The 111,598-nt window shown below is 69.6% G+C and carries 112 protein-coding genes, 2 tRNA genes and 1 other RNA gene (1 of these 115 cut by a window edge); 63 read left to right on the top strand and 52 right to left on the bottom strand.

Features of this window, described 5'->3' with window-relative positions; genetic code table 11:
* The 5 genes from BK819_RS13010 to BK819_RS12990 all read right to left on the bottom strand — a co-directional run.
* Positions 1 to 359, bottom strand: partial view of an alpha/beta fold hydrolase gene (locus BK819_RS13010; protein WP_071329521.1) — the 5' end (the start) only. 373 nt of this gene lie to the left of the window's left edge; 359 of the gene's 732 nt are visible here — the first part of the coding sequence; the start codon lies at positions 357 to 359; its stop codon lies beyond the left edge, outside the window.
* A 75-nt stretch (positions 360 to 434) separates the two neighbouring features.
* Positions 435 to 2,144, bottom strand: coding sequence for an ABC transporter family substrate-binding protein (locus tag BK819_RS13005; RefSeq protein ID WP_060921464.1), 1,710 nt, complete (start codon positions 2,142 to 2,144; stop codon positions 435 to 437).
* Between the two features lie 133 nt (positions 2,145 to 2,277).
* The gene (locus BK819_RS13000) at positions 2,278 to 4,206 is read right to left on the bottom strand and encodes an ABC transporter ATP-binding protein (protein ID WP_060921465.1); all 1,929 of its coding nucleotides are present in this window, start codon (positions 4,204 to 4,206) and stop codon (positions 2,278 to 2,280) included.
* On the bottom strand, positions 4,203 to 5,123 hold the full coding sequence (locus BK819_RS12995; protein ID WP_060921466.1) for an ABC transporter permease: 921 nt from the start codon (positions 5,121 to 5,123) through the stop codon (positions 4,203 to 4,205). Before BK819_RS12995 ends, BK819_RS13000 begins: the two co-directional genes overlap by 4 nt.
* A gap of 2 nt (positions 5,124 to 5,125) precedes the next feature.
* Positions 5,126 to 6,109: an ABC transporter permease gene (locus BK819_RS12990; RefSeq protein ID WP_071329520.1), complete on the bottom strand. Its 984-nt coding sequence runs from the start codon at positions 6,107 to 6,109 to the stop codon at positions 5,126 to 5,128.
* A gap of 242 nt (positions 6,110 to 6,351) precedes the next feature.
* Between BK819_RS12990 and lepA the strand changes: the two genes are divergently transcribed.
* A complete protein-coding gene (lepA, locus tag BK819_RS12985) occupies positions 6,352 to 8,220 on the top strand; it encodes a translation elongation factor 4 (protein WP_025103696.1) in 1,869 nt (622 codons plus the stop codon).
* Positions 8,221 to 8,254: 34 nt separating this feature from the next.
* On the opposite strand, the gene BK819_RS12980 is transcribed toward lepA, so the two are convergent.
* Complete coding sequence (locus BK819_RS12980; RefSeq protein WP_071329519.1) at positions 8,255 to 8,581, bottom strand: GIY-YIG nuclease family protein; 327 nt, start codon at positions 8,579 to 8,581, stop codon at positions 8,255 to 8,257.
* Positions 8,582 to 8,660: 79 nt separating this feature from the next.
* On the opposite strand from BK819_RS12980, the gene BK819_RS17025 reads away from it, so the two are divergent.
* The 15 genes from BK819_RS17025 (at position 8,661) to BK819_RS12905 (ending at position 20,929) form a co-directional block, all read left to right on the top strand.
* Positions 8,661 to 8,948 carry a hypothetical protein gene (locus BK819_RS17025; RefSeq protein WP_071329518.1) on the top strand — a complete coding sequence of 96 codons (288 nt, stop codon included), beginning with the start codon at positions 8,661 to 8,663 and terminating at the stop codon, positions 8,946 to 8,948.
* Positions 8,949 to 8,958: 10 nt separating this feature from the next.
* A complete protein-coding gene (locus tag BK819_RS12970; protein WP_025103695.1) occupies positions 8,959 to 9,612 on the top strand; it encodes a DUF1990 family protein in 654 nt (217 codons plus the stop codon).
* Complete coding sequence (gene hemW / locus BK819_RS12965; RefSeq protein ID WP_071329517.1) at positions 9,612 to 10,829, top strand: radical SAM family heme chaperone HemW; 1,218 nt, start codon at positions 9,612 to 9,614, stop codon at positions 10,827 to 10,829. The genes BK819_RS12970 and hemW overlap by 1 nt, the downstream gene beginning before the upstream one ends.
* Before the next feature lie 107 nt (positions 10,830 to 10,936).
* Complete coding sequence (hrcA, locus tag BK819_RS12960; protein ID WP_071329516.1) at positions 10,937 to 11,968, top strand: heat-inducible transcriptional repressor HrcA; 1,032 nt, start codon at positions 10,937 to 10,939, stop codon at positions 11,966 to 11,968.
* 36 nt (positions 11,969 to 12,004) lie between these two features.
* Positions 12,005 to 13,117, top strand: coding sequence for a molecular chaperone DnaJ (dnaJ, locus tag BK819_RS12955; RefSeq protein WP_060922189.1), 1,113 nt, complete (start codon positions 12,005 to 12,007; stop codon positions 13,115 to 13,117).
* 2 nt (positions 13,118 to 13,119) lie between these two features.
* Positions 13,120 to 13,848: a 16S rRNA (uracil(1498)-N(3))-methyltransferase gene (locus tag BK819_RS12950; protein ID WP_071329515.1), complete on the top strand. Its 729-nt coding sequence runs from the start codon at positions 13,120 to 13,122 to the stop codon at positions 13,846 to 13,848.
* A 37-nt stretch (positions 13,849 to 13,885) separates the two neighbouring features.
* Positions 13,886 to 14,233 (top strand): HIT domain-containing protein, encoded by a 348-nt coding sequence (locus tag BK819_RS12945; RefSeq protein ID WP_071329514.1) that lies wholly within the window; start codon positions 13,886 to 13,888, stop codon positions 14,231 to 14,233.
* 46 nt (positions 14,234 to 14,279) lie between these two features.
* Positions 14,280 to 15,305 carry a PhoH family protein gene (locus tag BK819_RS12940; protein ID WP_240743087.1) on the top strand — a complete coding sequence of 342 codons (1,026 nt, stop codon included), beginning with the start codon at positions 14,280 to 14,282 and terminating at the stop codon, positions 15,303 to 15,305.
* Positions 15,302 to 15,763, top strand: coding sequence for an rRNA maturation RNase YbeY (ybeY, locus tag BK819_RS12935; RefSeq protein ID WP_025103688.1), 462 nt, complete (start codon positions 15,302 to 15,304; stop codon positions 15,761 to 15,763). The genes BK819_RS12940 and ybeY overlap by 4 nt, the downstream gene beginning before the upstream one ends.
* A complete protein-coding gene (locus BK819_RS12930) occupies positions 15,760 to 17,052 on the top strand; it encodes a hemolysin family protein (RefSeq protein ID WP_071329512.1) in 1,293 nt (430 codons plus the stop codon). Before ybeY ends, BK819_RS12930 begins: the two co-directional genes overlap by 4 nt.
* Positions 17,045 to 17,941 (top strand): GTPase Era, encoded by an 897-nt coding sequence (era, locus tag BK819_RS12925; RefSeq protein WP_071329511.1) that lies wholly within the window; start codon positions 17,045 to 17,047, stop codon positions 17,939 to 17,941. The genes BK819_RS12930 and era overlap by 8 nt, the downstream gene beginning before the upstream one ends.
* A 54-nt stretch (positions 17,942 to 17,995) precedes the next feature.
* On the top strand, positions 17,996 to 18,517 hold the full coding sequence (locus BK819_RS12920) for an RNA polymerase sigma factor (protein WP_071329510.1): 522 nt from the start codon (positions 17,996 to 17,998) through the stop codon (positions 18,515 to 18,517).
* On the top strand, positions 18,517 to 19,497 hold the full coding sequence (locus BK819_RS12915; protein WP_071329509.1) for a hypothetical protein: 981 nt from the start codon (positions 18,517 to 18,519) through the stop codon (positions 19,495 to 19,497). The genes BK819_RS12920 and BK819_RS12915 overlap by 1 nt, the downstream gene beginning before the upstream one ends.
* Positions 19,494 to 19,970: a hypothetical protein gene (locus BK819_RS12910; RefSeq protein WP_071329508.1), complete on the top strand. Its 477-nt coding sequence runs from the start codon at positions 19,494 to 19,496 to the stop codon at positions 19,968 to 19,970. Before BK819_RS12915 ends, BK819_RS12910 begins: the two co-directional genes overlap by 4 nt.
* Before the next feature lie 17 nt (positions 19,971 to 19,987).
* On the top strand, positions 19,988 to 20,929 hold the full coding sequence (locus BK819_RS12905) for an NADP-dependent oxidoreductase (RefSeq protein WP_143049302.1): 942 nt from the start codon (positions 19,988 to 19,990) through the stop codon (positions 20,927 to 20,929).
* On the opposite strand, the gene BK819_RS12900 is transcribed toward BK819_RS12905, so the two are convergent.
* Complete coding sequence (locus tag BK819_RS12900) at positions 20,926 to 21,576, bottom strand: hypothetical protein (protein ID WP_071329507.1); 651 nt, start codon at positions 21,574 to 21,576, stop codon at positions 20,926 to 20,928. The two genes, BK819_RS12905 and BK819_RS12900, sit on opposite strands and share 4 nt — an antisense overlap.
* Before the next feature lie 190 nt (positions 21,577 to 21,766).
* On the opposite strand from BK819_RS12900, the gene leuA reads away from it, so the two are divergent.
* Entirely contained in the window at positions 21,767 to 23,521 is a 1,755-nt protein-coding gene (gene leuA / locus BK819_RS12895) for a 2-isopropylmalate synthase (RefSeq protein WP_071329506.1), read from the top strand.
* 73 nt (positions 23,522 to 23,594) lie between these two features.
* Here leuA and BK819_RS12890 read toward each other — a convergent pair whose 3' ends face one another.
* On the bottom strand, positions 23,595 to 23,975 hold the full coding sequence (locus BK819_RS12890; RefSeq protein WP_071329505.1) for a VOC family protein: 381 nt from the start codon (positions 23,973 to 23,975) through the stop codon (positions 23,595 to 23,597).
* Positions 23,976 to 24,041: 66 nt separating this feature from the next.
* Here BK819_RS12890 and BK819_RS12885 point away from each other — a divergent pair, with 66 nt between their 5' ends.
* Positions 24,042 to 24,755: a TetR/AcrR family transcriptional regulator C-terminal domain-containing protein gene (locus BK819_RS12885; protein ID WP_071329504.1), complete on the top strand. Its 714-nt coding sequence runs from the start codon at positions 24,042 to 24,044 to the stop codon at positions 24,753 to 24,755.
* Positions 24,756 to 24,821: 66 nt separating this feature from the next.
* On the opposite strand, the gene BK819_RS12880 is transcribed toward BK819_RS12885, so the two are convergent.
* Positions 24,822 to 25,514, bottom strand: coding sequence for a trimeric intracellular cation channel family protein (locus tag BK819_RS12880; protein ID WP_071329503.1), 693 nt, complete (start codon positions 25,512 to 25,514; stop codon positions 24,822 to 24,824).
* A gap of 34 nt (positions 25,515 to 25,548) precedes the next feature.
* Here BK819_RS12880 and recO point away from each other — a divergent pair, with 34 nt between their 5' ends.
* Positions 25,549 to 26,292 carry a DNA repair protein RecO gene (recO, locus tag BK819_RS12875; protein ID WP_025103676.1) on the top strand — a complete coding sequence of 248 codons (744 nt, stop codon included), beginning with the start codon at positions 25,549 to 25,551 and terminating at the stop codon, positions 26,290 to 26,292.
* Entirely contained in the window at positions 26,289 to 27,089 is an 801-nt protein-coding gene (locus BK819_RS12870) for an isoprenyl transferase (RefSeq protein ID WP_071329502.1), read from the top strand. The genes recO and BK819_RS12870 overlap by 4 nt, the downstream gene beginning before the upstream one ends.
* Here the strand turns inward: BK819_RS12870 and BK819_RS12865 are convergent.
* A complete protein-coding gene (locus BK819_RS12865) occupies positions 27,032 to 27,640 on the bottom strand; it encodes an AAA family ATPase (protein WP_071329501.1) in 609 nt (202 codons plus the stop codon). The two genes, BK819_RS12870 and BK819_RS12865, sit on opposite strands and share 58 nt — an antisense overlap.
* A gap of 52 nt (positions 27,641 to 27,692) precedes the next feature.
* On the opposite strand from BK819_RS12865, the gene BK819_RS12860 reads away from it, so the two are divergent.
* Entirely contained in the window at positions 27,693 to 28,367 is a 675-nt protein-coding gene (locus tag BK819_RS12860) for a DsbA family protein (protein WP_071329500.1), read from the top strand.
* 64 nt (positions 28,368 to 28,431) lie between these two features.
* Here BK819_RS12860 and BK819_RS12855 read toward each other — a convergent pair whose 3' ends face one another.
* Together BK819_RS12855 and BK819_RS12850 are read right to left on the bottom strand one after the other, a co-directional pair.
* The gene (locus BK819_RS12855; RefSeq protein ID WP_071329499.1) at positions 28,432 to 29,628 is read right to left on the bottom strand and encodes a metallophosphoesterase family protein; all 1,197 of its coding nucleotides are present in this window, start codon (positions 29,626 to 29,628) and stop codon (positions 28,432 to 28,434) included.
* 143 nt (positions 29,629 to 29,771) lie between these two features.
* Positions 29,772 to 30,266 (bottom strand): glutathione peroxidase, encoded by a 495-nt coding sequence (locus BK819_RS12850; RefSeq protein ID WP_071329498.1) that lies wholly within the window; start codon positions 30,264 to 30,266, stop codon positions 29,772 to 29,774.
* 59 nt (positions 30,267 to 30,325) lie between these two features.
* Here BK819_RS12850 and dusB point away from each other — a divergent pair, with 59 nt between their 5' ends.
* The 5 genes from dusB to BK819_RS12825 all read left to right on the top strand — a co-directional run bounded on the left by dusB (position 30,326) and on the right by BK819_RS12825 (position 35,706).
* Positions 30,326 to 31,480: a tRNA dihydrouridine synthase DusB gene (gene dusB, locus BK819_RS12845; protein ID WP_071329497.1), complete on the top strand. Its 1,155-nt coding sequence runs from the start codon at positions 30,326 to 30,328 to the stop codon at positions 31,478 to 31,480.
* Positions 31,470 to 32,855, top strand: coding sequence for a deoxyguanosinetriphosphate triphosphohydrolase (locus BK819_RS12840; protein ID WP_071329496.1), 1,386 nt, complete (start codon positions 31,470 to 31,472; stop codon positions 32,853 to 32,855). Before dusB ends, BK819_RS12840 begins: the two co-directional genes overlap by 11 nt.
* Positions 32,855 to 34,723 (top strand): DNA primase, encoded by a 1,869-nt coding sequence (gene dnaG / locus BK819_RS12835; protein WP_071329495.1) that lies wholly within the window; start codon positions 32,855 to 32,857, stop codon positions 34,721 to 34,723. The genes BK819_RS12840 and dnaG overlap by 1 nt, the downstream gene beginning before the upstream one ends.
* A 36-nt stretch (positions 34,724 to 34,759) precedes the next feature.
* The gene (locus BK819_RS12830) at positions 34,760 to 35,533 is read left to right on the top strand and encodes an ATP-binding cassette domain-containing protein (protein ID WP_025103667.1); all 774 of its coding nucleotides are present in this window, start codon (positions 34,760 to 34,762) and stop codon (positions 35,531 to 35,533) included.
* A 97-nt stretch (positions 35,534 to 35,630) separates the two neighbouring features.
* Positions 35,631 to 35,706: transfer RNA gene (locus BK819_RS12825), tRNA-Asn, on the top strand.
* Positions 35,707 to 35,824: 118 nt separating this feature from the next.
* On the opposite strand, the gene BK819_RS12820 is transcribed toward BK819_RS12825, so the two are convergent.
* Positions 35,825 to 37,261, bottom strand: coding sequence for an APC family permease (locus BK819_RS12820; protein WP_071329494.1), 1,437 nt, complete (start codon positions 37,259 to 37,261; stop codon positions 35,825 to 35,827).
* A 44-nt stretch (positions 37,262 to 37,305) separates the two neighbouring features.
* Positions 37,306 to 38,403, bottom strand: coding sequence for an alcohol dehydrogenase catalytic domain-containing protein (locus BK819_RS12815; protein ID WP_025103665.1), 1,098 nt, complete (start codon positions 38,401 to 38,403; stop codon positions 37,306 to 37,308).
* 114 nt (positions 38,404 to 38,517) lie between these two features.
* Here BK819_RS12815 and BK819_RS12810 point away from each other — a divergent pair, with 114 nt between their 5' ends.
* The gene (locus BK819_RS12810) at positions 38,518 to 39,930 is read left to right on the top strand and encodes a CdaR family transcriptional regulator (RefSeq protein WP_071329493.1); all 1,413 of its coding nucleotides are present in this window, start codon (positions 38,518 to 38,520) and stop codon (positions 39,928 to 39,930) included.
* Between the two features lie 64 nt (positions 39,931 to 39,994).
* Here the strand turns inward: BK819_RS12810 and BK819_RS12805 are convergent, their stop codons facing one another.
* A complete protein-coding gene (locus BK819_RS12805) occupies positions 39,995 to 40,510 on the bottom strand; it encodes a hypothetical protein (RefSeq protein ID WP_071329492.1) in 516 nt (171 codons plus the stop codon).
* Positions 40,511 to 40,626: 116 nt separating this feature from the next.
* Positions 40,627 to 41,193 carry a peptide deformylase gene (gene def / locus BK819_RS12800; RefSeq protein ID WP_083391788.1) on the bottom strand — a complete coding sequence of 189 codons (567 nt, stop codon included), beginning with the start codon at positions 41,191 to 41,193 and terminating at the stop codon, positions 40,627 to 40,629.
* 61 nt (positions 41,194 to 41,254) lie between these two features.
* Between def and BK819_RS12795 the strand changes: the two genes are divergently transcribed.
* A complete protein-coding gene (locus tag BK819_RS12795; protein WP_071329490.1) occupies positions 41,255 to 42,295 on the top strand; it encodes a DMT family transporter in 1,041 nt (346 codons plus the stop codon).
* Here BK819_RS12795 and pgl read toward each other — a convergent pair.
* Genes pgl through tkt form a run of 6 tightly spaced genes read right to left on the bottom strand, consistent with a single transcriptional unit; the run spans position 42,289 to position 50,386 of the window.
* On the bottom strand, positions 42,289 to 43,068 hold the full coding sequence (pgl, locus tag BK819_RS12790; RefSeq protein ID WP_071329609.1) for a 6-phosphogluconolactonase: 780 nt from the start codon (positions 43,066 to 43,068) through the stop codon (positions 42,289 to 42,291). The two genes, BK819_RS12795 and pgl, sit on opposite strands and share 7 nt — an antisense overlap.
* Before the next feature lie 5 nt (positions 43,069 to 43,073).
* Positions 43,074 to 44,009: a glucose-6-phosphate dehydrogenase assembly protein OpcA gene (locus BK819_RS12785; protein ID WP_060921903.1), complete on the bottom strand. Its 936-nt coding sequence runs from the start codon at positions 44,007 to 44,009 to the stop codon at positions 43,074 to 43,076.
* Positions 44,006 to 45,556, bottom strand: coding sequence for a glucose-6-phosphate dehydrogenase (gene zwf / locus BK819_RS12780; protein ID WP_071329489.1), 1,551 nt, complete (start codon positions 45,554 to 45,556; stop codon positions 44,006 to 44,008). The genes BK819_RS12785 and zwf overlap by 4 nt, the downstream gene beginning before the upstream one ends.
* Before the next feature lie 20 nt (positions 45,557 to 45,576).
* A complete protein-coding gene (locus BK819_RS12775; protein ID WP_071329488.1) occupies positions 45,577 to 47,184 on the bottom strand; it encodes a glucose-6-phosphate isomerase in 1,608 nt (535 codons plus the stop codon).
* Positions 47,181 to 48,293, bottom strand: a complete 1,113-nt coding sequence (tal, locus tag BK819_RS12770; RefSeq protein ID WP_071329487.1) for a transaldolase — start codon at positions 48,291 to 48,293, stop codon at positions 47,181 to 47,183. Before tal ends, BK819_RS12775 begins: the two co-directional genes overlap by 4 nt.
* Positions 48,290 to 50,386, bottom strand: coding sequence for a transketolase (gene tkt, locus BK819_RS12765; protein WP_071329608.1), 2,097 nt, complete (start codon positions 50,384 to 50,386; stop codon positions 48,290 to 48,292). Before tkt ends, tal begins: the two co-directional genes overlap by 4 nt.
* Before the next feature lie 250 nt (positions 50,387 to 50,636).
* Between tkt and BK819_RS12760 the strand changes: the two genes are divergently transcribed.
* Entirely contained in the window at positions 50,637 to 51,542 is a 906-nt protein-coding gene (locus BK819_RS12760) for a heme o synthase (RefSeq protein WP_029989291.1), read from the top strand.
* On the opposite strand, the gene BK819_RS17020 is transcribed toward BK819_RS12760, so the two are convergent.
* The gene (locus tag BK819_RS17020) at positions 51,488 to 51,973 is read right to left on the bottom strand and encodes a hypothetical protein (RefSeq protein WP_025103653.1); all 486 of its coding nucleotides are present in this window, start codon (positions 51,971 to 51,973) and stop codon (positions 51,488 to 51,490) included. The genes BK819_RS12760 and BK819_RS17020 overlap by 55 nt on opposite strands.
* A gap of 530 nt (positions 51,974 to 52,503) precedes the next feature.
* Between BK819_RS17020 and BK819_RS12745 the strand changes: the two genes are divergently transcribed.
* The 3 genes from BK819_RS12745 to BK819_RS12735 are packed head-to-tail and all read left to right on the top strand — an operon-like array spanning position 52,504 to position 54,028.
* A complete protein-coding gene (locus BK819_RS12745; protein ID WP_143049301.1) occupies positions 52,504 to 53,082 on the top strand; it encodes a putative T7SS-secreted protein in 579 nt (192 codons plus the stop codon).
* Entirely contained in the window at positions 53,082 to 53,609 is a 528-nt protein-coding gene (locus BK819_RS12740; RefSeq protein WP_143049300.1) for a hypothetical protein, read from the top strand. Before BK819_RS12745 ends, BK819_RS12740 begins: the two co-directional genes overlap by 1 nt.
* Positions 53,606 to 54,028: a hypothetical protein gene (locus BK819_RS12735; RefSeq protein WP_071329483.1), complete on the top strand. Its 423-nt coding sequence runs from the start codon at positions 53,606 to 53,608 to the stop codon at positions 54,026 to 54,028. Before BK819_RS12740 ends, BK819_RS12735 begins: the two co-directional genes overlap by 4 nt.
* A 248-nt stretch (positions 54,029 to 54,276) precedes the next feature.
* Here BK819_RS12735 and BK819_RS12730 read toward each other — a convergent pair whose 3' ends face one another.
* A complete protein-coding gene (locus tag BK819_RS12730) occupies positions 54,277 to 55,398 on the bottom strand; it encodes a heme A synthase (RefSeq protein ID WP_071329482.1) in 1,122 nt (373 codons plus the stop codon).
* A 232-nt stretch (positions 55,399 to 55,630) separates the two neighbouring features.
* On the opposite strand from BK819_RS12730, the gene sufB reads away from it, so the two are divergent.
* From sufB to BK819_RS12695, 7 genes are all read left to right on the top strand, one after another.
* Positions 55,631 to 57,049 carry a Fe-S cluster assembly protein SufB gene (gene sufB / locus BK819_RS12725; RefSeq protein ID WP_025103651.1) on the top strand — a complete coding sequence of 473 codons (1,419 nt, stop codon included), beginning with the start codon at positions 55,631 to 55,633 and terminating at the stop codon, positions 57,047 to 57,049.
* The gene (gene sufD, locus BK819_RS12720; RefSeq protein ID WP_071329481.1) at positions 57,050 to 58,255 is read left to right on the top strand and encodes a Fe-S cluster assembly protein SufD; all 1,206 of its coding nucleotides are present in this window, start codon (positions 57,050 to 57,052) and stop codon (positions 58,253 to 58,255) included.
* Positions 58,252 to 58,578, top strand: a complete 327-nt coding sequence (locus tag BK819_RS12715) for a non-heme iron oxygenase ferredoxin subunit (RefSeq protein WP_071329480.1) — start codon at positions 58,252 to 58,254, stop codon at positions 58,576 to 58,578. Before sufD ends, BK819_RS12715 begins: the two co-directional genes overlap by 4 nt.
* Before the next feature lie 3 nt (positions 58,579 to 58,581).
* Positions 58,582 to 59,352 (top strand): Fe-S cluster assembly ATPase SufC, encoded by a 771-nt coding sequence (sufC, locus tag BK819_RS12710; protein WP_071329479.1) that lies wholly within the window; start codon positions 58,582 to 58,584, stop codon positions 59,350 to 59,352.
* Between the two features lie 9 nt (positions 59,353 to 59,361).
* Positions 59,362 to 59,691, top strand: a complete 330-nt coding sequence (locus tag BK819_RS12705; RefSeq protein ID WP_017202280.1) for a metal-sulfur cluster assembly factor — start codon at positions 59,362 to 59,364, stop codon at positions 59,689 to 59,691.
* 93 nt (positions 59,692 to 59,784) lie between these two features.
* Positions 59,785 to 60,939 carry a MalY/PatB family protein gene (locus tag BK819_RS12700; RefSeq protein WP_071329478.1) on the top strand — a complete coding sequence of 385 codons (1,155 nt, stop codon included), beginning with the start codon at positions 59,785 to 59,787 and terminating at the stop codon, positions 60,937 to 60,939.
* A complete protein-coding gene (locus tag BK819_RS12695; RefSeq protein ID WP_071329477.1) occupies positions 60,936 to 62,306 on the top strand; it encodes an MFS transporter in 1,371 nt (456 codons plus the stop codon). The genes BK819_RS12700 and BK819_RS12695 overlap by 4 nt, the downstream gene beginning before the upstream one ends.
* Here the strand turns inward: BK819_RS12695 and BK819_RS12690 are convergent.
* Positions 62,269 to 62,853, bottom strand: coding sequence for a TetR family transcriptional regulator (locus BK819_RS12690; RefSeq protein ID WP_071329476.1), 585 nt, complete (start codon positions 62,851 to 62,853; stop codon positions 62,269 to 62,271). The genes BK819_RS12695 and BK819_RS12690 overlap by 38 nt on opposite strands.
* A gap of 50 nt (positions 62,854 to 62,903) precedes the next feature.
* Here BK819_RS12690 and BK819_RS12685 point away from each other — a divergent pair, with 50 nt between their 5' ends.
* Entirely contained in the window at positions 62,904 to 63,617 is a 714-nt protein-coding gene (locus BK819_RS12685) for an energy-coupling factor ABC transporter ATP-binding protein (protein ID WP_071329475.1), read from the top strand.
* Positions 63,614 to 64,207, top strand: coding sequence for an energy-coupling factor transporter transmembrane component T (locus BK819_RS12680; RefSeq protein ID WP_071329607.1), 594 nt, complete (start codon positions 63,614 to 63,616; stop codon positions 64,205 to 64,207). Before BK819_RS12685 ends, BK819_RS12680 begins: the two co-directional genes overlap by 4 nt.
* A 3-nt stretch (positions 64,208 to 64,210) precedes the next feature.
* Here BK819_RS12680 and BK819_RS12675 read toward each other — a convergent pair whose 3' ends face one another.
* The 4 genes from BK819_RS12675 to BK819_RS12660 all read right to left on the bottom strand — a co-directional run bounded on the left by BK819_RS12675 (position 64,211) and on the right by BK819_RS12660 (position 68,177).
* Positions 64,211 to 65,521: an acyltransferase gene (locus BK819_RS12675; RefSeq protein ID WP_083391786.1), complete on the bottom strand. Its 1,311-nt coding sequence runs from the start codon at positions 65,519 to 65,521 to the stop codon at positions 64,211 to 64,213.
* A gap of 96 nt (positions 65,522 to 65,617) precedes the next feature.
* Positions 65,618 to 66,289 carry a response regulator transcription factor gene (locus BK819_RS12670; RefSeq protein ID WP_071329474.1) on the bottom strand — a complete coding sequence of 224 codons (672 nt, stop codon included), beginning with the start codon at positions 66,287 to 66,289 and terminating at the stop codon, positions 65,618 to 65,620.
* Positions 66,286 to 67,554 (bottom strand): sensor histidine kinase, encoded by a 1,269-nt coding sequence (locus BK819_RS12665; protein WP_083391785.1) that lies wholly within the window; start codon positions 67,552 to 67,554, stop codon positions 66,286 to 66,288. Before BK819_RS12665 ends, BK819_RS12670 begins: the two co-directional genes overlap by 4 nt.
* A gap of 5 nt (positions 67,555 to 67,559) precedes the next feature.
* Positions 67,560 to 68,177 (bottom strand): DedA family protein, encoded by a 618-nt coding sequence (locus tag BK819_RS12660; protein ID WP_071329472.1) that lies wholly within the window; start codon positions 68,175 to 68,177, stop codon positions 67,560 to 67,562.
* A gap of 166 nt (positions 68,178 to 68,343) precedes the next feature.
* Here BK819_RS12660 and BK819_RS12655 point away from each other — a divergent pair, with 166 nt between their 5' ends.
* Both BK819_RS12655 and BK819_RS12650 read left to right on the top strand, forming a co-directional pair.
* Entirely contained in the window at positions 68,344 to 69,942 is a 1,599-nt protein-coding gene (locus tag BK819_RS12655; RefSeq protein ID WP_071329471.1) for an ABC-F family ATP-binding cassette domain-containing protein, read from the top strand.
* Between the two features lie 22 nt (positions 69,943 to 69,964).
* A complete protein-coding gene (locus tag BK819_RS12650; protein WP_071329470.1) occupies positions 69,965 to 70,393 on the top strand; it encodes a pyridoxamine 5'-phosphate oxidase family protein in 429 nt (142 codons plus the stop codon).
* A 15-nt stretch (positions 70,394 to 70,408) separates the two neighbouring features.
* Here BK819_RS12650 and BK819_RS12645 read toward each other — a convergent pair whose 3' ends face one another.
* The 4 genes from BK819_RS12645 to BK819_RS16580 are packed head-to-tail and all read right to left on the bottom strand — an operon-like array spanning position 70,409 to position 72,279.
* Positions 70,409 to 71,218, bottom strand: coding sequence for an SURF1 family protein (locus BK819_RS12645; protein WP_071329469.1), 810 nt, complete (start codon positions 71,216 to 71,218; stop codon positions 70,409 to 70,411).
* The gene (locus tag BK819_RS12640) at positions 71,215 to 71,412 is read right to left on the bottom strand and encodes a hypothetical protein (RefSeq protein WP_071329468.1); all 198 of its coding nucleotides are present in this window, start codon (positions 71,410 to 71,412) and stop codon (positions 71,215 to 71,217) included. Before BK819_RS12640 ends, BK819_RS12645 begins: the two co-directional genes overlap by 4 nt.
* Positions 71,409 to 71,753: a DUF3099 domain-containing protein gene (locus BK819_RS12635; RefSeq protein ID WP_083391784.1), complete on the bottom strand. Its 345-nt coding sequence runs from the start codon at positions 71,751 to 71,753 to the stop codon at positions 71,409 to 71,411. The genes BK819_RS12640 and BK819_RS12635 overlap by 4 nt, the downstream gene beginning before the upstream one ends.
* Before the next feature lie 52 nt (positions 71,754 to 71,805).
* Positions 71,806 to 72,279: a DUF4190 domain-containing protein gene (locus BK819_RS16580; RefSeq protein ID WP_256209468.1), complete on the bottom strand. Its 474-nt coding sequence runs from the start codon at positions 72,277 to 72,279 to the stop codon at positions 71,806 to 71,808.
* Between the two features lie 140 nt (positions 72,280 to 72,419).
* Here BK819_RS16580 and BK819_RS12625 point away from each other — a divergent pair, with 140 nt between their 5' ends.
* The gene (locus tag BK819_RS12625; protein ID WP_060921849.1) at positions 72,420 to 73,130 is read left to right on the top strand and encodes a beta-ketoacyl-ACP reductase; all 711 of its coding nucleotides are present in this window, start codon (positions 72,420 to 72,422) and stop codon (positions 73,128 to 73,130) included.
* Positions 73,131 to 73,145: 15 nt separating this feature from the next.
* Here the strand turns inward: BK819_RS12625 and BK819_RS12620 are convergent, their stop codons facing one another.
* From BK819_RS12620 to BK819_RS12610, 3 genes are read right to left on the bottom strand one after another with little or no spacing between them, the layout of a single operon-like run.
* The gene (locus BK819_RS12620; RefSeq protein ID WP_071329467.1) at positions 73,146 to 73,841 is read right to left on the bottom strand and encodes an alpha/beta fold hydrolase; all 696 of its coding nucleotides are present in this window, start codon (positions 73,839 to 73,841) and stop codon (positions 73,146 to 73,148) included.
* Between the two features lie 38 nt (positions 73,842 to 73,879).
* Positions 73,880 to 74,515: a phosphoserine phosphatase SerB gene (serB, locus tag BK819_RS12615; RefSeq protein ID WP_071329466.1), complete on the bottom strand. Its 636-nt coding sequence runs from the start codon at positions 74,513 to 74,515 to the stop codon at positions 73,880 to 73,882.
* A 48-nt stretch (positions 74,516 to 74,563) separates the two neighbouring features.
* Positions 74,564 to 75,805 carry a glucose-1-phosphate adenylyltransferase gene (locus BK819_RS12610; RefSeq protein WP_060921847.1) on the bottom strand — a complete coding sequence of 414 codons (1,242 nt, stop codon included), beginning with the start codon at positions 75,803 to 75,805 and terminating at the stop codon, positions 74,564 to 74,566.
* Positions 75,806 to 75,874: 69 nt separating this feature from the next.
* Here BK819_RS12610 and glgA point away from each other — a divergent pair, with 69 nt between their 5' ends.
* The 3 genes from glgA to BK819_RS12595 all read left to right on the top strand — a co-directional run bounded on the left by glgA (position 75,875) and on the right by BK819_RS12595 (position 78,240).
* Positions 75,875 to 77,059, top strand: a complete 1,185-nt coding sequence (gene glgA, locus BK819_RS12605) for a glycogen synthase (protein ID WP_071329465.1) — start codon at positions 75,875 to 75,877, stop codon at positions 77,057 to 77,059.
* A 17-nt stretch (positions 77,060 to 77,076) separates the two neighbouring features.
* Positions 77,077 to 77,862 carry an ABC transporter ATP-binding protein gene (locus tag BK819_RS12600; RefSeq protein WP_071329464.1) on the top strand — a complete coding sequence of 262 codons (786 nt, stop codon included), beginning with the start codon at positions 77,077 to 77,079 and terminating at the stop codon, positions 77,860 to 77,862.
* Positions 77,863 to 77,982: 120 nt separating this feature from the next.
* Positions 77,983 to 78,240, top strand: a complete 258-nt coding sequence (locus tag BK819_RS12595) for a type B 50S ribosomal protein L31 (protein WP_017202258.1) — start codon at positions 77,983 to 77,985, stop codon at positions 78,238 to 78,240.
* Between the two features lie 68 nt (positions 78,241 to 78,308).
* On the opposite strand, the gene BK819_RS12590 is transcribed toward BK819_RS12595, so the two are convergent.
* Genes BK819_RS12590 through BK819_RS12580 form a run of 3 tightly spaced genes read right to left on the bottom strand, consistent with a single transcriptional unit; the run spans position 78,309 to position 81,903 of the window.
* Complete coding sequence (locus BK819_RS12590; protein WP_126893090.1) at positions 78,309 to 78,593, bottom strand: hypothetical protein; 285 nt, start codon at positions 78,591 to 78,593, stop codon at positions 78,309 to 78,311.
* Positions 78,594 to 78,646: 53 nt separating this feature from the next.
* Positions 78,647 to 79,903 (bottom strand): alpha/beta fold hydrolase, encoded by a 1,257-nt coding sequence (locus BK819_RS12585; protein ID WP_218138567.1) that lies wholly within the window; start codon positions 79,901 to 79,903, stop codon positions 78,647 to 78,649.
* Positions 79,900 to 81,903, bottom strand: coding sequence for a DUF262 domain-containing protein (locus BK819_RS12580; RefSeq protein WP_071329462.1), 2,004 nt, complete (start codon positions 81,901 to 81,903; stop codon positions 79,900 to 79,902). Before BK819_RS12580 ends, BK819_RS12585 begins: the two co-directional genes overlap by 4 nt.
* A 176-nt stretch (positions 81,904 to 82,079) precedes the next feature.
* Here BK819_RS12580 and BK819_RS12575 point away from each other — a divergent pair, with 176 nt between their 5' ends.
* Together BK819_RS12575 and BK819_RS12570 are read left to right on the top strand one after the other, a co-directional pair.
* The gene (locus BK819_RS12575) at positions 82,080 to 82,853 is read left to right on the top strand and encodes a hypothetical protein (RefSeq protein ID WP_025103622.1); all 774 of its coding nucleotides are present in this window, start codon (positions 82,080 to 82,082) and stop codon (positions 82,851 to 82,853) included.
* A gap of 192 nt (positions 82,854 to 83,045) precedes the next feature.
* A complete protein-coding gene (locus BK819_RS12570) occupies positions 83,046 to 83,549 on the top strand; it encodes a DUF3145 domain-containing protein (protein ID WP_025103621.1) in 504 nt (167 codons plus the stop codon).
* 139 nt (positions 83,550 to 83,688) lie between these two features.
* Here the strand turns inward: BK819_RS12570 and BK819_RS12565 are convergent, their stop codons facing one another.
* A complete protein-coding gene (locus tag BK819_RS12565; RefSeq protein ID WP_071329461.1) occupies positions 83,689 to 85,092 on the bottom strand; it encodes a PLP-dependent aminotransferase family protein in 1,404 nt (467 codons plus the stop codon).
* Positions 85,093 to 85,187: 95 nt separating this feature from the next.
* Between BK819_RS12565 and BK819_RS12560 the strand changes: the two genes are divergently transcribed.
* Positions 85,188 to 85,865: a YitT family protein gene (locus BK819_RS12560; RefSeq protein ID WP_071329460.1), complete on the top strand. Its 678-nt coding sequence runs from the start codon at positions 85,188 to 85,190 to the stop codon at positions 85,863 to 85,865.
* Between the two features lie 87 nt (positions 85,866 to 85,952).
* On the opposite strand, the gene BK819_RS12555 is transcribed toward BK819_RS12560, so the two are convergent.
* The 6 genes from BK819_RS12555 to aceE form a co-directional block, all read right to left on the bottom strand.
* The gene (locus BK819_RS12555) at positions 85,953 to 87,191 is read right to left on the bottom strand and encodes a beta-ketoacyl synthase (RefSeq protein WP_071329459.1); all 1,239 of its coding nucleotides are present in this window, start codon (positions 87,189 to 87,191) and stop codon (positions 85,953 to 85,955) included.
* A gap of 97 nt (positions 87,192 to 87,288) precedes the next feature.
* Positions 87,289 to 87,537, bottom strand: a complete 249-nt coding sequence (locus tag BK819_RS12550; protein ID WP_017202249.1) for an acyl carrier protein — start codon at positions 87,535 to 87,537, stop codon at positions 87,289 to 87,291.
* A gap of 69 nt (positions 87,538 to 87,606) precedes the next feature.
* Positions 87,607 to 88,608: a beta-ketoacyl-ACP synthase III gene (locus BK819_RS12545; protein ID WP_071329458.1), complete on the bottom strand. Its 1,002-nt coding sequence runs from the start codon at positions 88,606 to 88,608 to the stop codon at positions 87,607 to 87,609.
* Complete coding sequence (locus BK819_RS12540; protein ID WP_071329457.1) at positions 88,605 to 89,525, bottom strand: ACP S-malonyltransferase; 921 nt, start codon at positions 89,523 to 89,525, stop codon at positions 88,605 to 88,607. The genes BK819_RS12545 and BK819_RS12540 overlap by 4 nt, the downstream gene beginning before the upstream one ends.
* 92 nt (positions 89,526 to 89,617) lie before the next feature.
* Complete coding sequence (locus tag BK819_RS12535) at positions 89,618 to 90,814, bottom strand: CdaR family transcriptional regulator (protein ID WP_025103615.1); 1,197 nt, start codon at positions 90,812 to 90,814, stop codon at positions 89,618 to 89,620.
* 31 nt (positions 90,815 to 90,845) lie between these two features.
* Complete coding sequence (aceE, locus tag BK819_RS12530) at positions 90,846 to 93,572, bottom strand: pyruvate dehydrogenase (acetyl-transferring), homodimeric type (RefSeq protein ID WP_071329456.1); 2,727 nt, start codon at positions 93,570 to 93,572, stop codon at positions 90,846 to 90,848.
* Between the two features lie 153 nt (positions 93,573 to 93,725).
* On the opposite strand from aceE, the gene BK819_RS12525 reads away from it, so the two are divergent.
* The 3 genes from BK819_RS12525 to BK819_RS12515 all read left to right on the top strand — a co-directional run bounded on the left by BK819_RS12525 (position 93,726) and on the right by BK819_RS12515 (position 95,731).
* Positions 93,726 to 93,798: transfer RNA gene (locus tag BK819_RS12525), tRNA-Val, on the top strand.
* Positions 93,799 to 93,825: 27 nt separating this feature from the next.
* Positions 93,826 to 94,713 carry a TIGR01777 family oxidoreductase gene (locus BK819_RS12520; RefSeq protein WP_071329455.1) on the top strand — a complete coding sequence of 296 codons (888 nt, stop codon included), beginning with the start codon at positions 93,826 to 93,828 and terminating at the stop codon, positions 94,711 to 94,713.
* Positions 94,714 to 94,777: 64 nt separating this feature from the next.
* Positions 94,778 to 95,731, top strand: coding sequence for an L-lactate dehydrogenase (locus BK819_RS12515; protein WP_071329454.1), 954 nt, complete (start codon positions 94,778 to 94,780; stop codon positions 95,729 to 95,731).
* A gap of 34 nt (positions 95,732 to 95,765) precedes the next feature.
* Here the strand turns inward: BK819_RS12515 and BK819_RS12510 are convergent, their stop codons facing one another.
* Complete coding sequence (locus BK819_RS12510) at positions 95,766 to 96,530, bottom strand: SDR family oxidoreductase (protein ID WP_071329453.1); 765 nt, start codon at positions 96,528 to 96,530, stop codon at positions 95,766 to 95,768.
* A 100-nt stretch (positions 96,531 to 96,630) separates the two neighbouring features.
* On the opposite strand from BK819_RS12510, the gene BK819_RS12505 reads away from it, so the two are divergent.
* Complete coding sequence (locus BK819_RS12505; RefSeq protein ID WP_025103610.1) at positions 96,631 to 97,467, top strand: helix-turn-helix transcriptional regulator; 837 nt, start codon at positions 96,631 to 96,633, stop codon at positions 97,465 to 97,467.
* A gap of 10 nt (positions 97,468 to 97,477) precedes the next feature.
* Here BK819_RS12505 and BK819_RS12500 read toward each other — a convergent pair whose 3' ends face one another.
* Positions 97,478 to 98,317, bottom strand: a complete 840-nt coding sequence (locus BK819_RS12500; protein WP_071329452.1) for an aldo/keto reductase — start codon at positions 98,315 to 98,317, stop codon at positions 97,478 to 97,480.
* Between the two features lie 100 nt (positions 98,318 to 98,417).
* On the opposite strand from BK819_RS12500, the gene BK819_RS12495 reads away from it, so the two are divergent.
* From BK819_RS12495 to rnpB, 4 genes are all read left to right on the top strand, one after another.
* Positions 98,418 to 98,801 (top strand): YchJ family protein, encoded by a 384-nt coding sequence (locus tag BK819_RS12495; protein ID WP_071329451.1) that lies wholly within the window; start codon positions 98,418 to 98,420, stop codon positions 98,799 to 98,801.
* 37 nt (positions 98,802 to 98,838) lie between these two features.
* Positions 98,839 to 99,576: a zinc ribbon domain-containing protein gene (locus tag BK819_RS12490; protein ID WP_071329450.1), complete on the top strand. Its 738-nt coding sequence runs from the start codon at positions 98,839 to 98,841 to the stop codon at positions 99,574 to 99,576.
* Between the two features lie 22 nt (positions 99,577 to 99,598).
* Complete coding sequence (locus tag BK819_RS12485; RefSeq protein ID WP_083391783.1) at positions 99,599 to 101,299, top strand: bifunctional 3'-5' exonuclease/DNA polymerase; 1,701 nt, start codon at positions 99,599 to 99,601, stop codon at positions 101,297 to 101,299.
* 24 nt (positions 101,300 to 101,323) lie between these two features.
* An RNA gene (gene rnpB, locus BK819_RS12480) (RNase P RNA component class A) lies at positions 101,324 to 101,680 on the top strand.
* A 74-nt stretch (positions 101,681 to 101,754) separates the two neighbouring features.
* Here the strand turns inward: rnpB and ppgK are convergent.
* On the bottom strand, positions 101,755 to 102,501 hold the full coding sequence (gene ppgK / locus BK819_RS12475; RefSeq protein WP_071329448.1) for a polyphosphate--glucose phosphotransferase: 747 nt from the start codon (positions 102,499 to 102,501) through the stop codon (positions 101,755 to 101,757).
* 81 nt (positions 102,502 to 102,582) lie between these two features.
* Between ppgK and BK819_RS12470 the strand changes: the two genes are divergently transcribed.
* Genes BK819_RS12470 through BK819_RS12455 form a run of 4 tightly spaced genes read left to right on the top strand, consistent with a single transcriptional unit; the run spans position 102,583 to position 108,114 of the window.
* The gene (locus tag BK819_RS12470; protein WP_025103604.1) at positions 102,583 to 102,822 is read left to right on the top strand and encodes a hypothetical protein; all 240 of its coding nucleotides are present in this window, start codon (positions 102,583 to 102,585) and stop codon (positions 102,820 to 102,822) included.
* Between the two features lie 2 nt (positions 102,823 to 102,824).
* Complete coding sequence (gene glnA / locus BK819_RS12465) at positions 102,825 to 104,162, top strand: type I glutamate--ammonia ligase (protein WP_071329447.1); 1,338 nt, start codon at positions 102,825 to 102,827, stop codon at positions 104,160 to 104,162.
* Positions 104,163 to 104,169: 7 nt separating this feature from the next.
* Positions 104,170 to 107,145 carry a bifunctional [glutamine synthetase] adenylyltransferase/[glutamine synthetase]-adenylyl-L-tyrosine phosphorylase gene (locus tag BK819_RS12460; RefSeq protein WP_071329446.1) on the top strand — a complete coding sequence of 992 codons (2,976 nt, stop codon included), beginning with the start codon at positions 104,170 to 104,172 and terminating at the stop codon, positions 107,143 to 107,145.
* 48 nt (positions 107,146 to 107,193) lie between these two features.
* Positions 107,194 to 108,114, top strand: a complete 921-nt coding sequence (locus tag BK819_RS12455) for a diacylglycerol kinase family protein (protein WP_071329445.1) — start codon at positions 107,194 to 107,196, stop codon at positions 108,112 to 108,114.
* On the opposite strand, the gene BK819_RS12450 is transcribed toward BK819_RS12455, so the two are convergent.
* The gene (locus BK819_RS12450; RefSeq protein ID WP_071329444.1) at positions 108,115 to 109,263 is read right to left on the bottom strand and encodes an AI-2E family transporter; all 1,149 of its coding nucleotides are present in this window, start codon (positions 109,261 to 109,263) and stop codon (positions 108,115 to 108,117) included.
* A 103-nt stretch (positions 109,264 to 109,366) separates the two neighbouring features.
* Complete coding sequence (locus BK819_RS12445) at positions 109,367 to 110,737, bottom strand: serine/threonine-protein kinase (RefSeq protein ID WP_071329604.1); 1,371 nt, start codon at positions 110,735 to 110,737, stop codon at positions 109,367 to 109,369.
* A 136-nt stretch (positions 110,738 to 110,873) separates the two neighbouring features.
* Here BK819_RS12445 and BK819_RS12440 point away from each other — a divergent pair, with 136 nt between their 5' ends.
* The gene (locus BK819_RS12440) at positions 110,874 to 111,266 is read left to right on the top strand and encodes a VOC family protein (RefSeq protein ID WP_071329443.1); all 393 of its coding nucleotides are present in this window, start codon (positions 110,874 to 110,876) and stop codon (positions 111,264 to 111,266) included.
* Between the two features lie 23 nt (positions 111,267 to 111,289).
* Here BK819_RS12440 and BK819_RS12435 read toward each other — a convergent pair.
* Positions 111,290 to 111,598 (bottom strand): WXG100 family type VII secretion target (locus BK819_RS12435; RefSeq protein ID WP_218138566.1); only part of this gene is annotated, 309 nt, incomplete at its 5' end.

The following is a 111,598-nucleotide window of genomic DNA, read 5'->3' as shown; positions in this document are numbered from 1 at the left end:
GCGCGGGCGAACAGGCGGTACGCGCGCAGTCCGGCGCCGCGGGGGAGCGAGGTGCATGCGGCGGCGACGAGTCCGTCGACGGGCGGAGGCTCCGCGCCACCGGTGTACGCCAGGGAGAGCAGCCCGCCCATCGAGTGCCCGACCAGCAGGACGGGGCCCCGCTCCGCGGCGGCGCGGACGGCGGCGTCGATCGTGTGCAGCGCCTCGTGGAGGGTGAAGTCCTCGGCCATCCGGCTGCCGTGGCCGGGAAGGTCGACGGCGGTGACGGGATGTCCGTGCGCCTCCAGGTACTCGATCTGCGACCGCCACATGGTGGCCGACGTGCGGATGCCGTGCACGAGGACGGTCTGGACGGTCACGCCTTCAGCATAGGGAAAGCGGGGCCGGTGGATGAACCACCGACCCCGCTTCGACACGAGATGTGTCAGAGGATGTTACTTCTCCCAGCCGACGTTCTCGACCGGCGTGATGCCGAACAGGTCGAGACCCACGTAGGGCTCCGGCGTCAGGTTGGCCAGACCCTCCTGAACCGTGTAGATCTGCGGGCCGTTGTACAGCGGGATGAGACCCCAGCGCTTGTAGATCTCGGGCTCGAGCTCCATGGCGGCCTTGGTCTGCGCCTCGGGGTCGCTCTGCGACTCGACCTTGTCCTTGATCTCCGCGTCGAGCTCGGCGTCACCGACACCCGACAGGTTCAGACCGGAGTCCGAGCAGTAGAGCTGGCAGAACCAGGCGGCACCGAACGGGTCGGACGAGGTGAAGCGGAGTCCGGAGACGTCCCAGTTCTTCGAGGTGTAGTCGTCGGAGAACTGGCTGGCGGGACGCACATCGACCTTGACGTCGATGCCGATCTCCTTCTCCTGCGCCTGCAGCGACTGCGCGAGCGCCTTGGCGGTCGCGGTGTCGTTCCAGATGGGGTAGACCACGGAGAGCTTGACGCCGTCCTTCTCGCGGATGCCATCCGAGCCTTCGGTCCAGCCGGCCTCGTCGAGGAGCTTCTTGGCGCCCTCGACGTCGAACTCCCAGCCGGCGGCCTTCATCGAGTCGGTGTAGCCGGGCTGGAAGGAGAACAGGGTGAGCGAACCGGCCGGGTCCTCTTCGTAGCCGAGGCCGTTCCAGGCGATCTGCTTCTGCTGGTCGATGTTGATGGCCTTGAAGAACGCCTCACGGACCTTGACGTCCTCGAACTGCGGCTTCGTCGCGTCGACCTGCAGGATGGTGTTCGCCGTCTGCTGGGCGCGGTAGACGACCGCACCGTCGACGTCCTTGACCTGGTCGATGAGCTCCTGGGAGCCCGTCTCCACCATGTCGACCTCGCCGTTCTTGAAGGCGTTGACGCCGGCCTGGCCGTCCATGCCCGTCATGGTGACCTTGTCGAGCAGCGGAGCGTCGCCCCACCACTCGGGGTTCGGCTTGAAGGAGATGTAGCCCTTGTTCGCGTCGAACTCGTCGACGGTGTACGGGCCGGCACCCCACTCCGGGTGCGGGTTGTCGATCATCGCCTCGTTGAAGACGTCCGGGTCGGCGAGGGCCGGGTGGATCACGCCGCCGTTGAACGGCATCTGCGGCCAGGCGAACTCGCCCTTGAAGGTCACGATGGCCGTCTTGGGGGAGTCGCCCTGCTCGACGGACTCGATCTCCTTGTAGCCATCGGTCGCGTTCGGGTTGAAGCCCTCGTCGTAGGAGCGGTTGGCCTTCCACGTGGCATCGATGGCGGTCCAGTCCATGTCGGTGCCGTCGTTCCAGTGGGCCTCGTCGGTGAACGTGAACGTCAGGACCGTCTTGCCGTCCTTGACCTCGTTCTTCCACTCCGACAGGTAGTTGTCGTTCTTGTACTGCGTGCCGTCCGGCTCCATCAGGATCAGCTGCGGCGTGTACCACGCGGCGATGCGGGCGGTGTCCGCGCTGCCGTCGCTGTTGAACGCGTTGAGCTGGTCGGGGACCTCGCGGATGGCGAAGTTGACTTCGCCGCCTTCCTTCAGGTTCTCGCGCGGCTGCGGGTTGTAGTTCGCCATTTCGACTTCGGCAGCTTCGCCGTTGTCGCCGCTGTTGCCACTGCCGCCGTTTCCGGCAGCGCACCCGCTGATCGCGAGTGCGAGAACGCCGGTGAATGCCAGCGCTCCCATCAGCTTGTACTGCTTCATGGTGCTCCTTTCGCCTTACGGCGTGTCATAAAGGGAAGAATAGTTCGAGCCTCATACCGGTACGCCGCCGTGCGGTGAATAGCGTCTAACCGTTATCGGACGGTGACCACCCTCGGCCCCGGCCGTGCCCGCGTCAGACCGTCGCCGGCTTCGTGCTGACCGTGTCGGGATCGAACACGACGCGCTGCCGCGTGCGCTCGATGTCCGGGTCGGGGACCGGGATCGCCGAGAGCAGAGCCTTGGTGTAGGGGTGCTGCGGATTGTCGAACACCTCGTCCACATCGCCGTGCTCGACGAAATCGCCGAGGTACATCACGGCGACCCGATCGGCGATGTGGCGGACGACGGAGAGGTCGTGCGCCACGAAGAGGTACGACAGCCCGAGCTTGACCTTGAGCTCATCGAGGAGATTGATCACGCCGGCCTGGATCGACACGTCGAGCGCGGAGACCGGCTCGTCGAGAACGACGATCTTGGGGTTCGTCGACAGCGCGCGGGCGATGCCGATGCGCTGTCGCTGACCACCCGAGAACGCCTGGGGGAAGCGATCGCGATGCGCCGGATTGAGGCCGACGAGATCCATGAGCTCACCGACACGACGGTGCACCTCGGCGCTCGGCGTTCCGATCGCGAGAAGCGGCTCCGCGATGATGTCGGCGACGGTCAGGCGAGGATCCAGAGCACCCATCGGGTCCTGGAAAACGATCTGGATGTCGCGACGCAGTGCGCGCTCGACCTTGTGGCTGCGGATGTCGTTGACACTCGTGCCGGCGATCACGATGTCGCCCTCGGTCTGCTTGACCATGTCCATGATCTGCAGCAGCGTCGTCGTCTTGCCGGAGCCGGACTCGCCGACGATGGCCATCGTCTCGCCCTCGCGCACGTCGAAGCTGATCCCCTTGATCGCGTGGACCTCACCGACCTTGCGCTTGAGGAACGCCCCCTTCAGAAGGGGGAATGTCTTGGTGAGGTTCTTCACCTCGAGCGTGATCGGCCGCTCCTCGCGGGGAAGGCGGGTGAGGTCGCTCTCGGGGACCTCGCGCACGGGGTACACCGGTAGCCCGCCGAGCATGCCCCCATCCTCGATCTCGTCCGCACGGATACAGGCCGCACGGTGTTCTGACACGCCTCCCGTGTGAACGGGGAGAAGCTCGGGCTCCTTCGCGCGGCAGGCGTCGATCACGATGGGGCAGCGGTCCGCGAACGGGCACGCATCGGGCAGGTCGATGAGCAGGGGCGGGTTGCCCTTGATCGGGGTCAGGGGCTCCTTCTCGGCCTTGTCTACGCGCGGGATGGCGCCGAGGAGTCCGATCGAGTAGGGCATCCGGGTCTTGTGGAACAGCTCCCTGACCGGGGCCTGCTCGACGGGCTTGCCCGCGTACATGACCATGACGTCGTCGGCGGTGCGGGCCACGACACCCATGTCATGCGTGATCATCATCACGGCCGCGCCGGTCTCGTCCTGTGCCTTCTCGATGAGGTCGAGGATCTGTGCCTGAATCGTCACGTCCAGAGCAGTGGTCGGCTCGTCGGCGATGATCAGCTTGGGGTCGTTCGCCATCGCGATGGCGATGACGACGCGCTGGCGCATGCCTCCGGAGAACTCGTGGGGGAAGGCCTTCATGCGCTTCTCCGGCTCCGGGATCCCGACCAGCTTGAGAAGGTCGATGGCCCGGGCGTTGGCCTCCTTGCCGCTCATGTTGCGGTGCACGGTCAACGCCTCGATCAGCTGCGTGCCGATCGTGTACACGGGAGTCAGCGAGGTCAGCGGGTCCTGGAAGATCATCGACAGGCCGTTGCCGCGGATCGTGGAGAGCTGCGCGTCCGTCTTGCCGATCAGCTCCTGGCCGTCGAACATGATCGAGCCCGACACCTTGGCGTTCTCGTCGAGCAGGCCCATCACCGCCAGGGAGGTGACCGACTTGCCCGATCCGGACTCTCCGACGATGCCGAGGGTCTTTCCGGCCTCGAGGTCGAAGGAGACGCCGCGGACGGCGTGGACACGACCGGCCTCAGAGGCGAAGCTGACGTTGAGGTCGCGGACGGAGAGGATGGGGCTCATGCGCGGCCTCCAGCAGCCGAGGTGGGATCGAGGGCATCACGCAGACCGTCGGCGATGAGTGCCATCGACACGGTGAGCAGAGTGAGGACGAGGGCCGGGAAGTAGAACAGCCACGGCGAGCTCGTGATGGTCGTGCTCCCCTCGCCGATCAGGGAGCCGAGGGAGACATCGGGGATCTTGACGCCGAAGCCGATGAACGACAGGCCAGTCTCAGTCGTCACGGCGGCGACGATGCCCAGGGTGAAGTTGATCACCAGAAGTGATCCGATGTTGGGGACCAGGTGCCGCAGGACGATGCGTCCGCCACGGACCCCCATGTAGCGCGCGGCCTGCACGTACTCGCGTTCGCGGAGCGACAGCGCCATAGTCCAGATGATGCGCGCGGGGAAGAACCATCCGACGAAGATCATCACCAGGGCGATGACCCACCAGACGCCGCCGGAGTCGTTCGAGACGACCGACAGGATGAGGAAGGTCGGAACGACCATCATGAAGTGGATCACCAGAAGAGCGATGCGCTCGAACCAGCCGCCGAAGTAGGCGGCAGCCGTGCCGACGAGTGCCGAGAGGATCGTCGTGCCGAGAGAGACGGTGATGGCGATCATGAGCGAGCGCTGCAGACCGACAGCGGTCTGCGTGTACGTGTCGTTGCCGGCGCCGTTGGTCCCGAACCAGTGGTCGGCCGACGGGGGCGAGCTCAATGCCAGGAAGTCCATGTCATTCACCGCGTAGCGCGACAGCAACGGTCCGAGCGTCGCGAAGAGGATCAGGACGAACAGCACGATGATGCCGCCGACAGCGGGCTTGTTGCGCAGGAACCGACGCGTGTACAACGTCCACTTCGAGAGCGACTTGTCGGCGGGCTGCGGAGGCCCGACAGGCGGCTCGACGAGGGGATCGATCATTTCCGTGGTCATTTTCAGCTCACCCTCACTCGCGGGTCGAGGATGACCACGATGATGTCCGCCAGCACGGCGCCGATCGCGGTCAGAACGGCGCCGAACGCGGCGACCGCCACGACACCGTTGATGTCGTTCTGGTTGATGGTGTCGAGGAAGTAGCGCCCCATGCCCTGCCAGGCGAAGATCGTCTCCGTCAGGATCGCGCCGGTGAAGATCGTCGGGATCGTGAAGGCGACCTGGGTGGCGACGGGGATGAGAGACGTGCGGAGCGCGTGCTTCCGGATCGCCTGGGCCTTCGTGAGCCCCTTGGCGCGCGCCGTGCGGACGTAATCGGCGTTGATGTTGTCGAGCAGCAGGGAGCGCTGAAGGAAGTGATACTGGGCGTAACCGACCAGCACCAGAGCGATCGTCGGCAGGGTGACGTGCTGGAGCGCATCGATGATCGTGGGGAAGAAGCCGGTGACCCCGGGACTGGAGGAGCCGGTGACGTAGAAGATGCGCACGCCGGTCGCCTCGTTGAGGGCGATGGCGAGGAGCACCACGGCGAGACCCGCCACGATGATGTTGATGTTCATCGTGATGATCGAGGTCGCCTGGCCGATGCGATCGGCGAGCTTGTACTGACGAGAGGCGGTGTACACGCCCAGCCAGACGCCGAGGACGGCGGCGATGATCGTGGCTCCGAGGACGAGCTCGGCGCTGACCCACATGCGATAGGCGACCTGCTCGTTCACCGACTGCCCCGTCGGGCTGACGCCCCAGTCCCATCGCAGCAGAATCCCCGAGAACCAGGTCCACCACCGTTCGATCAGCGGGACGGTGTCGCTCAGGTTGCGGGGGATGAGGACGTTGTCGATCTGCTCAGGACTGAGCGGAGGGCGACGACCCACATAGTTGCTGCGCGGATCGAGGAAGCCCCACGCGAGGAAGTAGGTGAGGTTCGTCGCGACCACGATCATGAGCAGCCAGCCGAGGGCACGGCGCGCGAGGTACTTGATCAAGGGGGATTTGTCTTTCTCTTCTCCAGACGCGCTCGGGGTCTGCCGACGCAACGCTGAGCCGGGCGGATGATCGGGTTTCATCCGCCGTTCCGCGCGACGCGACAGCCCTCACGGAGTCTGTGACGGAGTCGTATCGCTTACGGGATCCGGTGTCACGGATTGATCCCGGGCAACTTCGGGAGACTATCACCGATACGCACGAATGGGGATTATGAGGACCCTCACCGTAGAATCGACGGGACATGTCCCCACGCGCTCTCACCCCGCTTCAGCCTGCCGCGACGCCGGCTGCGCAGATCCGCAACTTCTGCATCATCGCCCACATCGACCACGGCAAGTCGACCCTGGCCGACCGCATGCTCCAGATCACGGGCGTGGTCGCGGAGCGGGACATGCGCGCCCAGTACCTCGACCGCATGGACATCGAGCGGGAGCGGGGCATCACGATCAAGAGCCAGGCGGTCCGGATGCCGTGGGCTCTGGGTCAGGCGCAGGGCCCGGACGAGGTGTTCGCGCTCAACATGATCGACACCCCCGGTCACGTCGACTTCACGTACGAGGTCTCCCGGTCGCTGGCCGCGTGCGAGGGGGCCATCCTCCTCGTCGACGCCGCGCAGGGCATCGAGGCCCAGACGCTGGCCAACCTCTACCTCGCGCTGGAGAACGACCTCCACATCATCCCCGTCCTCAACAAGATCGACCTCCCCGCGGCCGACCCCGAGAAGTACGCGAAGGAACTGGCCTCTCTCATCGGGGGCAAGCCGGAGGACGTGCTGCGTGTCTCCGGGAAGACCGGCATGGGGGTCGAGGATCTCCTCGACCGGATCGTCGAGGAGATCCCGGCTCCGGTGGGCGACGCGGACGCACCCGCGCGGGCCATGATCTTCGATTCCGTGTACGACGCCTACCGCGGCGTGGTCACCTACGTGCGGATGGTCGACGGCAGCCTCTCGCCCCGGGAGCGCATCCAGATGATGTCCACCGGTGCGAACCACGAGGCCCTCGAGGTCGGCGTGTCGAGCCCGGAGCCCACCCCGACCAAGGGCCTCGGCGTCGGCGAGGTGGGCTACCTCATCACCGGCGTGAAGGACGTGCGGCAGTCGAAGGTCGGCGACACGATCACGAACGCGCGCAAGCCCGCGGCGGAGGCGCTTCCCGGCTACACGGACCCCAAGCCGATGGTCTTCTCGGGCATCTACCCGATCGACGGCAGCGACTACGCCGAACTGCGCGAGGCGCTCGACAAGCTCAAGCTCTCCGACGCCTCGCTGCAGTACGAGCCGGAGACCTCCGTGGCGCTCGGCTTCGGGTTCCGCTGCGGGTTCCTCGGCCTGCTGCACCTGGAGATCGTGACCGAGCGCCTTTCGCGGGAGTTCGGCCTCGACCTCATCACCACCGCCCCGAGCGTGATCTACGAGGTCGTCACGAGCGACACCGGCGAGACGGTGACCGTGACGAACCCGAGCGAGTACCCCGACGGCCGTATCGGCTCGGTGTCCGAGCCGATGGTCAAGGCGGCGATCCTGCTGCCGAAGGACTACGTCGGCACCGTCATGGAGCTGTGCCAGTCGCGGCGCGGCACGCTGCTCGGCATGGAGTACTTCTCGGAGGAGCGCGTCGAGCTGCGCTACAACATGCCGCTCGGCGAGATCGTGTTCGACTTCTTCGACCAGCTCAAGTCCAAGACGCAGGGCTACGCCTCGCTCGACTACGAGCCTTCGGGGCAGCAGGAGGCCGACCTCGTCAAGGTCGACATCCTCCTGCAGGGCGAGAAGGTCGATGCGTTCAGCTCGATCGTGCACCGCGACAAGGCCTACGCCTACGGCACGATGATGGCGGAGCGGCTGCGCAAGCTCATCCCTCGCCAGCAGTTCGAGGTGCCGATCCAAGCCGCGATCGGTGCGCGCATCATCGCCCGGGAGACGATCCGCGCGATCCGCAAGGACGTGCTCGCCAAGTGCTACGGCGGTGACATCACCCGCAAGCGCAAGCTCCTCGAGAAGCAGAAGGAGGGCAAGAAGCGCATGAAGATGGTGGGCCGTGTCGAGGTGCCGCAGGAGGCGTTCATCGCCGCGCTCTCCGGCGACGTCGAGACCAAGGACAAGAAGTAGCCCACCCCGCTGAGCCGGTCGACGCGCGCGGTTTTCAGGGTCCGTCCGCGCTGGGTCGCTGAGCCTGTCGAAGCGCACCGTACGACCTCGACAACGACGGAAGGTCCTCCCACCGATTCTCGATTAACGCCATCTTTTTCCGGCGATTCCACCCCTGGATCTGCTTCTCCCGGAAGAAGGCCGCGTCGACGGTGTCGAAGTGCTCCGCGTAGACCAGCGAGACCGGTCTCCGGTGGCGCGTATGGATGGCGGCGAACGCGTCGTCGTGGTTGTGCTCCCAGATGCGGGCTTCGAGGTCGCCGTTCGTGCTGCCCGTGTAGAAGCTGCTGTCACGGCATTCGAGGATGTAGGTCCATGGCATCCGGCCATCATGGTGGAGGTGTGTGCGGGTTTCCGGGGCGTGGGCGATTCCTTCGACAAGCTCAGGGACCGACCGTTTTGTGGAGGAGCCCTTCGACAAGCTCAGGGACCCACCCTTCGACAAGCTCAGGGACCCACCCTTCGACAAGCTCAGGGACCCACCCTTCGACAAGCTCAGGGACCCACCCTTCGACAAGCTCAGGGACCCAGCCTTCGACAAGCTCAGGGACCCAGCCTTCGACAAGCTCAGGGACCCAGCCTTCGACAAGCTCAGGGACCCACCCTTCGACAGGATCAGGGACCCGGGATTCCCGGGGGATGTGACGGCGCGCGGCGCAGGGGGTGTTCGCTCAGGGAACCCGAAGTAGGCTGGATCTCATGCGGCGCGGGACTTTCCGAGACGACACGGTGGACTATGCGGCCGTGGGTGCGACCCACGCCCCCGATCTGATGCAGTACCCGCCGGAGCGCAGCATCCCGGCGGAGGAATCCTGGCGGATCGGCAGTGGCGAGGAGCGTTTCCAGACGGCCGGCGAAGCCCTGCTGTCGTGGACGGCGCAGCGTGCGGCCGGGCTGTCCGTGGAGGACGTCCGTCCGGCTCCCGGTCCCGCCTATGCGGGCGTGAGCTTCGACGCCGAGGGCAATCCCATCGCGCCGAGCAAGCGGGATGTTGAGCCGCGCTACGACGCCGAGGGGATGCCCTTCGTGGGCGCGGGCATGACGCTGCACCTGCGGGGCCGAGTCGGCGGCATGCGCGCCGACTCCGAGCTGCGTGTGATCTCGGTCACGGAGGAGACCCGGCGGATCGGCTTCGTGCTGGGCACGGTCGGAGGCTCCGTGGTCAGCGGCGAGGAGTCGTTCGACGTGGACTGGCGCGAGGACAACGACGAGGTCTGGTTCACGGTCCGGGCCTTCGACGCCCCGAACACGCTGCTCTACCGTCTCGTCCCCGCTCTGATGAAGCGCCGCCGTCGCGAGCTCTTCGCGCGCTACCTCCGCGCGATCTCCCCGCTCTACGCGACCCCGGTGTGATGGCGGGACCACTTCCGCTCGGGGATCCGGCGCCCGCGGACGGGCGACTCCCCGCCGATCTCCCGACCTCCGCCGAGACGCCGTTCTCCGCCTACCTCCACATCCCGTTCTGCCGGGTGCGCTGCGGCTACTGCGACTTCAACACGTACACGTCCGGTGAGCTCCGCGGGGCGAAGCAGGAGGACTACGCGTCCACCCTCATCGGGGAGATCGCCCTCGCGCGCACGGTGCTGGACGAGGCCGGAGCGCTGCGCCCGATGGACACGGTGTTCTTCGGCGGCGGCACGCCCACGCTGCTTCCCGCGGGAGACCTCGCCCGCATGCTGGGAGCGGCCACCGCGGCGTTCGGACTCGCACCGGGCGCGGAGGTCACGGTCGAGGCCAACCCCGACACCGTGACCCCGGAGGTCGCGCGCATCCTCGCCGAGGCGGGGGTCACGAGGCTGTCCATCGGCATGCAGTCCGCCGTCCCGCACGTCCTCGCCGCGCTCGACCGGACGCACCGACCGGAGAACGTGCGCACAGCCGTCGCCGCCGCGAAGGAGGCCGGACTCGCGGTCAGCGTCGACCTCATCTACGGCGCACCGGGGGAGACCCTCGCCGACTGGGAAGCCTCGCTCGACGCCGCCCTGGCCCTGGAGTCCGACCACATCTCCGCCTACGCCCTCATCGTCGAGGACGGCACGAAGCTCGCCCGTCAGATCCGTCGCGGCGAGGTGCCGACCCCGGACGACGACCTCCAGGCCGACATGTACGAGCTGGCGGACGAGCGCCTCGCCGCCGCCGGGTTCGAGTGGTACGAGGTCAGCAACTGGGCTCGCAGCGAGGGGCAGCGGTCGCGGCACAACCTCGCGTACTGGCGGGGCAGCGACTGGTGGGGCTTCGGTCCCGGCGCCCACAGCCACGTCGCCGGACTCCGGTGGTGGAACGTCAAGCATCCCGCCGCCTACGCGCAGCGCCTGGCGGCCGCGTCGTCGCCGGCGGCCGGGCGCGAACGTCCGGACCTGGAGGCGCGGACCCTGGAGCGCATCCTCCTCGTCAGCCGCATCCGTGAGGGGATCGCGGTGACCGACGTCCCGGAGCAGAACAGGGGGCGGGTGGCCGGGCTGATCGCCGACGGCCTGATCGATGCGGCGGCGGCGATCCGCGGGCGCGTCCAGCTCACGCTCCGCGGCCGTCTCCTCGCCGATGCCGTGGTGCGCGAGCTGACGGACTGAGCCGCGACGCCGGGCTGTCCGCCTTCGGAGATCTCCCGATCACAGGAGGTAGGATTGGCACTCAGGGTGGCAGAGTGCCAGCATCCGGTCGGCGGGAAGGGGAACCCATGGTCACAGAGCGAGGGCTGCAGGTCCTCCGCGCGATCGTGCAGGACTACGTCGAGACGCACGAGCCCGTGGGCAGCCGTTCCATCGTCGACCGTCATTCCTTCGGTGTCTCGGCGGCGACCATCCGCAACGACATGGCGCAACTGGAGGACGAGGAGCTGATCACGGCTCCGCACACCTCATCCGGACGCGTGCCGACGGACAAGGGGTACCGGGTGTTCGTCAATCACCTCGCGCAGCTCCGTCCGCTCTCCACCGCGCAGCGTTCCGCCATCGAGTCCTTCCTCGCCGATCCGGCCGACCTCGACGATCTGATGGCGCGGACCGTCCGCGTGCTCACACAGCTCACCGGACAGGTCGCCCTGGCCCAGTACCCGTCGTTCGCGCGGGCGCACGTGACCCACGTGGAGCTCGTGACGCTCGCTCCCAACCGGCTCCTCACGGTCCTGGTGACCGATGCCGGCGGGGTGTCGCAGCGGATCACCGTGCTCCCGGACATGATCGACGAGGCGGATCTCGCGGTGCTTCGCGCGCGACTCTCCGCCCTCATCACCGGCCAGGCGATCGCAGCGGCCTCCGACCGGCTGCAGGCGCTCCTGGCCGCCGACGAGACGCCGCAGGACCGCGTGCTCCGCACGGTCGCCGCCGTCGTCGTGGACGAACTCGGCGGCTTCCGGCAGGAGCGGCTCGTGATGGCGGGCGCGGCGACTCTGGCGCGGCGCGAGCAAGACTTCCGCGGCAGCATCCATCCCCTCCTCGAGGCCATCGAGGAACAGGTCACGCTGCTGCGGCTGATGAGCGAGATGGTGCCCGACGAGCACGGCCTCGCGGCGAGCATCGGCACCGAGAACGCCTCCTTCGGGCTCGGCGAGGCGTCGATCGTCGCCAGCAACTACGCGGCGCCCTCGGGGACCGCGCGGGTCGGTGTCATGGGGCCCACCCGGATGGACTATCCGAGCAACCTCGCGGCGGCACGGGCGGTCGCCCGCTACCTGTCGCGGATGCTCGACGACGACGAGGCCGGCCGCTGAGGCGGCCCCCACGGAAACACACGCAGAAGGGCGATTGTGGCGGACCACTACGAGGTTCTCGGGGTGTCCCGGGACGCTTCCACCGATGAGATCAAGAAGGCGTATCGGCGCCTGGCACGGCAGCTCCACCCGGACGTGAACCCGGGTGAGGAGGCCGCAGAGAAGTTCAAGCTCGTCACGCACGCCTACGACGTGCTCAGCGACGAGGAGTCACGCCGCCGCTACGACATGGGCGGCGGCGACGGCGCGAACAACTTCGGCGGCTTCGGCGGCTTCGGCGACATCTTCGAGACGTTCTTCGGCGCGTCCCAGGGTGGCGGTCGCGGCGCCCGCCCGCGGTCGAGGCGTGAGCGCGGGCAGGACGCGCTCGTCCGGGTCACCCTCGACCTCGGCGACGTCGTCTTCGGCGCGCACCGCGACATCGAGGTCGACACGGCCGTGCTCTGCGAGACCTGCCAGGGCTCCTGCTGTCAGGAGGGCACCTCGCCGGTCACCTGCGACATCTGCGGGGGCACCGGTCACGTGCAGCGTCAGGTGCGGAGCCTCCTCGGCAACGTCGTCACCTCCCAGCCGTGCGGCACGTGCGAGGGCTACGGCACGACCATCCCGTACCCCTGCGGCACCTGCGGCGGGCAGGGACGGGTCCGGTCGCGTCGTACGGTCTCCCTCGACATCCCGGCGGGCGTCGAGACCGGCCTGCGGCTGCAGCTCCCCGGCTCCGGCGAGGTCGGCCGCGCGGGCGGCCCGAACGGTGATCTTTACGTCGAGGTGACGGTCAACCCGCACCCCGCGTTCAGCCGTGACGGCGACGACCTGCTCGCCACGCTCGAGGTGTCCATGACCGACGCCATCCTCGGCACCGAGACCTCGATCGAAGGACTCGACGGGGAGGTCGACCTGGAGATCCGCGCGGGCGTGCAGTCCGGCGACGTGCTGACCATCAAGGGGCGGGGCATCACGCCGCTGCGCGGCACCCAGCGCGGCGACCTCCGCGTCGGCGTGCAGGTGGTCACCCCCACCAAGCTCGACTCCGCGCAGCGCAAGCTCATTGAGGACTTCGCCAAGAAGAACAAGGCGCCGGGCCCGCAGCTCGCGCAGTTCCAGCAGGGCCTGTTCTCCAAGCTCCGCGACCGGTTCCGCACCCACTGATCGTGGCGCTGCACTTCCTCGTCGAATCCGCGGGCGACGCCGCGGTGGGCGGTCTCGTGTCGCTCACCGGGGCCGAGGCGAAGCATGCGGCCGTCGTCCGGCGGCTCCGCGTCGGTGAGGCCCTCACCGTCGGCGATGGCCGGGGCGTCTGGCTGACGGGCGTCGCCGAAGAGGTGTCGCCGTCGCGCGTCGACGTCCGGATCACCGAGCGCGTCGAGCACGAGCCCGCGAGTCCGCGCCTCGTGCTCGTACAGGCGCTGGCGAAGGGCGACCGCGACGAACTCGCCGTGCAGGCCGCGTGCGAGCTCGGCGTCGACGAGATCGTGCCCTGGCAGGCGGGGCGCAGCGTGTCCCGCTGGGAGGGACCGAAAGCCGTGAAGGGGCGCGAGCGCTGGGCGACGATCGTCCGCGAGGCAGCCAAGCAGGCGCACCGGGCCTGGGTGCCGGAGGTGGCCGCCCCGGAGTCGACCGCGCAGCTCGCGGCCCGCGCAGCGACGCAACGTGTGCTGCTGCTCGACCCGACCGCTCCCGCCCGGCTCTCCGCGCTCGTCCCCGATGGCCGCGACCTCGTGCTCGTGGTGGGGCCGGAAGGCGGGATCGCTCCGGAGGAGCTCGAGAAGCTCACGGCCGCGGGCGCCGAGCGCGTTCTCCTCGGCGACACCGTGCTGCGCACGTCGACCGCGGGTCCCGCGGCGATCGCCGTGCTGTCGGCCGCCCTCGGCCGGTGGTGACCGGCCGCGCCACGCGGTCCCCCAGTAAGCTGAGAGCATGAGCGAACCCTCGATCTTCACGCGCATCCTCACCGGGGACATCCCGGGGGAGATCCTGCTCGACACGGGCCGCGTCTTCGCGATCCGCGACATCGATCCGCAGGCGCCGCTCCATGTGCTCGTCATTCCCAAGACCGAGGAGTACCGCGACGTCACCGCACTCGCGGCCGGGGATCCCGCACTGCTGGCCGAGATGGTCGCCGCGGCGAAGCGCATCGCCGACGAGCACGCGAACGGCGAGTACCGCCTCATCTTCAACAACGGCGCGAGCGTCGCGCAGTCCGTGTTCCACGTGCACGCCCATGTGCTCGGCAACCTCGAGGAGAACAAGCTCGTTGGCTTCTGACGATCAGGAAAACGTCACCGAACGGCTCTATGCCGACGGCGTCGCGATGGTGCAGCTGCTCGGTCCGCAGGACCGGCTGCTGCGGATGCTGGAGCGCGAGCACCGCGACGTGCAGGTGCTCGTCCGCGGCAACGAGATCACGCTCACGGGCGAGCGCGAGGCCGTCGCCAAGGCGAAGAACCTCGTCGACGAGCTCCTCACGATGACGAAGGCCGGGCACGACCTCGCCCCGAGCGACGTGTCGAGCTCGGCGCGCATGCTGCGTCAGGATGGCGGCCCGCGGCCCAGTGAGGTGCTGGGCGAGGCGATCCTCTCAACGCGGGGCAAGGTGATCCGGCCGAAGACCCTCGGTCAGAAGGAGTACGTCGACGCGATCGAGGAGAACACGATCGTGTTCGGCATCGGTCCGGCCGGAACGGGCAAGACCTACCTGGCGATGGCGAAGGCCGTCCAGGCGCTGCAGCGCAAGGAGGTCACCCGCATCATCCTCACCCGTCCGGCGGTCGAGGCAGGGGAGCGCCTCGGGTTCCTCCCCGGAACGCTCACCGACAAGATCGACCCGTACCTGCGGCCGCTCTACGACGCACTGAACGAGATGATGGATCCGGAGATCGTGCCGCGCCTGATGGCGACCGGCACCATCGAGGTCGCCCCGCTCGCCTACATGCGCGGGCGCACGCTCAACGATTCCTTCGTCGTGCTCGACGAGGCCCAGAACACCACGCCCGAACAGATGAAGATGTTCCTCACGCGTCTCGGGTTCGGCACGAAGATGGTCGTGACCGGCGACATCACGCAGGTCGACCTCCCGCAGGGCGCTTCCGGCCTCCGTCTGGTCACCCGGGTGCTCGACGGCATCGACGACATCCACTTCTCCCGTCTCACCAGTGACGACGTGGTCCGGCACTCCCTGGTGGGGCGCATCGTGGACGCCTACAGCGAGTACGACGAGCGGCGCGTGGCGCAGCGGGCTGAGCGCGAGCAGGCGCACGAGTTCGCCAATCGTGCCGAGCGCCGCGGCGCCCAGCGACCAGGACCACGCGACCGCATGCCGAAACGAGGGCTCTCATGATCGAGATCAACAACGAGTCGGCGATCGACGTCGACGAGACCGTGCTGCAGCGGCTGACCGACTTCAACCTCGCGCAGTTGCACGTCAGCGCGGACGCCGAGGTGGCCATCGTGCTCGTCGACGAGGGTGCCATGGAGGCGCTGCACGTGCAGTGGATGGATGAGCCGGGCCCGACCGACGTCCTGAGCTTCCCCATGGACGAGCTCCGCCCCGGCACCGAGGACCGGCCGACGCCCCCAGGGCTGCTCGGCGACATCGTCCTCTGCCCGCAGGTCGCGGAGACACAGGCCCAGGCCGCCGGCCACACCCTCATGGACGAGCTCATCCTGCTCACGACGCACGGACTGCTGCACCTGCTCGGGTTCGACCACGCCGAGCCGGACGAGGAGCGGGAGATGTTCGGGCTGCAGAAGCAGCTCATCCAGGGCTTCGCCGCGTCCGAGCGTCGTCGGCGATGACGGAGCTGCTGCTGCTCGTCGCCGCCGTCCTGCTGGTGGCGTTCGGTGGCCTCATGGCCGCGATCGACGCGGCGTACAGCGTCACCTCCCGCGCCGGTCTGGCCGACATGGCCACGGAGGGCCGCCGCGCGAAGGCGCTGGAGCGGATCGCCGCCGATCTCGACGCGCACGTCAACGCCGTCGCCTTCATCCGCGTCCTCGCGGAGGTGACGGCCGCCGTGCTGGTGACGGTCGCGTTTACGATCATGTTCGAGAGCATCTGGTGGGCCATGCTCGCCGCGGCCATCCTGATGACCGGCATCACCTTCGTCCTCGTCGGGGCGAGTCCGCGCACGTTCGGGCATCAGCATGCCGAGAGCATGATCCGGGGCAGCGCGAACGTCGTCCGCGGGCTGCGCATCATCCTCGGGCCGATCGCCCAGGGACTCGTCGTCCTCGGAAACCGGGTGACGCCGGGTACCGGACGCAGCTCATTCTCCAGCGAGGATCAGCTGCTGAGCATGGTCGACGAGGCCGCGTCCAACGACCTCATCGAGGAGGACGACCGCGACCTCATCCACTCGGTGTTCGACTTCACGGACCAGTTCGTCCGCGCGGTGATGGTGCCGCGCACGGAGATGGTCACCGTGGGTGCGGAGGCGACGACCGACGAGGCCATGTCGCTCTTCCTGCATCGCGGCGTGTCCCGCATGCCCGTGGTCGACGACGAGGCCGACGACGTCGTCGGGGTGCTGTACCTCAAGGATCTCGTGCAGTTCGCGTACCGCGACGACAGTGCCTGGCGTGCGGCGTCCATCCGCCCGATCGCACGACCGGCCACGTTCGTCCCCGAGTCGATGCGCGCCGAGACCCTGCTGCAGCAGATGAAGCGCGATGCCGTGCATGTGTGCCTGGTGATCGACGAGCACGGCGGCATCTCGGGGCTCGTGACGCTGGAGGACCTGATCGAGGAGCTCGTCGGGGAGATCTCGGACGAGTACGATCAGGTATCCGCGGAGTTCGTGGATCTCGGTGCCGGACGCTACCGCGTCAGCTCGCGGCTGTCGCTGGAGGATGTGGGCGATCTGTTCGGCCTCGAGCTCGAGGATGAAGACGTCGACTCGATCGGCGGGCTGCTCGGGAAGGCGCTCGGACAGGTCCCGCAGCCCGGCGCGACCGCGGTCGTGGACGGCCTGGTCCTCACGGGTGGCGCCTCGCGAGGGCGCGGCCGAGGGATCGCGACGGTGTTCGTCGAGAGGGCGGCAGAAGCCGACGAGGCGCAGGAAGAAGGAGAGCGACGCGATGACTGAGGACACCCGGAGCGGGTTCGTGACCTTCGTCGGCCGACCGAACGTCGGAAAGTCCACCCTGACGAATGCGCTGGTGGGCGACAAGATCGCCATCACGAGCGAGAAGCCGCAGACCACCCGCCGGGCGATCCGCGGCATCCTCAACCGCCCCGACGGACAGCTCGTCATCGTGGACACCCCCGGCATCCACAAGCCGCGCACGCTCCTGGGCGAGCGGCTGAACGACCTCGTGGAGCAGGTCCTGGGAGACGTCGACGTGATCGGCTTCTGCGTGCCCGCGACCGAGAAGGTCGGTCCGGGCGATCGGCGCATCGCCGCGTCGCTCGACGGCTACCCGCGCGCGCAGAAGATCGCGATCGTCACGAAGACCGATGCCGCGGGGCGCGACGAGATCACCGAGCGGCTGATGGAGGTGGACTCCCTCCGGGAGGACTGGGCCGCGGTGATCCCGCTGTCGGCGCTGACGCACGACCAGCTCGAGGTGCTCGCGGACGAGATCCTGCAGCTCATGCCGGAGGGGCCCGCGCTGTACCCCGAGGGCGTCACCACGGACGAGTCGACCGAGGACCGCATCGCCGAGATCATCCGCGAGGCCGCACTCGACGGCGTGCGCGACGAGCTCCCGCACTCGATCGCCGTCGTCGTCGACGACATCGCCCCGCGCGAGGACAGCGACCTCACCGACGTTCATGCCTCGATCGTCGTCGAGCGGGACAGCCAGAAGGCGATCATCATCGGCCACAAGGGCAAGCGTCTCCGCGACGTGGGAGCGCGCGCCCGCGCCGGCATCGAGGACCTTCTCGGGACCCGCGTGTTCCTCGGGCTCCACGTCAAGGTCGCGAAGGAGTGGCAGCGCGACCCCAAGCAGCTCGGGCGGCTCGGGTTCTGACATGCCGGACTGCAGGACGTCGGAGGCGGCGGGCCGACCGCCGACCCCACCGACATGATCGGCCGCGGCGAAGACCCGAGCTCGCTGCGGAACGAGGTCTTCACACGAGTGTTCGATGAGCACTGGGCGACGGTGCGCCATCACATCGAGGGCGTCGTCCCGGATGACGACGAAGTCAGCGAGATCGTGTCGGAGGTCTTCCTCGACGCGTGGTCGCGACTGCGCCCCACCCGTCCGCCGGGGAAGGTCTGGCTGCTCCGTCAGACCGACCGTCACCTCCGCGCGCGGGCTCGTCGCTCCTCCGTCGTGCACGGGGCGATCGACGCGGTGCATTCGGGGCTCTCCGGCGACCCGGAGAGCCTTGGCGGGTTCGGGCGCAGCGAGGTGCTCAGAGCTTTGGGTGTCCTCACGCCGGGGCAACGGCGTATCATCATGCTCACGTACTGGGATGGACTCGCGGTGGGGGAGATTGCGGAACTGCTGCGTGCTTCCGAGTCCCGGGTGCGGAAGACGCTGGCGCGGGCCGAAGAACGGCTGCGCGCCACGCTGGGACTGGAGGGGACGGGGAGTGCGTGATGTCTGACAATGCCCTGCTTGAGCGTGTGCTCGTGGAGGCCGATCCCGCGCGCACCCCGCGTGATGCTCCTCCGGACGCGCGCGCCATCGCCGCGCGCGACAGCATCATCCGGTCCGCGGGTGCCCCGCGACGCCGGCGAGCACGGACGATCGGCTGGGCGGCAGGGCTGACGGCTGTCGCCGCGTCCGCCGCTGTGGCGATCGGTGTCCTCCTCCCGCAGGGAGCTGCCGTGGCGGGAGCGCCGTCTCCGCTCGTGTTCGAGGATGCCGGTTCGCTGGGTGACACGGTGGCCGCGGCGGAGGCGGATCTCGCGGTCTTCAGTCCACCAGCGGAACCGGAGCGCTCGACACGCACGGCCTTCTGGTCGTACAACGTCGAGGTCGACACCGAACGGGCCGAGGTCGTGCCGCAGTTCGCGACCTTCACCTGGGAGGAGGACCTCTCGGGAGAGGCCGTCGCCATCAACGGTGAGCCGTACGCTCCGACGGATGCGGTGGCGAACGGGCAGGCCGAGGTGAAGAGCACGGGCGAGGTGGCATCCCGTGTCGTCCTCGCTCCGGGTGAGTTCGTCACTCCCGTCGTCGCTGTCCCGGGCGATTCCGCTGAGGACGTCCGGGCATTGCTGGTCGCCTTCGACATGCCTGAGCAGCCGACCGCGTTCGAGGTGGTGACGGCGATCACCTCCGTCTTCGGGCAGTGGACGCTCACGAACGCGCAGCACGCCGAGCTGCTGGCCTTGATCGAGGAATCCGGGGGCGCGGAGGCTCTGGGGACGACGAACGATCGTCTCGGCCGCCCGGTCTCCGGTATCCGTGTGGTCTCTGCCGACGGCGTCGTCCGTGACGACGTGCTCGTATCGCTCGACACCGGCCGCATCGTGGGTCTCGAACGGACTGTGCTCAAGGACGACGGGGTGTTCCCCGCGGGGGCGATCGTCGACTACCGGATGTGGGACATCGACGAGGAGATGCTGCGATGACGCGGCTGCGCATCGCCGTCGTGGTCGGACTGGCCCTGGTCCTGACCGGAGCAGGCGGCCCTGTCGTCGCGGCCACGGCTGAGGAGCCGCCGCTCGACCCGCTGATGGTGCGCATCCTCGACGAGGTGCCCGGTGGCGTGGTGATCGACGCCGGCAGCGCCGTATGGCCGAAGCTCGACATGGAGTACACCTCGAACATGGCGACCGTCCGCACGATGGCGCGAGCGGTCGGGAACTGTGCGACCGGTCGGATCTGCGCGTACCGGGAGCTCAATCGCGTCGGCGCCATGCTGAGCTGGGGGAGCTGTACGACCATCGCGATCCCGTCCTCCTTCGCGACGAAGTCGGCGGCGAACGCCCGCACCTCCGGTTACATGCAGGTCCGGAACGGGAGCACAGTCCTGGTGACGGTCTCCGCCAATGCGTGGAGCAACGTCTCCGGCTCGGCGACCAACATCCGCTGCTTCCTCTGACGGCAGGACGGCTGACCATGGCGAGGCACTGGGTGGCGGAGGCGGCGGGATCTCCCGAGTCGTGGGCTTTCGAGGAGTACGTGCCCGCGCCGCCGCGCCGGGGCGAGGTCACGATCCGGGTCCGGGCCGCGGGGGTGAATCCGGCCGACGCGAAGCATGTCGCCGCCGCCCGGCCGGGGATCGAGTTCCCGGTGCCCATCGGCTACGAGGTCTCGGGTGAGCTCGCGGCGATCGGCCCCGCGACCCGCATCGGTTCCGGTGAGGCCGAGGTCGGCGATGAGGTCGTGGCGTTCCGCGTGCGGGGCGGTTACGCGACCGAGGTCACGGTGCCCGCGGCGAAGGTGTTCGCGAAGCCGTCCACGCTCACCCACCCGGAAGCGGCCAACCTCCTGCTCGTCGGCACGACGGCCGCGGAGATGCTCGCCGTCACCGGGGCGACGCCGGGGGAGACGGTCCTGCTGCATGGGGCGTCCGGCGCGGTGGGTGTCAGCGTGCTTCAGCAGGCGCGGCTCCGGGAGGTCCGGGTCATCGGCACCGCCAGCCCCAAACGCTTCGGCGAGGTCCGCCGTTTCGGTGGGATCCCGGTGGCCTACGGCTCCGGACTCGCTGATCGGGTGCGCGCGCTGGCCGACGGGCCGATCGCGGCGGCTCTGGACGCGGTGGGCACGGACGAGGCCGTCGACGTGTCCGTCGCCCTGCTGTCCGATCGCCGCCGGATCGTCACGATCGCGAACGTCGCGCGAGCGTCGGCCGACGGGTTCCTAGCGATCGCGGGGTCGATGCCCGACAGCGCCCGGTTCCGCGACGAGGTGCGCAGCGAGCTCATCGCCCTGGCGCAGAACGGTGACCTGGTGGTGCCGCTCGCACGCACGTTCCCGCTCGCCGAGGCGCCCGAGGCCCATCGGCTCCTCGCCACCGGTCACCCGGGCGGCAAGCTCGCCCTGGTCACCGACGCCTAGTCGATCTCGCGGAGCGCAGACGTGACGACGACCACGTCCTCGCCGTACTCGGCATCGACCGCGTCCTGCAGCGTCCCGTCGTCCCAGACGACCTGGAGCCACACGTAGCCGCGGTCCGTCGACAGGGCGAGCGCGTCCGCGCCGAGGCGTCCGGCGATGTCGTTCTGCACCCGATTCAGCTCGTCCGCCGAGCTCGTGCCGTCGACGCCGGCCGTCGGATCCTCCGGAACCATCGGATCGTAGAGGGCGAGGAGCGACGGGGGATCGGTCACCGTGAATCGCTCGCCGTCCCAGGTGCCGGTCACCGCGTAGGCCCCCCACCGCGTCTCGCCGGACGCCTCGCGGCCGTCCAGGCCATCCCAGCTCCAGTCGTCGAGCGGGACGCCGTCGCACTGCGGCGGATACGACTCGCGGATCGCGTCGAGACACAGCCGCACGTCCCCGGACTCGTCGAGCACGGTTCCTGTGGCGACGACGCGCCCCTTCGGTGGTGCGGGTTCCGCCTCCTCCAGGAGCATGTCCGAGGGGACGGTCGTGCTTGTCGGCGGAGCGGACGCTCCCGGCGCAGTGGCACAGCCGGCCAGCAGCACCAGCACTGCCGTCGCGACGCCGACGGCGGTGACAGGGCGGTCGCGGAGGATGCTCATACCGACCAGTGTCGCGCGGGCACGCATCGTCTCAGACGTCGAAACGGCTGCGGCTTCCCTGCTAGCATGACCACATGCCTTTCGGCGGTCTGCTTCTTCTTAGCTGCCGCGACGAGTCCTGACACTAGGGCCTTCCTCGTCGCGGCGCTTGTGTTGGCCCGTCCATTTCGACGAAGAGAAGTAGCCCATCATGCAGAACACTCAGCGCCCGTCCGCAATGCCGATCCACAAGTACCGGCCCTTCCACGAGCAGATCACCGTCCACCTGCCCGATCGCACCTGGCCCGACGCCCGCATCACCGAGGCCCCGCGCTGGTGTGCGGTCGACCTCCGCGACGGCAACCAGGCCCTGATCGACCCGATGTCCCCCGAGCGCAAGCGCGTCATGTTCGAGCTGCTCGTGAGCATGGGGTACAAGGAGATCGAGGTCGGCTTCCCCTCGGCGAGTCAGACCGACTTCGACTTCGTGCGTCAGCTCATCGAGGAGAACCTCATCCCGGATGACGTCACGATCCAGGTCCTGACACAGGCACGCGAGCATCTGATCGCGCGCACCTACGAGGCCATCGCCGGTACCAAGCAGGCCATCGTGCACCTGTACAACTCCACGAGCGTGCTGCAGCGCGAGGTCGTGTTCCGCACCGACAAGCAGGGCATCATCGACATCGCGCTCGAGGGCGCTCGGCTGTGTCGTCGGTTCGAGAAGACGATCCCGGACACGCAGGTGTACTACGAGTACTCCCCGGAGAGCTACACCGGCACCGAGCTGGAGTTCGCGGTCGACGTCTGCAACCAGGTCATCGAGGTCTTCGAGCCGACCCCCGACCGCAAGGTCATCATCAACCTCCCAGCCACGGTCGAGATGGCGACGCCGAACGTCTACGCCGACTCGATCGAGTGGATGAGCCGCAACCTCGCCCACCGGGAGAACGTGATCCTGTCGCTGCACCCGCACAACGACCGCGGGACCGCGATCGCCGCGGCCGAGCTGGGGTACATGGCCGGAGCCGACCGCATCGAAGGGTGCCTGTTCGGCAACGGTGAGCGCACGGGCAACGTCGACCTCGTCGCCCTCGGCATCAACATGTTCACGCAGGGCATCGACCCGCAGATCGACTTCAGCGACATCGACCAGGTCAAGCGCACGGTCGAGTACTGCAACCAGCTGCCTGTGCCCGAGCGCAGCCCGTGGGCCGGGGACCTCGTCTTCACGGCGTTCAGCGGCTCGCACCAGGACGCCATCAAGAAGGGTTTCGAGGCCATGGCCGCCAAGGCCGAGGCACAGGGCGTGACGGTCGACGAGATCGAATGGGCCGTGCCGTATCTGCCCGTCGACCCGAAGGACCTCGGTCGCTCCTACGAGGCCGTCATCCGCGTGAACTCCCAGTCGGGCAAGGGCGGCGTCGCGTACCTGCTCAAGTCCGACCACGCGATCGACCTGCCGCGCAAGCTCCAGATCGAGTTCTCCGGGGTCGTGCAGGCCAAGACGGATGCCGAGGGCGGCGAGGTCACCAGCGAGCAGATCTGGTCGATCTTCACCGACGAGTACCTGCCGGCCGTCGACACCGAGGCGAAGTGGGGCCGGTTCGAGCTGCTCGCCACGCAGACCCGGAGCGACATGTCCGGCGACGTCGTGCTCGACGTCGTGCTGCGGGACGACGACCAGGAGGTCTCCGTGTCGGGCAACGGCAACGGTCCGGTCGCCGCGTTCGTGGAGGTACTCCGGGGCCAGGGCTTCGACATCACGGTCTACGACTACGTCGAGCACGCTCTCAGCGCCGGTGGCGACGCGCAGGCCGCCGCGTACGTCGAGCTGCAGGTGGGCGACCAGCGCCTGTGGGGCGTCGGCATCGACGGCGACATCTCGACCGCATCGCTCAAGGCGATCGTGTCCGGTGTGAACCGTTCGATCCGCAGCCGTCAGCAGGAGCTGGCCGCCGTCTGACCCTCTTTCGAATCGCGCGATTTGTCGTATTCGGCCGCCCGATGCGACCAATCGCGCGATTCGAAGTGGGGGATCAGTCCATCCATTGCACCAGCTGCCAGATGAGGCCGTTGGGGTCGGCGAACTGGCAGTACCGCTCACCCCAGGGCTCGGTCTCGGGAGCGGTCACCACGCGAGCGCCCGCAGCGGCGATGCGGGCGAACTCCTCGTCGATCTCGTCGACGACGAAGACGATCAGGGTGCCCTGACCTGCGGATCCGGCGATCTCCTCCGGGCGGAACGTCGACAGTCCCGTCTTGAGGAAGATGACGTTGGGCACCGGCCCTGGATGCTGCAACGAGACGAAGCCCTCCGCGGACATCGCCTCCTCGAACCCGAAGTGGGTCATGGCGAAAGCGGCGGAGGCGGCGACGTCGGGGACGTTGAGCGAGAGGGCGGTCTGCGTGATGATCACGGTTCTCCATTCTGAAAGTCTGTACAGCGTATAGGGTTAAGGCGCGAGCGGTCTAGGCTATTCCCGATGGCCAAGAACCTCGTCGATCTGCTCTGGCGGCACAGCCCCGTTGCTCCGCCGGCGTCGCAGCGCGGGCCGAAGGCGCGACACTCGGCCGATGACGTCGTCGACCGCGCCGTCGCGTTGGCTGACGCCGACGGGCTCGGCGCGGTGACGATCCGGTCTCTCGCGCAGAGCCTCGACCTGACGCCGATGTCGATCTACACCCACGTCAACAGCCGCGCCGACCTGCTCGTCCTGATGGCGGACGCGATGCACACCAGGATGCTCGTCGCGCCTGTGCAGGACTCCGGGTGGCGTGCGGCGGTCCGGGCGATCGCCGAGGACAACCTGCGTCTCCTCCGGACCCACCCGTGGCTCATCGACATCCACGATCCGCGGGTCGCGCTCGGCCCTGGCACCATCGCCAAGTACGACCGGGAGCTCCACGCCTTCGACGGCCTCGGTCTCGGTGCTGTGGAGCGCGACGCGGCGCTGACCTTCGTGCTGGATTTCACCCTCTCCGCGGCAGCACGCATGCGCGATGAGGAGGGTGCGGAGTCGTTCGCGGCATCGTGGGCGGAGGCGGCACCGCGCCTGGCGACCTACCTGGGCGACGAGATGCCGCTCGCTCGATCGGTGGGCCAGGCTGCCGGGGAAGCCATGGGTGGGCCCTACGACGCGCGAACGGCGTGGGAGTTCGGTCTCGCGCGCGTGATCGACGGGCTCGCCGCCACCTGACCCTCTTTCGAATCGCGCGATTGGTCGTATTCGGCCGCCGGATGGAGCCAATCGCGCGATTCGAAGTCAGTCCCGGGGCTTCACGATCGGGATCGCACCGGTTTCCGCGGCGACCTTGCGGCGGTAGAGCCGCCGCTGCTCCGGCAGCGAGACGTCGAATGTCACCGCGAGGATCCGGATCACGGCGGTCACGACGATGCCGATGACGGCTGCGAGGGGGATGGGCATCCCGACGGCGTTCGCGACGACGATGAACGTGCAGCCGGCGGCCGCAGCCACGGCATACAGCGAGCCGACGTGCATGATCGCCGTCGGCAGGCCCATCAGCATGTCGCGGAGCACGCTCCCGCCGACCGCGGCGCAGACTCCGATGAAGACCGCGGGAACCTCGGGGATGCCGAAGGCGAGGGCCTTGCTCGTCCCGAAGGCGCCGAACATCCCGATCACGACGGCGTCCAGCACCACGATCGCCGTGTTGAGCCGCGTGAAGAGTCCGGCCAGCAGCATGCCGAGCAAGGCCGCACCCGCTGCGGTGACCAGATACCACTGGTTCTGCAGGGTGGCCGGTGTCTGTCCGAGCAGGATGTCGCGGATGAGACCGCCGCCCATGCCGATCATGATCCCGATGATCGCGACGCCTAGCCAGTCGAGCCGGCGCTGCCCCTGGAATCCGGCGGCGAACATCGCGCCCTGCACTCCGCCGAGGCCGACGCCGAGGAGGTCCGCCCACAGCGGAATGGTGAAGAGCGGTTCGGTCACGCGTCCATTGTCGCGCACGGAGGATAATCGAAGGGTGCCCACCTACCGAGACGAAGCGGTGATCCTGCGCACCCACAAGCTGGGTGAGGCGGATCGCATCGTCACGATGTTGTCCCGGCGGCACGGCAAGGTGCGCGCGGTCGCCAAGGGCGTGCGTCGCACCTCCTCGAAGTTCGGCTCCCGCCTCGAGCCGTTCATGGTCGCCGACGTGCAGCTCTACGAAGGCCGCTCGCTCGACATCGTGCAGCAGGCGGAGTCGCTCGGGGCCTACGGCACGGACATCGCCGCGCACTACGATCGGTTCACCGCCGCGAACGCCATGGTCGAGACCGCCGACCGCCTCAGCGACGCCGAGGCCACCCCGGAGCAGTACCTCCTGCTCGTCGGAGGGCTGCGGGCGCTGTCCCGCGGCGAGCACGCCCCGCGCAGCATCCTCGATTCGTACCTGCTGCGGGTCATGTCCCTCTCCGGGTGGGCGCCGTCCCTCGAGGACTGCGCGCGCTGCGGGGCTCCGGGGCCGCACTCCGTCTTCGTCGCGCAGCTGGGCGGACTCGTGTGTCACGCCGACGCGCCCGCCGGCAGCCCGCGGATCGCCGAGAAGACACTCACACTGCTGCGTGCGCTGATCCGTGGCGACTGGGACCTCATCGACGCGGCCCCGCACGCCGACACCGCCGCCGCCTCGGGTCTCGTCGCGGCGTACGCCCAGTGGCACCTGGAGCGGGGCATCCGCTCGCTCGCGCACGTGTCGTCCACCCCCGGAGAAGGAGCACGGTGAGCCCGAAGCCCTACACGCACAAGGACGCCGTGCCGTACCGGCCGCTCGACTGGACCGGCGTGTACCCGCCCGCGTTCCCGGCCGTCCCGGAGCACGTCGCCATCGTCATGGACGGCAACGGCCGCTGGGCGAACCGCCGCGGCCTCAACCGTATCGAGGGCCACAAGGCCGGGGAGGAGGTGCTGCTCGACGTCGTCGCCGGCGCCATCCAGGCCGGCGTGAAGCACCTCTCCGTCTATGCGTTCTCCACCGAGAACTGGGCCCGGTCGCCCGAGGAGGTCCGCTTCCTCATGGGGTACAACCGCGATGTGCTGCACCGCCGTCGCGATCAGCTCAACGAGTGGGGTGTGCGCGTGCGGTGGGCGGGGCGCAAGCCGCGTCTGTGGGGGAGCGTCATCAAGGAGCTGCAGTACGCCGAGCAGCTCACCCGCGACAACGACGTGCTCACCCTCACCATGTGCGTCAACTACGGCGGCCGGGTTGAACTCGTCGACGCGATGCGGGCCATCGCGGCCGATGTCGCGGCCGGGCGGGTGAAGCCGAACGCGATCAGCGAGAAGACGATCCGTCGTCACCTCTACGTCCCGGACATGCCGGACGTGGACCTGTTCCTGCGCAGCTCGGGGGAGCAGCGCACCTCCAACTTCCTGCTGTGGCAGTCGGCCTACGCCGAGATGGTGTTCCTCGACACCCTGTGGCCCGACTTCTCGCGCGAGGAGCTCTGGCGCGCGATCGGGGTCTACCTCTCCCGGGACCGGCGCTTCGGCGGCGCGGTGGACACCCCGACCTCGGCCTGAGCCCGCAGCCAGCACTCCGTCTCGCGCGGATGCGTGAGTCGCACGATCGTGAGGTGGGGGAAGCGCTCCTGCACCGCGGGAAAACGTTCGGACCACTTGTGCAGCGTCGCCGTCTGCCAGGCCAGGATGCTCTCCTCCGGCGGGGCCCCCAGCATCCGCCAGATCGGCTTCTCGACGTTGCCGTTCCACATCCGGGTGCGCAGGATGCTGCGGCTGAGGGTGCGCCGGAGCAGACGCGACCGCACCACGCGGTACGGGTAGTCGAGCCAGAGCGCGAGCTGCGCTCTCGGAGTCAGGATCTCGTCGGTGCCCTTGCTCGTGTACTGCCACTCGGTCACCCAGCGCTCCTCCGCGGCGAAGGCGCGCACGTCGTCGAGGAACTCCGCCCGCGGGGTCCAGTCCGGCCCGTGGAACAGGCCGTCGATCTCCACGTGACGGAGGTCCCAGAGGGCGGCGAGCCGTCGGGACAGAGTCGTCTTCCCCGACCCGGTGACGCCCGCGACGAGCACCCGTGCGGGCTGGAAGGGCAGCGGATCGTCGGCGGAGAGCATCCGAGGATTCTACTGACGGAATACGTCGGACGCGCGGACGGTTGACCACGGTGTGACTGAACCCATCTCCATCGACATCTGGTCCGACATCGCCTGCCCCTGGTGCTACATCGGCAAGCGCAACCTCGAGAAGGGTCTCGAAGCGGTCGCGGCCGACGAGGACGCTCCGCAGGTCACGGTCACCTTCCACTCCTTCGAGCTCTCCCCGGACACCCCGGTCGACTTCGACGGCGATGAGGTCGATTTCCTCTCCGGCCACAAGGGCATGCCGCGCACGCAGGTCGAGCAGATGCTCGCAAACGTCACGAACGTCGCCGCGAACGCGGGCCTGCAGTACCGGTTCGACCTGCTGCAGCACACGAACACGGTGAAGGCGCACGAGCTGCTGCACTTCGCGAAGGCCGAGGGCCGCCAGCACGAGATGGAGGAGCGGCTCATGTCCGCCTACTTCACCGAGGGCAAGCACGTCGGACGCATCGACGACCTCGTCGCCCTCGCCGCCGAGGTGGGCCTCGATGCCGATCGCGCCCGCGCCGCACTCGAGAGCGAGCAGTACCTCGCCGACGTCCGTCAGGACCAGGCGCAGGCTCGCGCCTACGGGATCCAGGGGGTGCCGTTCTTCGTGGTCGACGGCCAGTATGGCATCAGCGGCGCGCAGCCGCCGGCGGCGTTCGAGAACGTGATCCGCGACCTCTGGGCGCAGCGCAGCACGGCCGTCGAGGCCTGACCCGCACCGACAGACGACGGCGGGGACCCCGGGTCGGAGGTCCCCGCCGTTCTGCTGCCCGGGCTCAGAGGCGCTGCTGGCGCGGCCCGAGGGGGAGCGGCTCCATCGGCTGATCGTTCGCCGTCAGGTCGATGCCGAGGTCCCGCGCATAGACGACGCGCGTGGCGATCGTGACCTCCTCGCCGGCCTCCGTCAGCTCGAACACCCGGCCGCCCCGGAGGCGATTGCGCTCGGCGCCGGCCAGACCGTAGGCGCCGAAGCCGGTCCCCGGGGCATAGCCCAGCATCACGCCGTAGTAGTCGCCCATGTAATCGTTGACGTGGTCGTGCCCGACGAACACACCCTTCACGTCGCCGCGTTCGAGGATCGCGTTGAACATCCCCGAGTTGAACGGCCCGGGGCATTCGTCCTCGTTGCGTTCGCCGACGATGCCGTGGCGGGCCTTGCCGCGAGCGGCGTCGGCCGCCGTTCGGGTGTCCACACCGCCCCACCACATGAAGCGGTGCTCCCACAGCGCGATGTGGAGGAACATGAGGCCGGGTACCTTGCGCCCTCTGCGCTGCTCCAGCCGTTGCGACTGGTCGCGGTACCAGGCGACCTGGTCCATGCGCAGCCAGTCCCAGGCCGGGTAACCGGCGAAGTCCTGGCCGTCGATGGCGTCCGGCGCGTAGCGGCCCGAGTCCATCAGCCAGAGGGCGAACGCCTCCCGGTTCTTCTTGGCGGCGGAGCCGATCGTCACGATCGTGTTGCTCGTACCCGTCACGCCGCGGGTGTTCTCGGCGTTCACGTTGTACTCGTACGACCGGTAGATCTTCAGCATCCCGGCTTCGTCGACACCGGACTGCGGCAGCGAGTCCTCGTCGTGGTTGCCGTAGGTGACCGCCCACGGGATGCGACGGGACTCCATCGGCATGACGACGTTGTTGATGGCCTGCTTCACCGCCAGCCGCGTCTCACAGCCGCCCGTGATCACGTCGCCGTTGATGACCACGAAGTCCGGCTTCTCCTGGTCGAGCACCTTCTCCATCAGCTCGACGGTGCGACGGTCGGTGAGCTCGTCGTCCTGCGTGTCGTTGAACTGCACCACCGTGAAGGTGCCGTCGGCACGGAAGCGCAGGCTCCGCGCCTGCCCGCCACCCGGCGACGCCGGGGCGATCGTCGCTGCGGCGGCTCCGGTGCCGAGGGGGAGGGCGGTGCCGAGCGCACCGAGCGCTCCCGCGGTGAGGACAGTTCGCCGGCTGAGGGGCAGTCGGTCGGGCATTCGTGGTCTCCTTCGTCTTCGGCGCGTGTCGCCGCGGTGAGACTAGGGACGCCAGATGTCGACGGGGAGACCGGAAGGTGAACGCGGGCGGCCGCGTACGGCGCCGGGACGCGGTGCGCGCGTGACGCAGAGGTGAACGATGCTCAGCGGGGGAGCGCGGCCTCGATCGCCTGGACGATCTCTGGGGCGTCGGGCTTCTGCTTCGGCCGGAAGCGGAGCACGTCGCCGTCCGGCAGCACGAGGAACTTCTCGAAGTTCCACTCGACGCGGCCGGCCTTGCCGCCCGCGTCCGGTGTCTCCTTGAGAGCCTTGTAGAGCTCGGCGGCGTTCTTGCCGTTGACCTTGATCTTGTCGTTCACCGGGAAGGAGACGCCGTACGTCGTGGAGCAGAACTCGAGGATCTCGTCGACCGACCCGGGCTCCTGGCCGAAGAACTGGTTGCAGGGGAAGCCGACCACGGTGAAGCCGCGGTCGCCGAACCGGCGCTGCAGCTCCTCCAGCTGCTCGTACTGCGGGGTGAGTCCGCACTTCGAGGCGACGTTCACCACGAGCACCACGTCGGCGCCGAGATCGTCCAGTGTCTTCTCCTGCCCCTGGGCGTCGGTGAAGGGGATGGAACGGAGCGCGCGATCGGTCATATGCACAGCTTAGGTCGCCGCATCCCCACCGGCTCCGGGTCTGGGAGAATGGACACGCCATGACTCTCGCCACCGCCCCCGCCCGCCCCCTCCGCATCGGCCCGATCGACCTCGACGTGCCGGTCGTCCTCGCGCCGATGGCCGGGATCACGAACACGGCCTTCCGACGCCTGTGCCGGGAGTACGGGGCCGGCCTTTATGTCAGCGAGATGATCACCTCGCGTGCGCTGGTCGAGCGCAACGAGACGACCATGCGACTGATCCGGCACCACGAGTCGGAGACACCGCGGTCCATCCAGCTCTACGGCGTCGATCCGAAGACCATCGCCGAGGCCGTCCGCATCATCGTCGCGGAAGACCACGCGGATCACATCGACCTCAACTTCGGCTGCCCGGTTCCGAAGGTGACGCGCAAGGGCGGCGGAGCGGCGCTGCCGTGGAAGTCGAAGCTCTTCTCGGACATCGTCGATCAGGCCGTCAAGGCCGCCGGCGACATCCCGTTGACGGTGAAGATGCGCAAGGGCATCGACCGCGACCACCTCACGTTCCTCGACGCCGGGCGGGCCGCCGAGGACGCTGGAGCCGCCGCCGTGGCTCTGCACGCCAGGACTGCGAGCGAGTTCTACTCCGGTCACGCCGACTGGAGCGCGATCGGCGAGCTCAAGCAGGCCGTGACCAGCATCCCCGTGCTGGGCAACGGCGACATCTGGTCGGCGGACGACGCCGTGCGGATGATGGCGGAGACCGACTGCGACGGCGTGGTCGTCGGCCGCGGGTGCCTGGGACGGCCGTGGCTGTTCGGGCAGCTCGCCCTCGCGTTCGGGGGAGAGGGCAAGACGGTCGACGCGACCCTCGGCTTCGTCGCCGACGCCTTCCGCCGGCACGCGGAGCTGCTCGTCGAGTTCTTCGAGGACGAGGACCGCGGCTGCCGCGACATCCGCAAGCACGTCTCCTGGTACTTCAAGGGCTACCCGGTGGGCGGAGACATCCGTACCGGGCTCGCGACGGCTTCGAGCCTGCAGGAGATCGACGACCTCCTCGGCCGGCTCGATCGCGCGGCCCCGTATCCGGGAGCGGACGCCGAAGGGCAGCGCGGCCGCGCGGGGCACCCGAAGAAGACCGCCCTTCCGGAGAAGTGGCTGGAGTCGCGCGAGCTCGCCTCGTCGGCGTCGGAGATGATGCGTGGAGCGGAGATCGAGAACAGTGGCGGATGACCCCCGGGTCGGCGCACGCGCCGACGGCTACGACCCGCGCGACGCGGAGCGCTTCATCGCGGAGACCCATCGTTCCGAGCGAGACGACTTCGCCCGCGACCGCGCCCGGGTGCTGCACTCCGCGGCTCTGCGGCGGCTCGCCGCGAAGACGCAGGTGCTCAGCCCCGCCAGTACGGCCGACTTTGCCCGCAATCGCCTGACCCACTCGCTCGAGGTCGCGCAGGTCGGCCGAGAGCTCGCGGCCGCTCTCGGCGTCTCTGCGGACGTGGTGGACACCGCGTGCTTGAGCCACGATCTCGGCCACCCGCCGTTCGGCCACAACGGGGAGCGGGCCCTGAACGAGTGGGCCGAGGCCATCGGCGGCTTCGAGGGCAACGCCCAGTCGCTGCGCATCCTCACCCGGCTCGAGGCGAAGGTGCTCGACGCCGACGGCGCCTCCGTCGGCCTGAACCTCACGCGCGCGAGTCTCGACGCGACCTGCAAGTATCCGTGGACCGTCGACAGTCCCGTCCCCGACCCCGGGGGCCGGCTCAAGTTCGGCGTGTACCCGGAGGACGAGGCGGTGTTCCGTTGGATGCGGGAGGGAGCGCCAGGGCGGCTGCGCTGCATCGAGGCGGAGATCATGGATCTCTCCGACGACATCGCCTACTCGGTGCATGACTTCGAGGACGCGATCGTCAACGGGTACGTCGACGTCGCTCAGCTCGCCGACCCCGCGGCCCACGAAGCCCTGCTCAGTCGGATCCAGCAGTGGGTCGGCTACGACTTCACGCGTGACGAGCTCGCCGACGCCCTCTACCGGCTCGCCTCGCAGCCGATGTGGCTCGCGTCCTTCGACCGCTCCCGACAGGACCTCGCCCGGCTCAAGAACCTCACCAGCGACCTCATCGGCCGGTTCGCCCGCGCGGCTGTCTCGGCCACGCGCGAGGCCTTCGGAGGCACGCGCCTGGTCCGCTACAACGCGCACGTGATCGTGCCCCGCGTCGTCGAGGTCGAGATCGCCGTGCTCAAGGGGATCATGGGGCAGGCGATCGTCACGATCGATGCCAGGAAGGGTGTCTATAAGGAGCAGCGGAGGGTCCTCAAGCGGCTGGCCGACGCCCTGTGGTCGACGGACACCCTGTGGTCGGCCGGCGCCGACGTGTTGGAGCCCGCTTTCGCAGCCGACTTCGTCGCCGCCGAGGGCGACGCGGAGCGGGCGCGCGTGGTCGTGGACCAGATCGCGAGCCTGACCGATCAGAGTGCGATCGACTGGCACAACCGGCTGGTCGGCGAGATCGACCCGGCGGAGGTCGGCATCTGGACGCCGCGTCACGCGCGCCCCGGCGCGCGCACGCCTGTCGAGAGGCGGCCCATCGCAGAAGGCGCACGCTGATGCCCCGGATCCGGCAGGCCGACGTCGACGAGGTCAAGGCCCGCACCAACATCGCCGACATCGTGGGGGAGCGCGTCGCCCTCAAGTCCGCGGGTGTCGGCTCGCTCAAGGGGCTGTGCCCGTTCCACGACGAGAAGAGCCCCAGCTTCCACGTGCGTCAGCAGGTCGGCTACTACCACTGCTTCGGCTGCGGGGAGTCGGGCGACGTGTACTCCTTCCTCCGCGCGATGGACCACGTGAGCTTCACGGAGGCGGTCGAGCGGCTCGCGGGCCGCATCGGCTACACCCTCCACTACGAAGACGGCGGCCCGGCGCCGGAGACCAGTGGTCGCAGCCGCCTGTACGCAGCGAACACAGCGGCCGCGGAGTTCTTCCGGTCCCAGCTGCTGTCGCCGGATGCGGAGGCGGCCCGCCGGTTCCTCGGGGAGCGCGGCTTCGACGCCGGGGCGGCTGCGCACTTCGGCGTCGGCTTCGCCCCTCGGGGATGGGACGGCATGCTCAAGGCGCTGACCGCCCAGGGCTTCACGCGCGAGGAGCTGAGCACCGCAGGACTCGTCTCGACAGGACAGCGCGGCGTGTACGACCGTTTCCGTGGCAGGCTCGTCTGGCCGATCCGCGATGTGTCGGGGCAGACGATCGGCTTCGGCGCCCGCAAGCTCTTCGACGACGATCAGGGCCCCAAATACCTCAACACCCCCGAGACCCCGATCTACAAGAAGGCGCAGGTGCTCTACGGGCTCGACCTCGCCAAGCGGGACATCGCTCGCGGCGACCCCCGCCGGGTCGTGGTCGTCGAGGGCTACACCGACGTGATGGCCTGCCACCTCGCGGGCTTGACGACCGCGGTCGCGACCTGTGGCACGGCCTTCGGCGCCGAGCACATCAAGGTCCTCCGCCGGGTCATGGGCGACGACAACGCGTCCGGGGAGGTGGTGTTCACCTTCGACGGCGACGAGGCGGGGCAGAAGGCCGCCCTGCGCGCGTTCACCGAGGACGACAGGTTCAACGCGCAGACATTCGTCGCGGTCGCACCGGACGGCCTCGATCCGTGCGACCTCCGGCTGCAGCGCGGTGACGCGGCGGTGCGCGGTCTCATGGACGCGAAGCAGCCGATGTTCGAGTTCGCGATCGACCGCAAGCTCGCCGGATTCGACCTCGCCACGGTCGAGGGTCGGGTCGGCGCCCTCCGCGCCGCGGCCCCGATCGTCGCGGAGATCCGCGATCGCCTCCTGCGCCCCGGCTACGAGCGGGTGCTGGCACGCCGTCTCGGCATGGACCCGACCGAGGTGCACGGGGAGGTCGAGCGCGCCGCGCGCGGTGCGCAGGCCGCCGCTCCTCAGCCGCGTCGGGAGGCCTCGCCGCGGGTCGATCCCGCCACGGGCGGACCGGTCGTCGCGGCCGTGACGCTCGCCAGCCTGCCCCGTTCGCCCGACGTCGCCGTGGAGCGCGACGCGCTCATGGGCGCCCTCCAGTACGGTCATCAGATCGATGCCGCGTTGCTGACCCGCGCCCTGGCGGAGCCGTTCCGCACGCCCGGCCTCGATGCGGTGCGCGAGGCGGTCGCCGCGGCCCCCGACCGCAGCCGCGCCGGATGGGTGACGGACGCGGTGAACAGCGTGCGCGAGCCGTACCGCTCGCTCGCGGGCGAGCTGTTGATGACGCCGTTCCCGGCGCGGGATGAGGCCGGCGCGGTGGCGTCCGCGACGGATCTCGCCCGACGGCTGGTCGTGCGCCAGCTCGAGCACGAGAAGCAGGAGCTGCTGGGCGCGGTCCAGCGCGTCCCCGCGGACTCCGACGGCGGACGCGCGCTGCGGGTGCGGCTGCGGGACATCGACGTGGAGCGCCAGCGGTTCTTCGCCGAGTCGTAACCGGAACGGTCCCGGACGAGACGGCAGGATGGAGATATGCCCCGTACGCCCGAATCCTCGAACGCGATCGAGTGCTCCGATCTGGTCATCGACCGGATCGGTCACGGCACGCCCAATCGCGCGGTCGACGGCGTGACGTTCTCCCTCGCCCCCGGCGGGCTCATCTGCGTCGCGGGACCGACCGGCTCGGGCAAGTCGACCCTCGTCGCCGCGCTTGCAGGTTCCACGGATCCCTCGGTGCGCGTCGTCGGCGGGCGGGCGCAGGTGTGCGGCATCGACATCCGTCGTCCGGGTCGCAAGCATCGCATCCTCACCTATCGCACGGGCTTCGTGCCGCAGGGCGCCGGGGCGGATCTGCCGCCGCAGCTGACGGTCAACGAGGTCATCGCCGAGCCGATCCTCATCCGGGAGAAGCGCGTCAACACCCGCGCGCTCTCCATCCGGGTGGCGACGCTCCTGGATGAGCTCCACCTGCCGCTCGGGACCGCGGCGAAGTTCCCCTACGAGCTCAGCGCGGGCATGCGCCAGCGGGTCGCGATCGCCCGTTCCTTCGTGCTGGAGCCGCGGGTGCTCATCGCCGACGAGATTCTCGCGAACCTCGATCTGGAGGTGCGACCGGTCGTCTTCGACGCCATCACTCGGCGCCGCAAGGAGGAGGGGATGGCGGCTCTCCTCGTCACCAACGACGCGGACTTCATCCGGGAGCTGAACGCCGAGACGCTCATGCTGCGCGGGGGCCACGTCGTCGCGCGTGGCGTCGGCAAGGACCTGCTCTGGGTGCCGAACGCGGAGTCGGATTCCCGCCGCTGAGCGCGACACGCCCGAGGGTCACGGAAGGCGGCCCGGTGTCACGAACAGCGTCCCGAGTTTGCTAAGCTTGACGAGTTGCCCGCACCGCGGTGCACATTCCTCGGTAGCTCAATTGGCAGAGCAGCCGGCTGTTAACCGGCAGGTTCTTGGTTCGAGTCCAAGCCGGGGAGCCAACGAGAGAAGCCCCCTCCACGGAGGGGGCTTCTCTCGTTCCCGGACCGCTCGTCTGCGCCCCGGGACACAAGAAGAGCCCCTCCACGCGGAGGGGCTCTTCCTGTCGGGGAGGACGGTTCAGCCGACGCCCTCCATGGCGCTCGTCTCGGTGTTGCCGATCCGGGCGATGACGTCAGGGCGACGACGGGCGAGGTAGGCGTACCGGGTGAGCGCGAGGGCGACGGTGACGAGGAACACATAGGGGATCACGTTGTACGGGAAGGCCGGCACGGGCCACACGTTCGCGAAGAAGACGTACGCCATCGTCACGACCGCGACCGTGGCGCACACCTTCACGAGGCCGTTCCGCATCTTCGCCCGCTGCGTGTAGACCACGCAGGCGATGGCGACGAGGGCGTAGGCGACCATGTAGCCGTAGGTGCCCCAGGTGTTGACCCAGACGAGGATGTCGCCCGTCGCCGCCCCCGCCACCAGCAGCACGATGTCGACCGTGATCGCCGCGGCGCCGGCGAGGATGAGCACGCGGTGCGGCGTGAGGTGCTGCTCGTGCGTGCGGCCGAAGCGCTCCGCGACGACGCCTTCCTTGCCCATCACGTAGACGATGCGGCCGATCACGTTGAGCGGGGCGACGACGACCGCGAAGAACGACGCCGAGACGCCGAACGTGAGCACGGCCGCGAACCAGCCCGGCATGCCGATGAGGGCGGACATGCTCTCCAGCGGGCTCGCGGCGGTGGCGAGGTCGTCGCCGAGGACCGCGATCTGCGTGTAGGCGGCGAAGACGTACAGCACGCCGACGCCGAGGGCGCTCCACATGATGGCGCGGGGGATCGCCTTGTACGGCTCCTTGGCCTCGCGGCCGAGGGCGTCTGCAGAGGAGAAGCCGACGAAGCCCAGGATGCCCAGGACCATGCCGGACGCGATGCCCTGGAACGACGAGCCGGTCGCGAGCACCTGCGCGGGGTCCCACGCAGAGGGGCCCGCCCACGCGAGCGCCGCGATGAGCAGCACGAGGATGATGCCCACGGAGAGCAGCTCGAGGACGAGCGAGACCCGGGCGGAGAGCCGGATGCCGCGGATGGTGAACAGCGTCGCCAGCCCACCGAGCACGATCGCCAGGCCGATGTCCCACCCGAGCCCCTGGGCGGGCAGGCCGAGCATGCTCAGGAACTGTCCCATGTAGCTGACCGAGCCGCTGAGGGAGGCCGCTGCGATGCCGAAGCAGCCGATCAGCAGTGTCACGCCGGCGAGGAAGGCGCCGAACGGGCCGAGGCCCTTCGACACATAGGTGTACAGCGAGCCTGCGGAGGCGTGCTTGCGGGCGAACACCACCACGCAGTAGCCGACGCACAGGATCACGATGGTGGCCAGTGCGAAGGCGTAGATGGTGCCGTTCCCGGCGCCGAGGAAGATGGCGGCGGCCGTGAAGGCGATGACGGCGCTGGGAGCGATGTTGGCGATGGCCTGGGCGGCGAGCTCGGGTCCGCTCATGACGCCGGTGCGGAGACCGGCATCCTGCGGGGCGCCAGGCGGGGCGACGACGGTGTCTGACATGGTTCTCCTGGTTTCGGGTTTCAGGGATGGGCCGCGCGCGGCGGTCAGGGGATGAGGAGGGTGCGCAGTGCCGAGCCGCCGTCGAGGTCGTCCAGGGCGGCGGCGGCCTCGGAGAGCGGGCGGCGACCGGAGATCAGCGGGTCGATCTTGAGCTGTCCGTCCATGTAGCGGTCCACGAGCGCGGGGACGTCGATCGACGGTCGCACCGAGCCGTAGTTCGAGCCGAGGATGCGCTGGTCGGCCTCGGCGAGGACGAGCGGCTCGAACGAAGCACGTGCTCCCGTGGGTGGCAGCCCGACGATGACGGCGGCGCCACCGAGGCCGAGCATCTGGATGGACTGCTCGGTCGTGGAGGTGCGGCCGATCGCGTCGAAGGCGTAGTCGACGCCGTCGGGGATGAGTTCGCGCAGCTGGGCCACAGCATCGCCCTGGGAGGCGTCGATGCGGTCTGTGGCCCCGAACTGCAGGGCCATCTGCGTCTTCTCCGGCCGCACGTCGATCGCGACGATGCGCTCGGCGCCAGCGAGTCGGGCGCCCTGGACGACGTTGAGCCCCACGCCGCCGCAGCCGATGACGGCGACGGTCGACCCCGGTTCCACGGCGGCGGTGTTCAGGACGGCGCCGACGCCAGTCGCGACCGCGCAGCCGACGACGGCGATGACGTCGAGGGGTGCGTCGTCACGGACCTTCACTGCTCCGGACGCGGGGACGACGACCTCCTCCGCGAAGGACGAGACACCCAGGTAGTGGTGCAACTGCTCGCCGTCGCGGCTCAGCCGGGACGTGCCGTCGAAGAGCACGCCGAGGGGAGCGACCACGGTCGCGACCTTCTGACAGCGGGCCTCGTGACCGGCGCGGCAGTAGCGGCACTCGCCGCACGGCGGCACCCAGCTCAGCACGACGTGGTCGCCGACGGCGAGGGTGGTGACGCCTTCGCCGAGTTCGGTGACGACACCGGAGCCCTCGTGGCCCATGACCAGGGGAGCGGCGGCATCCCACTCGCCGCGCTTGACGTGCAGGTCGGAGTGGCAGACGCCGGCGGCGGCGATGCGCACGCGCACCTCACCGGCGCGGGGCGGGGCGAGGTCGACGTCGACGAACTCGATGGGCGACTGGGGGTCGCGGAAGACAACAGCTTTCATGACATCCTTCGGGAAGTGGTGATGCGCACGATGCTAGGAGAGAGCGGAAGGCCTCGGCATCCGACAGAAGAGTGAATCGAATGGCTGTCCTTCGACAATCTGTATGATCGGAGGGTGGCTCGTGACGTCGCCTCCGTGGCCCGCTATCTCCGCGCGGAGCTGCTGCCCGGCGCCGTTCCCGGTGCGCGGCCCGTCAACGCGGTCCTTCCCCTCGACGATTTCGGTCCGCCGGTGGATCCGCTCCATGCGACGCTCGTCGTGGCCGAGGAGGCCGCGCTCCTCGGCGTCGACGGCGACCGCCGGGCCGCGCTGCGGGAGACCGTGGTGGTCACCAGCGCCGACAGCCCCCGCCTTCGCGAAACCCTGCGGGACGCGGAGATCACGGCCATCGTCGGGGTCCCCCTGCCGCCGCCGCTGCTCGTCCCGACGCTGACCTCGCTCCTTGCCGTCGATCAGGCGGCGGAGGCTCGCGCCATCACCTCGGCGATGCGGGTGCTCACCCTGGCGGCGCGACGCAGCGGCATCACCGGCGTCATCGCGGAACTGGCGCACCGCATCGACGGGTGGGCGGTACTCCTGGATCGGCACGGCGACGTCATCACCACGGCCGGTGCCGGGAGCCTGCACATCGACGATGCGATCGCCGTCGCCGTCGGCCGCCCGGTGCGGGTGCGGCATCGTGCCCTGCAGGTGCACCCGGTCGGTCCTGGCCAGGACATCACCGCGCAGCTCGTGACCGCTCCGCGCAACGACAGCTCCGGCCGCGGTCGGGAACTGAGCTCGCAGGCCGCGGCGCTGCTCGATCTCCTGATGCGCACCCGCGACAGCAGCCAGCTGGAGCGCCTGGGCCGCTCGATGATGTTCGAGACCGTGCGCGAGGGAGGGGAGGAGGCCACTCGTCTGCTCCGCCGCTGGGGCGTGCACGAGCGCGTGCTGGTGGGGTTCGCCCTCGCCTCCCGTACCAGCGGTGTCGATGTCGAGCATCTGCTCGGCCTCTGGCTCGACGAGCTGGGCGCGGAGCACGTCTTCACGTCGCAGCGGGGAATCGTCCAGGGCGTCGTGCGCGAGGACCATGCCGACCAGATCGCGCATCGCGCCAGGGCCTTCGCGTCGACCCTCTATCTCGGCCTCGGCCGACCGGCAAGCACCGATGCTCTCGCGCGCAGCATCGACGAGGCGCGGCACGCCTGCGAAGCCGCGCGCACCGGGGGTGAACGCGTGGTCCGCTACGAGGCCATCCCGACGGTGTCGTTCGTGCTCGGGGCCCTGGATACGGATCAGACCACGCGCCTCGCGCGTCTGCTCGACCCGCTGCGCGCGGCCGAGCGGTCGGCCGAGCTCCTCGACACGCTCCGGGTGTTCCTCGCGAGCAACGGGGCGTGGAGCGAGAGCGCGGCGCGGCTGCGCATCCACCGCCAGACGCTGACGACCCGCGTCCGACGGATAGAGGACCTCACGGGTCTCTCGCTGTCCGATCCGGACGATCGCGTCGCGGCGTGGCTCGCCCTCCGCGCCGCTGACGGCTGAGCCGTGGCACGGACGACGAAGGGCCCCGCCTCGCGGCGGAGCCCTTCGTGAAGACGCGGTCTGATCAGCGCGCGGCGCCCTTGAGCGATCCCTCGACCTGTCCGGCCGGGTCGATGATGATGCACTGGATCACGCGGTCGTTGGCCTGCTCCCACGAGTCCTTGCTGGGGGTGAGCGTGGTCACGTCCAGGGCGGATTCCTGGTAGGAGACGCCGACGAAGGACGTGTACGCGTCGCCGATGCAGCCCTCGGAGGCGGCGCTGATGGCATCCTCCGAGTAGTCGCCGTCGTCCATCTTGATCTCGTAGAAGACCTCTTCGTCGTGGGGCTCGGAGCACGGCACGACGTTCGCGTCGGTGAGCATCCCGGAGCCGGTCTCGAGCATGCAGTCGCCGAGCTTCACCGAGAAGACGTCGATGTTCGCGCTCTCGGTGACCTGGCCGGTCTCCTCGTCGCGGTCGGCGTCGGCGCGACCGCCGCCGAGGATGCTGTTGATCGCGCTGCAGCCGGTGAGGGCGAGCGAGACGGCGACGGCCGAACCGGTGAGCACGAGTGCGCGACGGGTGCGCGACTTCATCATGGATTTCCCCTTCAGAGCGTGACGCGGGGCATGCTGAATATCCCCGCCGCGAACACGCTATAGTGCCCGGAGTCTATGACGCAACTTGAAGGATGCTGTGCGTGGGCTGAATGCGATCAGCCCTCGAGGTCGTCCACGCCGGGGAGCCAGCTGGCCCCCGGACGCCCCCAGCCGCGCTTGCGCGCGATCTTCTGCGTCGTTTTCCAGTCGGAGTCCGAGAGGCGGTCGATGTAGAGCACGCCGTCCAGATGATCGAACTCGTGCTGCATGATCCGAGCGCGCCACCCGTCCACCTCCAGCGCGACCGGGTCACCGTCCAGGTCCGTCGCGGTCACCCGCACCCGGTCGGACCGACGCAGCGGGAACCGCTCGCCGGGGAACGACAGGCAGCCCTCGGACTCCAGCTCGGGGTCGGGCGCGCCCGGCTCCATCGGCGTCATCCACAGTTCGGGATTGATGAGCACACCGCGCCACGGCTGGTCGTCGTCGTCGACATAGGAGTACGTGTAGATCCGCAGCGGCACCCCCACCTGGGGAGCGGCGAGGCCGACGCCGGGTGCCGCGTCCATGGTCTCGAACATGTCGGCGACGAGGGCGCGGATCTCGTCGGTGATCGCCTCGACGGGGGAGGCGGGGGAGTGCAGGACGGGATCGCCCATGATGCGAATCGGAAGGACAGCCACGTCACAACCCTAGTCGGCGGCACTCTCCGGGTAGGGTCGTACTGTGAGCGCAGGGGTGTGGATGGGGACGGTCGAGGACGTCGGCGACCAGTTGGTCGGCGCGTTCCAGAACCCCGGCCTGCTCCTGGGAATCCCTCTGGCTCTCGCCGGTGCGGTGTTCATGTCGCTCGGCGCGCAGTACCAGCATCGGGGCGTGGAGAAGGTCGAGCGGCTCAGCGGCTCCGACGGCGCCGCCGGCCTCAGCTTCGATCAGCTCAAGCGCCTGTTCACCCGCCCGTCCTGGGTGATCGGGACGCTCATGCTGGGCCTCGCGATCGTCTGCCAGCTCGCCGCCCTCGTCAAGGCGCCCCTCATCGTGGTGCAGCCGCTCGGCGCCATCGCGCTGGTCATCACGACGCTGCTCAACGCCCGCATCTCAGGCCACGCCCCCACGCGGCAGTCGCTCACCGCGATCATCGCTTGTGTCGGCGGCATCTTCCTGTTCGTGTTCTTCGCCGCGATCTACGCCACGGAGAAGGAGGTCACGGACCGCGAGCTGTTCGTCATCCTCGCGATCCTGCTCGTCGTGATCATCGTGCTCGGGGCGTGCTGGCTCATCCTCCGGCACCGGATGCGGGCGCTGTTCTACATCATCGGCGCCGGCATCCTCTACGGTTTCGTCGCCACCCTCGCGAAGGTCATCATCAAGCGCATCGAGGCGGGCCAGTTCGAGTGGATCACCGCGGTCTGCCTGCTCGCGTTGCTCTCGGCGGGTGCCGTCGGCGCGTACTTCGTGCAGACCGCCTACAGCTCCGGTCCGCCGGACCTCGTCATCGCCGGTCTGACGGTGGTCGACCCCATGGTGGCCGTGCTCATCGGCATGCTCGTGCTCGGTGAGGCGGCGGCGGCTCCGTGGTGGGTCTTCATCATCTTCGGCGTCGCCGGCAGCATCGCCGTCTGGGGCGTCGTCGGGCTCGCGCGATTCCACCCGCAGGTGCTCAGCGAGAGCCAGGAGCTCGGCATCACCCGGGGAAGCGATCCCGCCACCCCGCCGGCTGCTCCGGCATCGGGCGCGCCGGAGCAGCCTGACCCGCGTGAGACACGCGGCCCGGACGCTCAGTAGGCCTGGTCGATGAGGTCGGGGGAGACCTCGGACGCCGCTGCCTCGTCGACGAAGAACACCGTCCGCTTGCGGCCCTTCGCCCCGGCGGCCGGAACGCTCGTGTAGCTGGCGCCGGCGAGAGCGAGGCCGAGCGCCGATGCCTTGTCGGCACCCGTCAGAACCAGCCACACCCGCTTTGATGCGTTGAGCACGGGACGCGTCAGGGTCACGCGCTCGGGCGGGGGCTTGGGGGAGTCCCGCACGGGGAGCGCCGCCGCATCGGTCACGGTGACCTCTTCCCGGTCCGGGAAGAGCGACGCGATGTGGCCGTCGGGGCCGACGCCGAGGAAGCACACGGCGAAAGAGGGCCACGGGTGGTCCTCGGTGCCGAAGCGGGCGAGCTCGGCGGCGTACGCGGCGGCGGCCTCATCGAGGTCGAGACCGCTGTCCGAGGCAGCGACCTCGTGCACGTTCTCCGCGGGGACGTCGAGGTGGTCGAGCAGTGCCTCCCGGGACTGGAGGGCGTTGCGGTCCGGGTCGTTCCGCGGCACATATCGCTCGTCGCCCCACCAGAAGTGGACGAGGGACCAGTCGATCTCGGCGGATCGCGGGTTCTCCCGGACGGCGCGCAGGACCGCACCGCCCATCGACCCGCCCGTGAGGGCGACGTGAGCCAGACGGCCGTTGCGTGTCCGCGCGCGGACACGGGTGAGGAAGCGATCGGCGACCCGGAGGGCGAGGGCGGCGGGGGTGGCCTCGACCACGACCCGCTTCTCTGCGGACGATCCCGGCATCGAGGTCACTCTCCTGTCTCGGGCGGACCGAGCTTCTCCCAGCCCTCCGTGATCACTCGACCGTACAGGACGTCGGGGTCGAGCCTGCGCAGCTCCTCCGCGAGGCACTCGCGCAGGGTCCGCCGCGGCAGGTGAAGGTCGTGGTCGGGCTGGTTCGGCTGGGTGAGCACGGCGACGCCGGGCGACGGGCGCTCGAGGAGGATGTCGCCGGACTCCCGGGTGAGGCGCACCGACTTGATGCCCTCCTGCCAGTGCTCCGGGTCCTCGTACGACCACCGCACCGGGACGTCCAGTGCCATCTGCAGCCAGGCGGCGAGCAGCGCCGTGGAGGGCGAGGCACTCCCGCCACGGACCTCGACGGCGGTGATGGTCTCGTACGGCGGCTGGTCCAGCACCGCGGCGAGCTGCTCGCGCCAGTGCGTGAGGCGCGTCCAGGCGAGGTCGGTGTCGCCGGGGGCGTGCGTGCGTCCGAGGAGGGCGAGCCGGTCGCGGACGTCCGGAGACGTGGCGGCGTCGGTGATCCGGCGCTGGGCGATGCGGCCGAGCGGCGAGGTCGCGGGAGAGGTGGGGGCCTCGTCCGGCCACCACGCCACCACCGGGGCGTCCGGGAGGAGCAGCCCGGTGAGCAGGCTCTCCTCGTTGCTCGCGGCGGCGCCGTGCGCGTGCAGCACGACGACCTCGCTGGCCCCGGCGTCTCCGCCCACGCGGATCTGCGCGTCGAGGCGGGACTCACCGTCGCCGGTCGTCAGCACGATCACGCGCATCGGGTGCTCGCGCGACGCATCGTTCGCCGCGTCGATCGCGGCCTCCGCGACGCCCTTGCGGGCGGCGATGACCAGGGTGAGGACACGGCCGAGGGCGACGGCGCCGCCCTCCTCGCGCACCTTGACGAGCTGCTTGGCGACCTGGCTGACGGTCGTGTCGGGAAGGTCGATGATCACGGGCGTCTCCAGACTCGTCCGTCGCGGGCCAGCAGGTCGTCGGCCGAGGCCGGTCCCCACGAGCCGGGCGCGTACTGCTCCACCGGACCGCCCTGGGCGGCCCAGTACTTCTCCACCGGGTCGAGGATCTTCCAGGAGAGCTCGACCTCCTCGTGCCGCGGGAACAGCGGCGGATCGCCCAGGAGGACGTCGAGGATCAGACGCTCGTACGCCTCCGGGCTCGCCTCCGTGAACGCGTGGCCGTAGCCGAAGTCCATCGTCACGTCGCGGACGTTCGTGCCGTTGCCCGGCACCTTCGAGCCGAAGCGGATCGTCACGCCCTCGTCAGGCTGGACGCGGATCACCAGGGCGTTCTGCCCGAGCTCCGAGGCGTTGCCGCGGCCGAACAGGTGCTGCGGCGCGCGGTTGAACACCACGGCGATCTCCGTCACCCGACGGCCGAGGCGCTTGCCCGTCCGCAGGTAGAACGGCACGCCGGCCCAGCGTCGGGTGTCGATCTCCAGCTTGATGGCCGCGTAGGTCTCCGTCGTCGACTCGGGGTTCATCCCCTCCTCGTCGAGGAAGCCGGTGACCTTCTCGCCGCCCTGCCAGCCTCCGGCGTACTGCCCGCGCGCGGTGGCGAGGGAGAGATCCTCCGGCACGTGCACCGCGGCGAGGACCTTCTCCTTCTCGGCCCGCAGATGCTCGGCGGAGAGGCTGATGGGCTCCTCCATCGCCGTGAGCGCGAGGAGCTGGAGCAGGTGGTTCTGGATGACGTCGCGGGCGGCGCCGATCCCGTCGTAGTACCCCGCACGACCGCCGACGCCGATGTCCTCGGCCATCGTGATCTGCACGTGATCGACGTAGTTGCGGTTCCAGATCGGCTCGTACAGCTCGTTGGCGAAGCGCAGCGCGAGGATGTTCTGCACCGTCTCCTTGCCGAGGTAGTGGTCGATGCGGAAGATCGAGTCGGCGGGGAACGCCACCTCGAGGGCCGCGTTGAGAGCGCGCGCCGACTCGAGGTCGTGCCCGAACGGCTTCTCGATGACGACGCGCCGCCAGCGCTCGTCGTCGTCCGCGTCCTCGCCCACGAGCCCCGATTCCTTGAGCTGCTTCGCGACGAGCGGGAAGTCCTTCGGCGGGATCGAGAGGTAATAGGCGTGGTTGCCCATGGTGCCGCGTTCCACGTCGAGCTTCTCGACGGTCTCCCGCAGCTTGCGGAAGGAGTCGGGGTTGTCGAACTCGCCGGAGACGAACCGGATGCCCTGGAGCAGCTGCGTCCAGGTCTCCTCGCGGAACGGCGTGCGGGCATGCTGCTTCACGGCGTCGTAGACGACCTGGGCGAAGTCCTGGTCCTCCCAGTCGCGGCGGGCGAAGCCCACGAGCGCGAAGCCCGGGGGCAGGAGCCCCCGGTTCGCGAGATCGTAGACCGCCGGCATGAGCTTCTTGCGGGACAGATCACCCGTCACGCCGAAGATCACGAGGGCGCTGGGCCCCGCGATCCTGTTGAGACGACGATCGTCGGGGTCGCGCAGCGGGTTGTGCCCGCGCGAGATGGGTACAGACATCGGTGGGGGCTCTCCTGCGGTTACTTCTGTGCGGCTTCGAAGAGGGCGAGCACGTCGTCCGAGGACTCGGTGATCGTCAGCGAGACGACGGGTCGTCCGTGCTCCGCGAGCACGCCCGCGTCGCCGGCCGCCTGCGCCTGGATGAGCTGTCCGAACGTGAACGGCCGGTCGGGGATCTCGAGGTCCACGTCCGTGCGCTCCAGGATCTGCAGGAACACGCCCTGAGCGGGGCCGCCCTTGTGGTACTGACCCGTGGAGTGCAGGAAGCGCGGTCCCCAGCCGAACGTGGTCGGGCGCCCGGAGTCGGCGGCGACGAGCTCGCGCAGGCCCTGGAGCTGCGGCACCTCGAGGCGGTTGACGTACGCCTGGATCGACACGTAGCCGTCGGCGGGGAGCTGGGCCCAGAGGGCGTCCAGCACGCCTTCGACGGTGCCAGACACGGCGAGGGCGGGGTCGGAGACCCGGACCTCGACGCCGTTCTCGACGAATGCGGGAGCTGTCGGCTCCGGTCGGGCGTCGAGCAGGCCCCGGGCGGCGACCTTGGCCGACTCGACGTCGGGCTGGTCGAACGGGTTGATGCCGAGGAGGTGCCCGGCGATGGCCGTCGCGTACTCCCAGACGATGAACTGCGCGCCGAGTGTGCCGCTGACGAGGATCTCGCCCTCGTGCCGCTCGTGCAGGTGGAACTCGTTGGCGTCGTCGACGAGACGCACGATCTGGAGGTCGGCAGGGACCGGGTCGAGCTCCGGCGAGACCGGGAGCAGGACGACCGGGAGGATGCCCGTGCCCTCCTTGCCTGTGGACTCGGCGATCAGCTGCTCGATCCAGTCCGGCAGCCCCTTGATGTGCGTGCCGTCGGTGATCAGACCCAGCTTGTCGCGGCGGGGGCTGGTGGCGGCGATCGCCGCCCCGAGACGGAGTGCGGGGTTGTCGGCGGAGTCCACGGCCACCTCGAGCAGCGAGGCCTCGGCCTCGTCCAGGAGCTCGTCGATGTCCACGCCGGCCAGTCCCGAGGGCACGAGACCGAAAGCGGTCAGCGCCGAGTAGCGGCCGCCCACGTTCGGGTCGGCGTTGAAGACCCGGTAGCCGGACTCGCGCGCCGAGGCGTCGAGAGGGGAACCGGGGTCCGTGACCACGACGATCCGCTCGGTGGGGTCGATGCCGAGGTCGCGGAAGGCGGCCTCGAAGGTCCGGCGCTGCGAGTCGGTCTCGACCGTGGAGCCCGACTTCGACGACACGACGAGGACCGTCTCGGCGAGACCCTCGTCGAGCGCGGCGAGCACCTGCCCCGGGGCGGTGGAGTCGAGGATGGTGAGCGGGACGCCGGACGTCTGTGCGATGACCTCGGGAGCGAGCGACGAGCCGCCCATTCCGGCCAACACCACGCGCGTGACGCCCTTCGCTGCGAGCTCCTCGCGCAGCGCGACGATCTCGGCGACCAGCGGGCGGGAGACCGAGACGGCCTCGACCCAGCCGAGGCGGACCGACGCCTCGGCCTCGGCGGCCGGACCCCAGAGCGTAGCGTCGCCGCCGGTGATGCGGGAGGCGACGAGGTCGTGGACCAGGGCGGGCACGGTCTCCTCGATGGCGACGCGCGCCGCGCCCGATGCGTGGATGGCGAAGGTCATCGCTGGGCCTCCAGAGCCTCGGTGACCTGTGCGAGCAGATCGTGCCAGGAGTCGATGAACTTCGCGACCCCCTCCTCCTCGAGCACCTCGGTCACGGCGTCGAAGTCGACGCCCACCTCGGCGAGCCCGGCGAAGACCTCGCGGGCCTCCTCGTAGCCGCCGGTGATGGTGTCTCCCGTGACGACGGCGTGGTCGAACGTCGCCTCGAGGGTCTTCTCCGGCATCGTGTTGACGACGCCGTCGGCGACCAGTTCCGTCACGTACAGCGTGTCGGGGAGGTTCGGGTCCTTGACGCCGGTCGAGGCCCACAGCGGGCGCTGGACGTTGGCGCCGGCGGCGAGGAGATCCTGCGCGCGCTTCTCGGCGAACGTCTTCTCGAAGAGCTCGTAGGCGAGTCGGGCGTTCGCCAGGCCCGCCTTGCTCTTCAGCGCGGCGGCGGCGTCCGTTCCGATCGCGGTCAGGCGCTTGTCCGTCTCGGTGTCGACCCGGGAGACGAAGAACGAGGCCACGGAGTGGATGGTGGACAGATCGATGCCCGCGTCCTTGGCCCGCTCGAGGCCCGTGAGGTACGCCTCGATGACCTCGGCGTAGCGCTCCAGGCTGAAGATGAGGGTCACGTTGACGCTGATGCCGTTCGCGATCGCCTCGGTGATGGCTGGGAGGCCGGCCTTGGTCGCCGGGATCTTCACGAGGAGGTTGGGCCGGTCGATCCGGTCCCACAGCTCCTTGGCCTGCGCCACGGTGCCGTCGGTGTCGTGGGCGAGGTCGGGGGAGACCTCGATCGAGACGCGACCGTCGACGTGGCCGGACTCCTCCCACACCGGGCGGAAGACGTCGAGCGCGGCACGGACGTCCTGGGTCGTCGCGGCGAACACCGCGTCCTCGGCCGAGGCTCCGGACGCGGCGAGCTCGGTGACCTGCGCGTCGTAGGACGTGTCGTTCTTATCCGTGATCGCGTTCGCGAAGATGGTCGGGTTGGTGGTGACGCCCACGACGTTGCGCGTCGCGATCAGCTCGGCGAGGTTGCCGGAGGAGATGCGGGTGCGCGAGAGGTCGTCGAGCCAGATGCTGACGCCGGCGGCGGCGAGCTGGGCGGTGGGGGTGCTCATGCGTTCTCCTTGATGGTCTCGCGGGCGGCCGCGACGACGGCCTCGGTGGTGATGCCGAACTTCTCGAAGAGGGTCTTGTAGTCGGCGGAGGCGCCGAAGTGGTCGATGCCGACCGATCGTCCGCGGTCGCCGACGATGCCGCGCCACGTGAGCACGGAACCGGCCTCGACCGAGACGCGGGCGGTGACGGACGCCGGCAGCACGCTCTCGCGGTAGGCCTCGTCCTGCTCCGCGAACCACTCCAGCGAGGGGGCGGAGACGACGCGGGCGTTCACGCCCTCGCCGGCGAGCACCTCGCGGGCGTTCACCGCGAGCTGCACCTCGGAGCCGGTCGCCACGATGATGACGTCCGGCGTGCCGTTCGGCGCCTCGGCGAGGACGTAGGCGCCCTTGGCGGCCTGGGCGGCGGAGGCGAAGGTGTCGCCCGAGGCCTCGCCCTCGCCGCGCGGGAACACCGGGATGTTCTGGCGGGTCAGTGCGATGCCGGCCGGGCCCTCGTGGCGCCGGAGGATCTCGAGCCACACGGCGGCCGTCTCGTTGGCGTCCGCGGGACGGACGACGGCCAGGTTCGGGATCGCGCGCAGCGTCGCGAGCTGCTCGATCGGCTGGTGCGTCGGGCCGTCCTCGCCGAGGGCGACGGAGTCGTGCGTCCAGACGAAGACGCTCGGCACATTCATCAGCGCGGCCAGGCGCACGGCCGGACGCATGTAGTCGCTGAAGATGAGGAACGTGCCCCCGAAGGCGCGCGTGGGCCCGTGCAGCACGATGCCGTTGACGATCGCACCCATGGCGTGCTCACGGATGCCGAAGTGCAGCACCCGGCCGTACGGGGTGCCCGACCACTCGTGGGTCGACCACTCAGCCGGGATGAACGACGGCGCGTCCTTGATCGTCGTGAGGTTCGACTCGGCGAGGTCGGCGGAGCCGCCCCAGAGCTCGGGGAGCTGCGCGGCCAGCGCGTTGATGACCTGGCCGGACGCGGCGCGGGTCGAGACGTCCTTGCCGGCCTCGAAGACGGGGAGTGCGTCGGCGATGTCGGCGGGGAGCTCGTGGGCCTCGACGCGGTCGAGCAGGGCCTTGCGCTCGGGGTTGGCGGCCGCCCAGGCATCGAACGACTCCTGCCAGGCGGCGCGGGCCTCGGCGGCGCGCTCCGCGAGGCCGCGCGTGCGCTTCAGCACCTCGTCGGCGACGACGAAGGTCTGCTCCGGGTCGAACCCGAGGACCTTCTTGGTGGCGGCGAGCTCGTCGGCTCCGAGCGCCGATCCGTGGATCTTCCCGGTGTTCTGCTTGCCGGGAGCAGGCCAGCCGATGATGGTCTTGAGGATGATGAGCGACGGCTTGTCGGTCTCGCCCTTGGCCGCCTCGATCGCGGCGTGGAGCTCGGCGACATCCTCCACGTACTCGCCGGTCTTCTTCCAATCCACCGTCTGCACGTGCCAGCCGTAGGCCTCGTACCGAGCCGCGACGTCCTCGGTGAAGGCGACGTTCGTGTCGTCCTCGATGGAGATCTGGTTGGAGTCGTAGATCGCGATGAGGTTGCCGAGCTGCTGGTGGCCGGCGAGCGAGGAGGCCTCGCTGGTGACGCCCTCCTGCAGATCGCCGTCGCCCGCGATCACGTAGACGAAGTGGTCGAACGGGCTCGTGCCCGCTGCGGCCTCGGGGTCGAAGAGGCCGCGCTCGTACCGGGCGGCGTACGCGAAGCCGACTGCCGAGGCGAGGCCCTGGCCCAGTGGGCCCGTGGTGATCTCGACGCCCTTGGTGTGGCCGTACTCGGGGTGACCGGGGGTCTTCGACCCCCAGGTGCGGAGCGCCTTGAGGTCGTCGAGCTCGAGCCCGAACCCGCCCAGGTAGAGCTGCACGTACTGCGTCAGCGACGAGTGGCCGACGGACAGGATGAAGCGGTCGCGGCCGAGCCAGTCGGTGTCGGTCGGGTCATGCCGCAGCACCCGCTGGTAGAGCAGATAGGCGGCGGGAGCCAGACTCATCGCCGTGCCGGGATGACCGTTGCCGACCTTCTCGACCGCATCGGCCGCCAGGATCCGGGCGGTGTCCACCGCGCGTCGATCGATCTCGTCCCACTGCAATTCCGACACGTTCATGCCCTTTCCGACAGTTTCGAGGGCGCCGGTATTCCCTGGCGCATCCGCAACTTCCCTGGCGCATCCCGCATCGTCCGGGAGACGGGCGGGTTTTGTGCGCAGCACCGGGCGCGCGAGTGCTCTCAGCATAGCGGGGACGGTCTCCGCGGCCGGGGGTCGGAAGGCGCGGAACGCGTCACGGCGTGTCATACACTGGAGAGGTTGTCCGGTAACGCGCGCGGAGGAGGCGATCGAGATCTCGACGATGTCTGATCAGACCGTACGGAAGTCGTCCATCGGTCGCACGGTGAGCGCCTACGTCACTCTGACGAAGCCCCGGGTCCTCGAACTCCTCCTCGTCTCGACCGTTCCGGTCATGTTCCTCGCGCAGGGCGGACTGCCCGATCTCTGGCTGGTCCTCGCGACGGTCATCGGCGGGTCGATGAGCGCCGGTTCGGCCGGCGCGTTCAACATGTACCTCGACCGCGACATCGACGCGCACATGCACCGCACGGAGAACCGGCCGCTCGTGACCGGCGAGGTCAGCCCGCGCGGCGCCCTGATCTTCTCGTGGACGCTCGCGATCGTGTCGACCGTGTGGCTCTGGTTCACCACGAACCCGCTCACGGCGATCCTGTCGGCCTCCGCGATCTTCTTCTACGTCGTGATCTACACGATGATCCTCAAGCGCCGCACCGAGCAGAACATCATCTGGGGCGGCATCGCGGGGTGCTTCCCGGTCCTCATCGGCTGGTCCGCCGTCACCGGTTCTCTCGACTGGCCGGCCTTCATCCTCTTCCTGCTCGTCTTCCTCTGGACGCCGCCGCACTACTGGCCGCTGTCCATGAAGTACAAGGACGACTACGACGATGTCGACGTGCCCATGCTCGGCGTCACCCGCAACGCGTCGCAGGTCGGCCTGCAGGTCATCCTGTACGCGTGGGCCACGGTCGCCTGCTCGCTGCTGCTCGTGCCGATCGCCGGCATGGGCCTCGTCTACACCGTCTCCGCCCTGGTGTTCGGCGGCTGGTTCATCTATGAGTCGCACCGCCTGTACAACCAGGCGGTGCGGGGGACCGAGGCGCGGCCGATGCGAGTCTTCCACGCCTCGATCACTTACCTGACGCTGCTGTTCGTCGCCGTGGCGATCGACCCGCTGCTGCCCTTCTGATCCTCGTCGGCCTGGGGCTCGTCAGCCTGAGGCTCCGCATCGACCTGCGGCTCTGCGAATTCGGCATCGGCGGTCCGGAGAGCGGGCTCGTCGCGCGGGACTGAGACCGTCTCGATCGTCTCGTCCTGGATGCTCGGCGCCTCGTGCTCGACGACCGGCGCGGCGGTGACGGGGGTGGCAACCAGCGTGCGCGCGGCGACGAGGCCGAGCGACAGGAGCAGGCCCACCAGGCCCGCACCGAGGACGACCGCGCCGACGACGACGAGCGACTGACCGACGTACACCTCGACACCGGTGGCGGTGCCGTCCATCAGGGTCGTGGTCATCGTGCCGACCTGTCCGGCGATCATCCAGCCGCCGACCCCGACCGCGGCGAGGGAGACGACGATGAGGAGCCAGAACCCGGCGCTGCGGGTGAGTGTCTTGTTCATGTCGACCACGATGGTCGATGCGGTGATGAGCGCCCGGTGCGCGCGCTATGGATCGTCTGTGCGGCAGAGAGCGACGATCAGTTCACGAGCGACGGGCCATCGACTGCTGCCACGACCTCTCTCTTGAACAGGTGGGTCGCTGTGGGGGAGCTGTAGCTGTGTTATCCCGGTGCGGCCACGCCTACAAAGGACTGGGCGCTAAGCTCTCTGGGCGAATCGATGATCCGGGGGGATTGTATGGACAGGCGTATTCACGTCGATTTTGTGGCTGTAGAGGCGACGTCTACGTTGCTGCACGACTTCAAGGTGGGACCGGGGGACGAGTCGGGCCTTGATCTCTCGATCGCTGGGAGTGATCTCGTCGCGTCTGCGGCAGAGGTGTTTGCTGGCGGGTGGTCGGATGCGCTCGGCTTTCTCTCGCTCGCCTGTAGGCGGCTCGCTGGTGGGCTGGACGGGGCGTTGGCTGATTTTGTGGCGGGGGAGCATGCCCATCTCGACTCACTCGCGACGTCCATCGGGGCGTTGGAGCGATGACAGTGCATTGGACGGACCGCGATCCCGGGGCCGGTGACACGGCCGCGTTCGCCACCGCCATTGCTTGGGCTGATGCTCAGCTTGTGGACCTGGCCAACGCACAGGATGTGGTGTCGACGATTCTGCGTGATCTTGACGATGCGTGGAGCGGCCGCGCTGCGGACGCGTTCCGTACACGCCTCGAGGAATTCCACAGCCGCCTTGACGACTCCACTGATGCGATGACAACCGCGAGGAAATCGATCATCACGTACCGAGATGCCGTGGTGGAAATCTCCCGACTCGCCGAGCCTCTGAAAGAAGAACTCGCAGCATCACAGGCGGCCCTGAGCGGAGTGATGAACGATGCGTCCTTCGGCGGCGAGCCCGGGGACCGGTTCGCCGCCGAACAAGAAGCCCGCGCAGCGGCCAGCACCGCCGCGACAGCGTTGAAAAACTCGCAGTCGACCGTCAAGCGGCTGATAGTGACCTCGCGGTTTCGCTTGCGACGGCGGCCTCACTCGGGTGGGGTGATCTGGATTGCACCACCGATCCGGTTCCTGGAACCCGAAGAGACGCGACGAATGACCGGGTGATGGATCTGTTCGAGCATTTTCGGACGGGTGATGAACGCGGTGCCGTCGTCACCGACAACGACATCTTCGTGCAGACCCTCATGCGCAGTGCCCACATCACCGCAACCCGGGAGCAAGTACTCGACGACATACGCGCTGGTATCCTCACCTCGGAGAAGGTTGGTATCTACAATCGGTCGATCAGCGATCAACCGTGGGTGCTCGGCGTCGACGGGGTCAGTCTTCTTTCCAGCACGATGACGGGTAATGTTCCGGATGCCGTGCTCGGCGGAGAGAACCTGCCCGAGACCTTCCTCGGCTCCTACAACCTTGAAGTCCGAGCTGAGGAGCCGCTGCCGGATGGTGGGGTCGAGGTGACGTTTGTGATCAACAACGACACGTCGATCGATTCCGCCACCCGTATGCCCCTCACCGGGGGAGCACACTTCCCTGGTGTATTCGAGGCGATGTCGGAAGCGAATGCGAGAGAGGGGCGATGGGCCACGCATCACCAAACCATCGTCTGGACCGAGACGGTGTACCCATGAACTCTCGATTCTCCCGTCACGGAAACCTGATACTCGCGAGCGTCACCGCGATTGCTCTTCTCGCTCTCACTAGCTGTACGGGCCCACAGATCACCTCGCCAGTTGGTGAATGGGTCGCCATCGACGGTGACGAAGGCACCCTCTCCATCCACCCCGACGGCACCTTCACCATGATTGATGCGTCCTTCAACCCGCTCCAAGGCAGAGACGCAGACAGCGACTTCAACGCCAGGGGCAGGTGGCTCACCGCACGGGACGACACGGAGATTGCCTTCGATTTTGAAGAGGCATCACAGGGACCGCGAGACGTGGAACCTCGCATCTACTTCGTCCCGTACCGCTCTGGCACCCTCCGTTTCCAAGATGCGGAGGGATTGTTCGAAATCGAGTTCCGTCTCGTGGACGAACCTTCGAAGTAGAGCGTCATCGAGTGGCCATGGCATCGCCACAGGACTGGTGGGTCGTTCCTGGGCTCTTGGAAGCGTCGCAAGGGGACTGGGACGTCAGCCGCGCCAGTTTCGACGTTCCGTTCCGATCAGGCACAATCCGTTTCCATGACCCGGATGATGTCCTCGATATCGAGTTCCGGCTCGTGGATGAAGCTTCGGAGTAGAGCGCAATCGACGAAAGCCGTCGCCCCGTTCCCCGCCCCGGTCGTCGTCGCGGGTCATGAACCGCCGACGGACGCGACGGACGCGGTGCGCTTGAGGTGCAGCACGACGACCGTGTAGGTCGCGGCCGACAGCGATGCCAGGACCATGTGGATGCCCACGAGCACCGGCGGCAGCCCCTCCCGCGCCTGCCAGACGCCGACGGCCACCTGCACGAGGATCGCGATGACGAGCACGAGCAGCCACCGGCGAGGCTCGAGGCGCAAGACCCAGGCGGATACCGTCAGGAAGAGCACGAGGGCGGCCAGGATGTATCCCGGCCAGGAGTGGACATGGGCGAGGATCGTGGCGTCGAAGCCGCGGCGCAGCACGTCGGCGTCGCCCGAGTGCGGGCCGGATCCGGTCGTCAGCACGCCGAACAGGATGGTCACGGCCAGGGCGAGGCCGGTGACGTGCGTCACGATCGCGAACCAGGTGGGGACGGCCCGCTCTCGCGGTCCTTCCGGAGTCGCCAGCCGCACGAGGAACGCGGCGGTGATGCAGACGAGCAGGAGCGACGACGTGTAGTGGAACCCGACGATGAAGGGGTTCAGGCCGGTGAGCACGGTGATGCCGCCGACCAGGGCCTGTGCGACGACGCCGATCAGCACGAGCCAGGCGAGGAGGACGAGGTCCCGCCGGGCGGGCGTCGTGCGCACCGAGTGGACCGCCGCCGCGATCACCGCGATCAGGAGCACGGCGGAGGCGACGGGGAACGCCGGGAAGTCGGTGAGCGAGACCAGGACGAAGGCGACGGCCGCGCCGGCGAGACCGCCGACCGCGAACCACAGGGCGTCGATGAGAGCCCGGCGGCCGCTGATGGTGTGCAGGACGAGCAGGACGACGGCGATCGCGATGATCCCGACGACGCCGGTCATCAGCCGGTTGCCGAACTCGATCATCCCGTGGATGCCCTGCACCTCGACGATCGGGACGAGCGACTCGGGCGTGCACAGCGGCCACTCGGTGCAGCCGAGGCCGGATCCGGTCAGCCGCACGGCGCCGCCGGTGCCGATGATGATCGTCTCGCTGAGGAACGACAGCCACGCGAAGACGGTGAGCGCACGACCCCACACCGCGGAGCGGGGGGAGGCGGTCGCCCTGTTCGTCGAGGGGGCGGGGATGGTCGTCTCGGGCATAAGTCCTCCGGCCCGTCGAAGACGTGGCGCACGGCCCGTCCGTCAGGCGGAACCTGTAGAATCGGATTGTTGCGATGAGCGCTGACAGCGCTGAAGCATCGTCAACAGTTTAGGCGCGATGGAAGCGCCCGTGATGAGGGCCCCACCAACGGCACCCGCTCCCGCAGACTCGACGGGGATCAGGTGTGTCGGGGCGGATGACACCGTTTGGGACCTGTGAGGAGAGTGTTGCATGTCGGATGTGCTGATCGACCGCCCGGAGCTCGATGGTCTGGGGGTGTACGAATTCGGCTGGCACGATGAGGATGCCGCGGGTGCCGTCGCGAAACGCGGGATCTCGGAAGAGGTCGTCCGCGGGATCTCGGCCCTCAAGAACGAGCCGGAGTGGATGCTGAAGACCCGTCTCAAGGGCTATCAGCTCTTCGGCCGCAAGCCGATGCCGACCTGGGGCGCCGACCTCAGCGACATCGACTTCGACAACATCAAGTACTTCGTCCGCTCCACCGAGAAGCAGGCGCAGAGCTGGGAAGACCTCCCCGAGGAGATCCGCGAGACGTACGAGCGCCTGGGCATCCCCGAGGCCGAGCGTCAGCGCCTGGTCGCCGGTGTGGCTGCGCAGTACGAGTCCGAGGTCGTGTACCACCAGATCCGCGAGGACCTGGAGGCCCAGGGCGTCATCTTCATGGACACCGACACCGCCCTGCGCGAGCACCCCGAGTTCTTCGAGGAGTACTTCGGCACGGTCATCCCCGCCGGCGACAACAAGTTCGCCGCGCTGAACACCGCCGTCTGGTCGGGCGGCTCGTTCGTCTACGTCCCCAAGGGCGTGCACGTCGAGATCCCGCTGCAGGCCTATTTCCGCATCAACACCGAGAACATGGGCCAGTTCGAGCGGACCCTGATCATCGCCGACGAGGACAGCTACGTCCACTACATCGAAGGCTGCACGGCCCCGATCTACAAGTCGGACTCCCTGCACTCGGCCGTCGTCGAGATCATCGTGAAGAAGAACGCCCGCGTGCGCTATACGACGATCCAGAACTGGTCGAACAACGTCTACAACCTGGTCACCAAGCGCGCCGTGGCGCACGAGGGCGCGACCATGGAATGGGTCGACGGCAACATCGGCTCCAAGGTGACGATGAAGTACCCGTCGATCTACCTGATGGGTGAGCACGCCAAGGGTGAGACCCTCTCCGTCGCCTTCGCCGGCCCCGGCCAGCACCAGGACGCCGGCGCGAAGATGATCCACATGGCGCCGTACACGCAGTCGTCGATCGTCTCGAAGTCGATCGCCCGCGGGGGTGGCCGTGCCGGCTACCGCGGCGAGGTGCGTGTCGACGCTGCCGCCCATCACTCGGCGAACACCGTCCGCTGCGACGCCCTCCTCGTGGACACGAAGTCCCGTTCCGACACCTACCCGGCGATCGACATCCGTGTCGACGACGTGCAGCTCGGCCATGAGGCCACGGTCTCCAAGGTCAGCGAGGAGCAGCTCTTCTACCTGCAGTCTCGCGGCATGCCCGAGGACGAGGCGATGGCGATGATCGTGCGCGGCTTCATCGAGCCGATCGCGCGCGAGCTCCCGATGGAGTACGCGATGGAACTGAACAAGCTCATCGAGATGGGCATGGAAGGATCGGTCGGCTAAATGGCGGCCTCGACGACAGCGCCCAGCGAGGCGCAGCACACGAACGCGCACATCGACCCGGCCGCCCAGGTGGCGGACGCCGGATTCGTCCCGGTGCAGACCCGCTCCGAGCGTCCGCACTCGTTCGACCCGGACGACTTCGGCACGCCGACCGGTCGCGAGGTGAACTGGAAGCACACGCCGGTGGCCGCGCTCACGCCGCTGTTCCGCACGGCCGAGGGCGACGAGGGCGTGCAGTACTCCTTCACGTCCGGCGAGCAGTACGTCGCCGCGCCGCTCGCGGCGGGAACCGCTCCGCGCGGCGAGGTCTTCCTCGCCGAGGACATCACCGCCGCCGTCGCGTGGCAGGGCGCCTCCGAGGCCCTGCACATCCGCATCCCGCGCGAGGAGGAGGTCGCCGCGCCGATCTTCCTGTCGCTCACGGGCACCGGCGCCGACCGTCGGGCGGACGCCCACATCGTGATCGAGGCCCTCGAGCACAGCGCCGCCACGGTGGTGCTGCAGCACAAGGGCTCGGCGCAGTACGCCCAGAACGTCGAGATCATCGTCCGTGACGGGGCGAAGCTCACCGTCGTCTCCGTGCAGCAGTGGGACGACGACGCCGTGCACGCGGCCGCCCACCAGGCGCGGGTCGCGGCCGACGCCACCCTCAAGCACTTCGTCGTCAGCTTCGGCGGCGGCGTGGTGCGCGTGAACCCGAGCGTCGAGCTCGCCGGTGCCGGCTCGGAGGGCTACCTCTACGGGCTGTCCTACGCCGACTCCGGTCAGCACCTGGAGAGCCAGGTGTACCTGCACCACAAGGGCCCGCACACGACCGGCGACGTGCTCTACAAGGGCGCGCTGCAGGGCGAGAGCGCCCACAGCGTGTGGATCGGCGACGTGCTGATCGGGGCGGACGCCACCGGCACCGACTCCTACGAGGCCAACCGCAACCTGGTGCTCACGGAGGGCGCACGCGCCGACTCCATCCCGAACCTCGAGATCGAGACGGGCGACATCGTCGGGGCCGGGCACGCGAGTGCCACCGGCCGCTTCGACGACGAGCAGCTCTTCTATCTCCAGGCCCGCGGCATCCCGGAGGACGAGGCCCGTCGGCTGGTGGTGCTCGGCTTCCTCACCGACATCGTGCTGCGCCTCGGCATCCCCGACCTGGAGTCGGAGCTGCTGGCCGCCATCGAGGCCGAGCTCGCCGAGGTGGACGCGTGAGCGCGCAGCGCGTCTGCGGCGTCTCCGAGCTGGAGCAGGACACGCCGCTGCGCGTCGAGCCGGACGGCGTGCCGATCACGGTCATCAAGGACGGCGAGGGCGTCATCCACGCCATCGGCGACACCTGCACCCACGGCGACATCTCGCTGTCCGAGGGCTTCGTAGAAGGTGACACGGTGGAGTGCTGGGCCCATGGCTCTGCGTTCTCCCTGATCACCGGCAAGCCCCAGAATCTCCCCGCATATGAGCCCGTCCCGGTCTACGTCGTCGAGATCGACGGCGACGACGTGCTCATCGATCCCGCTGTGACGAAGGAAGTCTGAAGAATGTCTGTTCTCGAGATCCGCGACCTGCATGTGACGGTCGAGACCGAGGCGGGGACCACCCCGATCCTCAACGGAATCACCCTCACCATGAACACCGGTGAGACCCACGCCATCATGGGCCCCAACGGCTCCGGCAAGTCCACCCTGGCCTACACGATCGCCGGCCACCCGAAGTACACGGTCACCTCCGGCTCCATCACCTTCGACGGTGAGGACGTCCTGGCGATGAGCGTCGACGAGCGCGCCCGCGCCGGTCTGTTCCTCGCCATGCAGTACCCGGTCGAGATCCCCGGCGTGACGGTGACGAACTTCCTGCGCACCGCGAAGACTGCGCTCGACGGCGAGGCGCCCTCGATCCGGCAGTGGACCAAGGACGTCAAGGAGTCCATGGCCAACCTCCGCATGGACCCGAAGTTCGCGCAGCGCAACGTCAACGAGGGCTTCTCGGGCGGCGAGAAGAAGCGCCACGAGATCCTCCAGCTCGAGGTGCTCAAGCCGAAGTTCGCCGTGCTCGACGAGACCGACTCCGGCCTCGACGTGGACGCGCTGAAGATCGTCTCCGAGGGCGTCAACCGTGCGAAGGAGTCCACCGGTCTCGGTGTGCTGCTCATCACGCACTACACCCGGATCCTCCGCTACATCGGTCCCGACTACGTGCACGTGGTCGTCGCGGGCAAGATCGTCGAGGAGGGCGGCCCCGAGCTCGCCGACCGTCTGGAGAACGAGGGCTACGACCGGTTCCTCGACCCCTCCGCTCCCATCGAGGCGTAGGCTGATCGCATGACAGCGACCCTGACGGACGAGAAGTACGACGCGGTCACCGAGGCTCTCAAGGACGTGATGGATCCTGAGCTCGGGATCAACGTCGTCGACCTCGGACTCATCTACGACCTCGCCTGGGATGACGAGAACGACGCTCTCGTCATCCACATGACGCTGACCAGTGCGGGCTGCCCGCTCACGGACGTCCTCGAAGACCAGACGGCGCAGGCCCTGGACAACGTCGTGGACCGCTTCCGCATCAACTGGGTGTGGATGCCGCCGTGGGGACCCGAGCGGATCACGGACGACGGGCGCGACATGATGCGTGCGCTCGGGTTCGCGATCTGAGCGTTCCGGTCACCTGACCACCAGACGAAGCGGGCGTGCCGGGCACGCCCGCTTCGACGTCTCCGCATCGGCGCGGAGAGAATCGGAGGACGAATGCTGTCGGTGAAGGCTCTGTCGCTGTCGGAGCTGCGCGAGCGGACCAGCGAGAAGTGGCGGGAGTATCCCGAAGACGTGCTGCCCCTCTTCGTCGCGGAGACGGACTTCCCGCTCGCCCCGGCGATCACCGCCGCACTGCAGCGGGCGCTGGATCTGGGAGACACCGGATACATCGCCTCGCGGACACCGCTGGCGGAGGCGTATGCGGGCTTCGCGGAGCGCCGCTTCGGCTGGCGTCCCGACCCGGCGCGGATGCGCAGCACGGCGGACGTGAGCATGGGCATCGTCGAGGTCCTCCGCCGCGTCACGCAGCCGGGGGAGCGCGTCGTCGTGACGCCTCCGGTCTACCCGCCTTTCTACGACCTCGTCGCCGAGGCCGGTGCCGAGGTGCAGCGCGTCCCGCTGCGCGACACAGGGGCGCGGTGGGAGCTCGACCTGGACGGGATCCGCGCCGCGTTCGAGGACGGTGCGACGGCCATGCTCCTCTGCAACCCGCACAACCCCACCGGCACCGTGCACGATCGAGAGGCGCTGTCCGCGTTGGCGGAACTGGCCGAGGAGTTCGGCGCGACCGTCGTCTCGGACGAGATCCATGCGCCGCTCGCCCAGCCGGGCACGGGATTCACGCCCTTCCTCGCCGCGAGCGACGCGGCTGCCCGGGGCGGCTACGCCGTCGTGAGCGCGAGCAAGGCCTTCAACCTCGCGGGACTGAAGTGCGCGCTCATGGTCACCGCCGCGGAGGAGACGTCCGCGGTCGTGCGCGACCTGCCGGTCGAGGTGGAGTGGCGGACGGGGCAGTTCGGTCTGCTCGCGGCCGTCGCCGCGTTCTCCGAGGAGAGCGACGCGTGGCTGGACGGCCTCCTGCGCACCCTCGACGAGAACCGCGTGCTGCTGGAGGACCTCCTCGCGCGCCACCTGCCCGCCGCCCGGTACCGTCTTCCGGACGCGGGATATCTCGCGTGGATCGACCTCTCCGCCCTCGGCTGGGGCGACAACCCCGCCCGGAAGATCCTCCGCGAGGCGAAGGTCGCGCTGCACTTCGGCCCGGCCTTCGGGGAGGAAGGGGCCGGGCACGTGCGGCTCAACTTCGGCACCGGCCCCGAGATCCTCACCGAGGCGATCGAGCGCATCGCCGCGCTCGTCGAGCGATGACGACGGCGGAGCCCACCGCCACGATCTGGGACCGCGGCCGGGTCTGGGTGACCCTGGGTGCTGTCGCCCTGATCTTCCTCGCCGCGATCGAGGCCCTCGCGGTGACGACGGTCATGCCGATCGTGAGCGATGCCCTGGACGGCCAGTCGCTGTATGCCGTCGCCTTCGCGGGCACGCTCGCGACCAGCGTGATCGGGATGGTCGCCACCGGAGCCTGGTCGGATGCGCGTGGTCCGCGCGGCGCGCTGTACGCCGCGGTCACCCTCTTCATCCTGGGTCTGCTGATCTCCGGGTTCGCGACGACGATGCCCCAGTTCCTGATCGGTCGGCTGGTGCAGGGGCTGGGCGCGGGTGGCCAGACGGTCGCCCTGTACGTCGTGGTCGCGCGGCTGTATCCGCCGCACCTGCACGGGCGGGTGTTCGCGGCGTTCGCCGCCGCCTGGGTGGTCCCGTCGATGATCGGGCCCTTCCTCGCGGGAGCGGTGGCGGAGTACCTCGATTGGCGGTGGGCGTTCCTGGGCGTGGCGGTTCTGACCGCGATCGCGTTCGTGATGATCGCGATCCGACTGCGGGGTGTCGATCTCGGACGCGGCGAGCCGCAGGACCGTCGTGCGCTGCTCTCGCGCCTCTCGCTCGCCGTCGTCGTGGCGATGCTCGCGGTGGCCATCGGACTGTCCGCCGAGCTGGAGCCGGGGATGGGCTGGCCGGTGGCTCTGGGCGCCATGCTCGCGATCGGCGTCGTCGTGCTGCCACTCCTGCCGCGGCGGACGCTTCGCGCGGGCGCCGGGCTCCCCAGCGTCGTGCTCATGCGCGGGATCGCAGCCGGGGCGTTCTTCGCCGCCGAGGCCTACATACCGTACCTGCTGATGCGGAAGTTCGACTTCTCCGCCACCTGGGCCGGGATCGCGCTGATGCTGGCAGCCTTCGCCTGGGCCGGAGCCTCCGCCGCGCAGGGTCGCTACGGCGAGCGGCTGGGCAATCACCGCATCACGGCCCTCAGCCTGGGGGCACTGCTGGTGGCGATGCTCTGCGTGCTGGCTGCGGCGGCGTTCGACGTCTCCCCGGTGTTCGTGATCATCGGCTGGGCGTTCGCCGGGGGCGGCATGGGGCTGCTGTACCCGCGGCTCACCGTGCTGACCCTCGCCTACTCGGATGAGACGAACCAGGGGTTCAACTCGTCGGCGCTCTCGATCTCGGACGCTACGGGCTCGGCGGTGGCGATCGCCCTCGCCGGGCTGGCCGTGGCCTCGCTCGGCGGCGGCGCTGACGCGTTCGCGGTCGTCTTCGTGCTCGGCACCGTGCTGGTGCTGCTCGCGGCGATCCCCGGGCTCAGGCTCGGGCACGCCGCGGAGTCACGGGCGCGCTGAGCTCGCCGGCCAGCGCGACGACGCCCAGGTCGAACACGCGGTCCAGGCCCGCGGTGACGTCGACCTCGCCGGATGTCGGGAGAGCGCCGTGGCTGTCGGCATGCATCCGCTGCTGGACGAGGGTGGCGTGGCCGAGCACGAAGTGCAGGAGCGCCGCCCCGCGGTCCTCGGCATCAGCCGCCCCCTCGGTGCGGAGCGCGGCGACCAGGGCGTTGCGTGCATGTGCAGAGCCGAGCTGGAGCGCGTACGTGCTGAGGACGAGCTCGGCGCCATCCCGGTAGGCGAAGAGGGCGTCGCGGAGCGCACGGGCGGTCGCGAGCACTCCTTCCGCTCCGTCCGGGACGGTCGCGGTGATCCGATCGGCGAGGTCGGCGAGGAGCTCCTGCTTGTTCGCCACGTGCCAGTAGAGGGCGCTCGGCTGTACGTCGAGCCGGGCCGCGATGCGGCGCATGGAGAGATCGGCCAACCCCACCTCGTCGAGAAGGGCGAGGGCGGTCCGTGCGACGCTCTCCCGATCGTGACGGGCGGGATTCGTCTCGGGACTCATGCCCCCACTATAGTGAACGGCGTTCAGGTGAACGCTGTTCAGGAGGATGGATGCGCTGGCGGGAGCGGGAGGCGACGACGATCGCGGAGCCGGGAACGCTGCGTCTCGACGCTGTAAGCGTGACCATCGACGACCGTGTGCTCCTCGACGACGTGACGCTGGAGCTCACCGCACCGCGCATCGCCGTGATCGGAGCGAACGGCTCGGGGAAGTCGACGTTCGCCCGGCTGCTGAACGGCCTCATGACGCCGACCACGGGAACGGTCACCGTCCACGGCCTCGACGCGCTCCGGGAGCGGACCGCCGTCCGCCGCCGGGTGGGCTTCGTCTTCACCGATCCAGATGCCCAGATCCTGATGCCGACCCCGGCCGAGGATCTCGCGCTGTCCCTGCGAGGGCGACCCCGTGACGAGATCGCCCGCCGGGTGCTGGAGACGCTGGACCGGCACGGACTCGGAGGCCACGCCGACGTCCCGGCGTCCTCGCTCTCGGGAGGACAGAAGCAGATGCTCGCCCTCGCCGCAGTGCTCCTCGCCGAGCCGAGGCTGATCGTGGCGGATGAGCCGACGACGCTTCTCGACCTGCGCAACGCGCGACGGATCGGAGACCTCCTCCTGTCGCAGGAAGCGCAGGTGCTCGTCGTCACCCACGATCTCGAGCTCGCCGCCCGCTGTGACACGGCCATCCTCTTCGACGGCGGACGCGTCATCGATCAGGGGGATCCCGACGCGATCGTCGCGCGCTACCGGCGGCTGTGCGCATGATCCTGCCGTCCCCGGTCGGTGCGGGACTGCTGCACCGGGTGCCGGCCGGCCCGAAGCTCGCCGGGCTCGCCGTCGCGGCGCTCGCGCTGACGATGGTGCCGCAGGGGCCGATCAGCATCGCCGTCTGCCTCGTGGCCGTGATCGCGCTCTACCCGATCGCCGGCGTGCCGCTCTCCGCCGCCGGGACCGAGCTGTGGCGGCTGCGTGCGGTCCTCGTCGTGCTCGCGGTCGCCCTCGCCGTCTTCGTGTCTCCCGTCGCCGCCTGGGTGAGCACCGGGAGAGTCGCTGCATTGCTGCTGCTCGCCGCGCTCCTCACCCTGACCACGCGCATGTCCGATCTCCTGGCCGTGCTGCAGCGCCTCCTGCGTCCCGTGCGCCGTGTCGGGATCGATCCCGAGGCGGTGTCGATGGCGGTGTCTCTGACGGTGACCATGGTGCCCGTCGTCGCCGGATTCGCGCAGCGGGTACGGGACGCGGAGCGCGCGCGAGGAGTGCGCCTGGGTGTGCGCGGCGTCGTGCCGCTGCTCGTGCTGACGCTGCGCCACGCGGATCAGGTCGGCGACGCCCTCGCCGCCCGCGGGGTCGGCTGACGGTCACGCCACGACGGCGGTGCCGGGGACGGCACTGCCGGGGCGTCCCGCCAGGCGCAGCGCGGCGACCAGCAGCAGGACGGCGAGCGCAGCGGTGGCGACCGTCGTGCCGAGCACCAGGAGCAGCACCACTCCGCCGAGACCCAGCAGCGTTCCCAGCGCCAGGCGGTGGTGCGACGCCGTCGCCTCCGGCGAGGGGTGGTTCTCGAATCGGTCGACGCGCACCGCGACCACCGCGGTGAGGACGACAGCCGACAGGAGCCACAGCGGGCGGGCGGCCCACCACTCCGCACTGTCGAGGGCGGGAAGGGCCACGCCGCCGAGCAGGGCGACCAGCGCCGTCGCTCCGGCCATCGCCAGGAGCACCGGCATGTGCCAGAGGTAGATCGTCATCGTCCGCCGGGTGACGAAGGCGGTGAACGCGGCCACCGGGATGCGACGGCTGAAGCGCCCGATGCGCGCGCGGTGGAGGGAGAACAGGGTCGTGTGGATCAGCCCGACCAGCAGCAGGGCGGACGTCGGCGGGTTGATGTTGGCGATGAGGTCGGGGGAGTAGACCCCGACGAGGAAGAGGACGATGAGGAGAGCGAGGGAGCCGGCGCCGATCACGACGCGGGTGCGGCGACGCAGGGCGTCCACGCGGCCGTCGGCGAGGAGGAATCCGAGCTGCTGCATCGTCAACCACACGAAGGCGAGGTTGAGGAACCCCACGGCGTCGTTCCCGGTCGTGGCCCGCAGGAGATCGACCGCCACGGCCGCACCGGCGAGGAAGGCCATGATGCGCAGGGGCGCGCGCTCGTGCAGGGCGACGAACGCGGGGAGCAGCGCCTGACACAGCAAGAAGACCCCGAGGAACCACAGAGGCTGCCCGTATCGGAAGCCCGCGACGGCGATGAGATCCGGCGCGACACCGAGGACGGTGAGCACCGCGAGCGCGACCCCGACCGCGCCCACCGTGAACAGGGCCGGGCGCAGGAGCCGGTGCACCCGACCGGCCACGAAGGCGGTCGGGCTCCCGCCGCGGGCGCGGAGGCGGCGGTATGCGAGGAGCCCCGAGAACCCTCCGATCACGAAGAAGAGCGGCATCACCTGCAGCAGCCAGCTCAGCGGCGCGATCCAGCTCGTGCCGTCGCTCGCGTTCTCGAACACCGGCCCGGTCTCCGACACGGTGACCCCGACCATGACAGCGTGCAGCAGGACGACGCCGAGCACGCAGAGCGCGCGCACGACGTCGATGCCGGTGTCGCGGTGACCCGCGTGATCGGATGAAGCGGGGGTGGGGGTGCTGAGGCGTGGAGCCGCGGCGATGACCATGAGTCCTCCTGGGAACGGTGTCCTCGGAGGTTATGGAGGCGGTGGTGGGCGGGACATCACTCCGTGGTGCCGTCCTGCCCCCTACGCAGGGGTGACTCAGGCCGACGGCTCGACCAGGCCGGTGTCGTAGGCGAGGATGACGGCGTGCACGCGGTCCCGGAGGCCGAGCTTCGCGAGCACCTTGCCGACGTGGGTCTTCACGGTCTGCTCCGCGATGAACAGGTCACCGGCGATCTCGGTGTTCGACCGGCCCTTGCCGATGAGGACGAGGACCTCCCGTTCGCGGTCGGTGAGATCGGCGAGGGCCGTCGCAGACCGGCGCGACGCCGGCCGCCGTCCGGCGAACTGCTCGATCATGCGCCGGGTCACGCTGGGGGCGAGGAGTGCATCGCCCCCTGCCACCACGCGGACGGCATGGACGAGTTCCTCCGGCAGGGCGTCTTTGAGGAGGAAGCCGCTGGCCCCGGCGGCGAGGGCGTCGTAGACGTAGTCGTCGATGTCGAACGTGGTGAGCATGAGGATCCGCGGCACGTGCGCGGCCGGGTATGACGGGCCGAGGATGCGGCGGGTGGCCTCGATGCCGTCGAGCTCCGGCATGCGGACGTCCATGAGGATGACGTCGGGATCGAGCCGCGCGGCGAGTGTCACGACGTCCGCGCCGTCGGCCGCCTGGCCCACCACGCGGATCCCCTCGTGCGCGTCCAGCAGGGCGGCGAAACCGGCGCGGACCATCGCCTGGTCGTCGGCGATGAGCACGCTGATGGTCACGGGTTCTCCTTGTCTTCCGCCGAGGCGGCCGAGGCGGGCGGTGCGGCTGTCGCGGACAGCGGCAGGGTGGCCTCGACGGTCCAGCCGCCGTCGTCGGACGGCCCGGCGGCGAGGTTTCCGCCGAGCACTTCGGCGCGCTCGCGCATTCCCCGGAGGCCGTAGCCGCCGGAGGGGCTCTCGGTCGGCTGTGCCGGTGCGGCGTTGCGCACCCGGATGTGCAGGCTGTCGGCGTCGGCATAGAGGCGGACCGTGACACGAGCACCCGGGGCATGGCGGACGGCGTTGCTCAGGGCCTCCTGCACGATGCGGAAGGCGGCGATCTGCACGCCCGGTCCAGCCGCGGACGCGGCTTCGATCCCTTCGAGCACGAGGCCGACCTCCACGCCGGCCCGGCGGATCGTGTCGACGAGGGCGGGGACGTCGTCCAGCCCCTGCTGCGGTGCGAGCTCGGCATGCTGGTCCTCCGTGCGGAGCACCCCCAGCATGCGCCGCATCTCGGTGAGCGAGGTCCGGGCGGTGGCGGCGATGTCGTCGAACTCGGCGGCGGCGTCGGCATCGAGGCCTGTGATCCGGTAGCGCGCGGTCGACGCCTGCACCTGGATCACCGACATGCTGTGCGCCACGACGTCGTGCAGCTCCCTGGCGATCCGGGTGCGCTCCTCCACGAGAGCACGCCGGGATTCCTCCAGCGCGCTGTGCTCCTTCTCCCTGGTCAGCTCGGCCGCCACCCGCACGCGGCCGGCGACGAGGACGGCGATGAGGAACATCGCGGCGGCGACCGACGTCGTCACGATGAGGTTGGCTGTCGCGCTGCCGGAGCTCGCCGGCGTGGCGACCATGTCCGGACGCAGCAGGGGCGCCGTCAGCGAGGTGAGCGCACCGATCACGAGAGTCAGGGCGCCGAGTCGGGCTCCCTGCACGAAGGACATCACGCCCACGAAGAGGACGAACGCGAGCAGGGCCGGTACCGACCACGGCCAGGGCGACTGGATCGCGCGCGCCGGCTCGACGAGCAGAGGCAGCAGGAAGGCGCCGGCGGTGAAGACGACGATCGCCGTCCGCGGACGGGAGGGGATCAGGAGGGGAGCGCCGCACACGGCGGCGCCGAGCAGGAAGGACAGCGGCAGCGGCGTGCCGGACAGCACCGTCTGGAGCGGGACCAGGAGCGCGTACAGCACGACGACCGCCGCGGTCAGCGCCACGAGGGCGCCGGTGCGACGGCTGATCCGTGACGGGCGCGGGGTGCGCTCTCGGCGGCGTGCCATGCGTCTCATCCTGCCAGGTGCGCGACCGGCGTACGGCGGCGGCGGAGCGCGGCGATCCGATCGATGACGACGCCGACGATCAGGGCGATGACGACGCCGATGGCGGCGCTGAGCACGGGCTGGTCGTGCAGCCAGGCGCCGGCGAGGAGCCCGATCGCGAGACTGAACACGCTCCAGCTCACACCGGCGATGAGGCTCAGCGGGAGGAACCGCCGCCACGGGAACCCGAGCGCTCCGGCGGACATGTTCACCGCGACGCGTCCGATCGGGATATAGCGGGCGCCGAGGATCAGTGTGGCACTGCGACGGTCGAGCGCACGCTGCGCGTAGGCGAACGCCGCGGCGACGCGGGGGCGCCGCATCCAGGCGAACCTGGTCGTGCCCAGCCGGCGGCCGATGAGGAACGCGATGTTGTCGCCGATCGCGGCGCCCACGGCGGCGACCGCACCCAGCAGCACGATGTTGCCGTCACCGGTGGACGCGGCCACCGCCGCCGCGGCGACGAGGACCGTCTCGCTCGGGACCGGCGGGAAGAACCCGTCGATCACGGTCACCGCGAACAGCACGGCGTACAGCCAGGGGGAGGCGATCGCCTGCAGGATGAGGTCGTTGAGGATGTCCACCCCGGCACCGTAAGCAGGGGGTAGGCAGAGGGGCATCACTCCGCGGTATCGCCTCGGTCACCCTGGAGAGGGATATCCGTGCCGGGCGTCGCCACAGGCAGGGCGGCATATACTGGTTGGCTGGCCGCTCGGCCATCACCTCCTCCCGAACGAACGGACGTCCGCTGTGCTTGCCGTGCACGACCTCGAGATCCGCGTTGGCGCGCGCCTGCTGATGGAGAACGTCTCGTTCCGTGTGTCCGACGGCGACAAGATCGGCCTCGTCGGACGCAACGGTGCGGGCAAGACCACGCTCACCAAGGTGCTCGCCGGCGACGTGCTGCCCTCGGGTGGCACCGTCACCCGGTCCGGAGAACTCGGCTACCTGCCGCAGGACCCGCGTTCGGGCAATCCGGAAGACCTCGCCCGTACCCGGATCCTCGATGCCCGCGGCCTCGGCCAGCTCAACCTCGGCATGACGGAGGCCTCGCTCGCGATGGGGTCCGACGACCCCGCGGTCGCTGCCAAGGCGATGAAGCGCTACGGGGCGCTCACCGAGAAGTTCGAGGCGCAGGGTGGCTACGCGGCCGAGGCCGAGGCAGCCTCGATCGCGCACAATCTCTCGCTGCCGGATCGCATCCTCGACCAGCCGCTGTCGACCCTCTCCGGAGGCCAGCGTCGTCGCATCGAGCTCGCGCGCATCCTCTTCTCCGACGCGCAGACGATGATCCTCGACGAGCCGACCAACCACCTCGACGCGGACAGCGTGGTGTGGCTGCGCGAGTTCCTCAAGAACTACAAGGGCGGGCTGATCGTCATCAGCCACGATGTCGAGCTCGTGGGCGAGACCGTCAACCGGGTGTTCTACCTCGACGCCAACCGCCAGGTCATCGACATCTACAACATGAACTGGAAGAACTATCTGCGGCAGCGCGCCGCGGACGAGGAGCGTCGCAAGAAGGAGCGGGCCAACGCCGAGAAGAAGGCGACGACCCTGCAGCAGCAGGCGGCGCGCTTCGGGGCGAAGGCGTCGAAGGCGGCCGCAGCGCACCAGATGCTCGCGCGTGCCGAGAAGCTCCTCTCCGGTCTGGAGGACGTGCGTCAAGAGGACCGCGTCGCGAAGCTGCGGTTCCCGAAGCCCGCCCCCTGCGGCAAGACCCCGCTCATGGCCTCCGGGCTGTCGAAGTCGTACGGCTCGCTGGAGATCTTCACCGACGTCGACCTCGCGATCGACCGCGGCTCCAAGGTCGTCGTGCTCGGCCTGAACGGTGCGGGCAAGACGACGCTGCTGCGCATGCTCGCGGGTGTCGACAAGCCGGACACCGGTCAGCTCGAGCCCGGGCATGGCCTCAAGGTCGGGTACTACGCGCAGGAGCACGAGAACCTCGACGTCAGCCGTTCGGTCCTGGAGAACATGGTGTCGGCCGCTCCGCACATCACGGAGACGGAGGCCCGCAAGGTCCTCGGCTCCTTCCTGTTCACCGGCGACGACGTCCTCAAGCCGGCGGGTGTGCTGTCCGGTGGCGAGAAGACCCGGCTGTCGCTGGCGACGCTCGTGGTGTCATCCGCGAACCTGCTGCTGCTCGACGAGCCCACGAACAACCTCGATCCGGCATCGCGCGAGGAGATCCTCGGGGCACTGGCCCACTACGAGGGCGCGGTCGTGCTCGTGTCGCACGACCCCGGAGCGGTGCAGTCGCTGAACCCCGAGCGTGTCCTCATCCTGCCCGACGGCGTCGAGGACATCTGGAGCCAGGAGTACCAGGACCTCATCGAGCTCGCGTAGCGGATCGTGGCATAGCCAGAGGATGGTGGAGCACCCGATCCTTCCTCCCTCGGAACTCGCGGCGTGGCCGCGGGCTCTGCCCACCGTCACCGGCATCGCGCCACCGCTGCGCGTCGCGGAGCTTCCCGATGATCCCGTGCTGCTCTTCCAGGACGGGGCCCGTGCAGCGGTCGCGGCCGGCGTCCCCGAACCGCACGCGGCGACACTGGCCACGGTCGATTCGGACTGCATGCCGGACGCGCGCACGCTGATCCTCAAGGACGCAGACGCCCGCGGCTGGGCGTTCGCTGGGGTGCTGTGGCGGGTGGAAGGCGTCCCGCAGGCGGGATCGAAATGGTGCTTGCCGACGGTCCGGAGGGCGCGTTTCCGATCCTGCATCGGCATAGTCGCTGTCCGGGATCGAAAGGGTGCCGGGCAGCGCAGCGTCCGGCGCGTTCTCGCGTGTGCGTGACGCTCGGCGGGTGCGTCAGCGCGCGTCGAGGAGTTCGTCCTCGGCGTCCGCGTCGCGGTCGCGGCGCTTCGGCGCCTTCACCGGTGCCGGCTTCCCCTCGACCTCTTCGCGGTGCTTCACGATCTCCGTGCGGATGATGTACCCGATGAAGATGAAGCCCATGATGGCGAACAGGATCCACTGGATCGCATAGGACAGGTGCGGCCCCGGATCGTCGGTGGGGGACTCGAAACCACCCAGCGCCGTGTCGGCGGCGGGCTGCTCCTCGACCAGACGTCCGTAGGCGCCGGTGATCACATCGTCCCCGACGAGGTCGGCGATGGACGGGAGGTGGATCGTGGGCACCTGGCCCTCCGGAGCCCCGCGTCCGGACCCGGGCAGCGGCTCGCCTGGGCGCAGGCGGACGGTCACCGTGACCTCGCCGGACGGCGGGGACGGAACGGCGTCCGGGAGCTGCCCCTCCCCCGGGGGCACCCAGCCGCGGTCGATGATGAGGACGCGGCCGTCTGCGTCCCGGAAGGGGACGAGGACCTCGAACGCGCTCGTGCCTCCGTGCGGACGGTTGCGGACCAGGAGCTGCTCGTCGGCGAGGTACTCGCCCTGCAGCGTGACGGGGCGCCATTCGTCTGCGGGGTCGAGGTGGTCGTCGGCGACCACGTCGGCGAGGGGGACGGCCGGGGCGTCGTAGTTCTGCTCCACGAGCGCGATCTGCTCGGCCCTGGACTCGTTCCGCTCGAACTGCCAGTTCGACAGGAAGACGCAGGCGATCGCGAAGCCGATCGCGATGAGGACGTACACGCCCCAGCGGGTCAGGCGGTTGCTCATGAGGAGGGCACCCCGTCTCGAACCGTCACCGGGAAGTCCCGCGCGGCCAGGTAGTCGTGGAGGAAGCCGACGTGCTCATTGCACGCCAGCCAGATCTTCTCGCGGTCGGCGGCGTGGATGCGGGGATTGCGCCAGACGACCTGCTTCGTGGCCGCGCTCCGGCATCCGGCGCGCGAGCAGATGAGCTCGCTCATCGGTCCGTGCGGCCTTCGCGGATGGTGATGACGTCGGGGGCGGTCTCCGGAGCGAGCGACGGCGCGGGCGGCGCGTCGATCTCGCGCAACGGCGACTCGGCGGCGGTCTCCGTGCTGTCGCTTCCGGCGTTGGCGAAGACCACCGCGATGTACGGGAGGACGGCGGCGGCCAGCGCGAAGACCCAGGTCCACCAGCCGAAGGGCTGCACGAAGAACATCAGCCCGAAGCAGACGATGCGGATCGTCATGGTGAGGGCGTATCGGCGCACACGGTGGTCACCCTCATCCCGCGGGGACTGCGGCAGTGAGGTGACGGCCGGGACTCGACGTGCGTTCTTCACGATGATTCCAGCCTACGCCGCCGCAGCGACATCGGCATGCGCGTGCGGAGCGTCAGCTCGCGACGACGAAGGGCAGGGTGAAGGCGCCGAAGACGACCAGTCCGATGATCGTCGAGACGATCGTGAAGACGAGGACGCCGATCATGAGATACCCCATGACGAGCCCGGCGATCGCCATGCCGCGCCCGCCGAGGCCCGGGGTGCGACGGATCTGCCCGAGGGCCATGTGGCCGGTGATCACGGCGGCGATGGAGGCGAGCATCGGCAGGAGGGCCCAGAACAGCACCACACCCGCGATGCCGCAGACGAGCGCGGCGACGGCGAGACCGCTGGTCGGGCGGGCGGGCGCTGCCGCGTACTGCTGCGGGGCTGCATACTGCTGCGGTGCGGCGTACTGCTGAGGGGCCGCGTACTGCGGCGGGGCGGCGTGCGCCGGGGGAGACTGCGGGAATCCCGGATACGCAGGCGGGGAGCCGGCGGCCGGCGGCTGCTCACCCGACGGACCGGAGATACGGGGATCGCTCACTCTGATGCCTTTCGTCGCCCTCAGAGTCCCAGTACGCTCCTCGTCTGTCAAACAGGCGTCGCGAAGGCGAGAGGGCAACGTCGCTAGGATCGATCACGGTTCGGATTCCCGGCCCTCGACCCCAGACCCAGGAGTGTCCCATGAGCGCGGAGCGCGTCGTCCTCGTCACCGGAGGCAACCGCGGCATCGGCCGCGCCATCGCCGAGCGCTTCGTACGCGAGGGATACCGGGTGGCGGTGACCGCGCGCAGCGGCGAGGGCCCGGAGGGCACCCTGACGGTGCGCGCCGACGTCACCGACGCCGCCGCTCTCGACGCGGCCTTCACCGAGGTGGAGCAGCAGCTCGGCCCGGTGGAGATCGTCGTCGCCAACGCCGGCATCACCAAGGACACCCTGCTCATGCGCATGAGCGAGGACGACTTCGACAGCGTCGTGGCGACGAACCTCGGCGGCACCTTCCGCGTCGTCAAGCGGGCCTCGAAGGGGATGCTGCGCGCGCGGTTCGGACGGGTCATCCTCATCTCCAGCGTCGTGGGCCTCTACGGCTCGGCGGGGCAGACGAACTACGCCGCCTCCAAGAGCGCGCTGGTCGGTTTCGCCCGCTCGCTCACGCGCGAGCTCGGCGGACGCGGCATCACCGCCAACGTGGTGGCACCCGGCTTCATCGAGACCGACATGACCGCGGAACTCCCCGAGGAGACGCAGAAGCAGTACAAGGCGAACATCCCCGCCGGGCGTTTCGCGACGCCGGATGAGGTCGCGGGCGTCGTGACCTGGCTGGCGAGCGACGACGCCGGCTACATCTCGGGAGCCGTCATCCCGGTCGACGGCGGTCTCGGCATGGGGCACTGACCCCGGCTCTCCCCGTCAGCGATCGATCGCACGCACGACGAGCTCGGCGAGACGCTCGGGCGCCGAGAACTGCGGCCAGTGCGCGGAGCCGATCCGGACGACCTCGGCGTCGTCGATCGCCCGATACTCCTCCGCGTACGGACCCCACTGGCTGATCACCGCATCGAAAGCCTCCTGATCCAGCCCTCCCATCAGCAGGGTGACGGGGATGCGGTACCGTGCCGGGTCGCTCAGAGCGAGTTCGTCCGTCGGCACCCGCGCGGGCACGCTGTGGGTGAGCGGGACGGTCCTCGTACGGGTCTCGTCGTCCAGATCGTGCACGTCCTCGTCCGGGAAGAAGCTCCAGCCCGGGAACGGGACGACGCCGTCCTGCACCGGGAACTCGCTGATGCCCGAACCCGAGGGCGGGGGCACGGTGTCGACGAAGACGACCCTGGCCACGCGGTCAGGTCGTGCGTCGGCGACGCCCCAGGCGACATTGCCTCCGCCACTGTGTCCGACGACCACCACGTCGCCCTCCGCGGCATCGACGGCGGCGACCGCGGCCGCGACCCAGTCGTCGATCCCGATACCCGCCGCTGTCTCCGCAGACGCGTCGAGCCCGGGCATGGTCAGCGGACGAGGGCGGTGGCCGGCGCGCACGAGGGCGGGCACGACGTCGTCCCAGCTGGAGGCGTCGAGCCAGAGGCCGGGGATGAGGATGATGTCCATGATCCGGCGGTAGACCCGGCCCCGGACATCGGCCAGCGTCAGGGGAGGAGCGGGATGACCGTTCCGAGGTCGACCGGACCGATGACCAGGCTCGCGGACTCGCGGACGGCGGGCTTGGCGTTGAAGGCGAGCCCCAGCCCGGCGACCGCCATCATCGGAAGATCGTTGGCGCCGTCGCCGATCGCGATGGTCGCGTGCGGCGCCACGTGGAGCTCCTCCGCCCAGGTACGCAGCCAGAAGGCCTTGGCCGCACCGTCGACGATGTCACCGTCCACCCGGCCCGTGAGCGCGCCGTCGGCGACCTCGAGGCGGTTCGCGCGCCAGCGGTCCACGCCGAGTCCCGGTGCGACGTCGTCGAGGATCTCGTGGAACCCTCCCGAGACGACGCCGACGATTCCGCCCCGAGCGTGCACGGCGGCGGTGAGGTCGCGGACGCCCGGGGTCGGCTCCACGCGGGCGCGAACGCGGGCGAACGCCTCGACGGGAACACCCGCGAGAGCGCCGACACGAGAGCGGAGGCTCGTCGCGAAATCGATCTCCCCGCGCATCGCAGCTTCGGTGGCCGCCTGCACCTCGGCCCGACGCCCGGCCTCCTCGGCGAGGAGCTCGATCACCTCGTTCCGGATGAGCGTGGAGTCGGCATCGAGGACGACGAGGAATCGCGCGGTGGTCACCCACCGAGCCTAGCGACCGAGGGACCGGAGCCCGTGCCGCATGACGCGTCAGCGTTCGATGAACACGCCCTTGCCGACGACCGTGATCCCCGACTCCGTGACCGTGAACCCGCGGGCGAGATCCCGTTCGCGGTCGACTCCGACCGTCGCGCCGTCGGCGAGGACGACGTTCTTGTCGAGGATCGCGCGGTGCACGCGGGCACCCTGACCGACGTGCACGTGATCGAACACCACGGAGTCCGTGATGGTCGAGCCGCCGCCGGCGAGCGTCCACGGGCCCACGACGCTGCGTTCGAGGTGCGTGCCGGACAGCACCGATCCCAGCGACACGATCGAGTCGATGGCGTTGCCGATCCGCCCCACCGAGTCTCGGACGAACTTCGCCGGCGGGGAGTTGACCGCCTGCGAGTGGATCGGCCACTCCATGTTGTAGAGGTTGAAGATCGGGAGGGTCGAGATCAGGTCCCGGTGCGCGTCGAAGAACGAGTCGATCGTCCCCACGTCGCGCCAGTACGAGCGGTCGCGCGGCGACGACCCGGGGACCTCGTTCTGCTTCATGTCGTAGTAGCCGGCTTCGCCGCGGTCGACGAAGTACGGGACGATGTCGCCGCCCATGTCGTGGCTCGACGTGGGCAGCTCCCCGTCGGCCTCGACCGCCGCGATCAGGGCGTCGGTGTCGAAGATGTAGTTGCCCATCGAGGCCAGGACCTCGTGCGGGGAGTCCGCGAGACCCGTGGCATCGGTCGGCTTCTCCAGGAACTGCCGGATCCGTCCGGATTCCGGATCGGCGTCGATGACCCCGAACTGGGACGCCAGGGCGAGCGGCTGACGGATGCCCGCCACCGTCGCCTTCGCCCCGGACTCGATGTGCGCCTCGAGCATCTGGCGGAAGTCCATCCGATAGACGTGGTCGGCGCCGATGACGACGACGATGTCGGGCTTCTCGTCGTTGATCAGGTTCATGCTCTGCAGGATCGCGTCCGCGGAGCCGGAGAACCAGCGCTTGCCCAGGCGCTGCTGGGCGGGGACCGAGGTCACATACGAATCGAGCAGGGCCGACATGCGCCAGGTCTGGGAGATGTGCCGGTCGAGGCTGTGCGACTTGTACTGCGTGAGCACGACGATCTGTCTCAGCCCGGAGTTGATGAGGTTCGAGATGGCGAAGTCGATCAGGCGGTACTGGCCGCCGAACGGGACGGCGGGTTTCGCGCGGTCGGCCGTCAGCGGCATGAGTCGCTTGCCCTCGCCGCCGGCGAGGATGATCCCGAAGACCTTCTTTGGAGCGGACATGGCTCCACCATAGATCCCGTTCGGCGCGGGGAACTAGCATCTGGACAACCCGCTCGATAGCGTCTAGGAATGCGAGTCGAGATGATCACCAAGGAGTATCCGCCGGAGATCTACGGAGGCGCGGGTGTGCACGTCGCCGAGCTCGTGTCCGCGCTGCGTCGGGACATCGACGTGACGGTGCGCGCGTTCGGTGCGCCGCGCGACGAGGAGGGCACCTTCGCCTACCGGGCACCGGAGAGTCTCGCCGGCGCCAATCCGGCGCTGCAGACGCTCGGCACGGACCTGGAGATCGTGTCCGCGATCGCGGGCGCCGACGTCGTGCACAGTCACACCTGGTACGCGAACTTCGCCGGTCATCTCGCCTCCCAGCTCCACGGGATCCCGCACGTGCTCACGGCGCACAGCCTCGAACCGCTGCGGCCGTGGAAAGCCGAGCAGCTCGGGGGCGGCTACGCCGTGTCGAGCGGGATCGAGAAGCTCGCCTACGAGAACGCCGCCGCGGTGATCGCGGTGAGTGCCGGCATGCGTGCGGACATCCTCCGCAGCTACCCGCAGGTCGACCCCGCGCGGGTCCGGGTGATCCACAACGGCATCGACGTGGAGCGCTGGCGTCCTGTCCAGGACCCCGCGTTCCTCTCCTCGATCGGGATGGACCCGGACCGGCCCTCGGTCGTCTTCGTCGGACGCATCACACGGCAGAAGGGGCTGCCCTACCTCCTGCAGGCGGCACGGCTGCTGCCGCCCGAGGTCCAGCTCATCCTCTGCGCCGGTGCTCCGGACACGCCGGAGATCATGGCGGAGGTCCAGGAGGGGGTGCGGCTGCTGCAGCAGACCCGCAAGGGCGTGGTGTGGATCGAGCGGATGCTGCCGCGGGACGAGCTGTCGGCGATCCTGGCCGCGGCGACCACCTTCGTCTGCCCGTCCGTCTACGAGCCGCTCGGGATCGTGAACCTCGAGGCGATGGCCTGCGGAGCCGCCGTCGTCGGGACAGCGACCGGCGGGATCCCCGAGGTGGTGGACGACGGCGTTACCGGCCGACTGGTCCCGATCGAGCAGGTGCAGGACGGGACGGGCACGCCGACCGACCCCGAGCGCTTCGTCGCCGATCTCGCCGCGGTCCTCACCGAGGTGGCCACGGATCCGGAGAGGGCCCGGGAGTACGGGGAAGCCGGTCGGGAGCGGGCCCGCACGCAGTTCAGCTGGGCCGCGATCGCCGATGAGACCCGCGCGCTCTACGCGGAGCTGACCGCGTGAGCCGATAGGCTTTCGGTATGCCGATCGCTCTGGAGTTCACCGACGTCGTCGTGCGCCGAGAGGGGCGCAACATCATCGATCACGTGACCTGGCAGGTCTCGGACGATCAGCGATGGGTGATCCTCGGGCCGAACGGTGCCGGCAAGACGACCCTGCTGCAGCTCGCCGACACGCTGATGCACCCCACCTCGGGCACGGTGACGGTTCTCGGCGAGACGCTCGGACGCGCGGACGTCTTCGAGATCCGTCCGCGGATCGGGTTCGCGTCGTCGGCCATGGCCAAGCGCATCCCGCGCGATGAGACGGTGCTCAACACCGTCCTCACGGCGGCCTACTCCGTGCTCGGACGCTGGAACGAGAGCTACGAGGACATCGACGAGCGGCGTGCGCTGCGCGTTCTGGGCGACTGGCGCCTCGCGCACCTCGCCGACCGCACGTTCGGCACGCTGAGCGACGGTGAGCAGAAGCGTGTGCAGATCGCCCGGGCGGTCATGACCGACCCGGAGCTGCTGCTCCTCGATGAGCCGACCGCCTCGCTCGACCTCGGCTCGCGCGAGGAGCTCCTCGCACTGCTGGGCGGCTACGCGTCCGCACCGACGACGCCCGCGATGCTCATGGTGACGCATCACGTCGAGGAGATCCCGGTCGGGTTCACCCATGTGCTCCTGATCCGTGACGGCGCCGTGGTGGCGGCGGGGCCGATCGCCGAGACGCTCACCGCGGATGCCCTGGGCGAGACCTTCGGGATGCCGATCACGCTCAGCAGCGAGGACGGGCGCCACTCCGCCCGCGCCGCCTCCTGACCTCGGTTCTGATGGGTTACTGCGCCCGTCGAAGTACTGGTAGAATCAATCCTTGGTGCGCTCGGCACCGCAGACTTCCCTCGTCCCTGGCACAATCCAGGGCAGCAACAAAGGAATCCCATGAAGACTGACATTCACCCCGACTACAAGGCTGTCGTGTTCCGCGACCTGGGCTCGGGCGAGACCTTCCTCACCCGTTCCACCGTCACCAGCGACAAGACCATCGAGCTGGACGGCGTGGAGTACCCGGTGATCGACGTCGAGATCTCCTCGGCCTCGCACCCCTTCTACACGGGTAAGCAGCGCATCATGGACTCGGCCGGCCGCGTCGAGAAGTTCAACCAGCGCTTCAAGGGCTTCGGCGGCTCCTCCAAGTAAGACCGCCCACGAAGGCCCCGCACTCCTCGGAGTGTGGGGCCTTCGTCATGCCCGGGCCGGGCGGTCGCTCAGACGTCGATGACGATGCGTCCGCGCTCGATGCGGCCCGGCGGATCTCCGGGGGTCGGCGCCGGGGCCGTGCGCCGGGTCTGCCGATCCCGCTCCTGGCCGGCCTCGTGCGCGGTGGGCGACCACACCGCGTCGAAGACACCGACCAGCCCTCCGGACCCGGCTTGCTCGTACTTCTCCTCGACCGGACGACGGGAGAGGGAATGCCGGATGCCCACGAAGAACAGCACCGGTCCCGTGCCGAGCACGAGGACGATCGTGGTCCATCCGAGCAGATGCTCCATGGCCCCAGGATAGATCGCGGAGCGCGCCGACGGCACCCGTCGCGCTCCGGAGGTCAGCGGATGCGGCGTCCGTGGGCGAGGTCGATCAGCCGTTCCAGTACGGGCCCCGTCCGCAGGCCGTTGTGCTCGTGCTCGCTCGTCACCCAGGGCGTCACGCCGGGGAGGAGACGGGCGGTCTCCAGCGAGAACTCCAGGGGCACATAGACGTCGTTCACGTAGACGGCGGCGGCGCCCGTCGCTCCGGAGGCGGCGAGAGCAGCGGCGTCGTAGATCCGCGGCCAGGGGTGGTCCGCCAGGATCGACGTCACCTCGCTCCAGGGCTGCAGCGCCGGGACGGTGTCGGCCCACTCGCGACGGACGTGCTCGCCCGTGAAGAGCGTCGGATCGTCGCGGAAATCGGTCGGCTCGACGCGCTCGGCGGACCACCGCGTGGTGTGTCCGTTCGCATAGCTCGACTCGTGGAAGGCGTAGTACAGCGGGTTGCGGCCGCCGAAGGGCATGGCGTGCTGGAGGTCGTGCCGGAAGGCGTTGGATGCGGGATCCCGTTCCAGTAGCGACCAGACCGTCTGCCAGCCGTCGTCGGTGCCGAGAGCGGAGCCGACCGAGCGCAGGCGGGAACGCGACACGACCTCGCCGTCGGGGAGGACGATCTCACCGGCGTCCGCGAGATCGATCAGGCGCCGCATCACGTCGCGGTGCTCCGGGAAGCGCCGGTAGTACCGCTCGGACGCCGTGCGCATCTTGTCGTAGCAGAGGGCGTAGACCTCGTCCGGGTCGCGCTCGACCGTGCTGAGGCCTCCGGTGATGAAGACGTCGTCGAGCGAAGCCGCGTGGGTCGACAGGTAGGCCAGCGTCGTGAACCCGCCGAAGGACTGCCCGAGGACGCTCCACGTCGGCGCCCCCAGGTGCTCCCGCAGCGCCTCGCAGTCGCGCACGATGGCATCGGCGCGCAGGTGCGTCAGATGCTCGGCGACGGCTTCGGCGCCCCGCACGAGGTCGCCGTCGCCGACAGGGGAGGACAGCCCGGTGCCGCGCTGATCGAGCAGGACGAGTCGATAGTGCGCGAGGGCCTGGTCCAGCCACGCCGGCGCGGTGGAGGAGTGGAAGGGGCGCGGCGCCTCGTGGCCCGGCCCGCCCTGCAGGAACACCAGATAGGGGAGGGCCTCGCCTCCCTCCCGTGCGACCACGCGGGCGAACACGTCGATGGTGCGGGTGTCTGCCGGGTCGTCCCAGACGAGGGGGACCGTGAGCGTGTGCTCCTCGACGGCGAGGTCGAGCAGGCGGCGGCGGAGGACAGTGGTCATGGTCACATCACATTCCCGATGTAGGAGTACTTCACGAAGACCTCGGCGGCGATTCCGGACTCGTCGAGGACTCCCTGGACGGCCGTCATCATGTAGTTCGAGTCCCAGCCCATGTAGAGGAAGTGCGTGTCGTCGAGGTCGTCCCACTGCCCCTTCCATGCCTTGTCGCGGTAGATCGGGCCGCCGTGGGCCGCGCAGTACGCCAGAGCGGCCTCGGTCGTGTCGGTCCAGGCGCGACGGAACACGCGGTTGAACAGGTGCTTGACGTCGTACACCTCCCACCGCTCGCCCCGATACTCCACGTAGTCGAACTCGCGTTCCCACCCCGCGGGCCAGCCGCGGCGGCGGACGGCGTCCAGGATCGGGGTGAGGCCGTCGTCGTCGATCTCGGGCAGTGCGGGTCGTGCCCACACGCGGACGAGGTCGGCCGTCAGGCCCACAGTGCGTGCGGTGATGGCCGCCGTGCCCCAGGACTCCTGGGCAGCGAGGGCACGGGTCGCCGGCACGGCGCTGCGGGCATAGGCCTCATCGCGCTTGACGGGGAACGAGGCACCGAAGACCCGCTCCGTCAGCCCCTGTTCCAGCAGCGTGAGGTTGCCGAGAGTGGGTGCGAGGGCGCGGTGGCTGTTCTGCTCGTCCTCGGAGTACTCGCTCCAGGGGCGCACGCCGTCGCCAGACCAGGCGTCGCCGGGCACGGCGGGCACGATGTGCTCGACATCGAAGCCGTCCACGTCGTCGACGCCCTCGAGCCGGCCGAGCACATAGGCCGGGTACGGCAGCTCGCTGTACTTGAGCACGGCGCTGACCCGCTCGTCCGACGGAGTGATGCGCGCGATGGCGCGGGCGAGGGCGTCGTGTCCGTCGCGACGCGCACGGCAGAGCCGGGCGATGAGGCGTTCGGCGGGAAGGTTCACGAGCGCGCGACGGAGGAACATCGCCTGCAGCCACTCGAGCGTCTCGAGGAGCTGACCCCGGTCGATGCGGCCACGCGCGTGATCGCTGTAGGCGCTCATGACCAGCGGGTAGGAGGAGCGTCCGAACGTGTTGACGTACCGCAGTTGCCGCGCGACCTCGGGGTCCTGCTCCTTCGTCGGATCGAGGAGGATGCCGTAGATCTCCGCATAGTGCCGCCACGTCTCGGCGTCAGCCTGGAGGTGGGCGACGTCGACGCGCGGGAACGACCGGCGGAAGGCGCTGTACACGCCGTGCTCCCCGTTCGCCGCCACCTCTCGCCCCGTCACGAGCACGAGGTAGTGACGCCAGAACGCCCCGATCGCCTCGCCCGTGTGGTGCTCGATCGGCAGCCAGAACCGCGCTTCCACGTCCATCTGCTCGGCGTGGTTCAGCCCCATGAGGATGTAGTTGTGGATCAGCTCGTGATCCCGCAGCGGCTCGCCGGTGGAGTTCAGGCTCTCGAAGATCTGCTGCGCGTTGGCCTGGGCGCCGAGCGTGATCGACACGTGTTCGAGTCGCTGCAGTCCCCGCCAGATCGACGGTGCCTCGTCGGCATGGATCTGGCTGCGGAAGAACGCGTAGTTGTCGTCGAAGCGCGACTCGCGGTCGAGGTCGTCGCGGCGATCGAGCACGACCGATTCGTAGAGATCGGCCCAGGCCTCGTGCGGACGCAGCTTCGTGCGCTCGGGGTCGTCGGGGCGGACCAGCACGCGGGCGAGATCGGCGGCGAGCTCCGGATCGCGCTCACGCACCGAGTGATGCAGCGCCGCGACGAGGAGCATGAGCGTGGTGAGGCGCTGCTGCCCGTCGATGAGGATGAGGTCGGCGTCCGGGCCGGAGCCGTCCTCGGCGGAGAGGATCGAGCCGATGAAGTGGCGATGCGCGTCGTCTTCCGCGGCGACCGCCCTGACGTCGGAGAGGAGCCGCTCGCAGCCGCCGATGTCCCAGCGGTACTGCCGCTGGTAGACGGGGACGACGATGGTCGTGCGTCCCGCCGCGAGCCATTCGATCGTGTTGACTGCCGTCGCCTCGACGTTGGTCGCGGTGCTCATGCTGGTGTCTCGTCCTCCCGTAGCGACAGGCGCCACGGACGCGCCGGGTGCCCCGCCCAGTCTATTCGCTTATCCACGGCGACCCTCCGGGGGAGCGCCAGGTCCCGCTGTTAGCCTTGCCTTATCAGGGCCTGTTAAAACGTGCTGGCCCCCGATGAAAGGAACATGACTCGATCATGGGATACATCAAGTCCGCAGCGCTGGAGGAGAAGGGCTTCGTCGTCCTCGACAGCTACGACCAGGAGGCCGACCCCAAGGAGTGGCTCGACATCGAGTACGTCGACTGGAAGTCCTCGGGCGACACCCGGTTCGCACCCCTCGCCAGCGCCTTCGGCGACATCGAGTGCAACGGCTTCTGGAACCACAAGCCGCCGCGCACCGACAAGGACGGCGTCTGGATCGACGAGCAGACCGCCAAGGCACCGAACCTCACGCGCCGTGCGCAGGAGCCGGGCGCGAACGTCGGGCGCTGCCGCGTCATCGAGCTGCAGCCGACCCCCTACGGCGACTGCCTCTACAACCTCCACCAGGACGACAACAACCGCCTGAACCCGGACGGCACCGGCTGGGTCGTGCGCGGGTTCTTCAACCTGACGGACGACAAGGACAGCTACTTCGTCCTGCGTGAGAACCGCACGGACCCCAGCATCGAGTACCGCATCGCCCTGCCGGCCGGTGCGCAGCTCATCGTCGACACCCAGCGTCTGTGGCACGCGGCCACCCACAACGGCACCGACCCGCGCTACTGCCTCATCACCTCGTGGACCTCCGGTCCCGAGCTCGACGCCTACATCGAGAAGTACCACGGCACCGACGACGTCCCGAACGTCGAGGTCCCGCAGGACGTGCTCGAGTTCGGCTACGCCGAGCAGGCCCGCAAGGATGCCGCTCGCGCGGCCTACTACGCCGCGAAGGGCCAGCAGGTCAAGCAGGCCATGAGCGAGGCCTGAGCGTCCCCATACTGGGTCGCTGAGCTCATCGAAGCGCCCGAAGGCCCCGGTCCACGGACCGGGGCCTTCGTCGTCGAATCACATGCTTGTGATTTCGCGGGAACTCGGCGAGAATGGGCGCACAACCGCATACTCTCGCCACTTCGTGGTTCAGGTCGTAGGGGAAGACGCACCTGATGAAACGGAGAGATCATGGCGACGGCTTACGCACGCGGAGTGGTGTTCATCCACTCGGCGCCTCGCGCGCTCTGCCCGCACCTGGAATGGGCGGTGGGTCGCGCTATCGGGCGTGCGGTGAACTTCGACTGGACCGAGCAGCCTGTGCTGACCGGCGCACGCCGCGCCGAGTTCTACTGGGATGGTCCCGTCGGTACCGGTGCTGCCCTCGCGACCGCGATCCGGGGCTGGGAGCACCTCCGGTTCGAGGTGACCGAAGACCCGACGCCCCGCAGCGACGGCGGTCGGTGGCTGCACACGCCCGACCTCGGCATCCACTACGCCCAGACCGATGCCGCCGGCAACATCGTCATCGGAGAGGATCGCATCCGCTACGCGATGGAGATCGCCGCGGGCAACGCCGTCGAGCTGCAGCGCGAGCTCGACATCGCCCTGGGGTCCGCCTGGGACGAGGAGCTGGAGCCCTTCCGTCACGCCAGCGACGACGCGCGCGTCGTCTGGCTCCACAAGGTCGGCTGACCGACCGTCGATACCGGGAGCGCGGAGGCGTGAGTATCGGATGCCGGTGAGTGATCCCGGACGCTGAGAAGACGAATCCCCGCTCCGCTCGACGAAGACCCCGCCCCGGCAGACTGGGCGGGGTCTTCGTCTGCGCAGATCAGATCACGGCCGCGTGCGCGAGGTCGTCGACCGTGTTCACACCACCGCCGCGCACGTCCGCCCAGGCCTGCGCCAGACGCGTCATCGCCTCCGCCGCGCGCTCGGGCGGGAGCGTGATGGGAACCCGGAGTCGCCGCTCCAACACTCCGCCGGTGGTGAAGCGCGGCCCGGGCGGGAGGATGAGTCCCCGCTCGCGTGCAGCGAGGGAGAGTGTGGTCGACAACGGGGCGCCGAGATCGATCCAGGCGGAGAGGCCGCCGGGCGTCTCCGGCATCCGCATCCCCGGGATCTCGGCGATCGCCGCGGCCACCGCGTTCCGCCCGGCGCTCAGGCGGCGCCGCACGTGATGGGTGAGCGCGGGGACGTCGTCGAGCAGCTCCACGGCGATGCACTGCTCGAGGAGGGCCGTGCCGAGCTCGAACGAGGGTCGGACGGCCAGCAGCCGGGCGATGACCGAGCGCTCGGCGCGGATCCAGCCGATGCGCAGGCCTCCCCACGCGATCTTCGACATCGATCCCACCGTGATCACGTTCGGGCCCTCGGCCGCCATCGGCGCCGGTGCCCGTCCCCGGTCGATGTCGAGCTCTGCCGTCGTCTCGTCGACGATCAGGTGCGTGCCGGTGTTGCGGGCCGTCGTCGCGATCCGAGACCGCTCCTCCTGCGGCAGCGTCGCTCCGGTGGGGTTGTGGAAGTCGGGGATGAGGTACGCGACGTGCGGGCGTGCGGTCAGCAGGGTGTCGGTGAGGTGCCGGGCGTCCCAGCCGTCGGTGTCGACCGGCGTCGGGAGCAGCCGGTAGCCGTGCCGGTGCAGAGCCTCGAGCGCGTGCGGGAAGGTCGGCTGCTCCACGAGGGCGCGTTCGCCCCGGCGGCCGAGCGCCGTGAGGATGAGGTTGACGGCGTTGAGGGCGCCGGAGGTGATCATGATCTCGTCCGCCGAGGTCACCGCGCCGCGCTCGGTGAATCGGCGGGCCACGGCATCGCGCAACTCGGGAAGGCCCTGCAGCGAATAGCCGCTCGTCCCGCGCAGGGCCGCGAGCCGGGGGAGGGACCGCACGGTCGCGTCGTACAGGCCGGGGGTCGAGTCCATCGAGGCGATCGACAGGTCGATCGCCTCGTCGTCCGCGTCGAGGGCGGCGGCCGACGGGCCGTGCGGGAGGGTCACTCTGGTGCTTCCGCCATGATGCCGGGACACGTAGCCGCCGGCCTCCAGAACGCCGTAGGTGCGGGTGATGGTCGAGCGTGATCGCCTGAGTTCGAGGGCGAGGGCCCGTTCGCTCGGCAGTCTCTCGCCGACCGTGAGGCGTCCGTCGAGGATGAGGGCCCTGATGCGGTCGGCCAGGCCCGAGGCCGAGGCGTCATCGATGTCCTGGGTGCCGAGCTGGGTGACGAGACGGGAGGCCATGCGTCCAGCCTGCCGCAAAGTGGCCTTCCATGTGCAGGCCACTTTTCGCTCAGTGGTCGGCCTCGTCACGCCTTCGCGCGGGCCACGATGGGGAGATGCTCTTCCGTGCCGTCTTCCTGCCCTTCACCGCGACCAGCCGTCGAGACCTGGTCGAGCGGCTGGCGCAGCTCGTGGGCGGGCTCTTCCTCTACGGCGTCGCGCTCGGCTTCATGGTGCGCGGCGGCATCGGCGTCGCGCCCTGGGACGTCCTGTCGCTGGGTGTCGCACGCTGGACGGGACTCGGGTACGGGGTCGTCACGGTGCTGATCTCGATCATCGTCCTGCTGCTGTGGATCCCGCTCCGTCAACGGGTGGGCCTCGGCACCTTGCTCAACGCGCTGCTCATCGGCCCGTTCGCCGATCTCACGCTCCTCGTGCTGCCTGCTCCGCCGTCCGTGTGGGTCGGGGCCCCCATGTTCGTGCTCGGACTCGTGCTGCTGGCATTCGCCACCGGTCTCTACATCGCGGCGGACTTCGGCCCCGGACCGCGCGACGGACTCATGACGGGGCTCGTCCGGGTGACCCGGTGGCCGGTCTGGCTGGCGCGGACGGTCATCGAGGGCTCCGTGCTGCTCGTCGGCTTCCTCCTCGGCGGTCCGGTGGGCGTCGGCACCGTGCTGTTCGCGTTCGGCGTCGGTCCGTTGATCGGCTGGTTCCTCCCGCGGATCGAGCGCCGCCGTCGGCAGCGTTCGCAGCTCCTCGCCGTCCGGGCGAGCGCGCCCCTGGGTCCCTGAGCCTGTCGAAGGGTGAGAGCGGACTGCGCATGACGAAGGCCCCCGGGAAGATGATCCCGGGGGCCTTCGTCGCGGATGTGGAAGCGGTCAGTCGACGCCGCCGAGCACGAGCACGGCGTTGTGTCCGCCGAAGCCGAACGAGTTGCTGATGGCGACCTGCGGGCCGTCGCCGAGCGGAGCCGCCTCTCCGGACAGACGGAACGGCACCTCCGGGTCCGGCTCGGTCATGTTGATCGTCGGCGGGGCCACGCGGTCCCGCAGCGCGAGGAGCGAGAAGATCGCCTCCAGCGCGCCGGTCCCGCCCAGGAGGTGTCCGGTGGACGCCTTGGTCGCCGACACCGGGATCTCATCGATCCGGTCGCCGAAGACGTTTTTCAGCGCGACGTACTCGTTGGGGTCGCCGACCGGCGTCGAGGTCGCGTGGGCGTTGATGTGCGTCACCTGGTCGGGGGTGATGCCGGCCTCCTCGAGTGCCTGGACGACGGCACGGGCCGCCCCCTTGCCCTCGGGGTCGTTGCCGGTGATGTGGTAGGCGTCGGCGGTCACTCCACCGCCGAGGACGTAGCCGTAGATCTTCGCGCCGCGGGCCTTGGCGTGCTCCTCTGTCTCGAGGATGAGGGCCGCTGCGCCCTCGCCCATCACGAAGCCGTCGCGGTCGATCGCGCCGGGTCGGGAGGCGTGGGCGGGGTCGTCGTTGCGACGTGACAGCGCCTGGGCGGAGGCGAACGCGGCCATGGTGATCGGGTGGATCGCCGACTCCGTGCCGCCGGCGATGACGACGTCGGCCAGGCCCTCCTGCAGGTGGTGGAAGGCGTGGATGATCGACTCGGTGCTGGAGGCGCAGGCGCTGACGACCGTCTGTGCGTAGGCGCGGGCCTCGAACTGCAGCGACAGGTTGCCGGCGGCCGCATTCGGCATCAGCATCGGCACGGTCAGCGGCATGACCCGGCGGGGGCCTTTCTCGCGCAGCGTGTCCCAGGCGTCGAGCAGCGTCCAGAGGCCGCCGATCCCGGTCGCGAAGTCGACGCCGAGGCGCTCGGGAGCGACCTCGGGCGAGCCCGCGTCCGCCCAGGCCTCACGGGCCGCGATGAGGGCGAACTGTGAAGACGGGTCGAGACGCTTCGCCTCGTGGCGGGGCAGCACCTCTTCCGGACGGACGCTCGCGGAGGCGGCGAACGTGACGGGCAGGTCGTACTCCTGCACCCAGTCGTGCTCGATCGTGCGGGCGCCGGAGGCACCGGCGAGAAGGTTGTCCCAGTTCTCCGGGGCCGTCCCGCCGATGGCGGAGGTGGCGCCGATGCCGGTGACGACGATGCGCTTGGTCATGAGGTGTGGTTCCTTGTCGAAACGAGGTCATGCGGGGGATGGGCAGGGACGGAGGATGCCACTCCTCACCCGGGGCGAGGGTGGCATCCTTCCGGGATTACTCCTGGCCCGCGACGATGAAGTTGACGGCGTCGCCGACGGTCTTCAGGTTCTTGACCTCGTCGTCGGGGATGGTGACGCCGAACTTCTCCTCGGCGTTGACGACGATCGTCATCATCGAGATCGAGTCGATGTCGAGGTCGTCCGTGAACGACTTCTCCAGGGCGACCTCGCTGGCGTTGATGCCGGTCTCGTCGGTGATCAGCTCTGCGAGGCCGGCGAGGACCTCATCGTTGGTGAAAGCCATGGTGGTCTTCCTCTTTCTTGCGGGTTGTATTCGGAACCGTGGAACAGTCTAGGGAAGGTCGACGCGTCTTCAGGGAAGGACGACGACCTGGGCTGCGAAGACGAGGCCGGCGCCGAAGCCGATCTGCAGGGCGAGTCCGCCGGAGAGCTCCGGGTGCTCGGCCATGAGGCGGTGGCTGGCGAGGGGGATCGAGGCGGCCGACGTGTTGCCGGTGGTCTCGATGTCGCGGGCGATGACGGTGGTCTCCGGCAGGCCGAGCTGCTTGGCGAACTCGTCGATGATGCGCATGTTGGCCTGGTGCGGGATGAAGGCGGCGAGGTCGGAGGCCTCGATCCCGGCCTTCTCCAGCGCCTCACGTGCGACCTTCGCCATCTCCCAGACGGCCCAGCGGAAGACCGTCGGGCCCTCCTGGCGGAGCGTCGGCCACGGCACGACGCCGTCGCGGAAATCCGTGAGGGTGGCGTTCATGCCCACGGCGTCTGCTTTCGAGCCGTCGCTACCCCACACAGCGGGGGCGATGCCCGGCGTGTCGCTGGGGCCGATGAGCGCGGCGCCGGCGCCGTCGCCGAGGAGGAAGGAGATGCTGCGGTCGGTCGGGTCGACGACATCGGAGAGCTTCTCCGTACCGATCACGAGCGCGTGGCGGGCCGCACCCGCCTTGATGAGCGCGTCGGCCTGCGCCACGGCGTAGGCGTAGCCCGCACAGGCCGCGTTGATGTCGTAGGCCGCGGCCGGGTTGGCCCCGACGCGGTCCGCGACGATCGCGGAGACGGACGGCGTCTGCTTCGGGTTGCTGATGGTCGCGACGATCACGAGGTCGACATGGGCGGCCGGGACGCCCGACTTCTCGATGGCCTCGGCTGCCGCCGCGGTCGCGAGGTCGATGGCGTCGGTGTCCTTGTCGGCCCGCGCCCGCGTGATGATGCCGGTGCGCTGACGGATCCACTCATCGCTGGAGTCGATCGGCCCGATGAGGTCTTCGTTGGGCACCGCGTTCTCGCCGCGAGCCGCGCCGAACGCGTAGATGCGGGTGTAGGCGGGCCCGGCGATCTGGGCGAGGGAGGCGGTCATGCGGCTTCTCCGTTCAGCAGCGCGACGGCGGCTTCGAGGTCTTCGGGGGTCTTCACGGCGACCGTCGGCACGCCGCGCAGGCCGCGCTTGGCGAGACCGACGAGGGCGCCCGCGGGGGCGAGCTCGATGACGCCGGTCACGCCGGCGTCGGCGAACGAAGCCATGCAGAGGTCCCACCGGACGGGGGAGGAGACCTGGTCGACGAGGTAGTCGAGCGCCGTCCTGCCGTCGGTCACGACCGAGCCGTCGCGGTTGGTCCAGAGCGTGATCTCGGGGTCGCCCGGCTGCACATCGGCGACCGCGTCGCGGAGGGTCGAGACGGCGGAGGCCATGTAGTCGGTGTGGAATGCGCCGGCGACCTGGAGCGGCACCACGCGCGTGCCCTTGACCGGCTCCTCGGCGAGAGCCGCCAGGGCCGGAAGGGGACCGGCGACGACGATCTGCCCGCCGCCGTTGAAGTTCGCCGGCGCGAGGCCGAGCTCGGCGAGTCGGGCGAGGAGAGCCTCCTCATCGCCGCCGAGCACCGCGCTCATCCCCGTCGGGGTCTGGGCGGCGGCATCGGCCATCGCCCTCCCGCGGATGCCGACGAGGCGCATGCCCGTCTCGGCGTCCAGCACGCCGCTGCCGACGAGCGCCGCGATCTCCCCGACGGAGTGCCCGGCGATGCCATCCGCGCGGCGACCGGCGGCGGCCACGAGGGCATCACCGGCCACGAGGGAGGCGGCCACGATCAGCGGTTGGGCGACGCGGGTGTCACGGATGGTGTCCGCGTCCGACTCGGTGCCGTGCGCGCGGAGATCGAGCTGTGCGGCCTCGGAGTAGGCGGCGAGACGCTCTTCCACTCCGTCGAGCTCGAGCCAGGGGGCGAGGAATCCGGGGGTCTGCGAGCCCTGTCCAGGGCAGACGACGACAATCACCCACCCAGTCTGCCAACGATCGCGGCAGAACGGTGGATGATCCATCACAAGATTGCGTGAAACCCTTGTGTGTGGCGCACAGATCGCGCGGCTCAGCGCGGAGGGCGACGGAGCGGCGGACGGCGACGCACCTGCTCGGCCGCCCCGATGGAGCCGAGGATGAGCGCGGTCTGCAGGATGAGGGCCTCGCGGGGTCCGGTCGCGTCCCACCCGATGACCTCGCTCACCCGCTTGAGGCGGTAGCGGACGGTGTTCGGATGCACGAAGAGCTCGCGGGCCGTCGCCTCGAGGGACCGGCCGTTGTCGAGATAGCTCCAGAGCGTCGTGACGAGGTCGGTCGAGTGCGCCTGCAGCGGGCGGTAGATGCGCTCGATGAGGGTCTGCTTCGCGAGAGGGTCGCCGGCGAGGGCGCGCTCCGGAAGCAGGTCGTCGGCTTCGACGGGCCGCGGTGCGCTCCGCCACGCGCGGGCCACCGCGAATCCGGCCAGCGCTGCACGCGCGCTCTGGCTGGCATCGACGAGGGCGGCCACCGCCGGCCCCAGCACGACGAACCCCGGGCCGAAGGACGGCTCCAGACGGGCCGCGATCTCCTGGAACCCGAGCTCCTCGTCCTCGCCCTCCTGGCCCTCGACGCGCGCGCGTCCGAGCACGAGCACGAGGCGCGAGCCCTGCACGCCGATGAGGACGTCGACCGCGAGCTTGCGCGCCGTCCGACGCACGAGGTCGACGTCGAACTGCGGGGGTGTGGTGCCGACCAGGACCGCGACCTCTCCATGGCCGTGCCACCCGAGCGCGGCGATCCGGCTGGGCAGCTCCTCGTCGGCCTCGCCCGTGAGGATCGAGTCGACGACGAGCGCCTCGAGCCGCGCGTCCCACAGACCGCGGGCCTCGGCGGCGCGGGCGTAGACGTCGGCGGCGGCGAACGCCACATCCCGCGAGTAGAGCAGGATGGCTTCGCGGAGGTGCTCGCCCTTGCCCGCCACCCGCTCCTCGGTCACCTCGACGGTGACGCGGATGAGCTGGAGCGTCTGCTGCAGACTCACGCTGCGCAGCAGCTCACGGGGAGCGGCGGCGAAGATGTCCGCGGCGATCCACGGGGTGGACGTCGGGTCGTCGTACCACTGGATGAACGACGTGATGCCCGCCTGCGCCACCAGCCCGACCGCGGAGCGGCGGGCTGGTGGCATGTCGGCGTACCAGGGGAGGGTGTCCTCCAGCCGCTTGATGGTCACCGTGGCGATGTCGCCGGAGATCCGGCGCAGCCAGGTGAGCGTGGCGGCCTTGTCCATGCCGGCGGCGGAGGTGGGTGTCACCGAGGGCTCAGCTTTCGCCGCCTGCGTTGCCGCTCGTGCCGGCGTTCACGTCGTGCAGGCGGTACTTCTCGATGGCCTGAGCGGAGAGGCCGCGGTCGACCTTGCCCTCCTCGGCCAGTGCCTGCAGGGTGCGCACGACGATCGACGGGCCGTCGATCTTGAAGAAGCGGCGGGCCGCGGCACGGGTGTCCGAGAAGCCGAAGCCGTCGGCACCGAGGGTGGCGAAGCGGTTCGGGACCCACGGGCGGATCTGGTCCTGCACGGCGTGCATGAAGTCGCTCACTGCGACGACGGGACCTTCGGCGCCCTGGAGCTTCTGCGTGAGGTACGCGGTGCGCGGCTCCTGCTCCGGGTGGAGGAAGTTGTGCTCGTCGGCGGCGAGGCCGTCGCGGCGCAGCTCGGTCCACGAGGTGACCGACCACACGTCGGCGACGACGCCCCAGTCCTTCTTCAGCAGATCCTGGGCCTCGAGTGCCCACGGCAGACCCACGCCGGAGGCGAAGAGCTGCGCGCGGGGGCCGTCGCCCTCGCCGACGGCGACGCGGTGGATGCCGCGGACGATGCCGTCCACATCCACGTCGGCAGGCTCCGCGGGCTGCACCATCGGCTCGTTGTACACCGTGAGGTAGTACATGACGTTCGGGTCTTCGTGCTGCCCGCCGTACATCCGCTCGAGACCGGAACGCATGATGTGCGCGATCTCGTAGCCGTACGCGGGGTCGTAGGAGACCGTCGCCGGGTTGGTCGAGGAGAGCAGGTGCGAGTGCCCGTCGGCGTGCTGGAGGCCTTCACCCGTGAGGGTCGTGCGGCCGGCGGTGGCGCCGATGATGAAGCCGCGGGCCATCTGGTCGCCGGCGGCCCACTGGGCGTCGCCAGTGCGCTGGAACCCGAACATCGAGTAGAAGATGTAGATCGGGATGAGCGGCTCGCCGTGCGTCGCGTAGGACGTGCCCGCGGCGGTGAACGCCGCGAGAGCGCCGGCCTCATTGATGCCGACGTGGACGATCTGGCCCTGCGGGCTCTCCTTGTAGGCGAGCAGCAGCTCCCGGTCGACCGACGTGTAGTGCTGGCCGTTGGGGTTGTAGATCTTCGCCGTCGGGAAGTACGCGTCCATGCCGAACGTGCGCGCCTCGTCGGGGATGATCGGCACGATGCGGTGGCCGAACTCCTTCGAGCGCAGCAGGTCCTTCAGGAGGCGGACGAACGCCATGGTCGTGGCGATCTCCTGCGTGCCGGAGCCCTTCTTCGGCAGCGCATACGCGTTCTCCTCGGGGAGGGAGAGGCCGACGTGCGTCGAACGGCGCTCCGGGAGGAAGCCGCCGAGGGCCTTGCGGCGCTCGAGCATGTACTGGATCGTCTCGTCCTGCGGTCCCGGGTTGTAGTACGGGGGCAGGTACGGGTTCTCCTCGAGCTGCGCGTCCGTGATCGGGATGTGCATCGCGTCGCGGAACGTCTTGAGGTTGTCCAGCGTCATCTTCTTCATCTGGTGGGTCGCGTTGCGGCCCTCGAACTGCGGGCCGAGCCCGTAGCCCTTGACGGTCTTCGCGAGGATGACGGTCGGCTTGCCCTTGTGCTCGGTCGCGGCCTTGAACGCGGCGTAGACCTTGCGGTAGTCGTGGCCACCCCGCTTGAGGTTCCAGATGTCGTCGTCGGAGTAGTCCTTGACGAGCGCGGCGGCGCGCTCGTCGCGGCCGAAGAAGTGCTCGCGGATGTAGGCGCCGGACTCGGCCTTGTACGTCTGGTAGTCGCCGTCGGGCGTGACGTTCATGAGGTTGAGCAGTGCGCCCTCGGTGTCGCGGGCGAGCAGGTCGTCCCACTCGCGGCCCCAGACCACCTTGATGACGTTCCAGCCGGCGCCTCGGAAGAACGACTCCAGCTCCTGGACGATCTTGCCGTTGCCGCGCACCGGGCCGTCGAGACGCTGCAGGTTGCAGTTCACGACGAAGGTGAGGTTGTCGAGGCCCTCGTTCGCCGCGACCTGGAGCTGTCCGCGGCTCTCGACCTCGTCCATCTCGCCGTCGCCGAGGAACGCCCAGACGTGCGACTGCGAGGTGTCTTTGATGCCGCGGTTCTCGAGGTACTTGTTCGACATCGCCTGGTAGATGGCGTTGATCGGGCCGAGACCCATCGACACCGTCGGGAACTGCCAGTACTCCGGCATGAGGCGCGGGTGCGGGTACGACGGGATGCCGTTCGGCGCATGCGACTTCTCCTGGCGGAAGCCGTCGAGCTGGTCCTCCGTGAGGCGCCCCTCGAGGAAGGAGCGGGCGTAGGTGCCGGGGGAGGCGTGACCCTGGATGAAGATCTGGTCGGCGCCACCGGGGTGGTCCGCCCCCTTGAAGAAGTGGTTGAAGCCCACCTCGTACAGCGCCGCCGAGGAGGCGTAGGTGGAGATGTGACCGCCGACGCCGATGCCGGGGCGCTGGGCACGGTGCACCGTGATGGCGGCGTTCCAGCGGATCCAGGCGCGGTAACGCCGCTCGATCTCCTCGTCACCGGGGAACTCGGGCTCGTTCTCCGGGGCGATGGTGTTGATGTAGTCGGTGGTCGGAACCATCGGCACGTTCAGGTGCAGTTCCTTGGAGCGCTTGAGCAGGCTGAGCATGATCTCGCGCCCGCGGCCGTGGCCCTTGGCGTCCACCAGCTCGTCGAGCGACTGCTGCCACTCACCGGTCTCTTCCGGATCGCTGTCGAGGGGGCCCTGAGAGTACGGATCCTGGTCGTGGACGGTCACGGGGGAACCTTTCGTCAAGCTGGCAGGTCATGCCAAGGAAACGGGAAGCGACACGGGCAGCCTTGTCGGCCGTGCACAACGCGCGCCGACCTCAGCCTATCCCTCTTCCACGACACGGGTGCGCATCCGCACCCGGATAGACTGAGCGCACCAGGGCCTTTAGCTCAGCTGGTAGAGCGCCACGTTTACACCGTGGATGTCGTCGGTTCGATCCCGGCAGGGCCCACCCGTAACGTTTGCAGCGGGGAGCGCAATGACGCGACGCATCGTCATCAGCGGGGCATCAGGCCTCATCGGTTCCGCTCTCGCCGCCTCCCTGCGGGCGGACGGCATCGAGGTGACCACCCTCGTGCGACGTCCCCCGCAGGCGGAGGGCGAGATCGAGTGGGCTCCGGGTGAGGCGTCCCTGGATCCCGACGCACTCGCCGGGGCGGAGGCCGTCGTCGCCCTCGGGGGTGCGAGCGTCGGCCGGCTGCCGTGGACGCGTGGGTACCGCCGCCAGCTCGTCGAATCACGGCTCGACGCGACGAACACGCTCACCACCGCTCTGCGCGCCCTGCGTACCGACGCGCCCGCCTTCCTCTCCGCTTCCGCCGTGGGCTACTACGGATCGGCGCCCGGCGAGGTGCTCACCGAGCACTCCGGCCCGGGGAGTACCTTCCTGGCTGACCTCACCGTGCGCTGGGAGACGGCAGCGCGACGAGCGGAGGACCACACGCGGGTCGCCCTGCTGCGGACGGCACCGGTGATCCACCGCCGGGGTGTGCTGCGGCCCATGATCACGCTGACGAAGCTCGGCGTCGCCGGCCCGCTGGGGCCGGGTACGCAGATCTGGCCGTGGATCTCGTTGGACGACGAGGTGCGTGGCATCCGCCATGTCCTCGAAGAGAAGCTCGCGGGACCCGTCAACCTCACCGGGCCGACCCGGGCGTCCGCGAACGACATCGGTCGCGCGCTCGCGCAGCGGATGCACCGGCCGTTCTGGCTGCCCGCTCCCCGGTGGGCCCTGCGCCTCGCCCTCGGCGATGCCGCCGACTCGTTGCTGCTCCCGGACGCCGACGTGCGCCCCGAGGCGCTGCAGCAGTCCGGCTTCCGGTTCACCCATTCCACAGCAGCCGAAGCGGTCGCCGCCGCGATCTGACGAGCCCGCGATTCTCCCGGCGAGACCCCTGCCGTCGCAGCGCTCGCGCTGTCAGGATGGGCGCATGGAGATCATCGAGAACTCGAAGCTCACCGTCGTCGGCGCCGGAAGCGTCGGATCGAGCGTGGCCTATGCGGCTCTGATCCGGGGATCGGCCCGCCACGTCGCCCTGTACGACATCGCGACGGAGAAGGTCGAGGCGGAGGTACTCGACCTCGCGCACGGCACGCAGTTCACCGGCAGCAGCGACATCATCGGCGGCAGCGATATCTCGGTGGCGGCCGGTTCCCACGTCGTGGTCATCACCGCGGGAGCGAAGCAGAACCCGGGGCAGACGCGCACCGAGCTCGCCGGCGTGAACGCCGGCATCATCCGGCGCATGATGCCGGAGCTGCTGTCCGTCGCGCCGAACGCGGTCTATGTCATCGTCACGAACCCGTGCGACGTGCTCACCGTCATCGCTCAGCAGGAGACGGGCCTGCCCCCAGAGCGCATCTTCGCCTCCGGAACGGTCCTCGATACCTCCCGGCTGCGCTGGAAGCTGGGGGAGCGGGCGGGCGTGTCCACGGCCAGCGTGCACGCCCATATCATCGGGGAGCACGGCGACACCGAGTTCCCGCTCTGGTCGCGGGCGACGATCGGCACGGTCCCGATCCTCGACTGGGAGACCCCGGAGCACCCGCGCTTCACCCTGGAGGAGCTGGACGAGATCGCCGTCGACGTCCGCGACGCCGCCTACAAGGTGATCCAGGGCAAGGGCGCCACGAACTACGCGATCGGGCTCTCCAGCGCGCGCATCGTCGAAGCGATCCTCCGAGACGAGCACGCGGTGATGCCCGTGAGCACGGTTCTCCGCGACTTCCACGGGATCGACGGCGTCGCCCTGTCCGTGCCGTCCATCGTCAGCGCCGCCGGGGCCCTCCCGATCCGCACGACCGCGTTCTCGGATCGCGAGCTCGACCTGCTGCGGCAGTCCGCCGACGCGCTCACCGCGGTCGCCGCATCCCTGCAGGAGTGACGGCGGGTGGGGCGGCGGACCGCCCCACCGGGGTTCACCGGCCGTGCGGATCCGTGCGGTTGAGCACCGCCACGACCTCGTCGTAGTCGCCCCGCGCCTCGCCGTAGCGGAGGAACTTCACCCGCTCGACCTGGATCTCGGTCGCGTCGGGCTGAGTCTCGATGAGCGTCATGACCTCGTCGATGAACGCGTCGAGGGGCAGTGCGGCCTCGTTCTCCGCATGCCCGGGCATGAGGTCCGTGCGCACGGCGGGCGGCTCGAGCTCCTGCACCGCGACAGTCGTGCCCGCGAGCTGCAGCCGCAGCGACTCGCTGAGCATGTGGATCGCCGCCTTGCTCGCGTTGTACGTGGGCGTGACCTTCAGGGGTGCGAAGGCGAGACCGGAGGAGACGGTCATGATGGTCGCCGAGGGCTGGGCCTGCAGGTGCTCGATGAAGGCCGCGATGAGGCGGATCGGGCCGAGGACGTTTGTCGTGACGGTCTCCTCGGCGGTGGACAGGAAGCCGGCCGGCGTGGTCCAGTCCTCCGCCCGCATGATGCCGGCCATCGTGACCAGCACGTTCAGCGTCGGATGCGCGGCGAGCACCGCGGCCGCGGCCTCGCTGATGCTCGCCGGGTCGGCCGTGTCGATGCGGATCGTGTGGAGTTCGGGATGCGCGGCAGCGATCGCGGCCAGCCGGTCCTCTCGACGTCCGCCGACGATCACGGTGTTGCCGCGCTCCTGCAGTCGGAGGGCCAGCGCCAGGCCGATCCCGCTCGTCGCGCCCGGGATGAAGATGGTGTTTCCGGTGATGTCCATGACCTCAGCCTCGACGCTGCACTGGCGCCGTTCCAGAGACGGCTGATCGGGGGATCGGCGGTCCCTGGATCCCGTCCCGCGTCCGGGGGATACTGCACGGATGGATCGTGACGCCCTGGCCGACTTCCTCCTGCGCCGTCGGGAGGCGCTGCGTCCTGCCGACGTGGGCCTGCCCGAGGGGACTCGGCGACGGACGGCCGGACTGCGCCGCGAGGAGGTCGCACAGCTGGCGACCATGTCGACGGACTACTACACGCGTCTCGAGCAGCGCCGGGGCCCGCAGCCGAGCGCCCAGATCCTCGCCGCCCTCGCCCGTGCGCTGCGGCTGTCCTCGGACGAGCGCGACTACCTCTATCGCCTCAGCGGACTCAGCGCTCCCGATCGGGCGGTGATCACCGACTACGTCCGTCCCGGCATCCTCCGCGTGCTCGACCGTCTGCACGACACCCCGGCGTTCGTGGTCTCGGCACTCGACGAGGTGCTGGTGCAGAACGACGCCTCCCGGGCGCTGATCGGAGACGCGAGCGGTCTGACCGGACTCGACCGGAGCGGCATCCATCGCTGGTTCGCGCGACCGGAGGAGGAACGGCGGCGATACCGGGAGGTCGATCACCCCCGGCAGTCACGGGCGCTGGTGGCGGCGTTGCGTGCAGCGTACGGCACCATGGGCGCGCGGTCACGGGCGGGGGAGATCGTGGCGGATCTGTCGGAACGGAGCCCCGAGTTCGTGCGGCTCTGGGCGGCCCACGAGGTCGCCCGTCGCTTCGAGCAGCACAAGGTGATCGTCCATCCGGAGCTGGGGGAGATCGAGGTGGACTGCCAGGCGCTGTTCACCGAGGACGAGTCGCAGGCGCTCATCGTTCTCACAGCGCAACCCGGGAGCGAGGCCGCCGGGAAGCTCGAGTTCCTGCGCGTGCTCGGCACGCAGAGCGTCTGAGCCCTCGCGCTCAGGACTCCTCGTGCACGGCGGGATCGCCGTCGAACAGGCGCCCGTCCGCGCGTCCGAGTGCGGTGATCGCGGCGACCTCCGCGTCGTCGAGCACGACGGCGGCGGCCGCGAGGTTCGCCGCCTGGTGATCCGCGGACGACGCCTTCGGGATCGCGACCGTCTCCCTGGCCACGTGCCAGGCGAGGACGGTCTGCGCGGTCGTGATGTCGTGAGCGGCGGCCACCTCGCGGACGACGGCCTCGTCGAGGAGGGCCTGCGCACGCCCCAGCGGGCTCCAGGCCTCGGTGAGGATGCCGTGCTCCCGGTGGTAGGCCAGCTGCTCCTCCTGCGGGAAGTACGGGTGCACCTCGATCTGGTTCACGACCGGCCGGACCCCGGTCTCCCGTTCGATGCGCTCGAGATGCTCGGGGAGGAAGTTCGAGACGCCGATCTGGCGGACGACGCCCCGCGCCTGGGCGTCCACGAGCGCCTCCCACGCCTCGACGTACTCGTCCTGGCTCGGGTTCGGCCAGTGGATGAGGTGCAGATCGGTCGCGTCGAGGCCGAGGCGGGAGCGGCTCTCCTCGATGCTGGCGGTCGCCGTCGCGCGGGCATGGTGCCGTCCGGGGAGCTTCGTCGTCACGATGACCTCGGAGCGGGGGACGCCGGAGGCCGCGACGCCGCGCCCGACGGAGCCCTCGTTCTCATAGTTGAACGCCGAGTCCACGAGGCGGTAGCCCGCACGGAGGGCCTGGGCGACCGCGTCGGCTCCGGCGTCGCCGTTCAGCCGGTACGTGCCGAGACCGAGTGCCGGCAAGGCGAAGCCGTTGTGGGCGCGGAAGGTGGGGACAGCGGTCATCGATGCTCCTGGCGTTGGCGTGCTTCCAGCGTAGGGCGAGTTGGCGCCGCACGGCCCTCCGCGCGATGCTGGCAGGCATGATCCTGATCGTCGCGACCTCATGACGGCGTCCTTCCGCTGCCCCTGCGCTTCGGGGGACGCCTTCGCCGCGTGCTGCGGGCCCCTCCTCGACGGCGCTCCTGCCCCGACTGCCGAGCGGCTGATGCGCTCCCGGTACACCGCGTTCGTGCGGGAGGACGGGGCGTACCTGCTCCGCACCTGGCACCCGGACACGCGACCGGAGACGATCACCTTCGAGCACGACCTGGAGTGGCGACGCCTGCTGATCGTGGATCGCGTGGCGGGCGGCCCCTTCGACACGGAGGGCGTGGTCGAGTTCGAGGCGTTCTGGCGGCAGGGCGGCACGCGCGGATCGCTGCACGAGCGCAGCCGCTTCGTCCGTGAGAACCGGACGTGGTTCTACGTGGACGGCGACATCCGGTGATGCGGCGCTCGGCCCGGCAGCGACTAGATTTGAGAGCGTGAACGCCACCCCGGAGAACCAGCGCACCCTGCTCGACATCGCGGACCTCGACCGGCGCATCGCGCAGGCGGAACGTGCCCGCACGCAGCCGAGCCAGGCGGGCCGGATCGCCGAGCTCGTCGCCATCCGTCAGGAGCAGCTCCGCGAGCTCACCGTCCTGACCGGCGCCAGGGACGACGCCCGCACCGAGCTCTCGCGGCTGGAGTCCGACGTCGCGCTGGCCGAGCAGCGGCGCGACCGCGACGCCCAGCGCCTCGCCGCGGCCACCAACCCGAAGGACGCGCAGGCTCTGGAGCACGAGCTCGCCAGCCTCGCCAGGCGTCTGAGTGACCTGGAGGATGCGGAGCTCGACGTCATGGGCCGGGTCGAGGAAGCCGACGCCGCCGTGGCCGCGCAGCAGGCGCTGCTGGATGCGACGACCGCGGAGGGGAGTGCCCTTACCGCGCAGGGCAAGGCCGACGTCGCTGCGGCGACCGAGCTCGGTGCCCAGCTGGCCCGCGACCGCGAGGCCGTCGCCGCCACCGTTCCCGCGCCGCTTCTCGCGGAGTACGATCGCCGCGCCGCGAACAGCGCCGGAGCGGCCCTCCTCACCCGCGGCACCTGCGAAGGCTGCCGCATGATGCTCCCCGGCACCGATCTCAACGAGATCCGTCGCGCGCCCGAGGACGAGGTCGTCTCGTGCCCCGAGTGCGGCTGCATCCTCGTGCGCACCGAGGAGTCGGGACTCTCTTCATGAGCGCATCCGGCCTGCACCGCCCGTGACGGCGCCGGCCTCGGGCCCGGAGCGACGCCTCGCGCTGGTCGGCCTCGGTGCGGGGGAGTACGCCGCGATCGAGCTGGACGAACACGACGAGGAGCAGCAGCGCACGCTCCTGCCCGGAGCGGAACTCGCCGACTGGGTGGCCGCGGTCGAAGCCGCCGACGCCCCGCGGTGGATCATCCGCAGCGCGGCCGAGATCTACGCGCTGCTCCTGACCGAAGGCGTGAGGATCACACGCAGCCATGATCTCGTGCTCTGCCACGCGATCCTGCGCGACACGGCCATGGTGTCCACGCCGCTGGCACCCGCCGCGGCGTGGGAGCGCCGCGACCCGGTCGACACCACCCCCTCCCTGTTCGAGGTCCTCGACGAGGAGTCCGGTGAGGACGCGATCGCCGCGGCACTCGAGCAGTACCGCGCGCAGCGGACCGTGATGGCGGAGGCGGCGGACGGGCGCCTGACGCTGCTGTGCGCCGCCGAGTCGGCCGGCGGGCTGATCGCGGAGGAGATGCGCGTCGCGGGGCTCCCGTGGGACGCCGGGGTGCACGATGCGATCCTCACCGAGACCTTGGGGGCTCGTCCCGCATCGGGCGGGCTGCCTCGACGGATGGTGGAGCGCGGCGACGAGGTGCGGGCCCTGCTCGACGACCCCACGCTGCACCTGGACAGCCAGCCGAAGTTGCTGCGGGCGCTGCACCGCGTGGGCGTGTCGGTGGAGTCGACGAGCAAGTGGGAGCTGTCCGCGCACGATCACCCCGTGATCGAACCGCTCCTCGCCTACAAGAAGCTGTCTCGACTGCTCAGCGCGAACGGCTGGACCTGGCTGTCGGAGTGGGTGCAGGACGGTCGTTTCCGCCCGGTGTACATCCCCGGGGGCGTCGTGACCGGACGGTGGGCGTCGGCCGGCGGCGGTGCCCTCCAACTGCCGCGCAACCTCCGCCCAGCGGTGCGCGCGGATCCGGGCTGGGCCCTCGTCGTGGCGGACGTCGCCCAGCTCGAACCGCGGATGCTCGCGGCCATGGCGGCCGACGAGGCGATGGCAGCCGCGGCGCGCGGCGGGGACCTCTACGCGGGGGTCGTCGCGTCGGGCGCCGTCGCGACCCGCGAGGAGGCGAAGTACGCGGTGCTTGGTGCGATGTACGGCGCCACCAGCGGCGACAGCGGGCGACTCGTTCCCCGGCTGCGGAAGGTCTATCCCCGCGCCATGGCGCTCGTCGACGACGCGGCGCGGGTGGGGGAGGACGGCGGCATCGTCTCGACCTGGCTCGGTCGCTCCTCGCCGCGTCCGTCCACGGAGTGGATGCGGCTGCAGGCCGATGCCACGGGCGCCGATGCCGCCCCCGCCGTGGTCTCCCTCGCCCGCCGCCGCGCGCGGGAGTGGGGGCGCTTCACCCGGAACTTCGTCGTCCAAGGCACCGCGGCGGAGTGGTCGCTCATCTGGCTCGCCGAGATCCGTCACCGTCTGGCACAGCTCCCCGAGGTCTTCGGTGCCGCCGAGGCATCGGGGCCGTTCGCCCGGGAGCCGCACCTGGCGTTCTTCCTGCACGACGAGGTCATCCTGCACACGCCGCAGGAGCACGCGGAAGCCGCCGCCGAGGCGGTGCGCGATGCCGCTGCCGTCGCCACCACCCGCCTGTTCGGCACCTTCCCGATCGACGTTCCGCTCGACCTGCGCATCGCGGACTCCGCAGAGAAGTGAGGCCCCGTAGACTGGAGGGGCGAATGGGTCGACTGGACGGTCGCGTGGCGGGCAACCGCACCGAGGAACGTCCGGGCTCCACAGGGCAGGGCGGTGGGTAACACCCACCCGGAGTGATCCGCGAGACAGTGCCACAGAGAGCAGACCGCCCCGCGAGGGGTAAGGGTGAAAGGGTGGTGTAAGAGACCACCGGGGGCCGTGGTGACACGGCCCGCCAGGTAAACCTCGCCCGGAGCAAGGTCAGACAGAGGATGATGACGCGGCCCGCCGAGTCCTCGGGTAGACCGCTGGAGCGGCACGGCAACGTGTCGCCGAGAGAGATGGCCGTCGAAGGGGCGAAGAACCCCGGAACAGAACCCGGCGTATAGGTCGGCCCATTCGCCTCGAACGACAAAGGCCCCGATGACTCCCGTCATCGGGGCCTTCCCCGTTGGGGCCCTGAGCCTGTCGAAGGGTCAGTCGCCGGCGAGCGAGGCAGCGCCGATGATGCCCGAGTTGTTGCGGTGGATCGCCGGGACGATCGGCGTCTTCAGATCGAGCAGGGGCAGGAAGTCGCCCGCGTTCTTCGACACACCGCCGCCGACCACGAACAGGTCGGGGCTGAACAGGAACTCGATGTGCGAGTAGAATGCCTGCAGGCGCTCGGCCCATTCCGCCCAGCTCAGGCCCTCGCGCTCGCGTGCCGAGGTGGCCGCATAGGTCTCCACGGACTCGTAATCGCGGAAGTTCAGGTGGCCGAGCTCCGTGTTCGGCAGCAGCACGCCGTCGTACAGGAACGCGGAGCCGATCCCGGTGCCGAGCGTGGTCAGCAGCGTGAAGCCGAGCACATCGCGGGCGGCTCCGTGGCGTGCCTCCGCGACGCCGGCGGCGTCGGCGTCGTTCACGAAGACGATGTTGCGGCCGAGGCCGTCGCGGAAGAAGCGCTCGGCGTCGAAGTCGATCCACTCCTTCGAGACGTTCGCCGCGGACAGGGTCTTGCCGCGCTTGACGATCGCGGGGAACGCCACGCCGAGCGGCAGGGTCGACTCGTGCACGTCGAGCGTCTTCAGGACGGTCTGCACCGCGACGAGGACGTCTTCCGGTGCCGCGCCGGCCGGAGTGGGCACGCGCACCCGATCCGAGGCCATGGTGCCGTGCTCGAGGTCGACGATTCCCGCTTTGATGCCCGTGCCGCCGATGTCGACGCCGATCGCTTTTGCCATGGCCGATAGCTTAGCGACCACGGTGCACGCCAGTAGGATCGATGACATCACCCCAACCGCTCGCGGGAAGAAGGAGCAGCCATGACCGACGGCGATCACAAGTACTGGTACAACTCCGTCACGGGCGAGGTCGAGTTCGGCATGCTGTCGCCGTCCATCGACCGCATCGGCCCGTTCGACACCGAGGCCGAGGCGCGTCGCGCCCCTGAGGTGCTCAAGGAGCGGTCGCGTGCCTGGGCAGAGGAAGAGGCCGCGGAGCAGGGCTGGGACGCGAAGCCGTCCAGCGGCTTCGGTGCGGAGAAGGGCCAGGGCGCAGAGTAGCCATGGACAAGCAGAGGGACTTCGTCCTCCGGACGATCGAGGAGCGCGGCGTCAAGTTCGTGCGCCTGTGGTTCACCGACGTGATCGGCACGCTCAAGTCCGTCGCCATCGCGCCGGCCGAGGTCGAGGGCGCCTTCGCCGAGGGCATCGGGTTCGACGGCTCCGCGATCGAGGGGCTGACCCGCACGTACGAGTCCGATCTGCTCGCCCAGCCCGACCCGACGACCTTCCAGACGCTGCCGTGGCGCGGGGAGATCGACCCGACCGCCCGCATGTTCTGCGATCTCACCACGCCCGACGGACAGCCCGCGGTGGCCGATCCCCGTCACGTGCTGAAGCGGACGCTCGCGAAGGCCGCCGATGCGGGCTTCACGTTCTACACGCACCCGGAGATCGAGTTCTACCTGCTCAAGTCGTCGTCGTTCGGCCCTGAGGGACCCGTCCCCGTCGACTCCGCCGGCTACTTCGACAACGTGCCCGGGGGCACGGCGCACGACTTCCGTCGCCGTTCGGTCCGCATGCTGGAAGACCTCGGCATCTCCGTGGAGTTCAGCCACCACGAAGGCGGGCCCGGTCAGAACGAGATCGACCTGCGCTACGCCGACGCCCTCACCACCGCGGACAACGTGATGACCTTCCGCACGGTCATCAAGGAGGTCGCGATCGAGCAGGGCGTGTACGCCACGTTCATGCCGAAGCCGCTCAGCGGCCAGCCCGGCAGCGGCATGCACACGCACATGTCGCTGTTCGAGGGTGATCAGAACGCCTTCTACGAGGAGGGCGCGAAGTACCAGCTCTCCAAGACCGGACGTCACTTCATCGCGGGTCTGCTCAAGCACGCCAACGAGATCTCCGCCGTGACGAATCAGTTCGTGAACTCGTACAAGAGGCTCTGGGGCGGCGACGAGGCTCCGAGCTTCATCACGTGGGGCCACAACAACCGCTCCGCCCTGGTCCGCGTCCCGATGTACAAGCCCAACAAGGGGCAGTCGTCGCGCGTCGAGTACCGCGCGCTCGATTCCGCGGCGAACCCCTACCTGGCCTACGCGCTCATGCTCGCCGCCGGTCTCAAGGGCATCGAGGAGGGGTACGAGCTCCCGCCGGAGGCGGAGGACAACGTCTGGGCGCTCAGCGACGCCGAGCGCCGGGCGCTGGGGTACTCCGCGCTTCCTGCCAGCCTCGACCACGCCCTGGAGTACATGGAAGCCTCCGAGCTCGTCGCGGAGACCCTGGGCGAGCAGGTGTTCAACTACGTGCTGCTCAACAAGCGCAAGGAGTGGGAGGCGTACCGCGGCCAGGTCACGCCGCTGGAGCTGAAGAACAACCTCGAGCTCCTCTGAGCGCGGCATGGCTCGCCCCGACGCCTCCGTCTCGCTCTCGGCCCTCGCCCGGCTCGGATTCGCCGAGCTGAGCGAGGCCGCGGCGGCGCTGGCGGAGCTCGAGAGCCTGCTCGGCGTGCCGCGCGCGATGCTGCTCGAGGCGGTCGTCGCCGCGGATCCGGATGCGGCGGTCCGTGGGATGCTGCGGGTCGCTCGACGAGACCCCTCCCCGTTGCGAGCGCTCGTCGGCGACGAGGAGACGCGCCGGCGCGTCTGGCGCGTCTTCGGCGCCTCCGTGGGACTGGCGGAGTTCTTCCTGCGGCATCCAGACGAGCTGGACGTGCTGGCCGCACCGATGGACGTGCTCCCCGCGGCGGACGTGTGGCGTGATCGGCTCCTCGCTGCGGTCGGAGCGCAGGATGGGTTCGCCGACTCGGCGGAGGACGGGACGATCGTCGCGCTCCGCGTCGCGTATCGGCGGAACCTCGCGGGGATCGCCGCCTTCGACCTCGGTCACCCGCGCCCCGAAGAAGTCGTCGCCGCGGTCGCCGCCTCCCTCGCGGATCTCGCCGGAGCAGCCCTCGAGGCCTCGCTCGCGATCGCCCGCACCCGCCAGGCGCCGTCCGCCGGTCGCGATGCCGTCGCTGCCACCCAGCTGGCCGTGATCGGCATGGGGAAGGCCGGCGCGCGGGAGCTCAACTACGTCAGCGACGTCGATGTGATCTTCGTCGGCGGCACCACGGACGAGGAGGTGCTGTCCGAGCCGCAGGCGATCGACATCGCCACGCGTCTGGCCAGGGACACCATGCGCCACCTCAGCGCCATCGAGGTCGAGCCGCCGCTCTGGGAGGTCGACGCGGCGCTGCGCCCGGAAGGCAAGCAGGGCGCGCTCGTGCGTTCCCTCGCCTCACACGTCGCGTACTACGACCGGTGGGCGAAGAGCTGGGAGTTCCAGGCTCTGTTGAAGGCTCGTCCGCTGGCCGGGGATCCCGACCTGGGCGCCGCCTACATCGCCGCGGTACAGCCGCGCGTGTGGTCGAGTGCCGCCAGGGAGGAGTTCGTCGAGAGCGTCCAGCGCATGCGCGAGCGGGTCATGGAGCACATCGACCCGGAGGACGCCCCGTACCAGCTCAAGCTCGGCGCGGGCGGGCTACGCGACATCGAGTTCACGGTGCAGCTCCTGCAGCTCGTCCACGGTCTCACCGACGAGTCCCTGCGCACGCGTGGCACGTTGGAGAGCCTGGACGCCCTGGTCGCCGGCGGCTACATCGGTCGGGCGGATGCGGGCACCTTCGCGGACGACTATCGGGTGCTGCGGCTCATGGAGCACCGTCTGCAGCTGCGCGACCTCAGCCGCACCCACCTCATGCCCAAGACGCCGGCCGGCCTGCGCATTCTGGCGCGCAGCACGAAGCTGGCGGACACGGGGGAGGGCGTCTGGGCGCGGTGGGAGAGCGTCCGTCGCGAGGTGCGCGACATCCATACCCGCCTCTTCTACCGCCCGCTGCTGAGCGCCGTGGCCGGACTGCCCGAGGAGGAGCGCACCCTCTCCGCGGAGCAGGCACACGACCGGCTCGCCGCGATCGGGTTCCGCGACCCGGCAGGAGCGCTGCGGCATATCGGCGCGCTGACACGCGGGCTGAGTCGCAAGGCGACGATCCAGCGGCATCTCATGCCCGTCATGGTGCGCTGGTTCGCGGACGGCAGCGACCCCGACTACGGTCTCCTCGCGTTCCGCCGCATCAGCGAACGGCTGGGGGACACCTCGTGGTTCCTGCGCATGCTGCGGGACTCGTCCGGCGCCGCGGAGAGCCTCACCCGGCTGCTGTCGTCTTCGCGGTACATCGGCGAGCTGCTGGAGTGGATCCCGGAGTCGGTGGCGTGGCTGGACAGCGCCGAGCGGCTGCGTCCGCGGAGCGCGCAGGCGCTCGACGACGAGGCCCGAGCGATCCAGACGCGCCATGAGACGGTCGCCGATGCGCTGCGAGCCGTGCGGGCCCTGCGGCGTCGCGAGCTCCTGCGCACCGCGATGGCGGCCGTCCTCGACGTCGTCACCATCGAGGAGGTGGCCACCGCGCTCACCGACATCACGGATGCGACGATCCAGGCCGGCCTCCGCGCCGTCCTCCGCGAGGTCGTGCCGCCCGAGGACGCAGCGCTCGACTTCGCGGTCATCGGCATGGGGAGGTTCGGCGGTGCCGAGCTCGGCTTCGGGTCCGATGCCGACGTCTTGTACGTGTACGACGCGAACGGCGTGGACCCGGGCCGAGCAGAGAAGCTCGCGACGCGGATCGTGGCGGGACTCCGTGAACACCTCACCGATCATCGCTTGCCTCTCGACCTCGACGCGGGTCTGCGGCCGGAGGGGCGCAACGGTCCGATCGTGCGGTCGCTCGACGCCTACGCGGCCTACTACCGCCGCTGGTCGCTGTCGTGGGAGGCCCAGGCGCTGCTGCGGGCGCGCGGTGTCGCCGGGAGCACGAAGCTCATCGGGCGGTTCATGGAGCTCGCGGACAGCATCCGGTATCCCGAGACGGTCGACCTCCAGGGTCTCCGGGAGATCAAGCGGATCAAGGCGCGCGTGGAGGGGGAGCGGCTGCCGCAGGGCACGGACCCGCGTCGTCATCTCAAGCTCGGGCCGGGGACACTCAGCGACGTGGAGTGGCTCGTGCAGCTCCTCCAGCTTCAGCACGCGACCGACGTGCCGGGCCTCCGCACGACATCCACGCTGCGGGCGCTGGACGCCACGGTCGAGGCCGGGCTCGTCGAGGAGGACGACGCCGAGCGCTTGCGGGCGGCCTGGCTGCTGTCGAGCCGTCTCCGTTCGGGCATCACCCTGCTCACGGGGCAGACGAGCGACGTCCTGCCTGCCGACCGCCGTCAGCTGGATGCCCTGGCCCGTTTGCTGGGCTATCCGCCCCGGTCGGCGACACCACTCGAGGAGGACTACCTGGCGGTCACGCGGCGCGCGCGACGGACCTTCGAGCAGCTCTTCTACGGCTAGACGGCCGTTCGAGTTGCACGATCGTCCTCCGTCGCTCAGAGTGAGCGTATGACCTCTCCTCGCATCGGCGTGATCTGGAACCCGACGAAGTCCGACCGGGATGTCCTCGAGGAGGCCATCACCCTCGCGTTCGGCGAGGAAGCCGATGTGCGCTGGGGGGAGACCACCCCGGACGACCCCGGTCGCGGCGTCGCCGCGAAGGTCGTGGAGGAAGGCTGCGCTCTCGTCATCGCGGTCGGCGGCGACGGCACGATCCGCGCCGTCGCCGAAGCTCTGGTCGGCACCGATGTCGCCCTCGGGATCGTGCCGCAGGGCACCGGCAATCTCCTGGCGCGCAACCTCGGCGTGCCGCTCGAGGGCGTGCTGCCGGCGCTCGAGCACATCCGCGACTCGGAGCCCCACCGCATCGACCTCGGCTGGGTGGAGTTCGACGGCGAGGAGCACGCCTTCTCCGTCATGGTCGGCTTCGGGGTCGATGCGCAGATGCTCGTGGAGACCAACGACGACCTCAAGGATCGCGCCGGCTGGCTCGCGTACGTGGAGGCGATGGGGCGAGCACTCGCCGGTACCGAGATGACGGACATCACGCTGCAGCTCGACGACCACGAGCCGGAGGAGGTGCGCGGGCACACGCTGCTCGTCGGCAACTGCGGCATGCTCCAGGGCGGCATCCGGCTGCTTCCGGACGCCGTCCTCGACGACGGCCTCCTCGACATGCTGCTCATCAGCTCCGACGGCGCGCTGCAGTGGCTCGACACCGTCCGTTCGGTCGTCTGGGACAACGGCATCCGTCGCATGATCGGGAACGTCGATCAGGCGGTCAGCACGGACTCGACCACGCACGTCTCGGCAGAGCGGATCCGCGTACAGCTCGCCGCGCCGCAGATGTTCGAGATCGACGGCGAGGAGATCGGCGAGATCGACGCCTTCACCGTCCGTGTGCAGCCGGGAGCCGTGCTCGTCCGCTGATCAGGCGACGGTCACCGCGGGCGGCGTCTTCTTCCTGTCCTGATTGGGGAAGACGACCTTCTGCACGATGATGATGATGCTCGCGGCCACCGGAATGGCGACGAGCGCCCCCAGGATCCCGCCGAGCGCGCCGCCGGCCACGGCGGCGATGACGACCAGCGCGCCCGGGACGTCGACGGCCTTGTTCATGATCCGCGGAGAGAGCACGTACGCCTCGATCTGCATGTAGATCAGGTAGTAGATGATCGCGATCAGCGCGGTCGTCGGCGAGACGAACAGGCAGATGAGCGAGATGACGATCGACGCCGAAAGCGTGCCGACGAGCGGGATCATCGAGCCGATGAAGGCGATCAGTGCGAGCAGCGCCGGCACCGGCGCTCCGATGATGGTCAGGAAGATGAGGCTCAGGATGCCGTTGGTGAGCGCGAGACTCGCCTGACCGATGACGTAGCGACCGACGGCACTCGAGACGTCCTCCAGGAGCTCGCCGAACGTGTCGCGCTGGTACGCCGGGACGAACCGGGCAGCCACCCGCTTCATGCTGCGCAGCGACGCCATGAAGTACAGCGTGAGGATGACCACGATCGTGATGCCTGTCAGGCCGCCGGCGATCCCGGCGCCGACGGCGAAGACACCGCCGCCGATGTCGAGGAAGTTGTCCGGGTTCTGCACGAAGCCGAGCACGCCATCCACTGCGTCCTTGATCGTGCCGCCGAACTGTCCGCTGACGTCCTGGAACCAGGCGCTGTTCGTGAAGTCCTTGATCATCTTCGGACCGTCTTTGATCAGGTTCCCGATCTGCTCCACGAGGGTGGGGACGATGGCGAGGATGATCCCGGCGAAGGCGAGGAGGACGCCGATCACGACCACGGCGACCGCCGCCGGGCGGGGGAGCTTGCGCTCGATGAACCGCACGATCGGATCGAGGCCGAGCGCCAGGAAGAGCGCGACGCCGATGTAGACCAGCACGGTGGCGAGCTGGCCGACGATGCCGCCGATCATGAGCGCGACGAGCACCCCGAGGGCACCGAGGAGACCGAACATGAACGGGTTTGCCCTGGCGCCGGCGACCACGCTCGACGGCGACCGTCGCTGTGCGGACACGCTGGGTGCCGGATCCGGCGGTGCGATCAACTTCCTGCGACGCATGGTCCCCTCCCTCTGCCGATACTCGACACTCGATCATCCTCCACGCGGTCCCGTGCGCTGCTCAGCGACACCCGCCGGCTCGGCGGGCGTCAGGTGCGTCGAGTCAGTGGCTGCTGCTGCCCTTGCCGCTGTTGCCCTTGCCGTTGTCGCCGTCGCGACCTGGGCTCTTGCCTCGGTTCTCCTGCGCTTGCGGGGCGGCGTTCTCGGGCAATCTCGTATCCGGCACCGACTCGGTGACCGACGACGCCGGGGCCACCGGGGTGGCGGCCACCGGCTCGACGGCGATGGTCTCCGTCGGCCCCGAGTCGACGACGGTGTCCGCGGGAGCCGGCTCGACCGGCACGAGGTCCTCGACGATCCTCGACGCGCCGTCGGAGACAGCACCCGAACTGGCGAGGGCCTGCTCGCCGTGTCCGACCAGTGCTGCGGAGGCCGTGGTCACCGCGCCGAGCACGACCACCGCGGCGATGAGCAGGGACTCGCGACGACGACGGGTGCGCCGAACCGGGGATGCCGCGGGGTGCGCCGAGGCGGCGCGACGACGGGCGCGAGCTTCGGCGCGGGTCCGGGGGAGGGCTCCTGCCGTCGGCGCAGCAAGCGGCACGGTGAGGTCCGTGGTCGCCTCTTCGGTCGAAGGGCGGTCGATCAGACGGCGCAGTTCGCTCTCGACCTCCAGAGCGTGCGGTCGTGCGTCGGGGTCGATCGCCGTCATCGCGCCGAGCAGTGCGGCCCACTCCGATCCCAGCTCTGCGGGGATCTCCGGCGCGACGTGGAGACGGGCGAGGGCGGATTCGACGCTGACGGTGGGGGCGAAGCCGGGCTTGCCGGTGAGGGCCTCCAACAGGACAAGTCCGAGCGCGTAGATGTCGACCGCGGGACGGATATCACCGTTCCGCAGCTGCTCGGGCGCCATGTAGGTCAGCGTCCCGAGGACGATGCCAGGGGTGGTGACACGGGACATGTCGATGGCGCAGGCGATCCCGAAGTCGGCAAGCTTCGCGCTCCAGCGGCCGTTCGTGTCGAGGGGCGGCGTGAGGAGGACATTCGAGGGCTTGATGTCGCGGTGCACGATGCCGGCGCTATGCACGGCGTGGAGTGCGGAGGCGATGTCCGCCCCGATCGTGGCGATCTCGCGCGGAGTGACCGTTGCGCGGGCCATGCGCTTGCTCAGAGTCGGTCCGGGGACGTATTCCATCACGAGGTACTTCGGTCGTCCGGGATCGAGGTGCGCGTCGAGGAGCGTGACGAGGCCCGGGTGGTTGAGGCCCGCGAGGAGCGCCTTCTCCGAATGCACGCGCTCCACGGACAGCACGGCATCGTCGGACTCGCGGAACATCTTCACCGCGACGGTGCGTTCGAGCGCGATGTCCTCCGCGCGGTACACGGTCGCCATCCCGCCCATGCCGACGGCCTCCGCCAGACGATAGCGGCCGTCCAGAAGCGCGGCGGTGGGCGGGGCTTCCTGGGTGATCACGGCGTCCTCCACTGGCGGGACCGGGTATCCCGACGATGTCTTCACCGTATCCGCGCAGAGAAAACACTGCGTTGGGGTTGACGTGGAGCCCGACACCTGCAACGGCGGATCCACGGGGAGCTGAGAGACTGGACGGATGGCAGGGATTCACCACGTGGAGGTCTGGGTCGCCGACCTCGTGTCGTCGCGAGCGGAGTGGGGGTGGCTGCTCGGTGCGGTGGGTTTCGTCCGCGCCAGCGCGTGGCCCGAGGGCGAGTCCTGGGAGGCGGGTGGCGCGTATGTCACCCTCACGACATCCCCGAACCTCAGCGGCAGTGAACACGATCGTCGCGCCCCTGGCGTGAACCACCTCGCGTTTGCGGCAGGCGCGCCGAGCCGAGTGGACGCGATCATCGCGGCGGCACCCGAGCACGGCTGGCGGCCTTTGTACGCGGAGCGCTACCCGCACGCCGGTGGGCCGGATCACTACGCCGGATGGCTGGAGAACTCCGCGGGGTTCAAGGCCGAGATCGTCGCCGACGAGCCCTGACGCGGGCCATGCCCAAAGCACCCTTACCGCCAGAGGCGGGCGGCGGTGCTGGCGGTCTCCCTGGAGATGGCGTTGGCGGTGATGAGTCGTCGGTTGGCTTCGGCGAGGGCGGCCTTCATACGGCGGATGGCGGTGTCCCAGTCGTGGTGGGCGCGGTCGTATGCCGCCTGCGCCTCACCGGACCATGAGGATCGAAGTCGAGCGGCCTCCGCGTCGAGGGTGTCGAGCTGCTCCTGGAACTGCCGGACGGTGAGGGCGAGACGCGCAACCGTGTCGCTAATGGCGTCGTGGTGGACCGCTATTCTCATCGCTCCTCCGACAGCTCCTGGCTG

It is taken from the genome of Microbacterium sp. LCT-H2 (assembly GCF_001866135.1).
Taxonomy (GTDB): Bacteria; Actinomycetota; Actinomycetes; order Actinomycetales; family Microbacteriaceae; genus Microbacterium.
This window is presented reverse-complemented; position numbering and strand designations above follow the sequence as displayed.

Coding starts and splice junctions, on each gene's coding strand:
- BK819_RS12980 (WP_071329519.1), bottom strand. CDS start 8,581: ATGCCATGGACCTACATCCTCGAATGCCGTGACAGCAGCTTCTACACG.
- BK819_RS12675 (WP_083391786.1), bottom strand. CDS start 65,521: ATGGTCATCGCCGCGGCTCCACGCCTCAGCACCCCCACCCCCGCTTCA.
- BK819_RS12650 (WP_071329470.1), top strand. CDS start 69,965: ATGGTGGAGCACCCGATCCTTCCTCCCTCGGAACTCGCGGCGTGGCCG.
- BK819_RS12625 (WP_060921849.1), top strand. CDS start 72,420: ATGAGCGCGGAGCGCGTCGTCCTCGTCACCGGAGGCAACCGCGGCATC.
- leuA (WP_071329506.1), top strand. CDS start 21,767: ATGCAGAACACTCAGCGCCCGTCCGCAATGCCGATCCACAAGTACCGG.
- BK819_RS12695 (WP_071329477.1), top strand. CDS start 60,936: ATGACGACGGCGGAGCCCACCGCCACGATCTGGGACCGCGGCCGGGTC.
- dusB (WP_071329497.1), top strand. CDS start 30,326: ATGACTCTCGCCACCGCCCCCGCCCGCCCCCTCCGCATCGGCCCGATC.
- BK819_RS12905 (WP_143049302.1), top strand. CDS start 19,988: ATGGCGAGGCACTGGGTGGCGGAGGCGGCGGGATCTCCCGAGTCGTGG.
- BK819_RS12500 (WP_071329452.1), bottom strand. CDS start 98,317: ATGACCGCTGTCCCCACCTTCCGCGCCCACAACGGCTTCGCCTTGCCG.
- BK819_RS12930 (WP_071329512.1), top strand. CDS start 15,760: ATGACGGAGCTGCTGCTGCTCGTCGCCGCCGTCCTGCTGGTGGCGTTC.
- BK819_RS12945 (WP_071329514.1), top strand. CDS start 13,886: ATGAGCGAACCCTCGATCTTCACGCGCATCCTCACCGGGGACATCCCG.
- BK819_RS12830 (WP_025103667.1), top strand. CDS start 34,760: ATGCCCCGTACGCCCGAATCCTCGAACGCGATCGAGTGCTCCGATCTG.
- glgA (WP_071329465.1), top strand. CDS start 75,875: ATGCGAGTCGAGATGATCACCAAGGAGTATCCGCCGGAGATCTACGGA.
- hemW (WP_071329517.1), top strand. CDS start 9,612: ATGGCGGGACCACTTCCGCTCGGGGATCCGGCGCCCGCGGACGGGCGA.
- ppgK (WP_071329448.1), bottom strand. CDS start 102,501: ATGGCAAAAGCGATCGGCGTCGACATCGGCGGCACGGGCATCAAAGCG.
- BK819_RS12920 (WP_071329510.1), top strand. CDS start 17,996: ATGATCGGCCGCGGCGAAGACCCGAGCTCGCTGCGGAACGAGGTCTTC.
- BK819_RS12590 (WP_126893090.1), bottom strand. CDS start 78,593: ATGGAGCATCTGCTCGGATGGACCACGATCGTCCTCGTGCTCGGCACG.
- BK819_RS12795 (WP_071329490.1), top strand. CDS start 41,255: ATGGGGACGGTCGAGGACGTCGGCGACCAGTTGGTCGGCGCGTTCCAG.
- era (WP_071329511.1), top strand. CDS start 17,045: ATGACTGAGGACACCCGGAGCGGGTTCGTGACCTTCGTCGGCCGACCG.
- BK819_RS12805 (WP_071329492.1), bottom strand. CDS start 40,510: ATGATGAAGTCGCGCACCCGTCGCGCACTCGTGCTCACCGGTTCGGCC.
- BK819_RS12900 (WP_071329507.1), bottom strand. CDS start 21,576: ATGAGCATCCTCCGCGACCGCCCTGTCACCGCCGTCGGCGTCGCGACG.
- BK819_RS12915 (WP_071329509.1), top strand. CDS start 18,517: ATGTCTGACAATGCCCTGCTTGAGCGTGTGCTCGTGGAGGCCGATCCC.
- BK819_RS12455 (WP_071329445.1), top strand. CDS start 107,194: ATGACCTCTCCTCGCATCGGCGTGATCTGGAACCCGACGAAGTCCGAC.
- sufB (WP_025103651.1), top strand. CDS start 55,631: ATGTCGGATGTGCTGATCGACCGCCCGGAGCTCGATGGTCTGGGGGTG.
- BK819_RS12570 (WP_025103621.1), top strand. CDS start 83,046: ATGGCGACGGCTTACGCACGCGGAGTGGTGTTCATCCACTCGGCGCCT.
- BK819_RS12995 (WP_060921466.1), bottom strand. CDS start 5,123: ATGACCACGGAAATGATCGATCCCCTCGTCGAGCCGCCTGTCGGGCCT.
- BK819_RS12970 (WP_025103695.1), top strand. CDS start 8,959: ATGCGGCGCGGGACTTTCCGAGACGACACGGTGGACTATGCGGCCGTG.
- BK819_RS17020 (WP_025103653.1), bottom strand. CDS start 51,973: ATGAACAAGACACTCACCCGCAGCGCCGGGTTCTGGCTCCTCATCGTC.
- BK819_RS12470 (WP_025103604.1), top strand. CDS start 102,583: ATGACCGACGGCGATCACAAGTACTGGTACAACTCCGTCACGGGCGAG.
- BK819_RS13000 (WP_060921465.1), bottom strand. CDS start 4,206: ATGAGCCCCATCCTCTCCGTCCGCGACCTCAACGTCAGCTTCGCCTCT.
- BK819_RS12610 (WP_060921847.1), bottom strand. CDS start 75,805: ATGTCCGCTCCAAAGAAGGTCTTCGGGATCATCCTCGCCGGCGGCGAG.
- BK819_RS12705 (WP_017202280.1), top strand. CDS start 59,362: ATGACAGCGACCCTGACGGACGAGAAGTACGACGCGGTCACCGAGGCT.
- sufC (WP_071329479.1), top strand. CDS start 58,582: ATGTCTGTTCTCGAGATCCGCGACCTGCATGTGACGGTCGAGACCGAG.
- BK819_RS12740 (WP_143049300.1), top strand. CDS start 53,082: ATGGATCTGTTCGAGCATTTTCGGACGGGTGATGAACGCGGTGCCGTC.
- BK819_RS12940 (WP_240743087.1), top strand. CDS start 14,280: ATGGTGCAGCTGCTCGGTCCGCAGGACCGGCTGCTGCGGATGCTGGAG.
- BK819_RS12855 (WP_071329499.1), bottom strand. CDS start 29,628: ATGCCCGACCGACTGCCCCTCAGCCGGCGAACTGTCCTCACCGCGGGA.
- BK819_RS12760 (WP_029989291.1), top strand. CDS start 50,637: ATGTCTGATCAGACCGTACGGAAGTCGTCCATCGGTCGCACGGTGAGC.
- BK819_RS12865 (WP_071329501.1), bottom strand. CDS start 27,640: ATGCTCTCCGCCGACGATCCGCTGCCCTTCCAGCCCGCACGGGTGCTC.
- lepA (WP_025103696.1), top strand. CDS start 6,352: ATGTCCCCACGCGCTCTCACCCCGCTTCAGCCTGCCGCGACGCCGGCT.
- BK819_RS12545 (WP_071329458.1), bottom strand. CDS start 88,608: ATGACCGCCTCCCTCGCCCAGATCGCCGGGCCCGCCTACACCCGCATC.
- BK819_RS12595 (WP_017202258.1), top strand. CDS start 77,983: ATGAAGACTGACATTCACCCCGACTACAAGGCTGTCGTGTTCCGCGAC.
- BK819_RS12515 (WP_071329454.1), top strand. CDS start 94,778: ATGGAGATCATCGAGAACTCGAAGCTCACCGTCGTCGGCGCCGGAAGC.
- BK819_RS12555 (WP_071329459.1), bottom strand. CDS start 87,191: ATGACCAAGCGCATCGTCGTCACCGGCATCGGCGCCACCTCCGCCATC.
- zwf (WP_071329489.1), bottom strand. CDS start 45,556: ATGTCTGTACCCATCTCGCGCGGGCACAACCCGCTGCGCGACCCCGAC.
- BK819_RS12460 (WP_071329446.1), top strand. CDS start 104,170: ATGGCTCGCCCCGACGCCTCCGTCTCGCTCTCGGCCCTCGCCCGGCTC.
- BK819_RS12665 (WP_083391785.1), bottom strand. CDS start 67,554: ATGGCACGCCGCCGAGAGCGCACCCCGCGCCCGTCACGGATCAGCCGT.
- BK819_RS12510 (WP_071329453.1), bottom strand. CDS start 96,530: ATGGACATCACCGGAAACACCATCTTCATCCCGGGCGCGACGAGCGGG.
- BK819_RS12560 (WP_071329460.1), top strand. CDS start 85,188: ATGCTCTTCCGTGCCGTCTTCCTGCCCTTCACCGCGACCAGCCGTCGA.
- BK819_RS12495 (WP_071329451.1), top strand. CDS start 98,418: ATGACGGCGTCCTTCCGCTGCCCCTGCGCTTCGGGGGACGCCTTCGCC.
- BK819_RS12730 (WP_071329482.1), bottom strand. CDS start 55,398: ATGCCCGAGACGACCATCCCCGCCCCCTCGACGAACAGGGCGACCGCC.
- BK819_RS12520 (WP_071329455.1), top strand. CDS start 93,826: ATGACGCGACGCATCGTCATCAGCGGGGCATCAGGCCTCATCGGTTCC.
- BK819_RS12580 (WP_071329462.1), bottom strand. CDS start 81,903: ATGAGCACCGCGACCAACGTCGAGGCGACGGCAGTCAACACGATCGAA.
- sufD (WP_071329481.1), top strand. CDS start 57,050: ATGGCGGCCTCGACGACAGCGCCCAGCGAGGCGCAGCACACGAACGCG.
- BK819_RS12450 (WP_071329444.1), bottom strand. CDS start 109,263: ATGCGTCGCAGGAAGTTGATCGCACCGCCGGATCCGGCACCCAGCGTG.
- BK819_RS12820 (WP_071329494.1), bottom strand. CDS start 37,261: ATGTCAGACACCGTCGTCGCCCCGCCTGGCGCCCCGCAGGATGCCGGT.
- BK819_RS12535 (WP_025103615.1), bottom strand. CDS start 90,814: ATGGACAAGGCCGCCACGCTCACCTGGCTGCGCCGGATCTCCGGCGAC.
- BK819_RS12575 (WP_025103622.1), top strand. CDS start 82,080: ATGGGATACATCAAGTCCGCAGCGCTGGAGGAGAAGGGCTTCGTCGTC.
- BK819_RS12550 (WP_017202249.1), bottom strand. CDS start 87,537: ATGGCTTTCACCAACGATGAGGTCCTCGCCGGCCTCGCAGAGCTGATC.
- glnA (WP_071329447.1), top strand. CDS start 102,825: ATGGACAAGCAGAGGGACTTCGTCCTCCGGACGATCGAGGAGCGCGGC.
- BK819_RS12775 (WP_071329488.1), bottom strand. CDS start 47,184: ATGACCTTCGCCATCCACGCATCGGGCGCGGCGCGCGTCGCCATCGAG.
- pgl (WP_071329609.1), bottom strand. CDS start 43,068: ATGCCGGGATCGTCCGCAGAGAAGCGGGTCGTGGTCGAGGCCACCCCC.
- tal (WP_071329487.1), bottom strand. CDS start 48,293: ATGAGCACCCCCACCGCCCAGCTCGCCGCCGCCGGCGTCAGCATCTGG.
- BK819_RS12565 (WP_071329461.1), bottom strand. CDS start 85,092: ATGGCCTCCCGTCTCGTCACCCAGCTCGGCACCCAGGACATCGATGAC.
- BK819_RS12910 (WP_071329508.1), top strand. CDS start 19,494: ATGACGCGGCTGCGCATCGCCGTCGTGGTCGGACTGGCCCTGGTCCTG.
- BK819_RS12735 (WP_071329483.1), top strand. CDS start 53,606: ATGAACTCTCGATTCTCCCGTCACGGAAACCTGATACTCGCGAGCGTC.
- BK819_RS12685 (WP_071329475.1), top strand. CDS start 62,904: ATGCGCTGGCGGGAGCGGGAGGCGACGACGATCGCGGAGCCGGGAACG.
- BK819_RS12600 (WP_071329464.1), top strand. CDS start 77,077: ATGCCGATCGCTCTGGAGTTCACCGACGTCGTCGTGCGCCGAGAGGGG.
- BK819_RS12440 (WP_071329443.1), top strand. CDS start 110,874: ATGGCAGGGATTCACCACGTGGAGGTCTGGGTCGCCGACCTCGTGTCG.
- hrcA (WP_071329516.1), top strand. CDS start 10,937: ATGGTCACAGAGCGAGGGCTGCAGGTCCTCCGCGCGATCGTGCAGGAC.
- BK819_RS12640 (WP_071329468.1), bottom strand. CDS start 71,412: ATGAGCGAGCTCATCTGCTCGCGCGCCGGATGCCGGAGCGCGGCCACG.
- BK819_RS13005 (WP_060921464.1), bottom strand. CDS start 2,144: ATGAAGCAGTACAAGCTGATGGGAGCGCTGGCATTCACCGGCGTTCTC.
- BK819_RS12505 (WP_025103610.1), top strand. CDS start 96,631: ATGGATCGTGACGCCCTGGCCGACTTCCTCCTGCGCCGTCGGGAGGCG.
- BK819_RS12850 (WP_071329498.1), bottom strand. CDS start 30,266: ATGACCGATCGCGCGCTCCGTTCCATCCCCTTCACCGACGCCCAGGGG.
- BK819_RS12620 (WP_071329467.1), bottom strand. CDS start 73,841: ATGGACATCATCCTCATCCCCGGCCTCTGGCTCGACGCCTCCAGCTGG.
- BK819_RS12690 (WP_071329476.1), bottom strand. CDS start 62,853: ATGAGTCCCGAGACGAATCCCGCCCGTCACGATCGGGAGAGCGTCGCA.
- dnaG (WP_071329495.1), top strand. CDS start 32,855: ATGCCCCGGATCCGGCAGGCCGACGTCGACGAGGTCAAGGCCCGCACC.
- BK819_RS12645 (WP_071329469.1), bottom strand. CDS start 71,218: ATGAGCAACCGCCTGACCCGCTGGGGCGTGTACGTCCTCATCGCGATC.
- BK819_RS12745 (WP_143049301.1), top strand. CDS start 52,504: ATGACAGTGCATTGGACGGACCGCGATCCCGGGGCCGGTGACACGGCC.
- BK819_RS12700 (WP_071329478.1), top strand. CDS start 59,785: ATGCTGTCGGTGAAGGCTCTGTCGCTGTCGGAGCTGCGCGAGCGGACC.
- BK819_RS12680 (WP_071329607.1), top strand. CDS start 63,614: ATGATCCTGCCGTCCCCGGTCGGTGCGGGACTGCTGCACCGGGTGCCG.
- BK819_RS12885 (WP_071329504.1), top strand. CDS start 24,042: ATGGCCAAGAACCTCGTCGATCTGCTCTGGCGGCACAGCCCCGTTGCT.
- ybeY (WP_025103688.1), top strand. CDS start 15,302: ATGATCGAGATCAACAACGAGTCGGCGATCGACGTCGACGAGACCGTG.
- BK819_RS12815 (WP_025103665.1), bottom strand. CDS start 38,403: ATGAAAGCTGTTGTCTTCCGCGACCCCCAGTCGCCCATCGAGTTCGTC.